The 115343-nt window shown below is 46.9% G+C and carries 107 protein-coding genes (1 of these 107 running past the window's edge); 72 read left to right on the forward strand and 35 right to left on the reverse strand.

What is annotated here, in order from left to right; all coding sequences use genetic code 11:
- Positions 1-26: 26 nt before the first annotated feature.
- Positions 27-413, reverse strand: coding sequence for a nuclear transport factor 2 family protein (locus tag QYB97_RS09225; RefSeq protein ID WP_301165708.1), 387 nt, complete (start codon positions 411-413; stop codon positions 27-29).
- A gap of 258 nt (positions 414-671) precedes the next feature.
- On the opposite strand from QYB97_RS09225, the gene rlmN reads away from it, so the two are divergent.
- The gene (rlmN, locus tag QYB97_RS09230) at positions 672-1739 is read left to right on the forward strand and encodes a dual-specificity RNA methyltransferase RlmN (RefSeq protein WP_301165709.1); all 1068 of its coding nucleotides are present in this window, start codon (positions 672-674) and stop codon (positions 1737-1739) included.
- A gap of 143 nt (positions 1740-1882) precedes the next feature.
- Entirely contained in the window at positions 1883-2365 is a 483-nt protein-coding gene (locus QYB97_RS09235) for a hypothetical protein (RefSeq protein ID WP_301165710.1), read from the forward strand.
- Positions 2366-2423: 58 nt separating this feature from the next.
- Here the strand turns inward: QYB97_RS09235 and QYB97_RS09240 are convergent, their stop codons facing one another.
- The 4 genes from QYB97_RS09240 to QYB97_RS09255 all read right to left on the reverse strand — a co-directional run bounded on the left by QYB97_RS09240 (position 2424) and on the right by QYB97_RS09255 (position 7758).
- The gene (locus tag QYB97_RS09240) at positions 2424-4316 is read right to left on the reverse strand and encodes a PhoX family protein (RefSeq protein WP_301165711.1); all 1893 of its coding nucleotides are present in this window, start codon (positions 4314-4316) and stop codon (positions 2424-2426) included.
- Positions 4317-4439: 123 nt separating this feature from the next.
- A complete protein-coding gene (locus QYB97_RS09245) occupies positions 4440-6095 on the reverse strand; it encodes a glycosyl hydrolase family 28-related protein (RefSeq protein ID WP_301165712.1) in 1656 nt (551 codons plus the stop codon).
- A 122-nt stretch (positions 6096-6217) separates the two neighbouring features.
- Positions 6218-6397 (reverse strand): small acid-soluble spore protein H, encoded by a 180-nt coding sequence (locus QYB97_RS09250; protein ID WP_301165713.1) that lies wholly within the window; start codon positions 6395-6397, stop codon positions 6218-6220.
- 62 nt (positions 6398-6459) lie between these two features.
- On the reverse strand, positions 6460-7758 hold the full coding sequence (locus tag QYB97_RS09255; protein WP_301165714.1) for an NCS2 family permease: 1299 nt from the start codon (positions 7756-7758) through the stop codon (positions 6460-6462).
- 388 nt (positions 7759-8146) lie between these two features.
- On the opposite strand from QYB97_RS09255, the gene QYB97_RS09260 reads away from it, so the two are divergent.
- From QYB97_RS09260 to QYB97_RS09290, 7 genes are all read left to right on the forward strand, one after another.
- A complete protein-coding gene (locus QYB97_RS09260; protein WP_301165715.1) occupies positions 8147-9343 on the forward strand; it encodes a ParM/StbA family protein in 1197 nt (398 codons plus the stop codon).
- A 29-nt stretch (positions 9344-9372) separates the two neighbouring features.
- Positions 9373-9681: a hypothetical protein gene (locus QYB97_RS09265; RefSeq protein ID WP_301165716.1), complete on the forward strand. Its 309-nt coding sequence runs from the start codon at positions 9373-9375 to the stop codon at positions 9679-9681.
- Between the two features lie 180 nt (positions 9682-9861).
- Positions 9862-10206: a lmo0954 family membrane protein gene (locus QYB97_RS09270; RefSeq protein ID WP_301165717.1), complete on the forward strand. Its 345-nt coding sequence runs from the start codon at positions 9862-9864 to the stop codon at positions 10204-10206.
- Between the two features lie 19 nt (positions 10207-10225).
- Positions 10226-10870: a PspA/IM30 family protein gene (locus tag QYB97_RS09275; protein WP_301165718.1), complete on the forward strand. Its 645-nt coding sequence runs from the start codon at positions 10226-10228 to the stop codon at positions 10868-10870.
- A gap of 87 nt (positions 10871-10957) precedes the next feature.
- Positions 10958-11689 carry a cell wall-active antibiotics response protein LiaF gene (gene liaF, locus QYB97_RS09280; RefSeq protein WP_301165719.1) on the forward strand — a complete coding sequence of 244 codons (732 nt, stop codon included), beginning with the start codon at positions 10958-10960 and terminating at the stop codon, positions 11687-11689.
- Positions 11686-12729: a sensor histidine kinase gene (locus tag QYB97_RS09285; protein WP_301165720.1), complete on the forward strand. Its 1044-nt coding sequence runs from the start codon at positions 11686-11688 to the stop codon at positions 12727-12729. Before liaF ends, QYB97_RS09285 begins: the two co-directional genes overlap by 4 nt.
- A complete protein-coding gene (locus QYB97_RS09290; RefSeq protein ID WP_301165721.1) occupies positions 12722-13354 on the forward strand; it encodes a response regulator transcription factor in 633 nt (210 codons plus the stop codon). The genes QYB97_RS09285 and QYB97_RS09290 overlap by 8 nt, the downstream gene beginning before the upstream one ends.
- Before the next feature lie 10 nt (positions 13355-13364).
- On the opposite strand, the gene QYB97_RS09295 is transcribed toward QYB97_RS09290, so the two are convergent.
- The gene (locus QYB97_RS09295) at positions 13365-13601 is read right to left on the reverse strand and encodes a hypothetical protein (RefSeq protein WP_301165722.1); all 237 of its coding nucleotides are present in this window, start codon (positions 13599-13601) and stop codon (positions 13365-13367) included.
- A 281-nt stretch (positions 13602-13882) separates the two neighbouring features.
- Here QYB97_RS09295 and QYB97_RS09300 point away from each other — a divergent pair, with 281 nt between their 5' ends.
- From QYB97_RS09300 to qoxD, 10 genes are all read left to right on the forward strand, one after another.
- Complete coding sequence (locus QYB97_RS09300) at positions 13883-15076, forward strand: glycine C-acetyltransferase (RefSeq protein ID WP_301165723.1); 1194 nt, start codon at positions 13883-13885, stop codon at positions 15074-15076.
- A gap of 33 nt (positions 15077-15109) precedes the next feature.
- Positions 15110-16072 (forward strand): L-threonine 3-dehydrogenase, encoded by a 963-nt coding sequence (locus QYB97_RS09305; RefSeq protein ID WP_301165972.1) that lies wholly within the window; start codon positions 15110-15112, stop codon positions 16070-16072.
- A 61-nt stretch (positions 16073-16133) separates the two neighbouring features.
- Positions 16134-17339 (forward strand): DEAD/DEAH box helicase, encoded by a 1206-nt coding sequence (locus QYB97_RS09310; RefSeq protein WP_301165724.1) that lies wholly within the window; start codon positions 16134-16136, stop codon positions 17337-17339.
- A 24-nt stretch (positions 17340-17363) separates the two neighbouring features.
- Positions 17364-18038 carry a response regulator transcription factor gene (locus QYB97_RS09315; protein ID WP_301165725.1) on the forward strand — a complete coding sequence of 225 codons (675 nt, stop codon included), beginning with the start codon at positions 17364-17366 and terminating at the stop codon, positions 18036-18038.
- The gene (locus tag QYB97_RS09320) at positions 18038-19279 is read left to right on the forward strand and encodes a sensor histidine kinase (protein WP_301165726.1); all 1242 of its coding nucleotides are present in this window, start codon (positions 18038-18040) and stop codon (positions 19277-19279) included. Before QYB97_RS09315 ends, QYB97_RS09320 begins: the two co-directional genes overlap by 1 nt.
- Before the next feature lie 71 nt (positions 19280-19350).
- Positions 19351-19800 carry a DUF2231 domain-containing protein gene (locus QYB97_RS09325; RefSeq protein ID WP_301165727.1) on the forward strand — a complete coding sequence of 150 codons (450 nt, stop codon included), beginning with the start codon at positions 19351-19353 and terminating at the stop codon, positions 19798-19800.
- Positions 19801-20178: 378 nt separating this feature from the next.
- Entirely contained in the window at positions 20179-21132 is a 954-nt protein-coding gene (gene qoxA / locus QYB97_RS09330) for a cytochrome aa3 quinol oxidase subunit II (RefSeq protein ID WP_301165728.1), read from the forward strand.
- 18 nt (positions 21133-21150) lie between these two features.
- Positions 21151-23094, forward strand: a complete 1944-nt coding sequence (gene qoxB / locus QYB97_RS09335) for a cytochrome aa3 quinol oxidase subunit I (protein WP_301165729.1) — start codon at positions 21151-21153, stop codon at positions 23092-23094.
- Positions 23095-23108: 14 nt separating this feature from the next.
- The gene (gene qoxC / locus QYB97_RS09340) at positions 23109-23729 is read left to right on the forward strand and encodes a cytochrome aa3 quinol oxidase subunit III (RefSeq protein ID WP_301165730.1); all 621 of its coding nucleotides are present in this window, start codon (positions 23109-23111) and stop codon (positions 23727-23729) included.
- On the forward strand, positions 23722-24141 hold the full coding sequence (qoxD, locus tag QYB97_RS09345) for a cytochrome aa3 quinol oxidase subunit IV (protein ID WP_301165731.1): 420 nt from the start codon (positions 23722-23724) through the stop codon (positions 24139-24141). The genes qoxC and qoxD overlap by 8 nt, the downstream gene beginning before the upstream one ends.
- A gap of 107 nt (positions 24142-24248) precedes the next feature.
- Here qoxD and QYB97_RS09350 read toward each other — a convergent pair whose 3' ends face one another.
- The 6 genes from QYB97_RS09350 to QYB97_RS09375 form a co-directional block, all read right to left on the reverse strand.
- Complete coding sequence (locus tag QYB97_RS09350; protein ID WP_301165732.1) at positions 24249-24533, reverse strand: spore morphogenesis/germination protein YwcE; 285 nt, start codon at positions 24531-24533, stop codon at positions 24249-24251.
- Positions 24534-24768: 235 nt separating this feature from the next.
- Entirely contained in the window at positions 24769-26040 is a 1272-nt protein-coding gene (locus tag QYB97_RS09355; RefSeq protein WP_301165733.1) for a glutamate-5-semialdehyde dehydrogenase, read from the reverse strand.
- Positions 26041-26051: 11 nt separating this feature from the next.
- Positions 26052-27197: a glutamate 5-kinase gene (gene proB / locus QYB97_RS09360; RefSeq protein ID WP_301165734.1), complete on the reverse strand. Its 1146-nt coding sequence runs from the start codon at positions 27195-27197 to the stop codon at positions 26052-26054.
- Between the two features lie 368 nt (positions 27198-27565).
- Positions 27566-29359 carry a DHA2 family efflux MFS transporter permease subunit gene (locus QYB97_RS09365; RefSeq protein WP_301165735.1) on the reverse strand — a complete coding sequence of 598 codons (1794 nt, stop codon included), beginning with the start codon at positions 29357-29359 and terminating at the stop codon, positions 27566-27568.
- 11 nt (positions 29360-29370) lie between these two features.
- Positions 29371-30030, reverse strand: coding sequence for an HlyD family secretion protein (locus tag QYB97_RS09370; protein WP_301165736.1), 660 nt, complete (start codon positions 30028-30030; stop codon positions 29371-29373).
- Positions 30027-30476 carry a MarR family winged helix-turn-helix transcriptional regulator gene (locus QYB97_RS09375; RefSeq protein WP_301165737.1) on the reverse strand — a complete coding sequence of 150 codons (450 nt, stop codon included), beginning with the start codon at positions 30474-30476 and terminating at the stop codon, positions 30027-30029. Before QYB97_RS09375 ends, QYB97_RS09370 begins: the two co-directional genes overlap by 4 nt.
- Before the next feature lie 259 nt (positions 30477-30735).
- Here QYB97_RS09375 and QYB97_RS09380 point away from each other — a divergent pair, with 259 nt between their 5' ends.
- The gene (locus tag QYB97_RS09380) at positions 30736-32286 is read left to right on the forward strand and encodes a phosphodiester glycosidase family protein (RefSeq protein ID WP_301165738.1); all 1551 of its coding nucleotides are present in this window, start codon (positions 30736-30738) and stop codon (positions 32284-32286) included.
- A gap of 54 nt (positions 32287-32340) precedes the next feature.
- Here QYB97_RS09380 and QYB97_RS09385 read toward each other — a convergent pair whose 3' ends face one another.
- Positions 32341-32619: an alpha/beta-type small acid-soluble spore protein gene (locus tag QYB97_RS09385; RefSeq protein WP_301165739.1), complete on the reverse strand. Its 279-nt coding sequence runs from the start codon at positions 32617-32619 to the stop codon at positions 32341-32343.
- Positions 32620-32700: 81 nt separating this feature from the next.
- Here QYB97_RS09385 and QYB97_RS09390 point away from each other — a divergent pair, with 81 nt between their 5' ends.
- The 3 genes from QYB97_RS09390 (at position 32701) to fni (ending at position 35082) form a co-directional block, all read left to right on the forward strand.
- On the forward strand, positions 32701-32934 hold the full coding sequence (locus QYB97_RS09390) for a hypothetical protein (RefSeq protein WP_301165740.1): 234 nt from the start codon (positions 32701-32703) through the stop codon (positions 32932-32934).
- A 26-nt stretch (positions 32935-32960) separates the two neighbouring features.
- On the forward strand, positions 32961-33926 hold the full coding sequence (msrA, locus tag QYB97_RS09395) for a peptide-methionine (S)-S-oxide reductase MsrA (RefSeq protein WP_301165741.1): 966 nt from the start codon (positions 32961-32963) through the stop codon (positions 33924-33926).
- A gap of 109 nt (positions 33927-34035) precedes the next feature.
- Positions 34036-35082, forward strand: a complete 1047-nt coding sequence (gene fni / locus QYB97_RS09400) for a type 2 isopentenyl-diphosphate Delta-isomerase (protein WP_301165742.1) — start codon at positions 34036-34038, stop codon at positions 35080-35082.
- On the opposite strand, the gene QYB97_RS09405 is transcribed toward fni, so the two are convergent.
- From QYB97_RS09405 to QYB97_RS09415, 3 genes are all read right to left on the reverse strand, one after another.
- Complete coding sequence (locus tag QYB97_RS09405; RefSeq protein ID WP_301165743.1) at positions 35072-35680, reverse strand: DUF3298 and DUF4163 domain-containing protein; 609 nt, start codon at positions 35678-35680, stop codon at positions 35072-35074. The two genes, fni and QYB97_RS09405, sit on opposite strands and share 11 nt — an antisense overlap.
- Positions 35681-35698: 18 nt before the next feature.
- Positions 35699-36148, reverse strand: a complete 450-nt coding sequence (locus QYB97_RS09410) for a staygreen family protein (RefSeq protein ID WP_301165744.1) — start codon at positions 36146-36148, stop codon at positions 35699-35701.
- A gap of 112 nt (positions 36149-36260) precedes the next feature.
- Entirely contained in the window at positions 36261-37283 is a 1023-nt protein-coding gene (locus QYB97_RS09415; protein WP_301165745.1) for an NADP-dependent oxidoreductase, read from the reverse strand.
- Between the two features lie 177 nt (positions 37284-37460).
- Here QYB97_RS09415 and QYB97_RS25275 point away from each other — a divergent pair, with 177 nt between their 5' ends.
- The 5 genes from QYB97_RS25275 to QYB97_RS09440 all read left to right on the forward strand — a co-directional run bounded on the left by QYB97_RS25275 (position 37461) and on the right by QYB97_RS09440 (position 40960).
- Entirely contained in the window at positions 37461-38306 is an 846-nt protein-coding gene (locus QYB97_RS25275) for a GNAT family N-acetyltransferase (protein WP_301165746.1), read from the forward strand.
- 18 nt (positions 38307-38324) lie between these two features.
- Entirely contained in the window at positions 38325-38768 is a 444-nt protein-coding gene (locus QYB97_RS09425; RefSeq protein ID WP_301165747.1) for a GNAT family N-acetyltransferase, read from the forward strand.
- A gap of 54 nt (positions 38769-38822) precedes the next feature.
- On the forward strand, positions 38823-39791 hold the full coding sequence (locus QYB97_RS09430) for a YbgA family protein (protein ID WP_301165748.1): 969 nt from the start codon (positions 38823-38825) through the stop codon (positions 39789-39791).
- Positions 39792-39854: 63 nt separating this feature from the next.
- The gene (locus QYB97_RS09435) at positions 39855-40349 is read left to right on the forward strand and encodes a Crp/Fnr family transcriptional regulator (protein WP_301165749.1); all 495 of its coding nucleotides are present in this window, start codon (positions 39855-39857) and stop codon (positions 40347-40349) included.
- 98 nt (positions 40350-40447) lie between these two features.
- Entirely contained in the window at positions 40448-40960 is a 513-nt protein-coding gene (locus QYB97_RS09440) for a hypothetical protein (RefSeq protein ID WP_301165750.1), read from the forward strand.
- Between the two features lie 206 nt (positions 40961-41166).
- Here the strand turns inward: QYB97_RS09440 and QYB97_RS09445 are convergent, their stop codons facing one another.
- The 3 genes from QYB97_RS09445 to QYB97_RS09455 all read right to left on the reverse strand — a co-directional run bounded on the left by QYB97_RS09445 (position 41167) and on the right by QYB97_RS09455 (position 44579).
- Positions 41167-41859 (reverse strand): queuosine precursor transporter, encoded by a 693-nt coding sequence (locus QYB97_RS09445; RefSeq protein WP_301165751.1) that lies wholly within the window; start codon positions 41857-41859, stop codon positions 41167-41169.
- 207 nt (positions 41860-42066) lie between these two features.
- The gene (gene ald, locus QYB97_RS09450) at positions 42067-43200 is read right to left on the reverse strand and encodes an alanine dehydrogenase (protein WP_301165752.1); all 1134 of its coding nucleotides are present in this window, start codon (positions 43198-43200) and stop codon (positions 42067-42069) included.
- A gap of 137 nt (positions 43201-43337) precedes the next feature.
- A complete protein-coding gene (locus QYB97_RS09455) occupies positions 43338-44579 on the reverse strand; it encodes a PucR family transcriptional regulator (protein WP_301165753.1) in 1242 nt (413 codons plus the stop codon).
- 169 nt (positions 44580-44748) lie between these two features.
- Between QYB97_RS09455 and QYB97_RS09460 the strand changes: the two genes are divergently transcribed.
- The 3 genes from QYB97_RS09460 to QYB97_RS09470 all read left to right on the forward strand — a co-directional run bounded on the left by QYB97_RS09460 (position 44749) and on the right by QYB97_RS09470 (position 47545).
- The gene (locus QYB97_RS09460; RefSeq protein ID WP_301165754.1) at positions 44749-46455 is read left to right on the forward strand and encodes a M3 family oligoendopeptidase; all 1707 of its coding nucleotides are present in this window, start codon (positions 44749-44751) and stop codon (positions 46453-46455) included.
- A gap of 201 nt (positions 46456-46656) precedes the next feature.
- A complete protein-coding gene (locus QYB97_RS09465; protein ID WP_301165755.1) occupies positions 46657-47202 on the forward strand; it encodes a DUF420 domain-containing protein in 546 nt (181 codons plus the stop codon).
- A 103-nt stretch (positions 47203-47305) separates the two neighbouring features.
- Entirely contained in the window at positions 47306-47545 is a 240-nt protein-coding gene (locus QYB97_RS09470) for a hypothetical protein (RefSeq protein WP_301165756.1), read from the forward strand.
- A gap of 255 nt (positions 47546-47800) precedes the next feature.
- Here QYB97_RS09470 and QYB97_RS09475 read toward each other — a convergent pair whose 3' ends face one another.
- On the reverse strand, positions 47801-48421 hold the full coding sequence (locus QYB97_RS09475; protein ID WP_301165757.1) for an NAD(P)-dependent oxidoreductase: 621 nt from the start codon (positions 48419-48421) through the stop codon (positions 47801-47803).
- Positions 48422-48547: 126 nt separating this feature from the next.
- On the opposite strand from QYB97_RS09475, the gene QYB97_RS09480 reads away from it, so the two are divergent.
- Together QYB97_RS09480 and QYB97_RS09485 are read left to right on the forward strand one after the other, a co-directional pair.
- A complete protein-coding gene (locus QYB97_RS09480) occupies positions 48548-49420 on the forward strand; it encodes an NAD(P)-dependent oxidoreductase (protein ID WP_301165758.1) in 873 nt (290 codons plus the stop codon).
- A gap of 32 nt (positions 49421-49452) precedes the next feature.
- The gene (locus QYB97_RS09485) at positions 49453-49830 is read left to right on the forward strand and encodes an SLAP domain-containing protein (RefSeq protein ID WP_301165759.1); all 378 of its coding nucleotides are present in this window, start codon (positions 49453-49455) and stop codon (positions 49828-49830) included.
- A 51-nt stretch (positions 49831-49881) separates the two neighbouring features.
- On the opposite strand, the gene QYB97_RS09490 is transcribed toward QYB97_RS09485, so the two are convergent.
- Complete coding sequence (locus tag QYB97_RS09490; protein ID WP_301165760.1) at positions 49882-50379, reverse strand: YajQ family cyclic di-GMP-binding protein; 498 nt, start codon at positions 50377-50379, stop codon at positions 49882-49884.
- Between the two features lie 170 nt (positions 50380-50549).
- On the opposite strand from QYB97_RS09490, the gene QYB97_RS09495 reads away from it, so the two are divergent.
- Positions 50550-51347: an alpha/beta fold hydrolase gene (locus QYB97_RS09495; RefSeq protein WP_301165761.1), complete on the forward strand. Its 798-nt coding sequence runs from the start codon at positions 50550-50552 to the stop codon at positions 51345-51347.
- 96 nt (positions 51348-51443) lie between these two features.
- Entirely contained in the window at positions 51444-51737 is a 294-nt protein-coding gene (locus QYB97_RS09500) for a YrhK family protein (protein ID WP_301165762.1), read from the forward strand.
- Between the two features lies 1 nt (position 51738).
- Here the strand turns inward: QYB97_RS09500 and QYB97_RS09505 are convergent, their stop codons facing one another.
- A complete protein-coding gene (locus tag QYB97_RS09505) occupies positions 51739-52491 on the reverse strand; it encodes a MurR/RpiR family transcriptional regulator (RefSeq protein ID WP_301165763.1) in 753 nt (250 codons plus the stop codon).
- A gap of 205 nt (positions 52492-52696) precedes the next feature.
- On the opposite strand from QYB97_RS09505, the gene QYB97_RS09510 reads away from it, so the two are divergent.
- The 3 genes from QYB97_RS09510 to QYB97_RS09520 all read left to right on the forward strand — a co-directional run bounded on the left by QYB97_RS09510 (position 52697) and on the right by QYB97_RS09520 (position 59092).
- Complete coding sequence (locus tag QYB97_RS09510) at positions 52697-54655, forward strand: fructose-specific PTS transporter subunit EIIC (RefSeq protein ID WP_301165764.1); 1959 nt, start codon at positions 52697-52699, stop codon at positions 54653-54655.
- Positions 54656-54728: 73 nt separating this feature from the next.
- Positions 54729-57401, forward strand: a complete 2673-nt coding sequence (locus tag QYB97_RS09515; RefSeq protein ID WP_301165765.1) for a glycoside hydrolase family 38 N-terminal domain-containing protein — start codon at positions 54729-54731, stop codon at positions 57399-57401.
- On the forward strand, positions 57398-59092 hold the full coding sequence (locus QYB97_RS09520; RefSeq protein WP_301165766.1) for a sugar phosphorylase: 1695 nt from the start codon (positions 57398-57400) through the stop codon (positions 59090-59092). The genes QYB97_RS09515 and QYB97_RS09520 overlap by 4 nt, the downstream gene beginning before the upstream one ends.
- A gap of 53 nt (positions 59093-59145) precedes the next feature.
- Here QYB97_RS09520 and QYB97_RS09525 read toward each other — a convergent pair whose 3' ends face one another.
- Entirely contained in the window at positions 59146-59496 is a 351-nt protein-coding gene (locus QYB97_RS09525; protein ID WP_301165767.1) for a YflT domain-containing protein, read from the reverse strand.
- 147 nt (positions 59497-59643) lie between these two features.
- On the opposite strand from QYB97_RS09525, the gene QYB97_RS09530 reads away from it, so the two are divergent.
- The 3 genes from QYB97_RS09530 (at position 59644) to QYB97_RS09540 (ending at position 65517) form a co-directional block, all read left to right on the forward strand.
- On the forward strand, positions 59644-59793 hold the full coding sequence (locus QYB97_RS09530; protein WP_301165768.1) for a lmo0937 family membrane protein: 150 nt from the start codon (positions 59644-59646) through the stop codon (positions 59791-59793).
- A 510-nt stretch (positions 59794-60303) separates the two neighbouring features.
- A complete protein-coding gene (locus QYB97_RS09535; protein WP_301165769.1) occupies positions 60304-63804 on the forward strand; it encodes a bifunctional 2',3'-cyclic-nucleotide 2'-phosphodiesterase/3'-nucleotidase in 3501 nt (1166 codons plus the stop codon).
- Between the two features lie 126 nt (positions 63805-63930).
- Positions 63931-65517: an ATP-binding protein gene (locus QYB97_RS09540; RefSeq protein WP_301165770.1), complete on the forward strand. Its 1587-nt coding sequence runs from the start codon at positions 63931-63933 to the stop codon at positions 65515-65517.
- Between the two features lie 45 nt (positions 65518-65562).
- On the opposite strand, the gene QYB97_RS09545 is transcribed toward QYB97_RS09540, so the two are convergent.
- Positions 65563-66132, reverse strand: coding sequence for a beta-class carbonic anhydrase (locus tag QYB97_RS09545; protein ID WP_301165771.1), 570 nt, complete (start codon positions 66130-66132; stop codon positions 65563-65565).
- Between the two features lie 378 nt (positions 66133-66510).
- Here QYB97_RS09545 and QYB97_RS09550 point away from each other — a divergent pair, with 378 nt between their 5' ends.
- Both QYB97_RS09550 and QYB97_RS09555 read left to right on the forward strand, forming a co-directional pair.
- Positions 66511-66744 (forward strand): hypothetical protein, encoded by a 234-nt coding sequence (locus QYB97_RS09550; protein ID WP_301165772.1) that lies wholly within the window; start codon positions 66511-66513, stop codon positions 66742-66744.
- A 319-nt stretch (positions 66745-67063) separates the two neighbouring features.
- Positions 67064-67342, forward strand: a complete 279-nt coding sequence (locus QYB97_RS09555) for a YwdI family protein (RefSeq protein WP_301165773.1) — start codon at positions 67064-67066, stop codon at positions 67340-67342.
- A 39-nt stretch (positions 67343-67381) separates the two neighbouring features.
- Here QYB97_RS09555 and QYB97_RS09560 read toward each other — a convergent pair whose 3' ends face one another.
- Positions 67382-69001, reverse strand: a complete 1620-nt coding sequence (locus tag QYB97_RS09560; RefSeq protein ID WP_301165774.1) for a glycoside hydrolase family 13 protein — start codon at positions 68999-69001, stop codon at positions 67382-67384.
- A gap of 149 nt (positions 69002-69150) precedes the next feature.
- Between QYB97_RS09560 and QYB97_RS09565 the strand changes: the two genes are divergently transcribed.
- From QYB97_RS09565 to QYB97_RS09575, 3 genes are all read left to right on the forward strand, one after another.
- Positions 69151-70335: an MFS transporter gene (locus tag QYB97_RS09565; protein WP_301165775.1), complete on the forward strand. Its 1185-nt coding sequence runs from the start codon at positions 69151-69153 to the stop codon at positions 70333-70335.
- Positions 70336-70478: 143 nt separating this feature from the next.
- Positions 70479-70715 (forward strand): YvrJ family protein, encoded by a 237-nt coding sequence (locus QYB97_RS09570; RefSeq protein WP_301165776.1) that lies wholly within the window; start codon positions 70479-70481, stop codon positions 70713-70715.
- Positions 70716-70767: 52 nt separating this feature from the next.
- The gene (locus QYB97_RS09575; RefSeq protein ID WP_301165777.1) at positions 70768-71139 is read left to right on the forward strand and encodes a DUF423 domain-containing protein; all 372 of its coding nucleotides are present in this window, start codon (positions 70768-70770) and stop codon (positions 71137-71139) included.
- A gap of 46 nt (positions 71140-71185) precedes the next feature.
- Here QYB97_RS09575 and gerQ read toward each other — a convergent pair whose 3' ends face one another.
- From gerQ to QYB97_RS09590, 3 genes are all read right to left on the reverse strand, one after another.
- Complete coding sequence (gerQ, locus tag QYB97_RS09580; RefSeq protein WP_425589788.1) at positions 71186-71764, reverse strand: spore coat protein GerQ; 579 nt, start codon at positions 71762-71764, stop codon at positions 71186-71188.
- Positions 71765-71992: 228 nt separating this feature from the next.
- Positions 71993-72739 (reverse strand): hydrogen peroxide-dependent heme synthase, encoded by a 747-nt coding sequence (hemQ, locus tag QYB97_RS09585; protein ID WP_301165778.1) that lies wholly within the window; start codon positions 72737-72739, stop codon positions 71993-71995.
- Between the two features lie 135 nt (positions 72740-72874).
- Complete coding sequence (locus QYB97_RS09590; protein WP_301165779.1) at positions 72875-73639, reverse strand: sporulation protein; 765 nt, start codon at positions 73637-73639, stop codon at positions 72875-72877.
- Between the two features lie 224 nt (positions 73640-73863).
- Here QYB97_RS09590 and pta point away from each other — a divergent pair, with 224 nt between their 5' ends.
- Positions 73864-74835 carry a phosphate acetyltransferase gene (pta, locus tag QYB97_RS09595; protein WP_301165780.1) on the forward strand — a complete coding sequence of 324 codons (972 nt, stop codon included), beginning with the start codon at positions 73864-73866 and terminating at the stop codon, positions 74833-74835.
- A gap of 35 nt (positions 74836-74870) precedes the next feature.
- Here the strand turns inward: pta and lipL are convergent, their stop codons facing one another.
- Positions 74871-75707, reverse strand: coding sequence for an octanoyl-[GcvH]:protein N-octanoyltransferase (lipL, locus tag QYB97_RS09600; RefSeq protein WP_301165781.1), 837 nt, complete (start codon positions 75705-75707; stop codon positions 74871-74873).
- Between the two features lie 3 nt (positions 75708-75710).
- Entirely contained in the window at positions 75711-76511 is an 801-nt protein-coding gene (locus QYB97_RS09605) for a class I SAM-dependent methyltransferase (protein WP_301165782.1), read from the reverse strand.
- A 157-nt stretch (positions 76512-76668) separates the two neighbouring features.
- Here QYB97_RS09605 and QYB97_RS09610 point away from each other — a divergent pair, with 157 nt between their 5' ends.
- The 5 genes from QYB97_RS09610 to QYB97_RS09630 all read left to right on the forward strand — a co-directional run bounded on the left by QYB97_RS09610 (position 76669) and on the right by QYB97_RS09630 (position 84116).
- Positions 76669-76992: a hypothetical protein gene (locus tag QYB97_RS09610; protein ID WP_301165783.1), complete on the forward strand. Its 324-nt coding sequence runs from the start codon at positions 76669-76671 to the stop codon at positions 76990-76992.
- 90 nt (positions 76993-77082) lie between these two features.
- A complete protein-coding gene (locus QYB97_RS09615) occupies positions 77083-77310 on the forward strand; it encodes a hypothetical protein (protein ID WP_301165784.1) in 228 nt (75 codons plus the stop codon).
- A 206-nt stretch (positions 77311-77516) separates the two neighbouring features.
- Positions 77517-78818 carry an HD domain-containing protein gene (locus tag QYB97_RS09620; protein ID WP_301165785.1) on the forward strand — a complete coding sequence of 434 codons (1302 nt, stop codon included), beginning with the start codon at positions 77517-77519 and terminating at the stop codon, positions 78816-78818.
- Positions 78819-78829: 11 nt separating this feature from the next.
- Positions 78830-79336: a YwgA family protein gene (locus tag QYB97_RS09625; RefSeq protein WP_301165786.1), complete on the forward strand. Its 507-nt coding sequence runs from the start codon at positions 78830-78832 to the stop codon at positions 79334-79336.
- Between the two features lie 442 nt (positions 79337-79778).
- The gene (locus QYB97_RS09630; RefSeq protein WP_301165787.1) at positions 79779-84116 is read left to right on the forward strand and encodes a S8 family peptidase; all 4338 of its coding nucleotides are present in this window, start codon (positions 79779-79781) and stop codon (positions 84114-84116) included.
- Positions 84117-84174: 58 nt separating this feature from the next.
- Here QYB97_RS09630 and QYB97_RS09635 read toward each other — a convergent pair whose 3' ends face one another.
- Positions 84175-84768, reverse strand: a complete 594-nt coding sequence (locus QYB97_RS09635; RefSeq protein ID WP_301165788.1) for a TetR/AcrR family transcriptional regulator — start codon at positions 84766-84768, stop codon at positions 84175-84177.
- Positions 84769-84854: 86 nt separating this feature from the next.
- On the opposite strand from QYB97_RS09635, the gene QYB97_RS09640 reads away from it, so the two are divergent.
- The gene (locus QYB97_RS09640) at positions 84855-85400 is read left to right on the forward strand and encodes a hypothetical protein (RefSeq protein WP_301165789.1); all 546 of its coding nucleotides are present in this window, start codon (positions 84855-84857) and stop codon (positions 85398-85400) included.
- A 25-nt stretch (positions 85401-85425) separates the two neighbouring features.
- Here the strand turns inward: QYB97_RS09640 and QYB97_RS09645 are convergent, their stop codons facing one another.
- The gene (locus QYB97_RS09645) at positions 85426-86739 is read right to left on the reverse strand and encodes an NCS2 family permease (RefSeq protein ID WP_301165790.1); all 1314 of its coding nucleotides are present in this window, start codon (positions 86737-86739) and stop codon (positions 85426-85428) included.
- Positions 86740-86947: 208 nt separating this feature from the next.
- Between QYB97_RS09645 and QYB97_RS09650 the strand changes: the two genes are divergently transcribed.
- Positions 86948-87475 carry a YwhD family protein gene (locus tag QYB97_RS09650; protein WP_301165974.1) on the forward strand — a complete coding sequence of 176 codons (528 nt, stop codon included), beginning with the start codon at positions 86948-86950 and terminating at the stop codon, positions 87473-87475.
- A 333-nt stretch (positions 87476-87808) separates the two neighbouring features.
- Here the strand turns inward: QYB97_RS09650 and QYB97_RS09655 are convergent, their stop codons facing one another.
- Positions 87809-89875: a transglycosylase domain-containing protein gene (locus QYB97_RS09655; protein WP_301165791.1), complete on the reverse strand. Its 2067-nt coding sequence runs from the start codon at positions 89873-89875 to the stop codon at positions 87809-87811.
- A 125-nt stretch (positions 89876-90000) separates the two neighbouring features.
- Between QYB97_RS09655 and QYB97_RS09660 the strand changes: the two genes are divergently transcribed.
- From QYB97_RS09660 to QYB97_RS09700, 9 genes are all read left to right on the forward strand, one after another.
- Positions 90001-91290 carry an amidohydrolase gene (locus QYB97_RS09660; RefSeq protein ID WP_301165792.1) on the forward strand — a complete coding sequence of 430 codons (1290 nt, stop codon included), beginning with the start codon at positions 90001-90003 and terminating at the stop codon, positions 91288-91290.
- A 501-nt stretch (positions 91291-91791) separates the two neighbouring features.
- Entirely contained in the window at positions 91792-92727 is a 936-nt protein-coding gene (locus QYB97_RS09665; protein WP_301165793.1) for a ketopantoate reductase family protein, read from the forward strand.
- A gap of 132 nt (positions 92728-92859) precedes the next feature.
- The gene (gene speE / locus QYB97_RS09670; RefSeq protein WP_301165794.1) at positions 92860-93687 is read left to right on the forward strand and encodes a polyamine aminopropyltransferase; all 828 of its coding nucleotides are present in this window, start codon (positions 92860-92862) and stop codon (positions 93685-93687) included.
- A gap of 256 nt (positions 93688-93943) precedes the next feature.
- The gene (gene speB, locus QYB97_RS09675) at positions 93944-94822 is read left to right on the forward strand and encodes an agmatinase (protein WP_301165795.1); all 879 of its coding nucleotides are present in this window, start codon (positions 93944-93946) and stop codon (positions 94820-94822) included.
- Between the two features lie 348 nt (positions 94823-95170).
- Entirely contained in the window at positions 95171-96925 is a 1755-nt protein-coding gene (locus QYB97_RS09680; RefSeq protein ID WP_301165796.1) for a PAS domain S-box protein, read from the forward strand.
- A gap of 172 nt (positions 96926-97097) precedes the next feature.
- On the forward strand, positions 97098-97541 hold the full coding sequence (locus tag QYB97_RS09685) for a YwiB family protein (RefSeq protein WP_301165797.1): 444 nt from the start codon (positions 97098-97100) through the stop codon (positions 97539-97541).
- Positions 97538-99208: an arginine--tRNA ligase gene (gene argS, locus QYB97_RS09690; RefSeq protein ID WP_301165798.1), complete on the forward strand. Its 1671-nt coding sequence runs from the start codon at positions 97538-97540 to the stop codon at positions 99206-99208. Before QYB97_RS09685 ends, argS begins: the two co-directional genes overlap by 4 nt.
- A 118-nt stretch (positions 99209-99326) precedes the next feature.
- Positions 99327-99497, forward strand: a complete 171-nt coding sequence (locus tag QYB97_RS09695; RefSeq protein ID WP_301165799.1) for a XapX domain-containing protein — start codon at positions 99327-99329, stop codon at positions 99495-99497.
- A gap of 18 nt (positions 99498-99515) precedes the next feature.
- Positions 99516-100271: an alpha/beta fold hydrolase gene (locus tag QYB97_RS09700; RefSeq protein WP_301165800.1), complete on the forward strand. Its 756-nt coding sequence runs from the start codon at positions 99516-99518 to the stop codon at positions 100269-100271.
- On the opposite strand, the gene uvsE is transcribed toward QYB97_RS09700, so the two are convergent.
- Both uvsE and cls read right to left on the reverse strand, forming a co-directional pair.
- Positions 100264-101217 (reverse strand): UV DNA damage repair endonuclease UvsE, encoded by a 954-nt coding sequence (gene uvsE, locus QYB97_RS09705; RefSeq protein WP_301165801.1) that lies wholly within the window; start codon positions 101215-101217, stop codon positions 100264-100266. The genes QYB97_RS09700 and uvsE overlap by 8 nt on opposite strands.
- Positions 101218-101283: 66 nt before the next feature.
- The gene (gene cls / locus QYB97_RS09710; protein ID WP_301165802.1) at positions 101284-102480 is read right to left on the reverse strand and encodes a cardiolipin synthase; all 1197 of its coding nucleotides are present in this window, start codon (positions 102478-102480) and stop codon (positions 101284-101286) included.
- A 208-nt stretch (positions 102481-102688) separates the two neighbouring features.
- Between cls and QYB97_RS09715 the strand changes: the two genes are divergently transcribed.
- From QYB97_RS09715 to rpoE, 9 genes are all read left to right on the forward strand, one after another.
- On the forward strand, positions 102689-104830 hold the full coding sequence (locus tag QYB97_RS09715; protein WP_301165975.1) for a (Fe-S)-binding protein: 2142 nt from the start codon (positions 102689-102691) through the stop codon (positions 104828-104830).
- A 410-nt stretch (positions 104831-105240) separates the two neighbouring features.
- On the forward strand, positions 105241-106422 hold the full coding sequence (locus tag QYB97_RS09720; protein ID WP_301165803.1) for an acetyl-CoA C-acetyltransferase: 1182 nt from the start codon (positions 105241-105243) through the stop codon (positions 106420-106422).
- 20 nt (positions 106423-106442) lie between these two features.
- Positions 106443-107294: a 3-hydroxybutyryl-CoA dehydrogenase gene (locus tag QYB97_RS09725; protein ID WP_301165804.1), complete on the forward strand. Its 852-nt coding sequence runs from the start codon at positions 106443-106445 to the stop codon at positions 107292-107294.
- Between the two features lie 31 nt (positions 107295-107325).
- Positions 107326-108468, forward strand: a complete 1143-nt coding sequence (locus QYB97_RS09730) for an acyl-CoA dehydrogenase (RefSeq protein ID WP_301165805.1) — start codon at positions 107326-107328, stop codon at positions 108466-108468.
- Between the two features lie 19 nt (positions 108469-108487).
- Positions 108488-109630 (forward strand): acyl-CoA dehydrogenase, encoded by a 1143-nt coding sequence (locus QYB97_RS09735; protein ID WP_301165806.1) that lies wholly within the window; start codon positions 108488-108490, stop codon positions 109628-109630.
- A 10-nt stretch (positions 109631-109640) separates the two neighbouring features.
- Positions 109641-110594 carry a methylmalonyl Co-A mutase-associated GTPase MeaB gene (gene meaB, locus QYB97_RS09740; protein ID WP_301165807.1) on the forward strand — a complete coding sequence of 318 codons (954 nt, stop codon included), beginning with the start codon at positions 109641-109643 and terminating at the stop codon, positions 110592-110594.
- Between the two features lie 5 nt (positions 110595-110599).
- Positions 110600-111232: a TetR/AcrR family transcriptional regulator gene (locus QYB97_RS09745; protein WP_301165808.1), complete on the forward strand. Its 633-nt coding sequence runs from the start codon at positions 110600-110602 to the stop codon at positions 111230-111232.
- Positions 111233-111273: 41 nt separating this feature from the next.
- The gene (gene icmF, locus QYB97_RS09750; RefSeq protein WP_301165809.1) at positions 111274-114534 is read left to right on the forward strand and encodes a fused isobutyryl-CoA mutase/GTPase IcmF; all 3261 of its coding nucleotides are present in this window, start codon (positions 111274-111276) and stop codon (positions 114532-114534) included.
- Between the two features lie 279 nt (positions 114535-114813).
- Positions 114814-115343 carry the 5' portion of a DNA-directed RNA polymerase subunit delta gene (rpoE, locus tag QYB97_RS09755; RefSeq protein WP_301165810.1) on the forward strand. It continues 46 nt past the right edge of the window, so the window shows 530 of its 576 coding nt (coding positions 1-530); its start codon is at positions 114814-114816; the stop codon falls past the right edge of the window.

Here is a 115343-nt window from a genome sequence, read left to right on the forward strand (position 1 = left end):
CAAGTTGTACAAGGGGTTTTTGGTTCTTACAATTCTTTATACGTTTGAAACAGTTCTGTGTTATCAGGAACGTTTTCCAAATAGATAATCTTGCCTTCGTTATTCAGTTTGGCGATGTCTTTACCGGTTTGGGTGTAAACCTTACCAGATGCTGTTTTTCCGCAAACTGCCCACCGGGTTTCATACTGATCGGTGTCCGCGGTTTTTTTCCATCCTTCAAACATATGCTTGATGTCACTGTTGGCTGCGAACACTCTTTCCATGAACAGCTTCCAGTTCCCAATCCCGCTTTTTTTATCTCCATTCAGGACAAATTCCATGTCCTCTGTGAATAAATGGTTCAATTCCTCCATTGCCTTCTGGCTTGTTCTGGATTGATCGAAAAGATCAAAATATCTATTTAAGTTTTCCATTTTTCATGCCTCTCTCTGCTTCATTGTTGTTAACTTGGTAAGCAATACTATCAAGGGATATTAAAGGCAATGAACGGAAAAGTAAAGCTGCGGGACTTATTCAAGCCGTTCCAGTTTATGGATAGACAGGGTTTGCCCATACTGGGAGTAGCGAAACTCCTCAATGCCTGTTATTGTATGTTAAGATAACAAGTGTTAATCAAGACTTTGTCTGTCCAGGTGACAGTTCAATATAGAATGTGAAGAGAGGGTAATAACATGATGAAGGAATCCATTTATGGATTAACATTCGAACAGCTTTCCGCCTGGCTGCTTGAGCGCGGCATCAAGCCGTTTCATGCGTCACAGGTGTGGGAGCAGTTATATCGAAAACGCGTGACTTCATTTGCGGAAATGTCCGGTGTAAAAGAAGAATGTGTGAAGCTTTTGGCTGAACGCTTTTCGTTTCAGACGATGCAGCAGCACGTCAAACAGGAATCAGAAGACGGAACGGTCAAATTCCTGTTTAAACTGCAGGACGGCAATTTGATCGAAACCGTGCTGATGAAGCATAAATACGGAATGTCGGTTTGCGTGACCACCCAGGTGGGCTGCAACATCGGCTGCAGCTTCTGTGCAAGCGGCCTGCTGAAGAAAAGCAGAGACCTTTCCAGCGGGGAAGTCGTCGAGCAGATCATGAATGTGCAGCTGCACCTTGATGAGCGCAACAAGGACGAGAGAGTAAGCCATATTGTGGTCATGGGCATTGGTGAGCCTTTTGACAACTTTGAAAATATGATCGACTTTATTAATGTGGTCATCGATCCTAAAGGACTTGCGATCGGTCCGCGCCATATTACGGTATCTACCAGCGGGCTGGCGAAAAAAATCCGCGAGTTTGCCGACACGGGTCTTAGTGTGAACCTTGCCTTGTCGCTGCACGCTCCAAACAACGAGCTGCGCACAAGGATCATGAAGATCAACAAGGCGATTCCGCTCGAGCCGTTAATGGAAGCCGTCGATTATTATATTAAAACCACCAACCGCCGCCTTACGATTGAGTACATTCTCCTGCGGGATGTGAATGACCATCAGAAAGAAGCAGAAGAACTGGCCGATCTGTTCCAGGATAAAAAACGGAAGGTATATGTGAACCTGATTCCATACAACCCGGTGGATGAGCATGGGCAATACCAGCGAAGTGAAACGACTTCTGTTCTCGCTTTTTACGATACGCTGAGAAAGCGCGGCATCAACTGCAAAATCCGCCAGGAGCACGGCACCGATATCGATGCGGCCTGCGGCCAGCTGCGAAGCAAGCAGATTAAGAAGGAAAAAGCACAATAAGAATGGTAAAGGCTGAACTTGGTTTCAGCCTTTTTTATATACCCGGCATCGTTCTGCAGGTTAACGGTTTCGCCGGAAAGGGTATAATAAACATCACATGAATTACATGAATTCGATAGGATTATGAATAAAGGAGTAATCGTATGATTCCCAGAACAATAGAAGAACTTGAAGAAATTCGCAAAGAGTGTAAAGCGCTGGTGAACAAGCGGGCAACCACTTCGGCGGCTGCAGCGATTGTACCCATTCCCGGCATGGACGTCGGGGCCGATATCACAATCATGATGGAGCTTCTTCCGACGATCAATGAAAAGTTCGGGCTGGCGCCCAATCAAATTGAGAAATTGGATGACACGCTGAAAGGCAAAGTGATCGTCATTCTGACTTCAATGGGAAGTGAGTTTGCCGGAAAGGTCATCTCGAAGAAAATGATCGGCCTTCTCCTAAAGAAGGCAGGGAAGAAAATTGCCGTGAAGCAGGTCTCAAAGTTTGTACCTTTAGTAGGACAGGCGGTGGCGGCCGGCATCAGCTTTGGAGCGATGAAGTACCTTGGCAACTCTCATGTGGAGGAATGCTATCAGGCCTGTAAAAAGATGATTGAGGAACAGCAGGTACCTGTCGGATAACAAAAAAACACCCCCTGTACACGGACGCATTAGTCCGGCGTGCAGGGGGTGTTTTTATTTATTTTTTAAGCTGACCGGAAGGAAGACCGGAGATATAGCCTACGCCTCCAGTTTCCTGAATCCCGATTCCCTTTTTCATCGCTTCTTCAAGTTTGGTCTTATCGACTGCCGTAATCTGCTTTCCATCCAGATCCTCTCCCGGATGCTGGAAGTTGCTGAGAACATAGCGTGATTTCTTTACGTTATCGACTGCACGTAAGCCAGTGGCTTCTGCTCCTGCAGGTACGGATAAGATTCTTGAAAGTTTCTTTGTTTTTACATTATACGCCCAAACAAAGTTATTGGTATGGTGCGCGCTGTCTTCACCAATGAACAGGGTATTCATGTCATCGGAAAAGCTCAGGTTATCCGGGTTGGCTACTTTATCCGGATTCGCTGTATTTCCATAAGCATCAGCCTTGGAATAATCTTCACCGGCCAACAGGCTTTTCATTCCAGAAGGCACATAGTTGCTGTCAATGTGTCCTTTTTTATGGTCTTTTTGCTGTGAATTCAAATCGAGTTCAAAGGTAACACCGGAATCAATTACTGGAAGCTGGATGTCATCCTGAACCCCATCGATTCCTTCTTTTTTCATACTGCCGTTTTCATAGGAGATGGCAATATAAGCTTTATTGTCTGCTTTATTCACTGCGATTCCTTCCATCTTGTTGAACTCAGAAGTTGCCCCAAGCAGTGCCCCGTATCTGCGGGATTCCAGGAAAGCTGCTGCCTTTTCCATGCCCGGCTTCACTTTCAGGTACTCCACTTTTTTGCTTGCTGCCGTCTTTACAGCTTTAAAGCCGGAAGCTGCCTTGTCTGACGTTTCAAAGATATCGCTGAATTTCGTGCCTTTATCGATGATTCTCTTCACTTCTTTATCGGTAGAGTGGCCAAGCTTGATCCACTGCAGATCTCCGGCTCCGCCGTTGGCAGCTGAAGTCTGCTTAAACTTTGCCGCATAAAGTGTACCTGCAGAGAAGTCGCGTTTTTTATCGGCAACATACATGAACATCATCGTATTTCCGCCGTCATCGCCGAAAAGTGCTGTCTTTTGGTCTGGAAGCACCTGCATGACTTCATGGGAGAACCGTCCGGTGCTGTAATGCTTTACAACCGATGTCTTGCCGTTTGGATGAACGGATATTTCCGGAATCCATCCATAAAAATAAGGATTGGCCTTGGATGCATCACCAAAATAGTTTTTTGCAAAGTTTGTGACATCACGGTAGGAAGAGGAAGAAGGGTCTTCAAATGCTCTTGCATCCGGTTCGTATTCTTCCGATCCAAGGTGTGTTCCCCATTCAGTAGTGGAGCCGTTGCATGGTGTCCATAGTCCGTTTACATTGGCAAAATCAATCTTCTTTGCATGATTTACGGTAAGCTTTCCGGTTTTCTTATCCCGGTCCACTTGTGTTAATGTCATGGATGCAGGCAGGCCGCTGATTTCTTTTCCGGAATTGTCGATGGAATCATATTCATAGTGAGAAATGATATAGTCTTTTCCTGCGATGGTAATGAAGCTGTTGGAATCGGGTGCATCAGAAATATAATAAGACGGCTTGTCCGGTACGCTACGGTCAATGATTGGGTTTCCTTTTGCGTCAATTGGAGTGCCCGCTGGTATTTTTTCGCCTTTGTTGTCTACAATTTTATCTTTTGATAAAAAGAGCTGGTTGTAGTCTAATGGTTTTTCTTCCACTTTGCCATTTGTATAAGTAATTTTTACTTTTGCGTCTGTATAGGTTTTTACCATGTTTTCGATGGTGCTGGGAGCTTTCATTGAAGTGAATTCAATGTTCTTGATTTGATTGTGATTTTGCTTGTCCTGCTGGTTATGTTCAGCGAAAGCGGGAATGGCGCTTGAAGCCATGATCGCTAATGATAATCCGAGAGTGATGCCTTTTTTCATAGTTATTTCCTCCCTAACGAGTCTGTTTCGTACCCATTAAACCATTCTAGTGTTAAGGGGATATGAAGAAAAAGCAGATTAGTGTTGCCTTATTGTAAATTAATCATGACAAATTACAGTTGGTCAGGTCTGATTGCCTACTGCAATCGGAGTCTTATAGCCCAGCGCGTGAAATTCAGAGATTTTGGGTTCCGACTGCCTGGCCACCAGCCCCTCTCTTCCCTTCTCGCAGACAGCCTGAACGTTACTGATTTTGATCTGCTGGATTCCCGGCCCGATATGCAGAGCGGTAGGCGCTGAATCTTGGATAGTCACGTTGCGGATTTCAACGGCATCCGAGCCATGGCCGCCGCCAAATACTTTTACGTCCTCGCCTGCCGTTTTAAAATCTTTAATGTTCAGTCCGTTCAGCATAATATTCCGCGAACGGTACTGAACGGCGATGACCGGCTCCCCGCGGTAATCGTAGTGAGGGTCGCCGACAACGACAAATTGATTAATCACCACATTCCGGTAGGCGGAAATGACCAGTGCCCTTGGAGTCGAATCCTTGTATAAAGGGGTCCTAATGGGAGCCACCGCTACAATTTTGGTTGCTTTAATGTTATAGGCGGTCATCGATTCGGTATCGGTTTCGATGTGATGGCCGATATGCCTGAAGTTATACGAGCGGTTGTCATGAATCGACAGGTGTCCGATGATTTGTGTGTTGCTGGCTGCCGCCGAATTATGATGGGCTTTAATTTCCACACCGCCGAAGCAGCGTGTCGTTGAATTGTTGACGAGCGTGACATTCCTGGAGCCATCATCAACCTCGATGCCGTTGGAGTTTGAAAACCCTTCCTTGTGCGCACGTCCGCTCGGATCGCACATATGGCAGTTGGAAATTAAAATATTGTCGCTGTGGTGGGTTGTTATTCCATCATCTCCAAAGCCGTATCCGTTCAGCTGATCGAGCCAGATATAGCGGCTGCTTCTTCTCGCCCGCGTGCCGTCACCAAAATAGGTATAGACCGCTGAGGAGACATCAAAGCAGTGCAGGCCGGGATTGATGCCTTCGACGTCCTTCACCCATCCGTAGATGACGTGCGCAAAGGTGAGGCAGCTTGATTGGTTGTTCCCGGCAGCTGTCCGTTTTTTCGGACCTAACCTTTCGATATTCCAATCAAGACTCATGCCCTGGACCAGCACATGGTGGTTTCCTCTCCACCGGCCCGAATTGGTGACGAGCTGCCGGCTTCTGGGAGCGCGGTCATGAAGCTTGATGACGGTTGTTCCCTTGCCCGATCCGACCAGCATCGTCCATGAAGGAAGGCGGATGCCTCTTGTCACGAACACGCCTTCAGGCACAACAACCTTCACCTTTCCGTGGCCGATCGCTTTTTTGAACGCTTCGGTATCATCTGTCACCCCGTCCCCCGCTGCGCCAAATTCTTTAACGTTAACCTGCCGGGTGATCTCGTTTTGAAGTCTGGTGAACTCCTGGTCGAGCTTCTTTTTCCAGAAAGGAAAAATCGTTTCCTGTTCATCGGTCTCTACGATTGGCATGTCTTCAAGATGTTTGTGCCATGACGTTGACAGCAGAACCTTCGGAAAGCTGTGCAGCAGGCTTTTAAACGAAAATAACGATGAATGCAGCAGAGCAGGCAGCGGGTTCAGCTCCTGAAAAAGTGTATCTGTCTCTCCAATTAATTGTTTAAGGTCCTGTTTTTGGCTGAAAAAGGAGGCAATCAGCTCTTTATTTTCCAGTGGGTTATGATTCTTGTCTAATGTCAGCATGCATGCTTCACCTCAGCTTAAACGGTATAATTGATCCTGTACTTTCTATTCCCGTTTTTTTCTCCAAATGAATCTCCATTCCTTCAAAAGGCATAAGAAAACCCCTTCAGGGGAAGGGGTGATCAATGCTCGGTTAAGCTGCCAAGTGAAACCTGCTGTTCGTTTTCAGGCTGGTCAAGCGGATAAATGCGTGCGGTTTCTCCCTGTTCGTCGACATGCTGGATATACACCGGCATGCCATCGAAGGTCACATTTGCCATAACAGGAGAAGACGCAATTTCTTGTGCGCGTTGCTTGTTCATTAGAAAAACCTCCTTTTCCGTCCTTACTATGGACGGAGAGGAGGTTTCTTATACAAGATCACTTATTGCGCCAAAAAGATCAGCTGGTATAAAAAAAGGACGGCGAATACATACACAAGCGGATGTACTTCACGGACTTTACCTTTGGCAAATTTCATGATCGGGTAGGAAATGAACCCAAGGGCAATTCCGTTGGCGATGCTGGATGTCAGCGGCATGCTGACGATAACGAGAAAGGCCGGGAAGGCTTCATCGAAGTCATTCCAGTCAATTTCCGATATACTTTTAATCATAAAGCTGCCGACAATGATTAAGCTTGGTGCGGTAATGGCTGGAACAGCAGAAACGGCGCTGACGAGCGGTCCGAAAAAGGCGGCGACCAAAAACAGGATGACGACGGTTACTCCGGTTAAGCCTGTTTTTCCGCCGGTACCGACTCCGGCCGAAGATTCTACTGTTGCTGCAGTCGGGCTGGTTCCGAACATGGCGCCAACCGCTGTGCCGATTGAATCTGAAAAGAAGGCACTGCCTGCGCGGTCAAGCTTGCCGTTCTTCAGCAAACCTGCCTGGCGTACGATCCCGAGAAGGGCGCCGGTTGTATCAAAAAGCATAACAAGCAGGAATGAAAACACAACGCTGTACAACCCGTAATGGATGACGTCGGCCACTGACTGGATAGGGTTGTAGACGAGCACACCTTCGGGAAGGTGTGGCATGGCAAGTACCCCTTTATCAAAATTTAACCGTCCTGTGAAAAAGGCGATGATGCCTGTAATGATCATTCCAATAAAAAGGGCACCCTGCACGTTGAGTGTCATTAGCGTAATAGTGATAACGATTCCGATTAAGGTAAGCGCCACTTTCGGAGAGCTGAAATCCCCAAGCGTTACGAGATTGGTCGGGTGATCGGCGACAATGCCGGACAGGCGCAGTCCGATAAAGGTGATGAACAGCCCGATGCCGGCTGCAATCGCATGCTTCAAATTGGCAGGTATGGCATTGATCAGCTTGGCCCGGAAGGATGTCAGGGATAAGATCAGAAAAATGATGCCTGTGATAAAAACCGCCGAAAATCCAACAGCGTATGAAATGTTATGGCTGCTGATGACCGAGTAGGCAAAATAAGCGTTCAGCCCCATGGACGGACCAATGATAATCGGGTAGTTTGCGAAAAATGCCATGCACAGCGTTCCCACGACCGTAGCGATAATGGTAGCAGTAAAGCCCTGTTCGAACGGCACGCCCGCATCTTTTAAAATCATTGGATTGACAACGATAATATAGGCCAAGGTTAAAAAGGTGGTAATACCAGCCAGGAATTCCGTTCGTACGGTGGTATTCCGTTCCTTAAGTTTAAACATACTGACACTCCTAACTTCAATTTCATTCTATTTAAAAGGTGCCACTAACTACTAGAGTTCTCCATTACTGGCCCAAGGTAAACCTAAAAAAATACTTTACCATAAATAAGGGGCAAATGGAGGGTGGAAGTTTTTCCAAGAAAACATTCAGAAACTTCTGAGCGAGGTATTTCTTTAAAATAGAAGGTGTTACTCTAAAATTGTCAAATATTATTAGGTAGAGGAGTGTCGGAATCTATTCAAATCGTTCGAAGTTCTATATAGTAGAACTTCAGCCACTATTTTGCAGAAGACTCTTCTTTAACAGCATACATATTTAACCGTATGGCTGAGTAATACCTTGTGCCACCAGGTAGTTTTAGATAAAATATTAGGAGGAATAGATACTATGCAATATCAATTTTTAGTAGGTAACGACAACGGAAACAGCGAGCATGATATTTACATTGACGGACGTTTGTTTCAACAGCCGAACGTTAACTGCGCAGTGGACCAGCTGCCTTGGAGCGAAGAACAGGCTCCTGAAACACTCGTACGCAACCTTCAGGAGAACCTGATTGTAACTATTGATTCCCCTGCTGCACGTGCGGGTATGTACTATGTAGGCAAGTTCGCTCTTGAGAGCGGTGAGTTGATTGAAAACATCCAGGTGGGTGTGGACTACAAATACGAGATTGACCTTCCAATCGTCAACACGCTTGCACAAATTGCAGCTGTAGCGGTTCAAAAAGGATTTGCAGAAGAAAAGAAACTGCCTGCATCGATTGACGTATCGGTCGATATGGCAACTGCGCTTCCAATTACACAGCATTCCGACGAATCTGCAGCTAAGTTTGAAAAGCGCTTCATGAATGGCCCGCACCACGTAACCGTTCATGTCGGCAAACAGCGTGTGGCTGTAAAAGTAGAATTCGAGTTCGTAAAAGTTATTCCTGAAGCAACTCCGGTAACATTCTCTCTTCAAAAGGATGCAGATGGCAACTGGAGAAAAGGCGATATTTTTGACGCGTTTATTGAAGAAAATGATCTTCCGAAAAACTTTAACGGAAGCTTCTTTAAAAACAAACGAATCCTTCACACTGATATTGGCGACGGTTCTACCGAGTACCCAATTACAGAAGGAAACAAATTTTTGCGCCAGTTCGTGCACGGTACCAACCATGGTGCAGGGTATGCGATCGAGGAAGCACTCAGCGAGTTTAACCGCCTGATCCACCTTCCGGACAGCCCGCGTCAGTTCTTCAGTGACGTTATCAAAAACCCGAACCACAAATATCATGCGCGTGCGATGAACACGTTGAAAAGACCGCTTGAAGGACAAGCTCGTCAGATCATCAACAATATCCGCAAGCAGTTGACAAAGGCAAGAAACGAGATCGATTTGATCTGCGTATACGGCGGCGGAAGCATTCTTATGCAGCCAATCCTTGCTCCCATGCTGAAGGAACTTTGCGAAGAGCGTGAAATCCAGCTTCTTTACATCCCTGCAAAATATGCAGTGACAATGAATGCGAACGGACTGGATGCGTTTGTACGCGGCAAGATCTACGGTGCGATCAAAGACCGTGCGAAACAGCCGGTTTAAGTTTTAATTTTAAATGGTGAGGGGGTGTAATGATGAAGAAACAAAAAAAGCCAGGCGATAATATTTCATTAAAAACAAAAAAGAACGAAGCCCCCGCCATTATTGACTGGATCAACTCACAAACGAACCTGATGGATTCCATCCGCTATCTTGTCGAAAACGAAATCAATGCCAATGGTGTGCGAAACCTGCAGCAGCATGTTCCTGCCGACCGGGGCTTTGTCTCCGGGGATGAAGGACATGGTGTGGTGCAGGAGGATCGGAAGCACTCACCGGAATACGACAATGTCAACGATGAAGAAGAAATCGACGAGGACGATATCGAGTCCTGGACCTAATATGAATAATGAATAGTGAAAGCCGGCTTGGGAGATATGCTCCCGGGCCGGCTTTTTTTGTTGTTAATGAATACGGCACTTTAAAAATACGCCTCAGGTCTTAGCGGAAATATAGCTGGAGTACATTATACGAAAATACGGCAGAAGGTAAGCTAGAGTTAAGAAAGGAGGAAACAACAAATGAAAAAATTTGGTTTGTTTTTACTCGGAGGCATTGCAGCGGTTATCCTGCTGGCGAACCTCGGATCGATGATTGGCCTGGCGATTGGGCTGGTGATTCTATACTTTGCCGTCAAAGGATTTATGAAGGCGGAAACGACATCCAAGAAAGTAATCTGGGCCATTATCGGCATTTTCGCGGCATGCGCCGCCATATCCAATGTTCCCGCATTGCTGGGGATCGCAGCAGCATACGTCCTCTATGTAGTGTATAAGAAATGGAACGGCAAGAAACAGGATCCTGGCAAGGACAACGACCCATTTGTAAATTTTGAAAAACAATGGGCAGAAATGAACAGAAACTAACAAAGGGAGAGAAAAACAAATGAGTACATTATTTTCACGAATCAAAAATTCGATTGCAGCGGACTTTCATGAACTGCTGGATCAAAAGGAACAGAACAACCCAATTTCCTTGCTTAACCAATACCTGCGTCAATGCGAGCAGGAAACAGACCGTGTCAGAAAGCTTGTGGAACGCCAATATGTGCTGACTGAGGAATTTACAAAGGAATACAGGGAAGCAAAAGCGCAGGCAGAAAAACGAAAGCGGCAGGCGGATTTGGCTCTTCAAGCCGGTGAAAGTGAGCTGCACGAATTTGCAGCGGCTGAACAGCAGCAATACGAGGAGCGTGCAGTCCGGTTGGACCAGTCAAGAGAAGAAGCGACGCGCGAACTCCAAAATTTGGAGCAAAAGTTCGAGCAAATGAAGCATAAATTAAAGGATATGTATGTGAAACGCATGGAATTAATGGGCCGGGAAAATATTGCCCGGGCAAACCGCGGCATGAACAAGGTGCTCGATGCGAATGAAAGTGCAAAACCGGGACTGCGGTTTGATGAAATGGAGCGTTACCTTGAGCGTCTTGAGCATAAGGTCAATTCAGACTATCACCGCAACACGATGGAAGACCGTTTTGCGCAGCTTGAAAAACAATGGGAAAATAAAGAAAAACCTGCGAATTCCTAACATAAAAATGGTATTCTAAAAGGCGTAGAGCTCTACGCCTTTTAGAAATATTCAGGAGCAGGGGTTAGAGCGAGAAGGGGGTGCACCATGTTTAGCGGGAAAAAAACAGATTTAATCAGCTGGCTGCTGTTAATCGGTCTATTTCTACTTATTCTTGAACTTATTTTTCGCGGCGGCGAACTGATTTTCGTTTTTGCCGTTATGGCAGGCTGCATCTATGTTGGCGGAAAAAGAAGGACTCGGACATTCGGGAAGCTGCTCTACTGGGGCGGCTGGTTTGGAGCAGCAATAACTTTGCTGAATATGATGGCATTCAAGTTTGTGCTTGTTGCCATCCTCATTTATCTGCTCATCCAGGTGTACCAGAACAAAAAACGGCCGACAACCATTAAGCCGGAAATCAAAGAGCCGGAGTCCAGGCTGTCCGAGTCACTTTTTATAAAGAAGAACTTGTTTAAGAACGTTTTATACGGACCACAGCAAACCCCCGATCAGGTGTATGAGTGGGAAGATATCAATATCCAGTGCGGCATCGGTGACACGGTGATTGATCTCAGCAATACGGTCCTTCCAGAGGGCGAATCGGTGATCACAATTCGGAATATCATTGGCAATATCAAAATTCTTATTCCGTACGAAGTGGCGGTGAGCGTGCATCACTCCGTTCTGGCAGGGAACGCGACCATTTTTGATATTCATGAACCTAAAGTGTTTAATCAGCTTTTTTCCTACCATACGGATAATTACTATGAAGCGACTCAGCGGATTAAAATTATTACGACGGTTGCGGTTGGGGATTTAGAGGTGAAGCGGACATGAGTATGTTTATGCGCAGTGTGGTCATGTCCCTTGCCGTTGCTTTTGTCGTCATGCTGGTAATCTTCATTACTGTGTTTATGGCGTTTCCCCTGCCTGATGTGTCTTATTTATGGGAACAGCATCTGTTCAGCCTGCCGTTTATCGTAATTGTACCTGTCATCAGCCTGGTTATTGGCGGCTTTTTTGGTATGTTCCAGGGCATCACCGCACGCAGGCAGCTGAAGCAGGTGGAAGAAGGACTGCGGGAAATCGAGAACGGCAGGCCTGTATATCCTCCGGTGGTATCCGAAGGCACGGAGGTGGATGCGCTCTGGAAGCGGATGAAAAATGTTCAGCGCCATGCTGCCGAGCAGGCAAGGGCATCGCAGAAGCTTGCGAATGAAAAAGCGGAAGACCAGGAGAAAGTCATTCAGGAAATGATTTCACGAGAGCGGCACCGATTAGCGCGTGAGCTTCACGATTCCGTCAGCCAGCAGCTGTTTGCCGCCTCCATGCTGATGTCCGCAATCAATGAATCCACAGAGCCCGACGCTCCCGAAAACCGACAGCTCAATTTGGTGGAGCAGATGATTCATCAATCCCAGCTGGAGATGAGGGCCTTATTGCTTCATTTGCGACCCGCCGCTTTGAAAGGAAAGTCATTGCAGGAAGGCATTAAAGAGCTGCTCGATGAACTGGCTCAAAAGGTGCCGATTCACATACATGAAAAAATCGAAGACATGCGTTTGGATAAAGGGGTGGAAGACCACCTGTTCCGGATTTTGCAGGAGTCGGTTTCCAATACGTTAAGGCACGCCAAGGCCACTTCGCTGGAGATTCTGCTGATCGAGAGGGAAGGTTTGATTATTTTACGGGTGTCCGACAATGGCATAGGTTTTGCATTGGATGAAAATAAAGCAGGCTCGTACGGCTTGCAAAATATGCAGGAGCGCGCGCTGGAAATTGGCGGTACGTTAAAAGTGGTAAGCCTGCCTGACAAAGGGACCCGGCTGGAAGTGAAAGTACCTGTAATCTCGGTGGAGGAGGATCAAAATGATTAAAGTATTGTTTGCAGATGATCATGAAATGGTAAGGATCGGTATTTCATCCTACCTTTCGGCCCAGCAGGACCTGGATGTCGTCGGTGAAGCGGAGAATGGAAAGAAGGCGGTGGAGCTTGCTCTTGATCTGCGGCCGGATGTGATTCTGATGGACCTTGTCATGGATGAAATGGACGGCATCGAAGCAACGAAAAAGATTATCGAGCAATGGCCGGAAGCTAAGATCATCATTGTCACCAGTTTTCTGGATGATGAAAAAGTGTATCCTGCCATTGAGGCCGGTGCGGTAAGCTATATGCTGAAAACATCCAAAGCCAGCGAGATTGCAGATGCGGTTCGAAATACATATTATGGCCAGTCCGTTCTCGAACCCGAGGTGACCGGCAAAATGATGAACCGCATGCGGCAAAGGACTCAGCAGCACCCGCATGAGGAGCTCACCAGCCGCGAACTCGAAGTGCTTCTTCTCATGACGGAGGGCAAAACCAATCAGGAAATCGCCGACACCCTCTTCATCGCCCAAAAAACAGTCAAAGTCCACGTAAGCAACATCCTAAGCAAACTCGATGTCCAAGACCGCACCCAGGCCGTCATCTACGCCTTCAAACACAACCTTGTGAAATAAGGTTGCTAAATTAATGCTTTTGGAAGTAGGCATTTCTTTCAAAAATCTTCTTTGAAGAATTGATTGCAGTGGAAAGTGCGAGACTCCAGCAGGAAAAGCGGGACAGATGAGACAAGGATGGCGTTTCGCCGGTCTTCATGAACAAACACGAGGAATAGGCGATTACGCCAGCCACGCTCAGCGCCCGCCTGCGAAGGTAGGCGCTCGCGCCAGTAAAAGCGAGCGACTTGGAACGAAAATCAATCACTTACAAGAGCAACTTAGAGAAACCCACCGCCGAACATTCCCCACACGCCGGCGGCTTTTTTGCGTCCACCGATAAATCTCCCAGAAACGGGGAATAAAATAGTAGACAGAGAAGTGCAAATATTGTCCACATGATGTAAACAAAACAGAAATATGATAATATAATTTAAGAAGAAGATACTTATCACCACTAACTAAAACCTGAATTAAAGTGTTTTTCTCACACGTACATTTGTTCAGGCTCACATAACAATTTTTTTATCCATGAAAGGAGAGTAATGTATGTCAAGTCATGTACTGGACCAATTTTTACAGGAAAACCTTGGAGATTTAAAAGAAAAAGGGCTTTATAACGTGATTGATCCGCTTCAAAGTGCGAACGGACCGGTCATCAAGGTGGGCGGAAACGAACTGATCAACCTCTCTTCCAACAACTATCTTGGATTAGCGACGGATGAGCGCCTGAAGAAAGCTGCCAAAGAGGCCATTGACGAATTTGGTGTTGGTGCAGGAGCGGTGCGTACCATTAACGGAACCATGGAGCTTCATTTGAAGCTAGAGGAAAAGCTGGCGGAATTCAAGCATACCGAAGCCGCGATCGCTTATCAGTCCGGTTTCAACTGCAACATGGCTGCCATCTCTGCTGTCATGGATAAAAATGACGCCATTCTTTCTGATGAATTAAATCATGCCTCCATTATTGACGGCTGCCGGTTATCAAGAGCAAAAATCATCCGTGTGAACCACTCCGACATGGAAGATCTTCGTGCGAAAGCGAAGGAAGCCAAGGAGTCCGGATTATATAACAAAATCATGGTCATTACCGACGGTGTTTTCTCCATGGACGGAGATATTGCCAAACTTCCTGAAATCGTTGGAATTGCAGAAGAATTTGACCTGATTACGTATGTTGATGACGCCCACGGTTCGGGTGTGCTCGGCAAAGGTGCAGGAACGGTGAAGCACTTTGGGCTGTCCGACCGCGTAGATTTCCAGATCGGCACACTTTCAAAAGCAATTGGTGTTGTTGGTGGATATGTGGCCGGCAAGAAGGATTTGATCGACTGGCTCAAAGTAAGAAGCCGTCCATTCCTGTTCTCCACTTCCCTTACTCCGGGGGATGTGGCTGCTTGTACAAAAGCCATTGAAATCCTCACTGCAAGCACCGAGCTGCAGGAACGTCTCTGGGAAAACAGCAAGTACTTAAAACAGGGCCTTGAAAAGCTTGGCTTTGATATTGGAAACAGCGAAACACCCATTACACCTGTTATCGTTGGGGATGAAGTGAAGACGCAGGAGTTCAGTAAAAAGCTGAATGAAGAAGGCGTCTATGCTAAGTCTATTGTTTTTCCTACCGTACCAAGAGGAACCGGCCGGGTAAGAAATATGCCTACTGCCGCTCATACAAAGGAAATGCTCGACCAGGCTCTTGCGATTTATGAAAAAGTTGGCAAGCAGATGGGGATTATCTCCTGATCGTAAAAACGGCATAGATGTGGAGGATTTATGATGAAGAAGATACTGATTACTGGGGCGCTTGGCCAAATTGGTTCAGAGCTGGTCATGCATGCCCGTAACATATATGGAAATGACAATGTTATTGCTACAGATATTCGTAAAACTGACAGTGCAGTTGTTCATTCCGGACCATTTGAAGTGCTGGACGTAACTGATGCGCAAGCGATGGCAAACATTACGAAAAAACATGGCGCGGATACCGTCATCCACCTTGCAGCCCTGCTCTCAGCGACCGCAGAAGCCAAGCCTCTGCTGGCTTGGAACCTGAACATGGGAGGCCTGGTAAATGCACTTGAAGTGGCCAAAGAAATGAACTGCCAGTTTTTCACGCCTAGCTCCATTGGCGCTTTTGGCCCATCCACTCCGAAGGATCAGACGCCGCAGGATACCATTCAGCGTCCGACCACCATGTACGGTGTGAACAAAGTGGCCGGCGAGCTGCTTTGCGATTATTATTATCACAAATTTGGCCTGGATACGCGCGGCCTCCGTTTCCCGGGATTAATTTCGTATGTAACTCCTCCTGGAGGCGGAACAACGGATTATGCGGTTGAAATTTATTATGAAGCGGTTCGCAAAGGAAGCTATACGTCCTTTATTGATGCGGAAACTTACATGGATATGATGTATATGCCTGATGCCCTGAATGCGATTATCAACCTGATGGAAGCAGACCCTGCGAAGCTCGTTCACCGCAATTCGTTTAACGTGTCTGCCATGAGCGTGGAACCGGAACAAATTGCATCTTCCATTAAAAAACAAATGCCATCCTTTACAATGGATTATGATGTGGATCCGATCAGACAGGCGATCGCCGAAAGCTGGCCGAACCATATCGATTCATCTGCTGCTGCAAATGAATGGGGCTTTAAAACTGACTACAATTTAGATAAAATGACAGCAGACATGCTGACAAAGCTTACTGATAAGCTGAACAACAAAGTGGCAAATTAAATAGTAAAGTAAAAGGAAGCCTGAAGCGGCTTCCTTTTTTAGAACGGAAAGGAGTACATCGATGGCAGATTTTAAATCCATGCAGCTGCATCCGCTGCTTCTCGAGTCTTTAAGGAACCAGGGGATTCACCAGCCAACGCAGGTGCAGGAGCAGGTCATACCCCTACTGTTGGAGGGAGCGGATGTAATTGCCAAATCACAGACCGGTACAGGCAAAACCATGGCATTTGCCCTGCCGATCCTGCAGCGCATTGATCCGGAGCTAGAGAGTGTACAAGCGCTGATTGTGGCACCGACAAGAGAGCTGGCGATTCAGGTGGCTGAGGAAGTAAGGAAACTGAGTGAACCGCTGGGCATTGATGTGTTATCCGTTTATGGAGGCCAGGACGTAGTGGCGCAAATCCATAAGCTTGGCGGAAGCATTCAGATCATCATCGCCACTCCCGGCCGCCTTCTCGACCACGTCAGGAGGGGCACAGTGGATTTATCGGAAACCACCATGCTTGTTCTGGATGAAGCGGACCAGATGCTTCATATCGGATTCCTGGAGGACGTTGAGGAAATTATCAGCCAGACCTCAAACGAGCGGCAAACAATGCTTTTTTCCGCTACGATGCCTCCTGAGATCGTAAAACTGGCAGAAACCTATATGAAAGATCCGAAAGAGATTTCAATACGAAAACAAGAAATCACCGTGAAAGAAATTAGGCAGCGGGTAATCGAAACAACCGACCGCTCGAAGCAGGATGACCTGAAACAATTGCTGCGGATCCACCGGCCATATCTCGCGATCATTTTTTGCCGGACGAAACGAAGAGTAAGCAAATTGTATGAAGCCTTGCTGGATGCCGGGTTTAACGCGGATGAACTGCACGGCGACCTGTCCCAGGCGAAACGGGAAGCGGCCATGCAGCGGTTCCGGCAGGGAGAGACGCGTTTTCTTATTGCGACCGATGTGGCTGCACGGGGGCTGGATGTCGAGGGCGTTACCCACGTAATCAATTATGATATTCCCCAGGATGCGGAAAGCTATATCCACCGGATTGGGCGGACAGGACGTGCCGGAAGCAAGGGGCTGGCGATCACCCTGGTAGCACAGAAGGACAGAAAGTATCTGGAACTGATTGAAAAAGGAATCCATCAATCCATCCAAAAGCAAGTGTTGGAAAAGCCGGAGCGGAAGAAGGAAATCATCTCCTCAGAATCGAAAAAAAATCAGAACCCCCGGAAGTCTTACCGGTCAAGCGGAAAAAGGCCCCGGAGGTAATGATCCATATGGGAGTAATGATGAATGAAGGTTTTGTTGGCTGAAGATGACCGCCGTCTCGCACGTCTGGTCATAAAAATGCTTGAAGATGAGGGATATCGGGTCGAATGGTGTGAAGATGGGGAAACCGCTTTGTACCGCGGTCTTGAAGAACCCTTTGATATTATGATTTTAGATTGGATGCTTCCGGAAAAAGACGGAATTGCTGTCAGCCGTGAACTTCGGAATGAAGGCTATAATGGTGCCATTCTCATGCTTACGGCAAGAAACGAGGTGGATGATCTTGTTCTCGGCTTTGAATCCGGGGCAGACGATTACCTGGCAAAGCCTTTTGAGTTCAAAGAGCTGTTTGCCCGGCTGGCTGCTTTGGGCAGAAGGCGGACGCTTCCATATGAAGAAAGCTGGATGGAGATCGGAGATTTGCGCCTTGATATGCAACGGCGTGTGCTGATGCATAAAGATGAATCCATACAGCTGACGCCAAAAGAATTTCAGCTTCTGGAGCTGTTTGCCCGCCATAAAAACCAGGTGCTGACCAGAGAAGCGATTCTTCAATATGTTTGGGGAGCGGACAGTGACGTAACCATGAATACCCTTGAGGCGTTTATCAAGTTATTGAGAAAAAAGATGGATCCTTCCGGTGAGAAAAAATACATTCAGACCGTCAGGGGAGTCGGTTATCAAATGGTGAGAGACTAATGCTGCATCAATTGAGGCGGAAACTGACATGGAATTACAGCAGCTGGTTCTTTTTTACGCTGTTCATTGTCTTTGTACTGTTATATTTTCTGGTGAAAGGCATGATGTTTGAAACAGCCAGAGAGGACATTCAGGATATCCTGCATTATGAGCTGGGTAAATACAAGGGTTCAGAGACCGGTGAAAGTGCTGAAACATCGGAACCAGGTTCCCTCTATTATTCCGTTGTGGTAAAAAACGGCTCAACTGATTCTAAAGGGAAAGCGGATGAGGATTTTACCCGGCTGGTTCAAAGCCGTCCATGCTGTTCCAGCGAAGGCAAACTCGCAGATTTAAAGGAAAAACACGACCATGAGGAACAGCACATTATTTTTGCCAGTGCACGCCTGAATAAAACATCAGCATTATATGTTGGAAAAAACATCAGTGGAATCCATGAAAAGGTTGAACGCTGGTTCTTTATGCTTGCCCTGCTTGGGCTGGCGGTTTTTATTTTGTCAGTCATTATGGGCGAACGGCTGTCCAGAAAAGCGCTGAAGCCGGTGATTCAAAATATGGAGAGCCAGAAAAAATTTATTGCTGATGCTTCCCACGAACTCCGGACGCCCATCAGTATTTTTTCTGCATCACTTGAAGTGCTGGAAAAAGAGGAGAAAAGCAAGATGTCCTCCTTTTCCCGGGAAACCCTTGAGGAATTAAAGGATGAGGTCCGGCAAATGAAAACCCTGGTATCTCACCTCCTGACCCTGGCCAAAGAGCAGGAGCCGCAGGGAATCCATAGAGAATCCTTTTCGATAAATGAACTTGCAAGAAAGACGGCCCGGCAATTTGAGCAGCTTTCCCATAACCCAAGAACCATCAAAGTGATTGCGCCATCCAACGACCTTATGGTTAAAGCCGACAGAGGAAGAATCAAAGAGCTGCTTCAGCTATTGCTGGATAACGCCATTAAATATTCTGAGGCAAGTTCTCCTGTTGAAATCAGGCTGAAAACGCAGGGGAAAAGTATGCTTGTAATTGAAATAAAGGATGAAGGGGAGGGCATTCCTCCGGCAGATTTGCCTTTCCTGTTTGACCGCTTTTATCGTGTGGAAAAGGGGAGGTCACGCCATCAGGGCGGTGCTGGTCTTGGTTTATCCATTGCTAAGGAAATCACCGATCAGTATGCGGGCAGCATAGATGCTGAAAGCCAACCCGGCAAGGGCACAACCTTCAGAGTCAAGCTGCCCATTCTTGCATAGCTTACGTTTTTCAGTTTAATTTCAGTTTCTTTGTGTATCTTAAGGAAAACACAAGGGAGCTGAAATTTTCTATGCTATCTACCCCACTTCATCCAGTATTGGTTCACTTTCCGATTGCATTGCTTATCATTGGTGTAATTGTGCAGATTATCGCCATTTGGAGAAAACCGTTTTTTGATCAGCTGGCATTATTCCTTTTCTCATCCGGCTTTTTGACAGGGATCCTCGCTTATGTGTCAGGTGACGGAGCGGAACACTTTTTAAGAGACCAAGTTGGCCACAGTATTGAGAGCTCGGTTCATATTCATGAGACCTATGCACTCGTCACACTTTTTATTTTTGGAGCTGTGGTTCTCCTGAAGCTGCTCCACAGGTTTGGATTTACTAAGCCACTTTTGCCGCTGGTGCTTGTTCTTTCATTAGCCGGTGCCGTTACATTGTCCCTTACTGGGCATTATGGCGGAAAAATGGTCTACCATCCCGAGTCGATCAGTCCTGAAACCCCACAAGGGAATAAATAGGCAATATTCGGTAAAAAATAAGTGTAAGAATGGAAATACTTAAGTGTTGAAATTATCTTAAGGAAATGGTTTAATATGAAACGCAGAGGGAAATATCATGGTTAGAACTTAAAAGAGTCGCCGCAGACGGCGACTTTTTCTTTTCTTGCGCATGGAAAAAATTCGGAAATGGAAGCGTAAGAAGGAAATTCCAGAAATATGAACATTCTTTGAAAAATATGTGATGAACTCGTGAAATTTAGTTGAAGAACTTATGACAGTTTATAAAAGGGTATCTATTTTTGGCGGAAATTTGGTATTATGTGAACAAAAGCACAATGTTATTTATTTTACAGTGAGAAATCTCACACGATGTTTAAAGGAAGGAAGGTGGGCCTAGTGTTTAAGCGGTTTAAACCGTTTTTTGCGTTGGGACTTTTGCTGTCCGTTTTCTTCTTGGGCGGATGCAGTAATTATATAGTTCTTGATCCTAAAGGGCCTGTTGCTGCGCAACAGAAGGATCTTATTCTTTACTCTATTGGCTTTATGGCACTTATTTGTGTAGTGGTATACGTCTTATTCACAGTCATCGTTATTAAATACCGCGACCGAAAGAACGACGATAACTATGAGCCGGATCAGCATGGAAGCAAAAAGCTTGAAATCATCTGGACAGTTATCCCTATTTTGATTATCATCGCCCTTGCCATTCCGACGGTAAAGACGATTTATGATGTCGAGAAGGTGCCGGTATCTGCTTCCGGTCAAAAGAAAGAACCTCTTGTCATTAATGCTACGGCAGTAAACTGGAAATGGATCTTCTCCTATCCGGAGCAGGGTATTGAAACGGTCAACTACATCAATATTCCTAAAGACCGTCCAGTACAGTTTAGATTGACCTCTGCAGATTCAATGTCTTCATTCTGGGTACCGGAACTCGGAGGACAGAAATATGCCATGGCCGGCATGGAAACAAAATTATACTTGCAAGCCGACCATACCGGAACATTCTCCGGAAGAAACTCCAACTTTAATGGTGAAGGATTTGCTCACCAGATTTTTGATGTGCATTCCGTTACTCAAAGCGAGTTCGACAAGTGGGCGAAGGATACAAAGAGCAAGGCGCCTAAGTTGTCTAAAAAGCAATATGATCAATTAATGATTCAAGGCGAAGCGAAAAAAATGACATTCTCGTCAACACACTTAAAATGGGTAGATCATGCTAAAGAAGCAGACTATGCAGTGAAGACTCGTGAGCGTCTGGGCGAGGTTCCGCAAAATCCGCATGGATCCAAACAGAAAGATGCGAACAAACCGGAATCCGACACTCATGGAGAATCTCATTCCCATTAATAGAGGAGGCACTAAATTATGAAATGGGATGAATTTTTTGTTACGGGGGACCCGCTGATTTACGGTGCGGACGTCTCTATCGGTTTAACAGTTATCGGAATCCTATTCTATTTAACATATTTTAAAAAATGGCAGTGGCTATGGACTGAATGGCTCACTACCGTTGACCATAAGAAATTGGGTATCATGTACATTGCATCCGCAGTACTCATGCTGTTCCGCGGCGGGGTCGATGCTTTGCTCATGCGTGTGCAGCTTGCCACACCTGATTCCAAGTTTCTCGATTCACAGCACTATAACGAAATATTTACCACACACGGTACCATCATGATCATCTTCATGGCGATGCCATTCTTGATTGGACTTATCAACGTCGTTATTCCGCTTCAAATCGGAGCACGCGACGTAGCATTCCCATATTTGAATGCCGTCAGCTTCTGGACATTCTTTATTGGTGCGATGCTCTTCAACGTTTCCTTCGTAATCGGGGGATCACCATCTGCAGGCTGGACCAGTTATATGCCGCTTGCCGGTAATGAATTGAGTCCTGGTCCTGGGCAGAACTACTATTTGCTCGGATTGCAGATAGCCGGGATTGGTACCCTGCTAACGGGTATTAACTTCCTTGTTACCATTCTTAAAATGCGTGCACCTGGTATGACATTGTTCAGAATGCCGGTATTTACCTGGTCAGCATTGATTACTATGATTATCATCGTGTTTGCGTTCCCGATCCTTACAGTAGCGCTTGCACTTATGACATTTGACCGTTTATTCGGTGCCCATTTCTTCACCCTTCAAGGGGCTGGAATGGATATGCTTTGGGCGAACCTTTTCTGGTTATGGGGCCATCCGGAAGTATACATTGTTGTTCTTCCTGCTTTTGGTATGTTCTCAGAAATTATCAGTACGTTCTCCCGCAAAACGATTTTTGGTTACAAAGCTATGATTTGGGCCATGATTATCATCGCCGGGTACAGCTTCATGGTTTGGGTCCATCACTTCTTCACAATGGGTTCAGGAGAGCTTGTTAACTCAGTATTCTCCATCACAACCATGATCATCGGTATACCAACCGGTATCAAGATATTCAACTGGCTGTTTACGATGTACAAAGGTAAGATTTCCTTTACGACACCGATGCTCTGGTCACTCGGCTTTATCGTGAACTTTGTCATTGGTGGGGTTACAGGTGTCATGCTTGCGATGGCTGCGGCAGACTATCAGTACCATAATACGTACTTCCTGGTTGCCCACTTCCACTATGTATTGATCGCAGGAACCGTGTTCGCATGTTTCGCGGGGCTGATCTTCTGGTTCCCGAAAATGTTTGGCTACAAGCTGAACGAGCGTATCGGAAAATGGGTATTCTGGGTATTCAATATCGGATTCAACGTATGTTTCATCCCTCAGTTTATTCTTGGTCTTGATGGAATGCCGCGTCGTGTTTACACATACAGCGCTGCATCAGGCTGGGGTAACCTGAACATGCTTTCCACTGTTGGTGGATTCTTGATGGGTGTTGCATTCTTGATTCTTGTTTATAACTTTTACTTCAGCTTCCGTTATTCGGAGCGAGAAAATACTGGCGACTCTTGGGGTCTTGGACGTACGCTTGAATGGTCAACCACTTCAGCCGTACCGCCGCATTACAACTTTGCCATTACTCCAACTGTAAAATCCTTTGATCCATTGATCCAGATGAAACGGGACAATGTAGATCTTAAACCGAAGATTAAGGATATCAAAAAGATCCACATGCCTGATAATTCAGGAGTTCCATTCTTCATGTCTGCTTTCTTCTTTATTGCAGGTTTCGGTTTAGTGTTTGAATGGTTCTGGATGGGTATTGTTGGTTTGATCGGTGTGTTTATTACATTGATCATCCGTTCATTCGATCCAAACGAAGGATATTATGTAAGTGAAGAAGAAATAAAAGAAACTGAACGGTTAACCGTTTAAAGGAGGCGTGAACAATGGCACATGCAGAAGTACACGATCATAACACGCCTTTAGAATACCAGTCAGAGACCGGGCGTTTAAACATCCTCGGTTTCTGGATTTTCCTTGGGGCGGAGATCGCGTTGTTTTCAACACTGTTTGCAACATATTTGGTTTTAATGTTCAGAACAGCTGACGGTCCTACCCCACATGAACTTTTTGAATTAAAAGGTGTGTTGATTGAAACTTTCCTTCTACTGACAAGTAGTTTTACATGTGGTATCGCAATTCACGAAATGCGACGCCGCAATAGAAAAGGTCTATTTACTTGGATGATCATCACATTGGCTTTAGGTGCAGGATTCCTTGGCTATGAGATCTACGAGTTTGTAACTTACGTGCATGAGGGCGCTGCTCTCGGGACAAGCGCATTCTGGTCAGGGTTCTTCGTAATCGTAGGGACACACGGACTGCACGTAACAATGGGTATCGCTTGGATTACCTTAATTTTGATACAGGTGGCAAGACGGGGACTAACACCTCAAACGTCTGCTAAAGTCTTTATTTCAAGTCTTTACTGGCACTTCCTTGACGTGGTGTGGATCTTTATCTTTACCGCCGTGTATTTAACAGGGATGGTGTTGCACAATGGCTAATCCACAAGATTCTCTATCCAGAGAGCACGGCGGAATTCCATGGAAGCACGTGATTGGATATCTTTTATCCATTATCCTTACTGCACTGGCTCTATGGGTGACGTTTGAGACCGGATTTTCTACCCGCACCATATTGATTATCATTTTTATCTTTGCTTTCTTGCAAGCAGCTCTTCAGTTACTCATGTTCATGCATATGACCGAGAGCTCCGAGAAGAAAAGCAAGCTTACGGGGCAGACACAGACAGGGAACATCCTGTTTGCGGCTTTCATTGCAATTGTTATCGTAGCAGGTTCTGTATGGGTAATGAGTGCAGGACACGCGGAGCATGACCATCATAAGATGGACAGCAAAACGCATGATATGAAAATGGACGGGGACATGAAAATGGACCACGGTGACCATAAATAAGAACAGAGAAAAGACCCTGCAATTTCTGCGGGGTCTTTTTTTATCCTTTCCAGTTCAAACAGCCACAAAAAAACCACCCGGTCTCCCGGATGGTTTTATAAGTTAATTTATTTGGATTCGCGGTATAGTCTGCGTCGTTCACGCTCGCGTCGGATAAACGGAATCGCATAAATCTTGAATGCCGCTACATGGGCGAATACCACGTTTGCAACAAATACTATGTTAAACAGTAAATGTGCTAAAGGATTTAAATCTCCGAGAATGTACAGTCCCACATACAGCCACATGATCGCAATAAATGGAATCTGCCATAAAGCCAACTTTCTATGATCGTGCCATAGGAATAACGGAGTAGCCGTAGCCACAAAAAGGTAGACAACATAAACATCCATTCTAATCAACTCCTTAAAATTGTGACAGCGTTTCCAATTGTGTCGAAGTTAGGTCTGTTTTGTGAACAATTTGTTACAGTTAGTATACCACATTTGAAAAAATTTACTACTAAAAAACAAAAAATAGGGACAATATTTTTACAATATTCTAAATACATGGTAAACTGCTGTGGCAAGCAACAATGACGCACGAAAAAAGCATGGCTGATGCGCCATGCTTTTTCTATATCCTTATTTATCGAATTTGTCCGTCGCCTGTCATGCAATACTTTGTAGTAGTCAGTGCTGGTAAGCCCATAGGGCCCCGTGCATGGAGCTTTTGGGTGGAAATACCGATCTCAGCCCCAAAACCCAGTGCAGAGCCGTCAGTGAAGCGTGTGGACGCGTTATGGTACACAGCTGCTGCATCAACGCGGTTCATAAAGTTTGCTGCTGAACGGGCATCTTCTGTGATGATGGCTTCAGAGTGCTTCGTTCCGTAGCGGTCAATGTGCTCAATCGCTTCTTCTGCGTTGTTTACTGTTTTAATTGCAATGGAAAGGCTGAGGAACTCCTCTGCCCAGTCCTGTTCAGTGGCAGGCACGGCCTCGGAAAAGGTGGAAACGATGTGGTCATCACCATGGACCGTAATGCCTTGCACCTTCAATGCCTGTTCGAGTTCCTGTTGATGCTCATCCAGCCACTTTCGGTGAACGATCAGTGTCTCTGCCGCATTACAGACTGCAGGACGATCTGTTTTTGCGTTAATCAGGATATTAAATGCTTTTTCAACATTTGCTGTTTCATCAAAATAAATATGGCAGTTCCCTACTCCGGTTTCCAGAACGGGTACGGTGGCTTCGTTCACTACGGTATTGATAAGTGAGCCTCCGCCACGAGGGATAAGAACATCAATATGTTCCTTCATTGTAAACAATTCTGCGGATGCTTTTCTGTCGGTCGTTGCGATCAGCTGGGCAGCGTCCGCGGGGATTTTTGTTTTTGCTAAAGCCTCTTGTATTACGCGGATGATGGCTTTATTGGAATTCAGTGCGCTTGACCCGCCCTTTAATACGATCGAATTTCCTGACTTGAGCGCCAGTCCGGTTGCATCCACCGTGACATTGGGGCGCGCTTCATAAATCATCCCTATGACTCCGAGAGGCACGCGCTTTTGTTCGACCTTCATGCCGTTATCCAGGGTCCACTCGTCCACGATCTCCCCGATTGGATCCTTTTGTCCCGCCACTTCTCTCAAACCTTCAGCAAAGTCGGAGATTCGTTCCTCTGAAAGGGAAAGACGGTCCATGAAAGCCTGGGTAAAGTCTTTTTCTCTTCCGTTTTGCAGATCTTTTTCATTTTCTTCTAATATAAAGGCAGCCTGCTGTTCCAGCTCGTCGGCCAGAATATGCAGTGCCTCGTTCTTTTCTTGTTCAGTAAGGCCGGCCAGTATCTTTGACGCCAGTTGTGCAGCCTTGGCCTGTTCTTTTACACTCATCTGGGTTACTTCTTTTTCTAAAATACTCATCGAACGCCTCCTTATGATAATAGCGGTACAGCTAGTCTGGTATGGCAAACAAGATCGGCATTGTTAATGGCTTCCTGAGGATCCACGTCGATAATATCTGCAATTTCTTCCCGTGTATGGCCCTTAATTTTGATTAAGTCCTTGGAAGAGTAGTTGCTGACACCAAGTCCGACCTGAATGCCGTCCATATCTTTAATGCGCACTACTGCGCCTTTTTTAAAATATCCTTCTACATATTCAATACCTGTAGGGTACAGGCTTTTATGCTCGATAATCTCGGATTTTGCTTTATCTGATACCACGATTTCGCCCTCCGGACCTGAATGAAACGCAATCCATTGTCTTCTGACATCAAGATTCTCACTGTCATCCTTCGGTGTGAAATACGTTCCTCTTGCTGTTTCCTGTACGGCATTATAGATAATGTTTGGTTTTGCAGCATCACCAAGGAATGAAGGAATGCCGGATGCCATGGCGATTTTCACTGCATCAATTTTAGAACGCATGCCGCCGGTCCCCACTTCACTCGCGGAATCTCCCGCAGATGCTTCAATTTCCGGTGTAATCTCATATACTTCTTCCAGCAAACGGGCATCCGGGTTATTTCTTGGGTCTTCCGTATACAGCCCGTCAATGTCTGATAAGATCAGAAGCTGATCGGCGTCGACAAGGCCAGATACTTTTGCTGAAAGGGTGTCATTATCTCCAAATTTCAATCGTTCCACCGTGATCGTGTCATTTTCATTAATGATGGGCACGATGCCGCGGTCCAATAAAACATTTATCGTGTTTCTTGCATTTGTATATCGTTTCTTGTCTGAAAAATCACTTCGCGTAATCAGGATTTGTGAAGCGGTATATCCGTGAGAAATAAATCTCTCTGAATAAGCTTCCATTAATAGTCCCTGTCCGATTGAAGCGGCAGCCTGTTTTTCAGGAAGGGATGTCGGTCTTGAAAGGCATCCGAGCTTCCGGTATCCGGCAGCCACTGCACCTGAAGAAACAAGCACGACCTCGTGTCCGTCATCCTTAAGCATGACGATTTCGTCCACCAGGCGCTCCAGTTTTCTTCTGCTGATTTCGCCATGCCGGCTTGTCAGGGAACTTGATCCGATTTTTATAACAATACGTTTGTTTTTAATAGTAGATAGACTCAAAACATTCACTCCTCATGTTGGTTCTTTTTCCGGTTCAATAAGCAACGGTTACGAGTATAACGAAGCTTGAAAATCGATACAACCGCTTATGCCGAGATAGTGTGGATGAGGTCCATAAAGGGAGGAATATGGAGGATGCCGTATTTAATTTCATCATGGGATGTGATAGAACGTGAAGGGGGATGAGGGGGTGTATTATGGATGGATAAAAATCAGGCAAATTGAAAAAATGTGGATATTTTCGGAAATTTTAAGCAAGCATACCCCTTGATATGAAAGGGTTTTCATGGATTTTCAAAAAATCAAGCAGGCAGCATGCGAAAATAAAAAAAGAAACCGTCCCGAAAGACAGTTTCTTTTCATTGAATTTATTTTCCTGACGGTATCACTCGTTTGATGAAGAATGACAGAACGAGAGCCACAAAGGCGATTCCTGTTGCGACCATAAAGGCATCGTTAATTCCATCGATGGCCGCTTGTTTTGCAGCTGTGCCGTAAATTATCTGGATGCCCAATGAACTTCCGGCGCTTGCAGGCAGTCCGGCCACCTGGGCAAGTCCCTGGCCCAATGCATTGATTTTCTCAAAAACAATGGGATTGGAGGTGGTTACGATATTGGCGTAATCCGCGGTATGGAAATCCTGGCGGTTGGAAAAGATCGTTACCAGGAAGGCGGTGCCGAGTGAGCCGGCGACCTGTCTCATCGTGTTGGATGTTGCCGTACCATGGCTGTTTAAGTGCCGCGGCAGTTGATTCATACCGGCGGTCATGACGGTCATCATCAAGAAGGACATACCGAACATCCGCGACACATACATAAACAAAATATGTCCATAGGTGGTGTCGGTGGAAAGATGGCTGAATTCCCATGTGGTGATGACGGTAATGATAAGCCCGATGATGGCGAGCGGACGTGCGCCGATCCGGTCAAAGAGCGCACCGGAAATCGGAGACATAATCCCCATGATGATGGCACCCGGCAATAGAAGCAAACCGGATTCCAGCGGTGTAAATCCACGGATGTTCTGCAGATAGATGGGCAGAAGAATCATGGCTGCGAACATCGCCATGTTGATAATCATGCTGATGACGGTTGTCAGGGCAAACACATCATATTTAAATACACGCAAATTCAACATTGGTTTATCAGTGGTGAGCTCCCTCCATGTAAAGGCAGCAAGGGAAACCAACCCAATGATAATAGTTGATAGTACAATCCCGCTGGTCCAGCCTTCACTTCCGGCTTCACTGAAGCCGTACAGCAGGGAACCGAAGCCGATTGTAGAAAAGATAAATCCCGCAAAATCGAACTTTGGATTGGATTTTTGGATAACATCTTTCATCCATGCAAAAGCGATGATCAGGTCAATGACACCAAACGGAATGATGATGTCAAAGAGCAGTCTCCAGGAGTAATGTTCGACGATATAACCTGAGAGTGTTGGCCCGAGAGCGGGAGCGAAAAGCATCGCAATCCCCATCGTACCCATCGCCTGACCACGTTTTTCAATAGGAAAGACGGTAAGAAAAACGGTCATCATCAGCGGCATGATGATTCCTGCACCAGCAGCCTGGACCACACGTCCCACCATTAATAAACCAAATGATGTGGAAATGGAGCAGATGACGGCTCCCGCAGTAAACAGGAACATGGCCGCTATAAATAAGGACCTCGTACCAAACCTTTCAATCAAATACGCGGTAATCGGAATACATACCCCGTTCACCAGCATATAGCCGGTGGAAACCCACTGAACAGTGGTAGCAGACACATTCAGGTCATTCATGATGTGGGGAATCGCTACATTAAGCAACGTTTGGTTCAAGATGGCGATAAAGGCGCCCAGCATAAGGACCGTAAGAATCCGCCCGACTGGAATGGGTTCATCCTGCTTGACGGTTTTGACCGGCTGAAGTGCGCGTTCTTCCTGCTGCTGTTCGGCTGCAGACGTTACATACTCCAGAGCGGGCTCAGAAACTGCTGTATCTTCTAAAGTCACATCAATCAATTCGTTGGATTCGTAAGGATGGCCCGTGGCCGTCTCCGAAACTTGATTCTGATCTTCCCATTGTTTTCTCCGGTTGGCACGTACTGCAATAAGGTTCACCGTCAGCAAAAGAACAATGGATATAAGGACATAGCCTATGATATATATTGACATCGTCTCACCACCTACTTGTGGATCCGTACGGTTACATTCATTCCTGGAACAATATCAAGGCCAGAATAGCTGTCTAATGAAATTTTAACAGGAATAACCTGAGTTACTTTTGTATAGTTTCCTGTGTTATTTGAACTTGGCAGCATGGAAAACGTGTTGGCGGTTGCCAGGCCGATCTCTTCCACTTTCCCGGAAAGAGTGTTGTTAGGGAATGAATCTACATATACATCGACGTCCTGATTTTTTTTCACATCATCAATATCTGTTTCCTGCACATTGGCTGTTACCCAAAGGTTGCTCATGTCATAAGCGTGGGCAAGAGGCGTTCCGGCAGCTACAAAAGAATCCTGTACAGCAGCCTGCTGAACGATGGTGCCATGCTTAGGTGCATCAATTTTTACTTTGGACATGGAAGTGGATCCCTGGGAAGGAGCTGCTGTAATTGTTCCAATTTCAGATCCTTTATTGAATTCCTTGCCGACTTCGCCTTTCCAATCTGTCAGCTTTCCGTTGGCCGGAGCCGCAATGGTTACTTGTTGGCCCGAGATTTGGGCATTATCTGTTTTAATATAGTTTGCAGATTGGTTGTAATAGTAGTAGGCAGCAATACCGCCACCGATTAAAATAACTAAAATGATTACATTTAAAACCGCTAAACGGCGCATGTTCATGAATGGTTTTCCTCCTTGGATGTTAAAATCGTCATAATTTGCTGATGGATTCTCAGCAGATGGTCTTTATCTTCAGGATCCATTTTTGTGATCTCCATGATTCTCCTGGTAAAAGAAGAATCATCTCCTGTAGCTTCCCGAAGCTTTTGTTCGCCATCCTCTGTCAGTTTCAAAGTAATGGCTCTTCTGTCTGCGGCCGAAATTTCCCGCTCCAGCAAACCGCTGGATACCAGCCGGTCAACTACGCCGCTCATTGTGCTGTTCGTTAATTTTAGACTGGCTGCAAGCTCCCTCAGGCCAGTGTTTGGCGAACGGTGGATTTTGTACAGCGCTTTTAGCTGCACCACCGTCAACCCTGCCCTGTCCGCGTCTTCCTTCATCAGTGAGTACAAGGCTTTTTGTATTTTTATAAAGGAATCCAGGAGCTCATTATTGAGCAGATTCATTAATCTATCATCCCCGCTTTCTAATGTTGTGAACAGTTTGTTTTATTAATAGTTCGCATACCAACTATTTATGCACAAAATATATAATAAATGCTTGCCGATTAAATTGTCAATAAAAAACAATAAAGAAATTTGCGCGATTTTTTACAAGGATAACCTTTTCACTATTTACAATTTTTTAACAGGCTGTAACCCACTCTACACATCCATAAGTTATACTTAAGGGGAATTTACTAAAAAAAGGAAAAGGGGTATAGCTGTGAAAAGATTAGAGAAGAATCGAATGGGCCGTGCTGCTCTATTTTTTAGCTTGATGGGAATTCTGCTTCCAGCTCCGCTTGCCAACGCTCAGGAAGAATCATTTACTACACCAAAGACCACACACGTGCAAAAACTTGAGAAAGGTCTTACATATACAGACTCTGTATACGGAAAGGCGAGCGGTCCTTCCGGATATATGGTTGATGCTGCATTTACAGAGGGCCGTGCTGAGGCCGAGCGCATTTCTAGTGAACTGAAAAGTAAAGGCTACAAAACGACGGTTAAAACGCTGGCTGACCGGGCCCAGGATGATCCAAAACGCGGAACACCCCTTGGGTATCTCGTTAGAACCGGTCCTTTTCAAAAGGACGCTGAAGCAAAAAGTGAACAAAAGAAACTGGTTTCAGACGGATACAATAAATCCAAAGTTGTTTATATACCTGAAGACGGAGAAGAGTCCACAGGTCCATGGGCGGTCCGCCTGCTTGAAATCGACCGCAAGTGGAACGGCAGCTTGAAGCCGGTTCTCGGCCAGGGTATCGTTCCTGGCAAGGAAAAGCTTAGTGATATGGCGAAATCCACTGGTGCTGTGGCCGGAGTGAACGGCGGTTACTTTGTCATGGGACCGCAGGATGGAACAGAAGGAGACCTTGCGGGGGTTTCTGTCATCAACGGCGATCTTATCAGTGAAGCCGTAAAAGGAAGAACAAGCCTGGTTCTGAACCGCAACAGTAAGGCCAGCATTTCCTCGGTAAAAACCAAACTGATAGTCAAGGATTCGCATGGCGATAAGGTAAATCTTGATGGATTGAACCGGGACCCGGGACTTGTCCGCGGCTGCGGTGGAATCGATGACACAGAAACCGTACTTCCCCGCCACGACTTTACGTGTACCGATCCGGATGAATTGATTCAGTACACCTCTGTGTTTGGAAACAGAGCACCTGAAGGCTCCGGGACAGATGTGGTGCTTGGCCGTGATGGAAAGGTGCTCGAAATCCGCTCTTCACGTGGCGCAAGCATTCCTTTAGGCGGCTCAGTCATCGCGGGAACCGGAGATTCTGCCGACTGGCTAAAAGAGCATGCGGTGCCCGGCAGGAAGCTGACCGTTAAAAAGACAGTCACTGCCGACAACAAGGCCCTGCCATCTTCTGCGAAATATGGAGTGGTAAACGGCGGTCCGCGGCTGTTGAAGCATGGAGAAACCTATATCAATTCCACGAAGGAAGGATTTCATCAGCCTGTTGATCCTGAGTTTTACTATCGGTTTGGCGAGCGCAGGAATCCAAGAACCATTGCCGGCATCAAGCCGAACGGAAACCTGCTGTTGGTGACGGTGGATGGCAAAAAGCCAGGATACAGCATCGGCATGACCTTTGAAGAAGAAGCGCGTTTAATGAAAGCGCTGGGGGCAGCAGAAGCAGTGAACCTGGATGGCGGGGGATCCACCACCATGAATGTGAACGGCGAGTTGGTGAATGACCCATCCGACGCAGCGGGTGAACGGCCAATCGGGGATGGTTTATTGTTACTGCCTTCTAAAAAGTAACGCCAAAAAGGCTGAGCGCCTGGTCTGTAAATGGGGCCATGCGTCAGCCTTTCTTTAATGCTGTTTGTTCAAATGCTGTTTCGCCTGTCTGATGAGCTCACTAACCATCCGGCCGCCAATCTGGCCGCCAACGGTACCTGCCTGCCTGGCCGTCAGCTGTCCGTTGTAATCCTTTTCCAACGGCACATTCATGCTTTTTGCTACTTCATATTTAACCGCCTCAGGCTGAGACGGATCCACTGTATAACCAACATCCCTCATTACCCTTGCCTTCAGCTCGTCCAGTGCAGGGCGGGCTTCAGGAACCAGGGGTCTGCGGCTTTTTCTTGCCATGTTTTTTTCCTCCTAACTTGCCGTTCTTATCCCTAGTTTGCCCATTTAGGGGAAGTTAAACCGAACGAGGGGTTATTTCGGGTGTTTGCGGGCGGGTCAGAAGCCTTGTTGGGAGCGTTACTTGCGGTTCGACAAGGTTTAGTTGCGGTTTTGCCTCATTTACTTGCGGTTCGACAAGAAATACTTGCGGTGCAGGCCAAATTAGTTGCGGTTCGACATGATTTAGTTGCATATCACGTCATTTTCATAAACCGGAGGAGTTATTTTTTTGAAATGAGTGATACTTGTTTTATGATAGGGGAAATGGGATTTTAGATTTCCAAAGAAATGGAGTGAGGTTTTTGGGTACTCAAGAGAATCAGCAGCTTGCTACGTTTGCGGGAGGGTGCTTCTGGTGCATGGTTTCGCCATTTGAGGAGCAGCCAGGCATTATTTCCGTGGTTTCAGGATATACCGGCGGGCACACCGAGAATCCGACGTACGAGGAAGTCTGCTCCGACACGACCGGACATTATGAGGCTGTGCAAATCACGTATGATCCGGATGTTTTTCCATATGAAAAATTGCTGACGCTTTTCTGGCAGCAGATTGATCCGACTGATCCCGGCGGCCAGTTTTATGACCGCGGCGATTCGTACCGCACCGCCATTTTTTATCATACAGAACAACAGAAGGAACTGGCGGAGTCATCGAAACAGGAGCTTGCCGAAAGCGGACGTTTCGAAAAACCGATTGTGACGCCGATTCTTCCGGCATCCACGTTTTATCCTGCCGAGACGTACCATCAGGATTACCATAAAAAGAACCCGGCGCATTACCAGCAGTACCGCAGGGGTTCAGGGAGGGAAGATTTTATCAAAAAAAATTGGAGCAACAAACCAGACAAAAGTGAACTGAAGAATAAGTTAACACCGATTCAATATGAGGTGACCCAGAACGATGCGACGGAACCTCCGTTTCAGAATCCGTATTGGAATCATAAAGAAGAAGGCATTTATGTGGATATTGTCTCAGGAAAACCGCTGTTCACCTCGCTGGACAAGTTTGATTCCGATTGCGGCTGGCCGAGCTTTACAAAGCCTCTCCAGCAGTCGGAAGTCGAAGAGAAAAAGGACTACAGCCATTTTATGGTCCGTACCGAAGTCAGAAGCAAATCCGCCGATTCCCATCTTGGACATGTGTTCAATGACGGACCGCAGGATAAAGGCGGCTTGCGGTATTGCATCAACTCTGCCGCATTGAGGTTTGTCCCAAAAAGCGACCTCGAAAAAGAAGGATATGGTGAGTACCTTTCCTTATTTAAATAAGTGAATAGTGGGGAGAAACAGGCAGAAGGCTTTCAAGCTGCCTGTTTTTCTTATGTTAAACCAGGGAAGTCTAGGAAGACATATAGCGGGCCTGAACGGAGGAATGATGATGGATGAACAACAAAACCCTACAGAAAAAAGAAAAACCGAGCATATTGATATCGCGCTGAACAAGGAAGTGCAGAGCCGAAACGTGACGACAGGGTTTGAGAGGTACACGTTTAAGCACAATGCGCTTCCGGAAATCAACTTCCGCGACATCGATCTTTCCACGGCCTTTATGAAAAAGAGCCGGCGTACACCGTTTTTGATCAGTTCCATGACAGGGGGCACAAAACGGGCGTACGAGATCAACAGGAGACTGGCGCTGGCTGCCGAGAAAAGGGGATGGTCGATGGGGCTCGGCTCGATGAGAGCGGCTGTGGAAAATGAAGATGTGGCGTATACCTTCAACATCCGGAAATATGCGCCCACCGTACCGATTATCGCGAATCTTGGCGCTGTCCAGCTCAATTATGGCTACGGCATCAAGGAGTGCCTGCGGGCGGTGGAGATTGCGGAAGCGGATGCGCTCGTCCTGCATCTCAACAGCATGCAGGAAGCCTTCCAGCCGGAAGGGGACACTAATTTTTCAAATCTCCTTCCCAAAATTGAAGAGGTGGCCGCACACCTGCCCGTCCCTGTAGGAGTGAAAGAAGTGGGAATGGGCATTGATGCCGAGTCCGCACGGAAATTAAAGAATGCAGGCATCCGGTTTATTGATGTTGCGGGAGCAGGGGGAACGTCCTGGATTCAAGTCGAGAAGTACCGTTCAAAAAACAAAATGAGGGAGCAGGCAGCAGAAGCGTTTCAGCAATGGGGACTGTCCACTGCCGATGCTCTTATTGAGGTGCGGAAAGGAACTGAATTTAGTAATATCGTCGCCAGCGGAGGCATGAAAAATGGAGTGGATGCAGCAAAAGCCTTGGTTCTCGGAGCGGATGTGGTTGGATTTGGCCGATCGCTGCTGCCGGCAGCCGCTCTTGAAGACGAAGACGCCATGGTTTCCAGGCTGGAGCAAATTGAATTTGAGCTGAGGGCGGCCATGTTCGGAATCGGCGCCGGAAGCATCCCCGATTTAAAAGCGACGAACCGGCTTTTTAAGATCAAGGAGTAGGCAGCAATTCCGGTTTAAGAATGGAAGAAAGGCTGGTCAAAGGGATCGGAAATTCCGGAAGGCCGACATAATAAGGAGTGTACTCATAGCTTTGATAGTAAATCACCAGATTTTTGGAGGTTAAAAAAAAGCGGTCATCCTCCTTCACGCTCTCGTATGGCTGAATGAGAGGAAACTGGTATTCCTTAAATTTTTTCTTGATGATATTGGTCAGCTTTGTTTTGTAAAAGCTGTTCGCCTTGAATAAATCGCCCAGCAGATAGACTTTGCCGCTGTTCACATCCATGGTGATGGAATCCTGCAATGTTAGGCCGTGAGCGGCACCCTTCCAGTATGCAGAATTGGTAAAAACGATACTGAGCCACTTTCCCTGATTGAGCTTCACTTCAAAACTTCCTGTCATCTCCTCCAAATTCTTTCGTTTGATCCCATTCTCAGCCATCAGCTGAAAAACCTTGTTTTTTATCGCCGTGTTCAGTGTGTTCTGTTTTTCCATATTAGCAAGGCCCACAATCTGCGGGTACTGGACGGTTCCGTGACCTGTTTCGTATTGTTGAATGAGCAGGTTTGTATAGGGACGGCGTTTTGGTTTTTGCACAGTCATCACCTCGATGGGCTATACATATTTTGAAATAGGGCCATAAGGTTTGACCTGGCGGAATTCGGGATAGACCGATTCAAATTGAATATAAACTGGTGCTTCCTTATACTCCGGGTGGGCGTCAAAAAAATAGCGGTCGCCGTATCGGAAGGCTTCAAGAACACGGGGCAGCTCCCGCAAAAAGATTTCATTCCTTTTTCTGGCTGTTGATTCCGATGTATTTTCATCCGCGACCAGTACATAACCATACAGCACTTTTTCGCGGTTAAAGGTTTTCCATTCTGCATAGACTTCATCCCGCATCGAGTTAGCGGTATCATGGGCAAATTCAGGGCCAACCACTAAAAAAAGCTGGGCCGTCGTGTCGGAATGGGTCAGGGTGTAGCGGCGGGGAGATTTGGGGTCCGTTGGTACTGAGTTGGGGCGGTATTGAACAAAAAGCTTTTTGGGATCCAGCATCTTCATCAATGTTCCTCAATTCCATTTTTGTTTCAATGTATACAGAAGAGAGCCAAACGGTGAACTATTCCCTGAAAATAAAAAAAGCCCCGGAAAGGAACCGGGGCGTTACTGATTATTATTTGCTGGGATCAGCCACTTTTACGAGCTGTTTTCCCAGGTTTTCTCCCTTAAATAAGCCCAGGAATGCATCGATGGTATTTTCAAAGCCTTCGACGACATTCTCTTCGTATTTCAGTTTTCCTTCTTGAAGCCATTGTCCGAGCTGCTTCGCGCCTTCCTCAAACTGGGAGGCGTAGTTGCTGACGATGAATCCCTTGATCAGTGCGCTGTTGATCAGCAGCTGACCTTGGATGCGTGGTCCCACATCCTGTTTTTCAAGATTATACAGGGAAATCTGGCCGCATAGCGGAATTCTCGCATTTTTGTTCAGCAGGCTGATAGCGGCATCCGAAATCTCCCCGCCGACATTATCAAAATAAACATCCACGCCATCGGGGCATGCTTCTTTCAGTGCCTGGCGGATGTTCCCGGCTTCGCGGTAGTTAATTACGGCATCAAAGCCCAGCTCATTTTTCAGGTAATTCACTTTTTCCTCGGATCCGGCAATACCGACGACGCGTGCGCCTTTAATTTTGGCGATTTGGCCGACGGTGCTGCCTACTGCACCGGCTGCACCGGATACCACGACGGTTTCCCCTTCCTGCGGGTTACCGATATCCAGCAATCCAAAGTAAGCAGTGAGGCCCGGCATTCCAAGAATACCGAGATTGGTTGTAAGAGGAGCGAGTTCAGGATCAAGCTTGCGGACTTCATGTTCGCCTGCAGTGGAATAGAGTGCCCAAGGCAGATTTCCGATGACCAGGTCCCCTTCTTCCAGTTCGCCTGAGCGGGATTGAATCACTTCGGCAACAATTCCCCCGTTAACCGGCTGATTTAATTCAAACGGTGGTACGTACGATTTTGTGTCATTCATTCTTCCCCGCATATAAGGGTCAACTGAAAGGTACAACGTTTTAAGAAGTACCTGTCCGTTTTGCGGTTCTGGAATCTCGATGTCTTCAAATGTAAAGTTCTCCATGGAAGGCATACCTTTAGGACGGCTTGTTAATAAGATGTGCTGATTTTTTTGTTCTGTCATATCTTCTTCACCAAACCTTTCATCTATTAAAATTATGATGCCTCTTAGCCATCATAAAGGGAATCTTGCAGGAAAGCCAATGAATATGCTTGTTGATAGTAAAAGAAGGTTTGCTCCGTCCTTTTAAAGAAATACTTAAGGATTGGGCAGAAATCAGATGTAAAAGAAGGTGGAAAAATGAAGCTGGAATCCTACAGTACCGTACATGATTTTTACAGAGCTGCACTGCCGTTTCTAATGAAGCGGGAAGCAGCCAGCGGATTGATTCAATCCAGCTGCATGAAGCAACTTGAGAAGAAAACATCCAGACACAATCCGCCTTTTCTGTGCATGGTGAAGGAAGAGAACAAGACTCAGCTTGTGGCGTATATGGCGCCTCCTGATCCTCTGCTGCTTTTTGGAGAGAAAGAAGGAGTGGAATCGGTCGTTCAAAAGCTGATCGATGAGGACTGGGGCATTGCCCGGCTTTCCGCTCCTGCAGCACTGGCTGAGGCCTTTGCGAAGGAATGGGAGCATCAAACCGGTAATACGCATCGGGTAATCTCCCGCATAAAGCTCTATAGAACAAATGACATTTCCTTTCCCTCGATTAGCGATGGGAATCTCCGGCAAGGGAATTTACAGGACGTTGATCAGGCAGGAAGCTGGCTGTATGAGATGGGGATTGAAAACCGCTCTTTGCTTACAGAAAATGAAGCGCTGGTCACAGCCAAAGAAATGATTGAGGAAAATAGCATCTATTTTTGGGAAAACGAACGGCCGGAGCCTGTCAGCATGGCAGCACTGACAAGGCAGACCCCAAATCATGCGACGATCCATATGGTACATACACCAAAGGAATACAGGAGGAAAGGGTACGCCAAAGCTTGCGTGGCGAATCTAAGCAAATGTCTGCTTGAAACAGGCGCTGCCTATTGTACGCTTTACGCTGATGCAGCGAATGCTGCCGCGAACAAGTTATACATAAGTATTGGCTACCAGGAGATCGAAGAGTACACAGAGATGAGTTTCAGTCAAAAGTAACCGAAAGGGGAAATGAAGATGGAAGCAATCATTCGAATGAGTAATAAGGGAGATGAACCTCAGTTGAAGGCACTCATGCTCCAGTATATTGTGGACTTCTACAAAAGCCCGAAGCCAAGCGACCAGAAGCTGGATGACCTGATCGCGGTTCTGATGGAGAGAGAGCAAGGGCTTCAGTTTGTAGCGGAACAGGATGGCACCCTTAAAGGATTTGCCACGCTTTATTTTACATACAGCACCACCAGGGCTGATAAAATCGTGGTTATGAATGATTTGTATGTAGCCGAAGACAGCCGGGGAAGCGGTGCAGCCGCCGGCTTATTTCAAGCCTGCAAGAGGTATGCCGACGAGTATGGCTATGCGGCCATGCTTTGGGAGACGGCTGAGGACAACCAACGGGCCCAGCGGTTTTATGAAAAAATGGGCGGGCATAAAGGCGATTTTCTTACGTATTCCATATAAATCGTTACGAATTGGGACACAATGCTCCTATGCTGATAAAAAAGGAGTATGGTCATGGGAGCATTTGCAAAGCCAAGGCTTGTGGTCAGCCGGTGTCTTGAGTTTGATAGCTGCCGATATAACGGTGACGTCATCCATCATCCGACAATCCGGAAGCTGATGAAGTACGTAGAATTTTTGACAGTCTGTCCGGAAGTGGAAATCGGGCTCGGTACACCGAGAGAAACCATTCGCATCGTACTGCAAAATGGGGAGCAGCGTTTGATGCAGCCCAAAACGGAGCGGGACGTCACAGCGGATATGACTGAGTTTTCGGATGACTATCTGGAGTCTTTGGCACTCATCGATGGTTTTATATTAAAAAGCCGTTCTCCTTCCTGTGGGCTTAAAGAGGTGAAGCTGTACACCTCTACTGAAAAGGGTCCGGCGGTGGGCTCAAGCAGCGGGCTTTTCGGCGGAAAAGTGCTGGAGAAGTACGGCCATCTGGCGGTGGAGGATGAAGGACGGCTGAATAACTTTTTGATCAGAGAACGTTTTTTTACGAAGATTTTTCTCCTTGCCGCCTACAGGGAACTAAAGAAAGAGCAGTCGTTGGAAGGGCTTCATGACTTTCATGAAAACAATCGGTATTTATTTCTGGCTTACAGCCGTCCAACACTCAAGCTGCTGACACGCCTTTTAAAAAATAAGGACCAGCGTGCGACAAATGAACTTTTTTCATTGTACGAAAAAGGACTTCAGCGTCTTTTTATGCGGACCGCGCGCTATGATTCCAGCCTGAATGCCGCGAGGGAAATGGTAAAAACGTTTGAAGCCCGATTGAATGAAAGGGAAAAATCGCATTTTCTCGAGCTGACGGATAAGGTGGCAGAAAAAAAGGAGCCTTTTTCAAGTGTACTTGCTTTATTGAAATCATGGGCGTACCGTTTTGAAAACGATGAGCTGCTCCGTCAAAGCTGGTTTCAGCCGTATCCTGAGGATCTTCAGGAAATATCGGATTCAGGTAAAGGAAGAGACTATTAAAAGGCCAACCGCCATTATTGACATGGTATAGTTATAAAAGACTATACAAAGAGGTGGGCAAGCATGTTTTTACATAAGGGAGAAGTATTGTTTCGGCAAGGGGAAAGCGGTCCGCTTTTTGAACTGAAAAGCGGGCTTCTTAAGGTGGTCCGTGTTCATGAGGACGGAACGGCATCCCTGCTTAATTTAATTTTGCCGGGAGAAGTTATTCCCCATCACTCGTTGATCAGCCAAAAGGATTATCATGGAACCGCCATCGCCCTTCTTCCGGCTGAGGTCGAAGTGATACCGGAAAAGCAGTGGTACAGGGGGCTCTCAGAAAACCCGGAAAAGTACCGGGAAGTGGCACAGTTGCTGCAAACAAGACTTCGCATGATGCAGCAGCGCATCGACCAGCTGACGGCAGTGTCAACAAAGGACCGCGTACTGCTGCTGCAAAACTGGTTTCAGCAATACTTTCCGGATCTGTCAGTGAAGGATGTCCTGACCCAGGAGGAGATCGGACAGTTTGTCGGCCTGCGCAGGGAGACGGTGAACCGGGTGCTCCGGCATCTGTAGGGAGTTATGAAAAAAATCACATAATGTTTTTCCTATATTTTCTTTTTTTTCTGTTCACACTAATGATGTATCACCTAATAAAAGGAGGAATGAACATCATGAAACGTGTGATTATTTGGGCTGCCGCTCTCTGTTTGGGTATCGGCATTTTTGCCGGGGCTCTGGCTGCTCATGCTCAAGGTACAACCAGCGAACAGCCTCACCACATGCACAGGGACCATATGTGGAAGCAGCTTGCACCCTACAAGGACAAGCTGCATGAGAAAAACCGCTTAAAGGCTGAGTATTATGGGCTGAAAAAAGAAGCGGTGATGAAAAAGGATACCCTTTTACAGCTTCATACGAAAAGCAACAAGCCAGGAAGCTGGCATAAAAATCCGAAAATGAAGCAGCATCACCAAAGCATGAAAAAGCTTCATATGGAGATGAAATCGCTCAAGAATCAGGAAAAGGCAGAGAAGAAAAGTCTGAGAGCTGCTCTTAAAGCGAAGGATAAAGCAAAGATCAGTTCCCATTTGGATCAGATGCTGCTCATCCAAAAACAGATCAACCAGAAACTGGCCGAGCGAAATAAGATGCTGGACACCATGATTCAGGAAATGAAAAAATAGGAAGAGATGATAAGGCAGGGCAATGTCCCTGTCTTTTGTTGTGGCGGCGGTTACTTGCGGAAGTGAGCTCAATTCTTGCGGTTCAACACGATTTAGTTGCGATTATCGGCCATTTACTTGCGGTTCGACACAAATTATTTGCGCTTCGACAAAGAATACTTGCATATCACGTCATTTTCATAAATTCAAAAAAAGCGAAGCCACAATCAGGCTTCGCTTTTTTCTGTCTTAAATTTAAAGCTCCTTGCAATATAAATAACGGGAGTCGAGGCTGCCGATACGATAAATTTAAGCAAATAGGTGGTAATGAAGATCTCAAACCATACGTTCCACTCGTACACACCGGCAAAGGCGATCGTACAAAATACGAGGGAATCGATAAGCTGGCTTAGCAGCGTACTTCCGTTATTGCGGATCCATAGCTGTCCGTATCCCGGAAATGCCTTTTTCAGCATGGAGAACAGCCGTACATCAATAAACTGGCTGATCAGGTATGCAGAAAGGCTGGCAACCGCAAGACGGGGCATTAAACCGAACAGCGTTTCCATCGACTTTTGCGCGATGTCGCTCTGTGCGGGTTCAAAAAATAATGCCATCTGCATGATGACCGTCGTCATGATCAGGGTGAAAAATCCAAACCATACCGCTTTTTTGGCTTCTTTCTGACCGTACTTTTCATTCAGCAAGTCGGTAGAAAGGTATATTGTGGAATACATAGTATTACCAAGTGTCATTACTAAACCGAACATTTCTATCGTTTTCACGACCTGAATATTGGCCAATATGGTGGCTGCACCCACCCAGACATATAATCCCTGCTTTCCGAATAGCCGGTAACAGATTAAAAATAAGATAAAGTTCACGAGGGCAAACATAACGCCATAGTAAACGTTAAACACGATAATAACCTCCTAGTTTTGATACAGCGGGAGTTCTCGAACCGCGTAGTATTTAGTTTTGCACAAGGCTTAATTATAGGAGAAACCGAACAAGAAAGCAATGGTGACGCTGATTTCGACAAATTATTTACCGGGAAATATTAGTCAAAACAAAAAACCACCCTCCCCTCTAGTCAAAAGAGAGGAAGGTGTTTTGTTTATTCATTATTAGATGGCTTGAAAGGCTTTTTCAAGCGCTGCTTCTGCAGAAAGATATTCGTATCCAAGATCTTTAGCGACTGCTTCGTACGTAATATGGCCGCCGGCAACGTTAAGACCCAATTTTAATGCCGGATTTGAAAGAACCGCTTCGTTCACACCTTTGTTTGCGATCTGAAGAGCGTAAGGAACGGTAACGTTCGTTAGCGCAATTGTAGAAGTACGAGGCACTGCACCAGGCATGTTCGCTACTGCATAGTGAACTACTCCGTGTTTTACATATGTTGGGTTATCATGAGTCGTGATGTGGTCGACTGTTTCAAAGATTCCGCCCTGGTCGATGGCCACGTCTACGATAACAGATCCAGGCTTCATAGACTTGATCATTTCTTCGGTTACAAGCTTAGGTGCTTTTGCTCCCGGGATAAGTACAGCACCAATCACGAGGTCAGATTCAGCAACAGCATCTGCAATGTTCAGCGGGCTGGACATCAATGTCTGTACGCTCTTTCCAAAAATATCCTCAAGCTGACGGAGACGGTCAGGATTCAAGTCGATGATGGTTACGTCTGCACCAAGTCCAGCGGCTACTTTTGCTGCGTTTGTTCCAACGACACCGCCGCCGATGACGGTAACTTTTCCGCGTTTTACTCCTGGTACGCCGCCAAGCAGAATTCCTTTTCCGCCTTTTGGTTTTTCAAGGAACTGTGCGCCGATTTGAGCGGACATACGTCCGGCAACTTCACTCATCGGAGTCAGCAACGGAAGTGTGCGGTTTTGTTCAACAGTTTCATAAGCGATGGCTGTTACGCCGCTTTCGGTTAGCGCAGCAGCAAGTTCAGGCTCGGCTGCAAGGTGAAGATAAGTGAAAAGAATCAATCCGGAGCGGAAATGCTTGTACTCGGATGCTAGTGGTTCTTTTACTTTCATGATCATATCGGATTTCGCCCAGACATCTGCAGCACTGTCGATCATTGTAGCGCCGGCTGAAGCATAATCTTCGTTCGGAAAGCCGCTTCCTTCACCTGCGTTGGTTTCCACCAATACTTCATGACCTGCTTTTATTAATGCTACAACACCCGCAGGCGTCAGAGCTACGCGATTCTCGTTGTTTTTAATCTCTGTAGGTACACCAATAATCATTGTAAATCCTCCTTGCGCCGTCTGAAATGATGGCGTTTTCATTTCTGTGTTTTCAGTATAATCCTTTCTTTTTTAAATTTCTTTGTGAGGAAAATAAAAAAGAAAGAGAACCATTTGTGAAATTTCACAAATGCTCCTCAATAAAAAAGACGCTGTATTTGTAAATCAAGATAAAGCATCGTTTTCTGGTTCGTATTTTTAAAATCAATCTGGCCGACCTCGGCGATCCGTTTCAGCCGGTAGGTCAGGGTGTTCAAGTGGATGTGCAGGATGGCTGCCGTCTGATGCGTGTTGGAGCCTGCTGACAGATAGGTGTCGAGCGTTTCGTACAAATCGGTTTTGTGGAGCCGGTCATATTCCTGCAATTTGGCAAGTGAGGGATTGCGGTAACGGCTTGCCTGCTGCTGTTCATGGATCACATCGAGAAATTGATAGATGCCAAGACTTTCATAGCCAAAAAGGTCTTCCACCCCTTCTGAAAACCGGTCTTTGATTTTGATCACCTGCTGAGCTTCCTTAAAGCTTTTTTCAGTAAGCTGATAGGTCGAATACACTCCCCCAAAGCCGGCGGTAATTCCTTTTACACCGAACCGTTCAGCCATCTGCTGCGTAAAGGAGCGGATGAATTCCTGAAGGATGTCACGAAGTTCCTCTTTTCGTGAGGAGGTGACAAGCATGATCATCTGGTTTTCATCTGTGGCTGTCAGCTGGGCTTTTACACTTTGGTTAACGGAAGTAATATAGCTTACGTTTTTCTCGAAAGCCGCATCGATTTCCTGAGGGAATTGAAAAATGAGTACAGAGACCGGTGAACCTGGCATGATTCCAAGCTCTCTTAAACTGCCGAGAATCGCTTCCTCAGTATTCATATGTCCGGTTAACAGTTTCCAAAAGAACTCCTGAAGGCTCTCCTGTTTACGCCGTGAACCGGTGTAGTGCTGCAGCAGCTGGTTTTTGGCCGATTGGGCCGCCATCTTCAGAAGTCCCAGCTCTTCTTCTGCAATATGCCGGTCAACCTCAAGCGCCCAGATGTAGCCAAGAACTTCTTCGTTTTTGCGTATGGAGACGGCTACCCGGTCGCCGAGTCCCACCTTTGAAATGGATGAGATACGAAGCGGTTCGTCACTCGACTGCAGGCGGGGAATCACTCCGTCCCTCCAAAGGCTGTTAATGACCTTTTCCGGTACACGGCGTCCAATGATGGTGGCGATCCGTGCAGGGTCTGTGCTGTCTTCATGTGTGCTGTATGCCAGCAGCCGGTGATTGGCATCTTCAATCGTCACCGGGCAGTGAAGGACTTCACTGATGGTATCTGCCAGGCTTTCGAGACTTCCGAATGTCCCCTTGAATGGATCTTTTGAATGAGAAAAAGAATTCATGCGCTACGCTCCTGTAAAAATGCTATTATCTCTATGATAAAACACCTGCAGCTGTAGAAACTAGTTTTTTTATTATTTACCAAAGGATTCACTTCCAACAGCTTCTCCAAAAAAGGAAAAAGCAGACGTTTTGTAGAAGTTAGGGAAGGTAGAGAAAGGGGAAGATCAGATGAAATTTAGTCAGTTTGAGTATAAACGCCCTGATATGAACCAGCTTCAGCAGGATTTTCATGAAAAGTTGAAAAGGTTTGAGCTGGCGCCGTCTTTTGAGGTCCAGGATCAGCTGTTGACGGAGATCGTATCGCTCCGCAACCATTTTGAAAGCATGCAAAATATCGTACATATTCGTTATACAAGCAATACAGAGGATGCCTTTTATAAGGAAGAACATGATTTTATGGATGAAAATGGCCCGCTTTATCAGGGGCTGGTCAGCGACTTCTTCCGTGCGCTCGTGAAGTCCAACTATCGAAAAGAACTGGAAAGCCGTTGGGGGAAGCATTTATTCAACCTGGCGGATACAGAATTAAAGACGTACTCCCCTGAAGTGCTGGAGGCTTTGAAACAGGAGAACCGGCTAAAAAGCCAGTATGTGAAACTGGCCTCTTCCGTTCAAATCGAGTTTCAGGGAAAGAAGAGAACACTTGCCCAGTTGACGCCGTTCACTCAGTCCCCGGACAGAAATACAAGAAAGCAGGCGGTGAAGGCGCAATTTGGCTTTTTTAATGATCATAAAGAAGAGCTCGACAGAATCTATGATGAACTTGTAAAGGTGCGTACCACCATCGCCAAAAAGCTCGGGTTTTCAAACTTTGTGGAGCTTGCGTATAACCGGCTGAACCGGACCGATTATGACAAAAACATGGTAAAGGTTTTCCGTGACCAGGTTAAAGAACATATTGTTCCGTTCTGCAATACGCTGCGTGAAAAACAGCGGGTGCGCATTGGCGTGGATTCTCTGAAAATATATGATGAATCCTTCAGCTTCCCGGAAGGCAACCCGAAGCCAAAGGGAGATGCCGAGTGGATCGTGGAACAGGGAGCAGAGGTATTCAAGGAGCTGTCGCCTGAAACGGATGAGTTTTATACCTTTATGGTGGAAAATGAACTGCTCGATCTTATGGCGAAGGAAGGAAAGGCGCCAGGAGGGTATTGCACGTATATCAGCGAATACCAGTCACCGTTCATCTTTACCAATTTCAATGGCTCACAGGGTGATGTGCGGGTGTTGATGCACGAAGCGGGCCACGCCTTCCAGGTCTACACGAGCAGGGGCTACGAGGTGCCGGAATACCAGTTTCCTACGCTTGAAGCCTGCGAGATTCATTCCATGAGCATGGAGCTCATCACCTATCCGTGGATGGACCGCTTCTTCGGAGGTGATACCGACCGTTTTCTGTACGATCATCTGACCGCAGCCGTGAAGTTCATTCCTTACGGAGTGGCCGTGGATGAGTTCCAGCATTTTGTGTATGAGAATCCGGATGTTTCGCCACAGGAACGAAAACAGGAATGGCGCCGGCTGGAGAATAAATATTTGCCGCACCGGGATCATGACGGTATCCCGTTCCTGGAAGAAGGCGGGTATTGGCAAATGCAGACGCACATCTACCGGACTCCGTTCTATTATATCGATTACACGCTGGCCCAGGTTTGTGCCCTTCAGTTCTGGAAACGCTCGAGGGAAAATTATAAAGCCGCATGGCAGGATTACCTGGAGCTTTGTGAGCAGGGCGGCAGCCTGCCGTTTACCGAGCTCGTGAATATCGCCGGGCTGGTATCTCCGTTTGAACCCGGCTGTGTCGAATCAGTCATGAGTGAAGTGAGAAGATGGGAGGCGCAGATTGACGACAAAACATTTTTGCAAAAAGCATAGTGTTTGAGAACATCCCCTGGTTTTTGGAGCCGGGGGATTTTTTCATGAATAAGACTGAAAAGGACTTCTATCACACGGAAATTTGTAGTTTTTTTGACAGATGGTTCAAAACCCCTGTTTCAAGGGGGAGTTAGCTTGGGGTTTGTTGTCTACAATGGTAGAATAGGAAGCGATATTAGATGATATTAGGAGGGCCAAGCCATGAGCGACCATTCGAATTCTGAAGTGAAACAGAGAAACTATACGCCTCTTGTAATCGGGCTTTCGATAGCGATTAACGTTCTTGTAGTTATACTATTTTTCCTGCCGGCCTACAACGGACATGTGGCATTTGATGTTCACTTACTGCCGAGGCTGAATGCGATTTTTAACAGCTTTACCTTTGTCTTTTTGCTTGCGGCATTGTTTTTCATCCTGAGAAAGAATATTAAAATGCACAAGCGTTTTATTTACGCGTCCTTTACGACTACCTTTTTATTTTTACTTTCGTATGTGACGTATCATTATCTGTCAGAATCCACCAGCTACGGCGGAGAAGGGCCATTGAAGTACATTTACTTCTTTATTCTGATCACTCACATTATCCTAGCTGCATTGATCGTCCCGCTTGCTTTGTTTACACTAGCCCGCGGATTGAACATGCAGGTGGCCAAGCACAAGAAAATCGCCAGATGGACCATGCCGCTTTGGCTGTATGTCAGCTTAACCGGTGTTATTGTTTATTTGATGATCTCCCCGTATTATTAAGAAGCAGGAACGCTCCTGCTTCTTTTTTTACATAAAAGAACCGAATAGCTTTGATGGAAACGGGTAGTAATAAGAATGAATCCGAAACAAGGAGGAATAGAACATGAGCGATCAGCAAAAAACGGAAGATGCCATACTGTATATCAAGGACAGCACGTCTTACAGCGAGGAAAACATCCGCCTCGTATTGAAAGAGGAAGGCCATTATTTTGAATTGCAGAATGCCGATGTCGACATGGATGATCTCGTTGATTACCTGACCAGAAAGACCAATCTTACCGAGCTTGAAGTGAATGATATTTTGGAAAAAGAGCTCCAGTATTTCGAGGAAACAGAAGAGTAAAACCAAAACAGCCCGGGCAGGAGAACCTGTCCGGGTTGTTTTATTTTTTTATTTCTTCCTGTCTGCTTTGAAGAATGTAGTATAAGGCTTCATTGTCGGTTGATTGGAGTGCAAGGTGCGAGACTCCGGCAGGAAAAGCGGGACAGATGAGACCCCGCAGGAGCCTGCGACGAGGAGGCTCAGCGCCCGCCTGCGGAAAGCGAGCATCCTGGAACGGAAATCAACTGCTAGAAGCAACTCAGATTAGCTGCTAATTCAATAAGCTATACCAACTCGGGAATGCAGAAATTCTTCTGATGCCAGCTGAATGTAGGCAAAATGTGCTGTATCTCCCGTGCTGATCTGCTTTCCTTCAAGAGGCAGGTAGTCCTTTTCCGTGCGGTAACTGCCAGTAATCGGGCCGTCCGGCAAATAGGTCGGACAAACAATGGTCCAATCCAATGACGATTCCTTGATGGCAAGATACGCCTCATGATGCTCGCGTGCGGCACGGGTCAGTTTCCGTTTGGATTCACTGGATTGGTAGCGAAGCAGATCAGGCTCAGTCCGGCTGTTCAGGATACCTGCTGTACCAATCGTCAGCAGCCGCTTGCTGCCGCGGTCCTGCATCGCTTTGATGACAAGTGGAACAGTATCCGTAAGGACCGTTCCGCCATCAGTACCGAGCGCGCTGATTACCGCTTCACAGCCTTCGATGGCCTGTTCGATATCTTCTTTTACCGTTGCATCCCCACTATACACCTGCAGCGCAGTTAATTCGGGCGGAAGCTTCTCAGGGGTCCTGACAAGAACATTCACCTGATGTCCGTCTTTGGCCGCGAGCAGGGCGATTTCGCTTCCGACACGGCCTGTTGCTCCCAGTATTAATAATTTCAATGCATACTCCCCCTGTCTGTTCTCTTCCTTTTACCATACTTGAAGAGAGCTTTGTTTAGCAAAAGATTAGTATGTTATCTGTATATTCTCTATAATGAAACCAAGATAAAAGAAGGAGGATGAAGCATGAGCGAGAAACAGACAGTTGGTTTTGTGGGGACAGGCGTGATGGGAAAAAGCATGGCCTCCCACCTGCTGAAGGCAGGACATCCGGTACATATTTATACGAGAACAAAGGAAAAAGCAGAGGAATTGATTGGGCAGGGAGCACAGTGGAAGGAGACGGTTGCGGAAGTCGCACAAACCTCTCAGGTCATCATTACCATGGTGGGCTATCCATCGGACGTGGAAGAGGTGTATTTCGGGGAGAACGGCATCCTTGAAAACGCGGCGCAAGGGTCTTATCTGATTGATATGACGACTTCAAGCCCGCTGCTTGCACAGAAAATCGATGCCCGCGCGAAGGAATTAAGCCTTCATGCGCTGGATGCCCCCGTATCAGGCGGAGATGTGGGAGCCAGGGAAGCAAGGCTTTCCATCATGGTCGGAGGCGAAAAGGAAGATTTTGAAGCGGTTTTGCCTGTTTTTGAACGGATGGGGCAAAATATTGTCCATCAGGGTAAAGCGGGTGCGGGCCAGCATACGAAAATGTGCAACCAAATTGCCATTGCCTCTGGGATGATCGGTGTTTGCGAAGCCGTAATTTATGCCGAAAAAGCGGGTTTGGACCCAAATACGGTATTGAAAAGCATTGAATCCGGAGCGGCGGGAAGCTGGTCGCTTTCGAATCTGGCACCAAGGATCATAAGCGGAAACTTTGAACCTGGATTTTATGTAAAACATTTCATTAAAGACATGAAGATTGCGCTCGAATCAGCGGGTGAGATGGGGATCTTAACACCCGGCTTGCAGCTGGCCAAAGATCTGTACGAAGAACTGGCCGAAATGGGTGAAGAAAACAGCGGCACTCACGCGCTGTATAAACGCTTGAAAGCCTGAAAGGAAGCACAGCAGTCAGAAGGAGGAAACGTATGCAGCGTCTGATCTATGAACGTGCATGGGACAAGACCATTGCAGAGCAGGATCGCACAATGATTGAGGAAATTTTTAATGAGACGTTGGAAGAGAACGAGCAGAGCGTTGCGTTCCCGCTCATACGTTCCGCCTCAAACCATAAAGGAGACCTTCTCGTTACGTGCCTGATCCATAACTTTGGCAGCGGTCCGTTCGCCATAAAGGATACAGTGTTTGCGTATAGCGAGGACGGTGTGCTGATCGCGGAAATGGCATTTACCATTCCGCAGGTTCAGCTGCCTCCTGAAACCAGCATGCCCTGGACCTTTATCTTTCCAAAGGCTTTACTGAAAAAGGAACCGGCTCATGCCGGTGGCAGGCTGGATTTTAAATAAAATGAAGCATAACGTAAAGAACCCGGAGCACAAGGCCTCGGGTTCTTTCTTTTAGCGATAATTAATGAACTGCACGTCAATCGACAAATCAGCCTCGCGGATCGCTGCGATGATCTGTTGAAGATCATCACGGTTCTTGCCGGATACCCGCACCTGGTCATCCTGCACCTGGCTTTTCACTTTAACACCGGAATTTTTGATGATCGTGTTGATTTTTTTGGCGTTGTCTTTGTCGATGCCCTGCACCAGCTTGGCACGCTGGCGAACAGTTCCGCCGGATGCCTGCTCGATTTTGGAGTAATCAAGGTTTTTAAGAGGAACGTCCCGTTTGATCAGCTTGCTGATCAATACGTCCTTCAGCTGCTCCATTTTGTACTCATCATCGGAAACCAGTGTTAGCTCCTCGCTGCCTTTGTCCAGGGAAATGTCACTTTTGCTTCCTTTAAAATCATAGCGGGTTTTGATTTCTTTCATCGCGATGTTTATCGCATTGTCCACCTCGGAAAGGTCGATCTTCGAAACAATGTCAAATGAGCTTTCTTTACTCAATGGATCCGCCTCCTTTATGTAATCTATCAATCTTCTATACTCCTATTATATTAGCTGACAATAGTTTTGACAAAATCCTGTAAAAATATAACGGGGCCCGGGAGGTTTCTTCTGTGCTACAATGAGCCTGTTAAATGAATTTCCTATTCGACAGGCAGCTGGAGGTATGCATGCTTCATTATAAAACCTATCTAAAGAGTCCCAATCACGAGTGGATCGTCTTTGTGCATGGCGCGGGCGGCAGCTCTTCGATTTGGTATAAACAAATACGCGAGTTCAAAAGAGAATTTAATATTCTTCTTTTGGATCTGAGAGGCCACGGGCGTTCCAAATCCAAACGATTGTTGTTTCGCAGCTATTCGTTTCAAAACATCAGCGAAGATGTGCTGGAAGTCATGGATCACCTCGATATTTCACGCGCTCATTTTGTCGGCATTTCGCTCGGTACGATCCTTATCCAAACGATTGCGGAAATGGAGCCGTCCCGTGTCCGGTCGATGACACTGGGCGGAGCGGTCATGAAGCTTAATCTGCGTTCCAGGCTGCTGATCCGGTTGGGAAATGCCGTAAAAGCCTTCGTTCCGTTTATGTGGCTGTACCGGCTGTTCGCCTGGGTCATCATGCCGAATAAGCATCACGAACACTCAAGGTCCCTGTTCATCAGGGAGGCAAAAAAATTGTGTCAGAAGGAATTTAAGCGATGGTTTACCCTCACCATGCGGATTAATCCTTTTTTAAAGGACATGAGAGAAAGGGAAGCTCCCGTACCCACTCTATATATCATGGGAAAAGAAGATTATATGTTCCTTCCCGCCATCCAAATGATGATTGGCCGAAAAAAGTATTCCAGCCTCCTTGTTTTGAAGAATTGCGGCCATGTCTGCAATGTAGACCAGCCAGACCGTTTTAACAGCGAGGTCCTCGATTTTATAAGAAAGCATTGTTCTGTTACGGTTTCTGTATCTTAATCGCATTTATAAAAGTCCGGATATCCCGGGCTTTTTTTATTAGAGGTGAGTTGGGGTAAACAGTAGAGAACAGGAATGAAGAAAGGTGTGAACAGGTTGCCAAAATTAAAAAATAAAGAAGATTATCTTAACCTTGAGATTGGAAACTACGAAGTTTGGGTGCGGAAAAGGTATAAAACCCTCTACACCCTTAATGACTTTATGATTGGACTCTGGTTTTTGTCCGGAAGCATCCTTTTTCTTTTTGAATCGACCCAGACAGTGGCGGCCTGGCTTTTCATTGCCGGCAGCCTTCAGCTTGTTATGCGCCCGGCCATTTCCCTGGCCAATGACTTTCATGTCAAACGGCAGGCTGAAGGTATGGACAAAGCAAGAAGGGACAAACGGTGAGTTATCCCTTCTCCCCTACCTTCTTCAGGTAGGTCTCAAACAGCAGGTCGATCAGCAGCATGAGCGAGGAACGGGCGGTAATATCGTATCCAGCGAACTGAACCCTCTGTACCGTAAAGCTGAGGCTGTTTTTAACCAGGCCGCTTAGTGATGAATCGGGGGAATTCGTAATGGCGGCTGTATCTGCCGGAAGATAGGACAGCTTTTCCGCTGCCTGAAGGAGTGTTTTCGTTTCTCCGCTTGATGAAATGAAAATAATCAGGTCCTGCGGTTCAACCATATTGGGCAGCAGGTCAATCATATGCGATTCATAGGTGTAGTGTGTCGGTTTGTTGGTCTGCATCAGGAGCTTGCTGAAGTATTCAGCCATCATCTTGGAAAGGCCGACCCCGATCACGATTACTCGTTTGGCGTTTCTCATTTTTTCTGCCGCATCCTCCAGCTGTGAACGCCGGATCGTTTCAAACGAAGAAAGAAATTCCTCCTTGTACCTCGAAAGCGGATCCACTTTTTCGGGTGAAACGGTATAATCCTTCGATTTTAATACATACTTTAATTCAGAAAATCCCTCGAGGCCCAGTTTATGTGACAATCTGACTATGGTAGTGGTACTTACGTTGTTTACCTTTGCTATTTCAGTCAGGGACAAGCTTTTCGCTTTGTCGAGGTGCTGGTCCATATAATAAAATGCCTGCTTTTCAGTAGGGGTCAACCCGGAAAGCCTGCTTCCGAAATAATCCGCTAATTTCCCCATCGTTTGTGCCTCATTTCGCGTGTTCTTTTTTTCAGTATAGCATGTCTCTACTCACCTTATTCAGACGCCTGCCCCGGTGGCGGTCTGGCATTCTGTACAAATGTACAGTGACTGTACAAAGAAAACGCTCCCATCTGTGTTACAAATGAGATATAGCATTTATGTAAGTGGTTTCATCATCAGGGAAGACAAGGAGTGAGACATCGTGGATTTAAAGAACATGACACGTTCTGGCTTAGTGATATTTGACAGTAAAGCACAAACAAAGGTTCAAGTGCTCGATGAGCTTGTTTCTGCTTTGGATAAAGAGGGAGTTCTTTCCTCTGCAAAAGATTTTATGGAAGCGGTTATTAAAAGAGAGGAGATTTCCGCAACGGGATTGGAACGAGGGCTTGCCATACCCCATGGCAAATCGGCATCGGTAAAAGAAGCCATGTTTGCTGTAGCCCGTCTCGACCAGCCGATCGGCGACTGGGAAAGCATTGATCCTGACAACAAGGTGCAGCTTGTATTTCTTCTCGCCATTCCAGAAGCTGAAGCAGGAAGCACACATTTAAAAGTGCTGTCTGAACTCAGCACACGCTTAATGGACGAAAAATACATGGACCGGCTCATGGCCGCACGTTCACCAGAAGCCTTTTTGGAGGCCCTCGATCAAACGGACGAGGAGGCGCCAGAGGCTGAGCGGCCATTTACGAAAACGGTTGTTGCCATTACAGCCTGTGCAGCGGGAATCGCGCACACATACATGGCTGCCGAAGCGCTTGAAAAAGCAGGACGGGAGCTGGGTGTGCGGGTTCTGGTTGAAAAACAGGGAGCCAACGGGCTGGAGGATGAGCACAGCAGGCAGACCATTCAAGAGGCAGATGCCGTGATCTTTGCGACGGATATCGCCCCTAAAGGAAAAGAACGATTTGCCGGCAAACCATTTGTTCAGACACGGGTTGCAGAACCACTCAGACGGGGCAAGGAATTGATCCATAAAGCGCTTGAAAACCCGGATGGAGTGATTGATGGCCAGGCGGATTCAGGTGCAGCAGCAGAAACGCAGCAGAGCGGCGGTTTCTTCAAGGATATGGTGCAGGCCGTCATGACGGGAATTTCCTACATGATTCCGGTCATTGTGGCGGCGGGGCTCATGGTCGGTATTGCCAAACTTGGAGCGATGCCTTTTGGGCTCGTTAATGAGATCAGTGATCCGAAGTATGCCAAGCATGCCAACGATTTGTATGTCATTCTTCATTATCTCGACCAATACGGAGCGATGATTTTTAAATTTATGTATCCTATTTTCGCTGCATTTGTTGCCTATTCGCTTGCCGACCGGACCGGGCTTGTAGCCGGATTTATTGGCGGTGCCTTTGCAGCAGGATTGCATTTTACATTTTGGAACAATCCCGACGGTGTGCCTTCAGGATTTTTCGGAGCACTGATTCTTGGGCTTGCGGCGGGGTACATCTGCCGTTTCTTAAACAAAAAAGTAAAGCTGAACAAGAATTTCCAGGCGATGAAGCCGATGTTTATTATTCCGGCTGTCAGCGTACTATCGATTTTCCTATTGAATTATTTTATCGTTGATCCGGTGTTTGGCGGATTGAACGTACTTTTACGCGGATGGATTGAATCCGCACAAGGATCAGGACAGGTCGTATTGGCCTCCATTATTGCAGCAGCTACCGCATTTGACCTTGGAGGTCCGATCAACAAAGCGGCAGGAGCGATTGCCATCGGTCTTGCGGCAGACCATGTCTACCCGCTAACGGCGCGTGTGCTTGCTATTGTTATCCCGCCGATTGGACTGGGATTGGCAACGGTTATTGATAAGTATGTGGTTGGACGACGCGTATTTGACCAGGATTTGCGGGTGGCAGGAAATACGTCACTTATACTCGGCTTTATTGCCATCAGTGAAGGCGCAATTCCATTTATGCTTCGCAATCCGGTCATTACCATTCCTATTAACATTCTGGGAGCAATCATTGGATCAAGCACGGCCGTATTGCTGGGTGCTGTACAATGGTTCCCGCTGCCCGCAGTCTGGGGCTGGCCGCTTGTAGAAAATCTTTGGGCGTACCTCATCGGCCTCGCTGTCGGTGCCGCCTTTATCGCTTTTGCCAATATTTTTATCCGATTTGCTCTTTTGAAACGCAAAGAGAGAGCGTAAATAGATGAGGGGTTCTTCTTAGCTGATAAGATGATCCCCTTATTGCTTTGACTAGCTTCTGGGAGGGACACAAATGAAAAAGAAAAAAGTTTACGTTGTACCGCATTCCCACTGGGATCGGGAATGGTATTTTACAATTGAAGATTCCAATCTGCTTCTTGTGGAGAATATGGACAGGCTGATGGACGTGCTGGAGCAGGATGAAGAGTATTCGGGCTATGTGTTTGACGCGCAGAGCTCCATTCTCGATGAATACCTGAAAATCCGTCCGGAGGAAAAAGAGCGGCTTTCCCGCCTGATTGCTGACAAACGGATTTTTGTCGGGCCATGGTATACACAGGCAGACTCTCTGTTAATCCATAAAGAGTCGCTCATCCGAAACCTGCTGTACGGAACGCGGATCGCGGAGAAAATGGGACACAGTATGAATGTCGGCTATTTGCCTGACATTTTTGGCCAAAATCAATACCTGCCCTCCATTTTTAAACAGTTTGATATCGACTACAGCATTCTCCAGCGGGGAGTATACACGGACGAGCTGAAAGGAAATTTGAATTTCCACTGGACATCTCCTGACGGGGAGAGCATCAAAGCCAACAACATCTATTTCGGCTACGGTCCTGGGAAGTTCCTGTCAGCTGATCAGGACTATCAAAAAGAACGGCTGCTCCCGATCCTCGACAAGCTGGCGGAACTGAATCAGGACACCGATAAGCTCCTATTGCCAGCTGGCGGAGACCAGGTGCTGGTGCGTGAGCATTTCCCACAAACCGTGAAGGCGCTCAATGAACAGGATGGAGAGTATGAATATGTCCTTTCAGACTTCGAAACCTTCATGCAGGACACCTGGGAGGAAGAAGGCCGGTTCACAAACACAATCGACGGAGAGTTAATTGCTTCACAAAAATCAAGGATTCACAATACGATCCGTTCCCAGCGGTATGACATCAAAAAGCTGAACGATGATGCGGAAGACAAATTGATTCATCAGCTTGAACCGCTCGCCTCCATCGCTTCGATTCTCGGATTCCGCTATCCTCAGGCCTGGCTGGATGAGATGTGGAAGATGATGTTTGATGTGCATGCGCATGACAGTATTGGCGGATGCAACTCGGATGACACCAACCAGGAAATTGTCAATCGCTTGAAAAAAGTGATCCGCATGGCGGACGGCTGTTTGAATCTGCTGAAAAAGCAGGTGACCGAAGCCATTTCCCACAGCACAGGCAAAGAATCCATCTATGTTGCTTTTCATCTTCTTCCTGAACCGTATCAGGGGCAGCACTCCGCCGTTCTTTTTACAAAGGAAAAAGAGTTTAAGGTCGCTGATGAATCGGGACGTTCCGTTTTCTTTGACCTTATCAAACAAGAATACATTTCAGGCGGAAAAACCATTGTGGTGACTGCAGATGGAGAAAAAGAAGTAGATGCTCCGGGATATTACCGAAACGAAGTGCTGCTTCATGACGTCTCCCTGCCTGCCATGGGCTACAGCGCCTTTGAAATTCAGTCCGCAGAGGAAAACAGTTCTTTAATCTCCTCTGCAGATGAGCAAATGATCGAAAATGATATGCTGCAGGTTACAGTGGAAAATGGAACGCTCAATGTATTGAACAAGAAGACCGGCTTACGCGTGGCCGACGTGCTTCGCTTTGAGGATACGGCGGATGCGGGAGACTCCTATGATTATTCGCCTCTTGAGGGAGATGTGCCGGTTTACAGCGGCGAACTGGAATTGGTTTCTGTTAAAAAGGGAAACCGCTCAGAGGAAATGGAGATGGCTCATACACTGGTTGTTCCGGCAGGACTTGAGGGACGGAAACAACGGAACGCGACAGAACGGCTTCACATCAGCACCCGTCTTCACCTGCTAGGGGGAGAACCTTTTGTACGCATCACACATCATATCAAAAACTCTGTAGGTGATCATAGGGTGCGTGTACTGCTTAAAACACCTGTGGAGCAGCCGGAATTTTCTTTTGCAGACCAGGGATTCAGCCTGATTGAACGGCCGACGGTCAATCCTTATTTCGAGAATTGGCGTGAAAAGGGGTATGCGGAGGCGCCGGTACCGATTTATCCGCTTGAAAACTTGGCTGGAACAGCAAACGGCGAGCATACCGCTGCAATTTTCTCCAAGGGGATCAAAGAATATCAGCTTCTAAAGGAAACAGGGGAACACGCGCTCACTCTCTTCAGGAGTGTCGGCCTTCTGGGGCGTGACCATCTTGCATGGCGTCCGGGGAGAGCGTCGGGCATCAACAACAAAGTGGTGTTGACACCTGACGCCCAGATGAAACAGGACATGCAATTCGACTATGCGTATTATGTGAGCGGCCCGCTTAAGGAAACAGAACTGTTCCAGGCTGCCGACCAATTCCGCGGCCATCAGGCGGGTTATCAGAAGCAATCGCTAAATACGTTTGAAGAGCGACTCGACCGTTTCGAGATCCCTTATCCGGTGAATGAACTGCCGCAGCGTTTCAGCCTGGTTCAAAACAGCAATCCGCACGTGCGCTTTTCTGCTTTGAAAAAAGCGCATGACGGGCAAGCGCTGATTCTTCGCCTGTTTAACCCGACCCAACAGCCTCAGGCATTCATGCTTACTGGTGAAGAACTTAAAAATTGCTCAATCGTTCAGCTGAATGAAAAACATTCAGTGGAGCTTCAGGACGGGGAAGTGGTCATTCAGCCATTAAGCTATGTGTCGTTGAAGCTGGAAATGGAAGGAGGGCACAGCAAATGAACAAACAGCAATTTATGCAGGAAGCAGAAGGTCTTTTAATGGCCGTATATGGCAAGGATGGCGCAGAGGAAAGAACGGAACAGCTGGTGTCCCTTGTCCAAAAATGGAAAGAGAAGGACACGCCTTCTTCATCCCCTTTATCACAAAAAAATGTTTATTTGATCACGTACGGAGACAGCATTCAAAAAGAGGGGATCTCCCCTCTCGCCGCGTTGCATCAGTTTTTGAACACACAAGCGGGCGATGAAATTACCGATGTCCATCTGCTGCCTATGTTCCCTTATACCTCGGATGACGGATTTTCGGTAGTGGATTACCGTGAAATCAACCCTGAGCTGGGATCATGGGAAGACATCAGCCGTCTGTCGGATGATTTTCATTTGATGTTTGATTTTGTGGCCAATCACATCTCAAAGTCCAGTTCCTGGTTTAAAGGATTTCTTAAAGACGATCCGTTATACCGGCATTACTTCATTCCGGAAGACAGCGGGTTTAATGCTTCGAGCGTAGTACGTCCAAGAACTACTCCTCTTTTTCACAGCTATAACAGTACTTCCGGAAAGAAAACGGCATGGACGACCTTCAGTGAAGATCAGGTCGACGTGAATTTCAGCCATTTTCCTGTTTTACTGGAAATGACCGACATTCTGCTTATGTATGCTGACCGGGGAGGGACAAGCATACGGCTCGATGCAATCGGCTTCCTATGGAAGAAGTCGGGCACAGCGTGTATCCATTTGCCGGAAACCCATGCAATTATCCAGCTTTGGCGGCTGATTCTTGATTATTTGGAAAGCCGCACACAGCTGATCACCGAAACAAATGTGCCGCACAAGGAAAACATCAGCTATTTGGGCGACGGAGAGAACGAGGCACACATGGTTTACCAATTTCCGCTGCCCCCGCTTGTCCTTCATGCTTTTACTGTTCATGAAACAGCTAAGCTGTCGGATTGGGCCCGCTCCATTGAAAAGGTCTCCGACCATGCCACCTATTTCAACTTTTTGGCCAGTCATGATGGCATCGGCATGAGGCCGACTGAAGGCATTCTTGGTGATAAAGACCGGCAGCTGCTGGTTGATAAAGTAAAGGAAAACGGAGGAAGGGTATCCTACAAAAGCAATCCGGATGGAACCGAATCTCCTTATGAACTGAACATCAACTATATGGAAGCCCTGCTCAACAAAGGAGAGGATGAGGAAGAGGATGTTCAAATCCAAAAGATGCTTGCAGCCCATTCCGTCCTTTTCTCGTTTATAGGCGTTCCTGCCGTTTACTATCACTCTCTTTTAGGTTCAGGAAACGATTTGCAGGGAGTAGAGCAATCCTGCATTAACCGGCGGATCAACCGGGAAAAGCTGGACTATGATGCACTCATTAACGAGCTGGAGACGTCAGATAGAAGAAGAGGCGTTTTCGGCGGATTGAAAAAAATGATGAGAATCAGACAGGCTGAGTCCGCATTTTCACCATTTGCGGACCAGAAGGTTAAGGATTTGGGACCGGAGATTTTTGCTTTGGAGCGATGGAATAAAGAAACCGATGAGCAAATTTTCTTCGCCGTTAACACGGCATCCCAAAAAGTATCCATTCAGCTGCCAACAGGGGGAACGGACCTTTGGACAGGCAAGACAGTCGAACGGCAGACCGAACTTGAACCCTATCAATTTATCTGGGTAAAACCACAATAATATAAAAAAAAGAGGCGGATTTCTTTTAAGAAATCCGCCTCTTTAACGTATGATTAAACCCAGCTATCCAGATTATTTTCACCTTTTACGAATACAAGCACTTTTCCTTGATCCAGTTTCTTTTCATATTCATCAGCTTCCAAAGCGCTTAAGCCGATCTCTTCCATTTTACTGCGAAGCTCGTCACCGCGTTTTCGGAAGACATTTTTAATGGCAGTTCCAAGGCCCTGCTCAGGTGTACCAATTGTGTTGGCATCTGCTGCATCGGCAATTGCCCTCGTATCATCCTTTTCATGAGCAAGTACATACACGTTTTCCTGATCGATTCCTCGTGTTTCAAGTTCCTGAACAGCAGTAATAACTTCCTGGTCTGTTGAAAATTCGCGCACTAATGGTTTAGCCATGGGTAAATTCCTCCTTAAAATTGGTTACAGTTGTTCCATTCACTTTATCCAGCTGCGATAAACATGGAAAAAACATCCTTGGTGTTTGACTTGCTTCCGTTTGGGGGAAAATAAAGCCTATAAACCAGTAAGAAAGGATGAGCGACAATGTTATGGACCATAATTGGAATTCTGATCATACTTTGGATATTGGGCCTTGTGTTCAAAATCGCCGGCGGCCTCATAAATATTCTCCTGATCGCAGCCGTCATTGTTCTGATCTATAAATTCATCAAAGGAAGAGCAACCAGGCATTAGATCCTTTATAGTTTTTTAAAAACTACTGAGTTTGGGGGCTCGGAATCTTCCTTGATAAGTTGTTGTAGTGCAAGGTGCGAGACTCCTCGAAAATGAAATTCGCATTTTCTTCGTGCGATGTATCGCTGCCGAAGTGTTCCTTGTCCTACGGGATGTGCGTGACAGGTGAGACCATTTAGGCGTTTACGCCGGATGGGCTCACCGCACGCCCCGTGGAAAGTGAGCATCCTGAAACGAAAATCAACTCCCCAAAGGACTACAAAGAATAAACCAAAAGAACTGCCCGCTTACAAAGCAGGCAGTTTTTTTAGTGCCATTTTCTGTGTTTAAAAGTGAACAATCCTACAAAACCTAGGTGGAACGTACCGAATTTTATAGGTATTTCTTCTTATTTTTTACAAAAATTTAAAACATTTACCTTTATTTTACGAATAAAGTCTTTAATTTTTATTTTCAAAATATATAATGAGATTGGCAGCAAAATAACTAAAAGACTTTAGGGGGATTCACATGGGGAAAAAGTCCTTATCAGCAATGGGGCGCAAGTTACTTGCATCAACGATGGCACTGTCTGTGCTGGCCGCGCCATTAACGTTTGAGTCAGTTCAGGCCGCATCTAAAAGCCAGCAGCAGCAAAGCAAAACGGAAGCCGTTCAGCTCAGAATTCTGGGTACAACGGATATTCATACCCACATCGCCAACTACGACTACTATAAAGACGCTGAAACAGAAGAGTTTGGTTTGGCTAAAACAGCCACACTCATCAAGAAGGCAAGAAGTGAATCCAAAAACACCATGCTTTTTGACAATGGGGACCTGATTCAGGGCAATCCTCTTGGGGACTACAAAGCAAAGGTGGACAAGCTTAAAGACGGTGAGATGCATCCAGTATTTAAAGCAATGAAGCTTCTGGACTATGATGCCGGGACTGTCGGAAACCACGAATTTAACTACGGACTGGACTATCTTCAGGAAGTACTCGATGATGCTCCGTTTCCTTATGTGAATGCCAATGTCTATAAAGACGATCATGACAAAAATCCCAACAACGATAAAAACTATTTCAAGCCTTATAAAATCATAAAGAAAAAAGTCACTGACCAGCATGGCAGAAAACAAGTCATTAAGGTGGGCGTAATCGGTGCGGTTGCTCCACAGATCACCCTATGGGACAAGGCCAACCTTGATGGAAAAGTGATTACAAAGGATATTGTCGACAGTGTTACAGCCAATATTCCTAAAATGAAAAAAGACGGGGCAGATCTTATTGTCGTGCTTGCCCACTCCGGAATCGGCGACGCGGACCGCAAGCAAATGGAAGAGGACGCGGCGTATGATCTGACAAAGGTCAACGGCATCGATGCGATTATCTCAGGCCATAACCATAAAACATTCCCGGGCGATTTTGCGGATTTGCCAGGGGTTGATGAGAAAAACGGAACCATTAACGGCAAGCCTGTCATCATGCCTGGAAACTGGGGCAACCAGCTGGGGGTAATGGACCTTAGCCTTGTGAAGGCTAAAGGAAAATGGATGGTTGCCAGAGCGAAGACACAGCTTAGAGCCGTTTATGATAAGAATACGAAGAAAAGTCTGGCGAAAACCGATGAAAGCATTGTTAAAGCAATCAAAAAGGATCATCAGGGAACGATTGATTATGTCCGCCAGCCGGTTGGGCAAACATCTGCAGACATCAACAGCTACTTTGCACTTGTACAAGATGACCCTTCGATCCAAATCGTAACAAACGCGCAAAAATGGTACATTGAAAAGCAGCTAAAAGGAACGAAGGATGAAAACCTTCCTGTCCTATCTGCCGGAGCGCCATTTAAAGCAGGCGGCCGAAACGGTGCGAGCTATTACACCAATATTCCAAAGGGAACCATAGCGATTAAAAACGTTTCTGACCTTTATTTGTATCCGAATACAGTAGCGACCGTTAAGGTGAAAGGATCAGACGTAAAAGAATGGCTTGAAATGTCTGCGGGACAGTTCAATACCATCGATCCATCCAAGAAAGAAGAGCAGCAGCTTGTTAACAATAACTTCCCGACCTACAATTTTGATGTGATTGACGGTGTTACGTACGATATCGATGTGACACAGCCTGCGAAGTATGATAGTGATGGAAACGTCATTCATGCAGACAGCAGCCGTATCAAAAATCTTCAATACAACGGTAAACCAATCGACAGCAATCAGGAATTTATCGTCGCGACTAACAACTATCGCGCGAGCGGTCTGTTCCCTGGTGTGAAAAACAAAACAGAAGCCAATCTTTATCCGGATGAAAACCGACAAGTCATCATCGACTATATCCGTGATCTGGGCACGATCGATCCTTCAGCCGACCAAAACTGGAAGTTCGCTCCTGTGTCAGGTGAACCAAGTGTAACGTTTGAATCAACACCGGATGCGCAGAACGCAGTTCCTGCCGATGGATCCATCAAATATGAGGGAGCCGCTGCAGAAGGGTTCGCGAAATACTCATATAAGCTGAAAAAGCAACAAAACATCAGTGTACAGCTTTTGGGCATTAATGACTTTCATGGACAGCTGGACACCTACAATGCGAAATTGAACGCTGGAGGAGCGGAGTATTTGGCTGCTTACTTAAAACAGCGTGAAGCCACAAATCCGAACACGCTTCTTCTCCATGCGGGTGATGCGGTCGGTGCAAGCTCTCCGGTATCCGCATTGCTTCAGGACGAGCCTACGATCCGCTTTTTAAACAAGCTTGGATTTGATGCAGGGACTCTTGGAAACCATGAGTTTGATGAAGGTGTAAAAGAAATGCTTCGCCTCATCAAAGGCGGAAGCCACCCGAAGACCGAAGCAAAATACGGACGTTTTGAAGGAGCCAACTTCCCGTATGTTGCGGCAAATGTAATGGATTCAAAGACCAGCCAGCCACTCCTTGATCCATATGTGATCAAAGAAGTGGGCAGTGCCAAAATCGGAATTATCGGGGTTGTTTTGTCTGATACACCAAGCATTGTTATTCCAAGCGGGGTAGAGGGTGTATACTTCACGGATGAAACCGAAGCGATTAATAAGTACACGAAGGAACTTAAGAAACAAGGCGTGAAATCCATTGTCGTGCTTGCCCATAACCCGGCAAACTCTACTGCTGATGGGAAAAACGCCACTGGTGAGCTGGTAGACATCGCAAACAACGTGGACGATGAAGTGGATGTGTTGTTCGGCGGCCACAATCATGCGCTGACCAATGCAGTTGTCGACAACAAACTTCTTGTCCAGTCGTATTCATCAGGAACGGCGTTTTCTGATGTGGACCTGGAAATTAATCCTGTAACTCAGGATATTGTGAAGAAAAAAGCGGAAGTCGTTAATGTAGACCGCAGCAAAATTGCTCCGGACCCTGAAATTAAAGCATTTGTGGACAGTTATGTGGCAGACGTTGCGCCTATCTTGAATGAAGTGATTGGAACCACACCGAATTATATCAGCAAAGAAATTAATGCTGACGGGGAATCGCCAATGGGCAACCTGATTGCAGATTCTATGACAGCACAGACAGGAACAGATTTTGCCTTTATGAACCCTGGTGGAGTAAGGGCTGATATTGATGCGGGAGAAATCACATGGAAGGAAGCCTTCACTGTGCAGCCTTTCGGAAATGACCTTGTCACCATGGATTTGACCGGTGCCCAGGTAAAACGCCTGCTGGAAGAGCAATGGGCCGATCCGACACGTGCGAAAATTTTGCAGATTTCCGGATTGAAGTTCACCTATAATGATTCAAAGCCTGCAGGTGAACGTGTTGTAAGCATTACGCTTCCAGATGGAACAGCCGTGGATGCAGCCAAAACGTATTCCGTTACTGTGAATAATTTTATGGCCGGCGGCGGAGACGGATATACAACGTTGCTTGATGGAAAAAATTCAAGCATCAACATTGTGGACCTTGATGCCCTCGTTAAATACATCAAAGCCAAGGGCAGCGTTGATCCAAAAATTGAAGGAAGAATTACGAAGCTTAACAAGTAATCACCTCAAACATTGAAACCAGCTCACCATGAGCTGGTTTTTTTCTTGTGCCGTCAGCAAGTACGCACGGTAACTTGTGATATAATCCAGTTATTGGCGCACTTTTCATACAAAGGAGTCATGATTGTGAATGAATACTGTTCAGAGCAAATAGATGTTATAAGAGGAAGAAATCATCTTTTGTATAAGGTGCTGTGGGGCTTCTTCATTGTTGATCTTCTTATCAATTTCTGGGTTGATCCTGAGATAGCCTTATTTATGCTCCCGCTTGGTGCCGTGGTTTTCGGAATAGTGACCTATTTTTCCGTCAGTAACCGTTATCCTGTGTTTACCATGTATTTTACCGTGTCGAGCTTTTACTTTTTCTTATTTTGCCTTTTATGGGTGCAGCCCATCCTGGTGAATTACATCTACATATGGTTTTGTTTAATATTGAGCACCATTTATCACCAGTGCCGTGTCATTATCTATGCGGGGTTGCTGTCGATTGCCATGTCTGCTTATTTCTTCGTGGCTGACCGGGAGCTTTTTGCCAATGTGGAAGATTTTGATCTCATTTTTATTATCCTGTTTATTGTAGTTGCTACGCTTTTTTTCGCCCAGTCTTCCCAGTTCACGGAAACATTGCGTCTGAATTCCGAGAAACGTGAAAAACAGACGGCAAGCAAGCTGACCGAAACGAGAGAATATTTTCATTCTGTCATTTCGCAAACGGCAGATGCCATTCTTGTGCAAACGCTCAAGGGTGATATCATGACGGTAAACCGGGCATTTCTCGAGCTGTACGGATGGAATGAGGAGGAAATGAAAAAAACTCCTTTTCAGCATATCCCTTCCACGCAAAAGACGGTAATCAATGAGGTGCTAAGAAAAATTGTAAATGGAGAAGCCGTTATGGGGTATGAAATGGTGAATCAAAAGAAATCGGGCGAATTGTTTCCGGTTTCGGTCACCTTTTCCCCCATTCGCAATGGGGACGGCTCCATCCGGGCCATTGCAGGGATATACCGGGACATTACAGAAGCCAAAAGGACGGAAGAACTAATTATACAATCTGAAAAATTATCGGTGATCGGCCAGCTGGCCGCAGGTGTGGCACACGAGATCAGGAATCCGCTGGCGATTCTTTCAGGGTTTGTGCAATTTATGCGGGAGGAAAAAATATCCGAAGAGTACACCGGGATCATGCTGACAGAAATCAACCGGATGAACCAGATTCTCGAGGAATATATGCAGCTGGCCAAGGCTAAGCCCTTTACCGCAATCGACCTGGATCTCACTGCTCTTGTAAAAGAAACCCTTGTATTAATGGAAGCTTTCGCAAGCCTGTCGAATATTTCCATCCATTATACAATGCTGGCTGACAGCTGCCTGATTAAGGGGGATGCCAATTCCCTGAAGCAGGTACTGATCAATCTGATAAAAAATGCGGTTGAAGCCTCCGAGCAGGGAAGCAAGATTGAGGTCTCCGTTAAACGCGCGGATGGCTACGCCACTATTGAAGTAAAGGATGAGGGCCAGGGTCTTGCACATGAAGACCTAAAAAGACTGGGAGAGCCGTTTTTCACGAAAAAGGAAACCGGGACGGGCCTCGGCTTGATGGTGAGCTTTAAGATTATCGAGCTTCACCAGGGAGAAATCACAGTTACGAGTGAACCCAATGCAGGCACTGTCTTCTCCGTTATGCTTCCGGAACTCAAAAAACAACAATAAAAAGGGAACAGCTGGCACATAGATGCAGGCTGTTCCTTTTCTTTGCTATTCGTTGTTTTTATAGCCATCGATGACCACGTCAAGTTTCCCTGTTTCAGGGTCGATGACAAGACCATGGACGGGAACTGATTCGGGAAGCAAAGGATGGTTCTTAACAAGGTTAACACTGCTTTCTACCGCATCCTCGACCTTGTTAAATCCTCTGAGCCAGTGGTTAAGGTCCATGCCTGAGTATTTTATCGTGTTAAGCGTTTCTTCTGTGATGCCCTTGTCTTTCATTTTTACCATGAAATCATCCGGGTCCATTGCGCTCATGCCACAGTCATGATGGCCAATCACACAAACCTCTGTTGCTTTCAAGGCGTAAATGGCAACCAGAATACTTCTCATTACGCTTCCAAACGGATGGGCGATGATAGCTCCGGCCGTCTTAATAATCTTGACATCGCCATTTTTTACATTCATGGCCTGAGGAAGAAGCTCCGTCAGCCTGGTATCCATACATGAAATAACAACCAGCTTTTTCTCTGGATACTTTGTGGTTTCGTATTTTTCATACTCTTTATTCGCCACGAACTTCTCGTTAAACGATAGGATTTCATTTAGAATTGCCATGTCTTTTTCCCTCCAATAGATTATACTGTTATCTATTTTAGCGAATTTTTCGCCGGAATCAAAATTTCTATTGTTTTTATTAGACGAAACAAGCCTGTTCTCGATAAAAAAACAGGGAGTTAGAACGCCTGTTTGCGTGCTATTCATTAAATATCTTCGTTTTTTGTAGGACAACCAAAACATATGTAGGAAGAAAACAAGTAAACTAAGCACATTGTGACAAACATTTCCATTGCCGCTACGTATAATCAAACTATCAAGAACATAAGCATATAAGTTACTCCAACATCACGTCAGGAAGAAAGGGGGACAGGCAGAAGGACGACGCGAGGATCATCCATTAAAATAGATGGACCAATCAAAAGGGGGAAAACGGATATGGAATCCATGTACTTACTTGCTATTATTCTATTTACGGTGAATGTAATGTTTCAAAAAGCGGTTGCTTTGATGGTGACACGGGTAGAACAGGCAGTTCTGGTGAATGAGCAGAAATTCAAGCTGGCGGGCTTACTGGCCAAGATGGTGAAGCAGAAGGAACGTCCCTTTATAAATAAGATCAATGTCTTCAATTCCGAACGCCGTAATGTGCAGTGGGTGGATACCTCTTAACCAACAACAAAGCAAATAAAACATGAGGGGAGAGGGTAGATGGGAAATGATATTACTGAGGATGGCTAGGTACTATTTAGTAATACTTAAAGAGTTTGATCAACAGAAACAAAAAGGGCAATCTGCTGGCAGATCCAAACGATTTATAAAACGAATAATTCATATTGTTTTACGGCCTGGATCACCGTGAGATTCTATGAATTGAATTTAATGCGCGGAGTATGTCGGGCAGTCTCTCTTTAGGACTGTCTTTTTTTCGTGCGCAATAAATATGGTAGAATGGAAATAACATTAAAGGCTTAAAAAAGGAGAACACATTATGAGCATTTCTCTCCGTCACATTATTCATCAGATGGAAAAGCATGTGAACGAGTTAAAACAACTTCCGGAGCAATCATCAAAAGTAAAAGAGCATGCAGCGGCGATACGTGCGCTGAGCGACTTGATGCTGGATGCCGGCGAAACGGCACATGAGCAGCAGTGGACTCCGCCCTCCCAGATTTCCGCACCGCTCGGTTTTACAGGAATGCAGCCGAAAAAACCGCAAAAAACGGATGATGATGAGGAAGGTAATGGTGAATCCATTTTTGATTTTTAAAAGAGCCCATCCCGGAATAACCAGGGATGAGCTCTTTCTTTATAGCTGATAAATCCTTGCTTCGTGCGGCTGCAGGGTATGAAGGTCTTGAATGTCCTGATAGTTTCCAAGAACAAGCTCCTTGCCGCTGATGGACAGTGTATCGGGCAGCGATACGGTGTTCGCCTCATTGCTGTGGTTGAGGAGAATCAGCCAGGTGACTTCACCCAGGCTCCGCGTATAGGCATAGATATGAGGATCTCCCTCAGAATGATCCTGATAGTCGCCGTAGACCATGACGTCATACTCTTTACGCAGGGAAATGAGCTTTTGATAAAAGTAAAAAACAGATTTGGGATCATTTAATGCTTCTTCCACATTGATGTCCGTATAGTTCGGATTCACGGTCATCCATGGCTGGCCATCTGTGAAGCCGGCATTGGCGCTTGCGTCCCACTGCATGGGAGTACGTGAATTATCACGGCTTAACGGCTGCAATTCCGCTAATACTTCTGAAGCTTCCCTCCCCTTTTGTGTCTCTTCCTCATACTTGTTTTTCATGGCAATGTCCTGATAATCGTCGATCGATGGGAATCGGACACCGGTCATCCCGATTTCTTCACCCTGGAAAATGTAAGGCATGCCCGGCAGCGTATGAAGCATAGTGCCGAGAAGCTTGGCTGATTCACAGCGATACTCCCCGTCGTTTCCGTATCGGGTTACCTGGCGTGTATGATCATGGTTGTTCAGAAATTGAGAGTTCCATCCCTTGCCGTGCAAACCCTCATACCACGTTTGCTGTATTTCTTTGTACCGGAGCATATCCCAGTCAGGCATATCATCGGCCACCTGAAAATGAAACAGCGTGTTCAATTCATTGCGGTCCTCGCCTACGTATTTCAAGCCGTCTTCCGGTGTAACAAAAGGAATTTCCCCAACCGTCATGACGTCATAATGGCTCAGAACCTTTTCATTCATTTCTTGGAGATACTCGTGAATCCCCGGATTATTTCCCAGGTAATCGATCTTATCGGGCTGCTCGGCGTCAGGGAACCCCTTTTGTTTAGCCAAAAGGTTGATTACATCCATCCGGAACCCGTCAATTCCTTTATCAAGCCAAAACCTCATCATACTGTATATCGCTTCCCTTACTTCTTCGTTTTCCCAATTTAAATCAGGCTGCTGAACAGCAAAGGAATGCATGTAATATTGGCCGGTAGGCTCGTCCCATTCCCAAACGGAAGGGGTGAAATAGGAGCGCCAGTTGTTCGGCTTCCCGCCATCCACGGCATCCTTCCAGATGTACCAGTCACGTTTTGGGTTATCTTTTGAAGATCGGGACTCTAAAAACCATGAATGCTGGTCCGAAGTGTGGTTGACGACCAGATCCATGATCAGCTTTAAGCCCCGCTCATGGGCTTCCTTTAGCAGCCGCTCCCACGTTTCCATGGCGCCTGCCTTTTTCATTACGGACTGATAGTCTGAAATATCATAGCCGTTGTCCAGATCGGGCGATTCATAGATTGGATTCAGCCAGATGACATCCACTCCCAGATTTTTGATATAGTCGAGCTTGGCGATCACGCCCTCCAAATCTCCAAATCCGTCACCGTCCGTGTCAAAAAAGCTTCGCCAGTATACCTGGTAGACCACGGCTTCCTTCCACCATGTTCGTTTCATGTGCTTCATCCTCTCTTTTTTTCTTCATTATGAAGCAAGTCTTCTGGAGTTGAAAGTGCAAAGGGGGAGCGGGTCTGGATTTAACGGGTTTGTTTTAGGGAAATGGTGCTCTAAGCAAGCATTCTATTAAACAAGGGACGTGATAAATCATGAAAAAAAGCGGCAATATCACGGCGTTAATTATTATGGGATTCACCATGTTTGTTTTGGGAGGGCTTTCAAGCACCAAAGGTATTGTGCTTGATGAGGTTAAAAAGGATATCGGTCTGGATTTAAATCAATTTGGACTGGTTGTGTTTATTTTTCAATGGGGGTTCACCCTTGCCAGTGTCATCATCGGCTATCTTGTTGACAAAAAAGGGCTGAAACTGATGATTATCATTGGTTCTATTATTATGGGGGCGGGTCTGTTTGGAACAGGTTCGGCTCAAACCATTCTGTTTTTTCTCGGCTTTTATATGATTGTTGGTTTTGGGCTTGGGGCAATGACGGTGGCATCCAATGCTATTGTTCCTTCGGTCTACCCGGACAAGCAGGGTCTGATGTTTAACCTGACCATGGGTGTTTACGGACTGGGCATGTTCGCTACCCCTCTGATTCTGCGCTGGATGTTCTCCTCCAACATTTCCTGGCGGGCGTTCTATATTGGAATTGCCGTCCTTCTTGTCGGCTTGATCATCTTTGTGCTTCTGACCAAGGTCCCGGATGGAAAGGCTGACCGTGCCAGCTTGTCTGCGTTTAAAGACATGTTAAAAAACGCGCAGTTTATCTTTGTCATGTTTATTCTTATCTTTTATGTATCTTCTGAGGTCTCATTCTTAAACTTCTTTCCAAGTTATTTGAAGTCGCTCGATTTAAGCGGTATGAGTATGTCGGATAAAGGAAAGCTCGCCACAACCATCCTTTCTATTTTCTCGCTGCTTTTCACCATTGGAAGACTTGGCGGAGGCTGGATTGCGGAAAAGATCGGCGAGAAAAAGACCATTATGATCTTTGCCTTCCTATCTGTGGCAACGGTCCTGGTCAGCAAGTTTTTTGCGGACCAATGGGTATACCTGTTTGCGGCGGCAGGACTTTTCTTCTCTGTTTTGTTTCCTACTGCAACCGCTATTGGTACAAAGCTTTCCGAAACGGGTGGATCTGCACTGGGGCTTGTCTATGTGGCTTCAGGAATCGGTGGCGCGTTTGCCGGCTGGCTTGTTGGGGCGGTTTCTGAAAAGTTCGGTTCAGCCATGGGATTCAACCTTCCTATCATCTTTTTGGCCATCCTTCTGCTCTTCTCCTTCTTTGTGAAGGATATACCCGATGACGAGGCGAAAACGACCAATGCCTGAAGGAAATAACTAACGGGAACTGGGTCTTTTGACTCATTTTAAAAAACGGTATAAGGTATGATGGTAAATTTTTCTGTTCGGGTTTATACTGTTATTACGAACAAGTGTTCGTAATAATACAGGGTAAAGTGAGGGAGATCCAAATGAATACAGCTAATGATTGGCTAGGGCTTGTTAATCTCCTGGGGAACGTCGGCTTTCCGGTCTTGCTTGCTGGTTATTTAATGCTTCAGTTTGAAAAAAGGATTCAAAGCCTTGAAGGGGTTATTAAGGGATTGCGTGATGAATTGGTAGATAAAGACGAATTGGAAAAAAAGATAGAAGAGTACGGGAAAAAGCTGAGGGAAAAAGAAGAACTGAAGAAATCGGATGTTTCATAACTTCCTTTTGTTTCTGGTATGATAAAAGAAAACAAGAGGAGTGGGTTTTGAAATGAAGCTGTTTTTGATTCTTGGGGCAGCCAATGCGGCGGTTGCCGTTATGCTTGGCGCATTCGGCGCGCATGGGCTGGAAGGCAAGCTGTCAGAGCGAATGCTGGAAGTGTATAAAACGGGTGTTCAGTATCATATGTATCATGCAATCGGTTTGCTGGTGGTTGGTCTGCTCACAGGCAGATTAGCAGGTTCAGGCCAGCTGCACTGGGCGGGGTGGCTGATGTTTATCGGAATCATCCTGTTCTCGGGCAGCCTTTACGCCTTGAGTACAACAGGTATTTCCAAGCTTGGCATCATTACGCCGTTTGGCGGGGTTGCGTTTATCGCCGGATGGGTGTTGTTCATAATAGCTGCAGCAAAAGGATTGTAATTGGAAAAGAGCTTTGCTTTATACAAAGCTCTTTTTTGTATGCTCACTATCTTGGGCTGTACGTTGCCATACCTTGTGACTGTCCCTGCCCTTGTCCTTGTCCCTGGCCTTGCCCCTGCTGCTGGCTCGATTGGCCGCCGTATGGATAGGTGTATTCAATCGGCTCGTCGAATGTAATGTAATTGACAAAGACCATCAGGAGAAGATAGCGTTTCCCGCTCTGTGGATCGCTTAGTATAATATGGTCGCGTCCTGCAGCTTCGATGGTTCCCCTGAAGACCTTGGAATTCCACTTGTCACTGCCTTCAAAGGTTTGATAGATGGTTGCCACCCGGCCCTTGTTCAGCCGCAGAATGTTCTCAATGTACGACTGCTCGAGCGGAAGCTGTCCGGGTGCGGCAATATCCGTTGGCGCCGTACCAAAGGCCGCCCCGAGCCCCGGTCCCTGCGGCGGCATGCCCATGGACATGCCTGGACCGCCGTAACCGCCCTGGCCTTGGCCTTGCTGTCCCTGAGGCATTTGCCCCTGCTGCCCCATTTGGCCGGATGGAGGCATACCGTAATAGGGTGGCATGCCTCCGCCCATTTGTCCCTGCTGCCCTTGCGTTTGCCTGTAATTACTCATCGGTGTAAATCCCCCTTGTAAAAAGGTTTTGTATCCGAAATAGATGTTGTTTTCCTTCCGTGCCTGTATAAGTGCCTGACTATCACTGTAAAAATAATAGGGAAGGAGCCCACAAAACTACAATTCATCATATGTGAACATGCCGAAGCTTAGACCAAAAAAAACTGGCTCCCTGCTGCATGGAAAAAACACAGCAAGAGAACCAGCTTCGTATTTAATGGATGCGGTTTACACGTGCAAATAGCCTGGTACAGCCTCGCGGGTCAATTGGTTCCCTACATAGAACGAACCAAATTCACCATAGCGGGCACTCACTTCATCAAATCTCATTTCGTACACGAGCTTCTTAAACTGGAGCGCGTCATTTGCAAACAGGGTAACTCCCCACTCCCAGTCATCGAACCCGACAGAACCGGTAATAATCTGCTTCACTTTCCCTGCATAGCTGCGGCCAATCATGCCGTGGCTGTACATCATTTTCTTGCGTTCTTCCATCGGAAGCATATACCAGTTGTCATTTCCTTCACGGCGCTTGTCCATTGGATAGAAGCATACATACTTCCATTTTGGCAGCTCGGGCTTCAATCTTCCCTGAATCATTGGATCTGTTTCAGGATCGACAGTATTGGACGGATTGTAGTTGCTCAATTCAACGACCGATACGTAGGAATAAGCCGGAATCGTAAATTGGGCAAATGTTGTTTTATTAAAAGCATTTTCAATTTCATTCAGGTCTTCCAGTGTTGGACGCAGAAGCATCAGCATAAAGTCAGCCTTTTGGCCAACGATGGAATAAAAAGCATGGCTGCCTTCCTTCCGGGCTTCTACCCCTTCCCATTTTTCTAAAAATGCCGTAAATTCCTTGATGGCAGCTTCGCGCTCATTACCTGAAATGGCTTTCCAGGCAACCCAGTCAATTTTACGGAAGTCATGCAGGCAATACCAGCCTTCCAGCGTTTGTGCAGCTTCACTCATGTATTGTCACTCCTTGTCAATAATTGTACGTTCACTCCTAACCAATATACCATAATGAAAGAGATAAAAAAAAATCCCCGTCTGTTTTAACCAGAGGGGATGCTGCATCATTTTGATTAAACAAAATCATTTTGATTAAACAAATTGCTGAATCGCGGAAGTAAGTTTGCCGGATAAAAGGGAAGGGTTCTGCAGCTCTTGTTCTGTGAAGGAAAGGCGGATATGTTTTTCATCCATATCCATGGCCTCTTCCAGCATTCCAAAAAGGCCGTTTGCCTTTTTGTCGATCTCAAGCAGGATCTCCAATGTTTTCCCATCGCTGAGGAATATGGCTTCCAGTTCGTCAAGCTTCCCTCTGAACATGCCGGTTGGAACATACTCAAATTCCTGGATGAATGGCAGCCGGCCACGGTTATATCTGGATGCCGCTTCACACTTCGCTTTTCGAAGAAAGAAATCCAGCCCTTCGATTGCTTCCATCGCTTTACTGACCAGCGGTCCGGGATTCACGGTAATGAAATCCTTGTCTGACGGGTCAACTGCGTTTTTAATATCCACCCCTGTTTTCAGCCAGACCGGTGTATGGCCGATGCTGAGCGGCACATCGAAAGGAAGGCGGAAGACAAAAGGAATTCTTTTCGTTTCCCCAGGCTGAATGACCAGGTGATCGGTCACCTTGTGACGCGCCACCACTGCGTGCTCGTGAATTTTTTTGTCATCGGTTTCCCTTATGTACTCTGTCATGAGGAACAATGAAACAGAATCAACAGGCTGCGCCGCCTTTCCTCCAATAATCTGTACGGTTCCGCTTATTTCCTCCCCGGGAATAAAACGGTTTGTGTTTAGAATGGTATCTACTGTGGCCGCACCGATTCCAATACTCGCCAGCATTTTGTTCATGAATGACACATCCAACATCTCCCTTGGTTTGATAGTACGTTATACGCAGTTTAGGATAAAAGGATTCAAATTAATTTACAAAATTAACCTCCTGGGCACTGCATTAATTTTCGAAAAATAACAACTTATTGTCAGAAACGCTTTCAATTGTGGGTATAGGTTTAAAACCCACCCAAAGTAGAGTACCCTAGTAAAAGAATGCACAGGAACAGGAGGCTACTCGCATGAGCGATTTATTTAAAGAACTAAAAGTAAAAGTCAAAGAGGAAAACCCGGCCATTGTATTTCCGGAAGGAACGGACGAGCGTATTTTGAAAGCTGCCGCCAGACTCGCAGAAGAAAATGTACTACGCCCGATCCTCATTGGCAATACCGGGGAGATTGCAGCAAAAGCTGAGGAACTTGGTGTGAAGCTGGGTGACATCCAGCTGGTCGACCCGAAAGATTATGCCGAATTTGAAAACCTTGTATCTTCTTTTGTGGAACGCCGCAAAGGAAAAGCAACAGAAGAGCAGGCACGTGAAATTTTATTGGATGGAAATTACTTTGGAACCATGCTTGTTTACACAGGCAAAGCACATGGACTGGTGAGCGGAGCGGCACACTCGACGGCAGATACTGTACGTCCGGCGCTGCAGATCATCAAAACTAAAGAAGGCATTAAAAAAACATCAGGCGCCTTCATCATGGTTAAAGGTGATGAGAAATATGTGTTTGCCGATTGTGCGATCAATATTGCGCCTACCAGTGAAGATCTTGCGGAATCTGCCATTGTCAGCGCCCATACGGCACGTGTATTTGGCATTGAACCCAAAGTGGGGCTCCTGAGCTTTTCAACCAAGGGATCTGCTAAATCGCCTGAAACAGAAAAAGTGGTGGAAGCGACACAACTGCTTAAAGAGAAGAACCCTGACTTTCCGTTTGACGGCGAGCTGCAGTTCGATGCAGCCTTTGTCCCTTCCGTTGCCCAAAAGAAAGCTCCGGATTCCGCACTGAAGGGAGAAGCGAATGTCTTCATCTTCCCTGGCCTTGAAACAGGAAATATTGGCTACAAAATGGTTCAGCGTCTCGGCGGCTATGAAGCGATCGGCCCGATTCTTCAAGGATTGAACATGCCGGTGAACGACCTTTCACGCGGCTGCAATGAAGAAGATGTGTACAAGCTGGCATTGATTACTGCCATGCAGGCCCTATAAGAAAAGCTGGAATAAAAAAAGCACTGAGAGAGGATTTACATCTTCTCCAGTGCTTTTTCATTTCGTTCCCAGACGCGCTGATAGTTGTAATCGTACAACTGGATTTCATTTACCGACAGCGGTGAGGAAACGAGATGATTGCTTTCGTCCTTCAGTACATAAAGGAGGCGGGTCATCAAATCGCTGACCGTTAATGGCTGGCCGGTGAGCTCGGACAGGGATGCCATCACTTCCGGATGGATGTCAGGGTATGTGAATTTCGTCGTTTCCCCCTGAAGGCCCCGCTCGTAAAATTCACGGATCGCTTCTGCCCGTTCTGATCCGCTGCCATTGACACACAAATAGATTTGAACGGCTGCTCCGTTGCGGATCCGGCGCTGCGAGATGCCTGCAAACTTTTTGCCGCCCACGCTCAGGTCATAGCTTCCCGGGCAATAAGAATGAACTATCTCCTTCGCTTCAAAGGAAACGTTATAAGGAAGCAGCATTTTTTCAATCAGTTCCACCATTGTGTCGTAACCTTTATTGATTTCAATGCTGCTGTCCTTTTCGGGCAAAATAATGGAGATGTTCAGTACACCTTCATCGAGAACGACCGCAAGACCGCCTGAATTGCGTACAATGACGCGGTAGTCTTTGGATGTAAGGGATGCCACTCCTTGTTCCAGGTGAGGTAGACGTGTATCCTGGATGCCAAGAACAATGGTGTTATGGTGAACCCACGTGCGGATGGTGGGAGAGGACTCTCCATTCCCGACTGTGGTACACAGCGTGTCATCCATCCCAAAGGAAGAGAGGGCGTCAAAGGACGGCCCCAGACTAGATTGGTCGATAATACGCCATTTTGGCTGAAATAAAAGGGATGTGGTCATGGTTCATCGTTTCTCCGCTTCAATGATAAATGTTTTGGGAATCCCCTGGTCAAAATCACCGGGATGCGGCTCTTCCTTCAGCTCCGTAATAAACAGGCCGGCAGCACCGAGTGCGGTCACAATTTCCCCGATGGTCCATTTGCGGATCGCCACCTGATACGGCTTTCGTTCCTCTTCAGTCGCATAACGCAGTTCAGGAAGGAACTTGGAATAGGATACATCCACTGTTTCAAGCTCTGTGCTGAAATAATCACCGGTTACCTTATGCTTTCTCACCGCCTGGCTTTTACCCTGCGAGGTGATCAGTTTAGTAGATACGGGATGGAAATCCTGCAGAACAAATTTGCCTCCGGAGGCGAGCAGGCCATGGACCGTCGAAAAAAACGGGACAAGGTCCGTAAAATAGTGAAGAATTCCGTTTTCCGTTAATACGAGATCGTAATCACCGGTCAGTTCTTCTTTTGGAAGCTCCAGGACATCGCTTCGTACATACCTCAGCTGCACACCCGCCTCCTGAGCCAGCTCCTTCGCGTAACGTTCGTTCGGCTCAGACAGATCGATTACCGTTGCTTCAGCGCCCAGCAGGGCCATGGCTACTGCTTTGCTGCCGTGCGAACCGAGCAGGTTGCAGACTTTTTTGCCTTTAACATCTCCAATGTATGATTCCAGCGGGCTCAGCCGCTTAACAGGGTCTTTTTTTATTTTTGCGGCCGCTTTCGCCGGCTCGCCAAATCGATGGGTCCAGGCTTCGTACGACTTTTCATTCCATGCCTGTCCATTTTGGTCATTTTGAAATTGATCCACGAGTTAAACCTCCTGATTCTATCGTTCACTCCTTAGTATAACGCAACAGTGAGCCATGCTTCCATGCCGTACTATTTTCTTGCAACTTTTTGGAATGTATTTACGTATGCATAGGTATAGTGAATGGAACGAACGAAGAGAATGGGAGGAAAATTCCTTGAATAGAAACTTATCGAAAACATTAAAATGGATTTCGGGAGGTTATGAAGCATTGCTTGGCTTTCCGGTTGTCGGCGGAGCCATTGTTCTCTCCTTTGCCTGGACACCCCTCGTCCTTGCCCTCGCGCTCCATATCGCAACCCTCGTCTTCGCTTCAAAAGAAGGCACCGCAAAACACGGAAGCATCATGGGCATTATCACCTCATGCATCGCCTGGATCCCCTTCGTCGGAATGATCATGCACATCATCACCGCCATCCTGCTAATGGTAGATGCCTACAAACAAGAAGACACAGAAGACCAAGTAATCGATACCCAATAAACCCAAAGAAGGCTCCCGCGGCCTTCTTTTTTTGTTTTTTAAGGAAATGTTTTTAAAAATGCTTCATTGAACAGTTGATTGCAGTGAAGGGTGCGAGACTCCAGTGGGAAAAGCGGGACAGATGAGACCAGGAAGGCGTTTCGCCGGTTCCGAGGACCAAGCGACGAGGAAGTAGGCGATTACGCCGGCCAGGCTCAGCGCCCGCCCACGGAAAGCGAGCATCCCGAAACGGAAATCAACTACCCTCAAGCACCATGGCTCTTTCAAAAAGAATCTTCTTTTTTGATAGAAGCAGAAAAAGAAAGCATGCAAGCGTAAAAGAAATAAAGATGTCACAAACCGCTTCTTTTGTTTGTTGTTTCATGGTTCGAAACCACGTAGAATAGGGTATACTTCACATGAAAACATTCAAATAACCTACACAATTATCCTTCTTTCGACAAGCTTGCCTGAGAAGGGATTTTCTATTTTTAGCAGAAATTTAAACATAAACTAATAGCGGCTGAAGGAGCATTTATTAAGATATGGCGAAAGAAATGGGTCAATTAAATGAAGAAAAGGTGTTCAAGGATCCGGTTCACCGTTATATACACGTAAGAGATGAGCTGATCTGGAGATTAATTGGCACGCGCGAGTTTCAGCGGCTTCGCCGGATTCGCCAGCTCGGCACCACCTACCTGACGTTTCACGGGGCTGAGCACAGCCGCTTCAGTCACTCCCTTGGAGTATATGAGATTACAAGACGCATCATCGAGGTGTTTCATAACCGTCCTCATTGGAACGAGGAAGAGCGGATGCTGGTGCTCAGTGCAGCCCTGCTGCATGACATCGGCCATGGTCCCTTTTCACATTCCTTTGAAAAGGTGTTCGGTGTCGACCATGAAGATTACACAAGAGCGATTCTGCTCGGCGACACGGAAGTGAATGAAATTCTTCGGATGCAGGGAAGCGATTTTCCGAAAAAAGTAGCGGAAGTGATAGAAAAGACCTATCATGACAAGCTCGTCGTCAGCATGATTTCCAGCCAGATTGATGCCGACCGGATGGACTATCTTCTCCGCGATGCGTATTTTACCGGAGTGAGTTACGGGAATTTCGACCTCGAGCGGATTCTGCGGGTCATGAGGCCCATGGAGGATGGAGCCGTCATCAAGGCGAGCGGCATGCATGCAGTTGAGGATTACATCATGAGCCGTTACCAGATGTACTGGCAGGTTTATTTTCATCCGGTTACAAGAAGCGCTGAAGTCATTTTAAGCAAAATTCTTCACCGGGCAAAGGATTTATACCGTGAAGGATACGCGTTCAAACAAGATCTTACACATTTCCGCTCTCTGTTTGAAGGGGAAATTACATTAGAAGATTACATAAAGCTGGATGAAGGAGTCATGCAGTATTATTTCCAGGTATGGATGGAGGAGGAAGACGGCATTCTTCGTGATTTGTGCCGCCGTTTCCTTGACCGAAAGCTGTTCAAGTATTCGGAGATGGTTGCTGTCTCTGAAGTACTTAAGCTGTCCGGCTACCTGGAAGAGGCGGGGATTGATCCAAAATACTACCTTGTGGTCGACTCTTCCTCAGATTTGCCGTATGACTTTTACCGTCCGGGAGAAAAAGAAGAACGTTTGCCGATTAACCTTTTAAAAGCCAATGGCGAAATACGCGAGCTTTCGAGGGAATCGGATGTGGTGGAAGCTATTTCGGGAAAAAGAAGAACCGATCACAAGCTGTATTATCCAGCCGATCTCATTGAGAAAATAGATAACAGCGAATTAAAGAAAAAAATAAAACACATATTGAAAAAGGATGAAACGGATTTACGTTAGGGGGAAAAAATGTGTTTGATGATCATTTAAAGGTCATAACCGTCATTAAGGAAGCGGGAGAAGTTGTTGGCCGAAAAAAACTGCAAAAAATGATTTATATTGCCAAGAAGCTTAACTTCCCTTTTCAGGAAAAGTACGAGTTTCATTTTTACGGGCCTTATTCCGAGGAGCTGACACTGCGCGTGGAGGAGCTCTGCAATCTGGGCTACCTTTTAGAGAAAAAGGAAAAGGTGAGCGGCTATTCGCAATACCGTTATTCCCTGAATGAAGAGGGAGAGGGCTTTCTGGCAAGCTATGGAACCAACATTCCAAAGCTCGGAGAGTGCATCAGGACGATGAACGAACAATCTTCGCGGTTTCTGGAACTGGTTTCTACCATTCTGTTCTTTTACCACTTGCCTGTAGAAGAAGTCACCGATAAAATTCATACCTTAAAAGCCAAGCAAAAATATACAAAAGAAGAAATTCAGGAAGGCTACAAGTTTATCAGCCAGCTTGAAGGCTGCATTTTGCAGTAAATTTCATTCCTGAACCAACTGACTCTCTGCAGAAAGTCAGTTTTTTTTGGAATCACATAGTTAAAAAGGCGGAGTTCAAATTGCCTATATAAGTAACAGAGGGTATTTGGACTCAGGTAAAAAGATGTAAAACTCCTTTGCTGAAAAAAATAGTAAATTTTTACCTGTAAAAATAAGCGTTAAGTTTGATGTGGAACTCCACCGTTAAAATCCATTTTTTCTTTTGAAGCAAGAGAATACTCATGATCAAATACCTATATCACACGTCCTACATTTTACTTATTTTTACAATATTGGTAATTTACAAGTAGATTCCATATTTTTCTTCCCTTATGATTAAGTTAACTTCCAGACTCTTGCGCAAAAAACTTTTTAGCAGAGGAGGGTGGTTTTTTTTATTGGTTAGGTTCGGTGGTAACTTTGAAGGGAGGACGTTCAACGAATGAAAGTCAAACATCTTCGCTTATTCAGTATTATCATGTGCCTTAGTCTGCTGATTCCTTTGCTGCTTCCGAAACAGGCGGCTGTGTCAGCGGAGACGAAGCCTTATGTCTCCATGAACAAGAGTAATGCCTCCGGGGGAGTTAAAGTCAGCAGCAAACTGAAAAAACAGTTCGGCGATAAGGAACAAGTGACGTTCCTGATCAAGTTCAAAGAGCAGGCGGATACGCAAAAAGCTGCAAAAGAAGCTTCGCAGCATGCGAAAAAGCAAAAGCTTAGCGCCTTTCAGACAGAACTGAACAAACGATCTGCCGTTGTTTCTTTATTGAGAGCGACAGCGGACCAAACTCAGAGTGGCGTTAAAGAATACTTAACGAAGCAGAAGAAGGAAGGGAACGCGAAAAACATCCGCTCCTACTTCATCGTGAACGGCATGGCAGTTACAGCAACAAAAGAAGTGATGGAGAAAGTATCGTCTTTTCCTGAAGTTGACAAAGTCCTTCCAAATGAAATCAGACAAATTCAGCCGGTAAAGGAAACGGGCGCAAAGCCGATTCCAACGGTAGAAGCTGCAAAAGCAGCAAAAAAGATTGAAAATCAAAAAGAAATAAAAGCTGATACGGCTTCAGTGGAATGGAACATTGACCGGGTTGGAGCACCGCAGGCTTGGGCGCTGGGCATTGATGGTGCCGGCACCGTGGTGGCCAACATTGACACCGGTGTACAGTGGGACCATCCGGCACTAAAAGGTAAATATCGTGGATTTAATGCGGCCGACGGCTCGGCTAACCATGAATATAACTGGTTTGATGCCACTGCCGGACGCAATGCGCCATACGATGATGACAGCCACGGAACACATACCATGGGCACCATGGTCGGCAGTGAAGGCAACAATCAAATTGGTGTGGCACCAGGCGCCAAATGGATTGCGGTCAAAGCGTTTACACCTGCCGGCGGGACGGATGCAGACCTGCTCGAAGCAGGACAATGGATTATTGCTCCGACGGATGCTCAAGGCAACCCTCACCCGGAAAAAGCACCCGATGTGGTTAATAACTCCTGGGGAGGCGGCCCTGGAATTGATGACTGGTATCGGCAAATGGTACAAAACTGGCGCGCGGCCGAAATATTCCCCGAATTTTCTGCAGGTAACACAACTTTAACAAACCCAGGGGGCCCGGGATCTGTGGCCAACCCTGCAAACTATCCTGAATCCTTTGCCACAGGGGCAACGGACATCAACAATGCACTCGCTTCCTTCTCTTTACGCGGACCATCTCCATACGGGGGCATCATGAAGCCAGAAATTTCAGCACCGGGCGTTAATATCCGTTCTTCCGTTCCTGGCGGGAACTATGAAGGAGGATGGAATGGAACCTCCATGGCCGGACCGCATGTGTCAGCAGCTGTAGCACTTCTGCGGCAGGTGAATGCCAGCCTTTCAGTAGCTGACATTGAACAAATACTTAAGGAAACAGCAGTTCCTTTAACAGACAGTGCCTATCCTGAAAGCCCGAATAACGGTTATGGACACGGACTCCTAAACGTGTTTGATGCCGTATCTTCCATCATCAGCGGGCTCGGGAAAGTAAAAGGAACCGTTTTAAAAGAGGGAGAGGATTCGGAAGCGCCGACCTACACGCATGAAGCGCCTCAAGAAACGTATGCGGGTATGGATCTGCCTCTCACCATCACAGCCAAAGACAACATCAGCATTTCCTCTGTCACTCTTCAATATCAGGATCGTGACGGAAATTGGCAGTCTGTCGAAGCCGATCGAACAGGCGGAAATTATGAGGAAGGCACCTATACCGCGATCCTTCCTGGTAATGCCATTGCCGTTTCATCCGTAACATACCGATGGAAGATTGTTGACTATGGCCAGCATGAAGTAACGACTGATTCTTATAACGTAAATGTTCTTCCGGGAATCACTGTCGGTTATTCGACTGATTTTGAATCAGAGCCCACGGGCTGGACGTCTTCCGGCACACTCAACACCTGGGAATGGGGCACACCGACTTCAGGACCGGGTAATGCAGCGTCAGGCACAAAGGTATACGCGACCAACCTTGACGGCAATTACGACAACAGCGCAAACATGGCGCTGAAAATGCCGCCAATCGACCTGGGTGGCGGTCCGGCATACCTTCAGTTCAAGCATTGGTTTGAGATTGAAAACAATTATGACTATGCTCAGGTTTTCGTATCAACCGATCAGCAAAACTGGACTGAAAAAGCACGCTTCACAAACAAGAGCAACGCATGGATCAACGGACAGGTGGATCTTTCGGAGTATGCCAATCAGCGCATCTATGTTGCCTTTAATCTGAAAACGGATGGCAGTGTGGTCAAGCCGGGCTGGTACCTGGATGACGTTAAGCTGGCCAGCGCACCAGCCACATTGAAAGATACGGGCAAACAGACGGCGGATGCAGATGTGAAGGACTCCGCGAAAGAAAAAGTGGATCCAAGCAAGATTCAGCCGGTAAACACGCTGAAAATCAAAAAAGCTGAAGGAAAAGGGCTGATGGCTGCACCGAACGGTCTTCCAATCCCGGCAGTTGTCAGTGTGCTGGAAACCGGACGTTCAACAACAACCAACCCTGCAAACGGCACGTACTCCCTGACTCACGCAGCAGGTGACTACACTCTCATTGCAGAATCCTACGGCTTCCGTTCGGCCAGGCAAAATGTCACCATTCCTGCAGACGGAGAAGTGGTGAAGAATTTCGTACTCGAAGCAATCCCTAAAGGCACCATTTCCGGTACGGTAACCAATGAACAAACCGGAGCGCCAATTAAGGATGCCACTGTTTATGTGGTTGAGGACGCTGCCGTTCAGCCGGTAAAAACCGATGCAAACGGCAATTACAGTTTATCGGTGTATGAAGGAACTTACACCCTTAAAGTCATGGCTGCCGGGTACTACGGAGAAGATACCCAGGTAACCGTTAATGGCAACGAAACGACAGACAAAGATTTTGCGCTTAAGCCTTTTATTACCGCTCCTGGCGGAGAAATTGGCTATGATGACGGCACAGCTGAAAATGCTCATGCTTTCTATGATGCAGGTAACGGCTGGGCAGTTAAAATGTCACTGCCGGCCGGAAAAGACCAGGCGGTAGTTACAGGCGGGAAATTCCGCTTCTGGGATACAGAATGGCCGGTACCGGGCGGAACCCGGGCACAAGTGGCTGTTTATGATGCAAGCGGCCCGGATGGCGCACCTGGCAAGAAAGTAGCAGGACCGATCAATTTCACCGCTCAGCGAAATGGTGACTGGACGACGGTTGATCTCTCCAGCTACGGCATTCAGGTGACAGGGGATTTCTATATGGTCTACTTCCAGGCGGACCCGAATCCGAATGCACCTGGTCTTGGAACCGATGAAAATGGAACAAATGCCGGACGAAGCTGGCAATATGTTGGCGGAGCATGGTCCCCATCTCCTGCAGATGAAGGAAACTACATGATCCGTGCCCTTGTGGATTATGAGGTTACCGCTCCGGTGATTACATCTCCAGCAGACGGCAGCTTTACCAATAAAGAGACTGTAAAAGTAGAAGGGCAAACCGTTGCTGGCGTGAAGGTCCATATTTTGAAGGACGGCAAGAAAGCGGCCGAAGCCACAGCTGATGATAACGGCAAATTTGCAGCGGATGTTACCCTTTCCAATGGAGAAAATGTACTGACCGCCAAAGTGGTAACGGACCGCGGAAGCACGGATGAATCCGCTCCGGTAAAAGTTACACTGGATCAGAAGAAGCCGGTGCTGACCATTGACAGCCCTGCAAATGGACTGAAAACAAACAAAGAAACGGTAACGGTAAAAGGCAAGGTTACAGAAGAGAATCTTGAATCTGTAAAAGTAAACGGAAAGAACGTCACCGTGAAAGATGACGGAACCTATTCTTACCGCATGATGCTTGACCTTGGTGAAAATGTGATCAAGGTAAAAGCAACAGATAAAGCGGGCAATGCAGTAACCAAACAGGTCACGGTCTACGCCCAGTTTGAAGAGCTTGTCCTCGAGAATGTGAAGCCGGATAAGAACAAGAGTCTGAAGGTCGGCCAATCCGTTAAAATCGAGTTCGACAGTTCAGAAGATCTGGATGCGACGTTTGTGATCCACATGCCTTTGACCAACACAAAAGCAGCCACATCCAATGCTACAGAGCTTCCAATGCGCGAAACGTCCCCTGGCCACTATGAGGGGTACTACACAGCGACGTCCAACGTCAGGGCTACGGGAGCAACGGTTGAAGTCAGGGCAGCAGACGATTACGGCAACACAGCAAGCGAGATTGCGAAAGGAAAACTGAATATTAACTAGCATTTTGCACAGAAAGAAAAGCCTGCTGAATGGTAATCAGGAGGCTTTCTTTTTGCGTTTATGGCAGGCAGAGTGACTGCAGATGCTTCGCCACCATGCCTTCACAATATTCGCGGGGGTAAAGAGTTGGATGAAGGATCATATGCAGAGCGAGGCCGTCAATGAAGACCAGCAGCCTGTCCGCTTCCAATTCCGCATCAAGTCCGGGGCGGGCCAGCTCAAGGTCCTTTAACCCCTGCGTGATATGAAGCATAACCTCTCTCATTTCGTTAAAAACGCTTGTACCGAGTTCGTGCAGATCAGGGTCGGAGAGCGACCTTGCCGTGAACGCGAACCATACCTCCATTTCCAGTTTTCTCTCCGGATCCACTGGAAGCAATTCGAGCAGCAAGGCCTTCATTGCTTCAAGCGGCGGCCCGTCATATGTTGTTTTTCCTATTCTTTCTTTTACACGGTCAGAGACCAGCTCCATGGAGAACGCAAGAAGCTCGGATTGGGTGGAAAAATAATGGCGCAGGGATCCGGCAGACACTGCGGCTTCCTCAGCGATTTTGCGGACGGTCGCCTGCTCCATCCCCTCCCGCTGGATTACTCTCCAGGCGGCTTCTGCGACTTTTTTTCTTTGTTTTTCGTGATCGACTAGTTTTGGCATAGTTATAGTATAACAGAAATTGTCTTTTTAATACAGTTGTGTTATATTGTTTTTAATACAATCGTGTTAAAAAAGAGGTGGACTTTTTGATAGGTTGGATGATTGTTGTCTGTGAGATTGCGTTTTGGGTTTTTGTGCTGGCCGGCCTGATTTCAAGGTATGTGCTGAAACGGAAGAAACTCGGTTCTATCTTTTTGCTTGCAACCCCGGTGGTCGACCTGGTGCTCCTGGCCGTTACGATTATTCACTTGAACACAGGGATAGCGGCTGATTTTACCCATTCCCTCGCAGCGGTGTACATTGGTGTTACGATAGGTTTTGGTAAACGAATGATCAAGTGGGCGGATGAGCGTTTTGCGTACCGGTTTGCGAATGGCCAGAAGCCAAAAAAGGTGAAGCACGGCCGTGCCCATGCAAGACATGAACGGGAAGGCTGGCTGCGCCATCTGCTTTCCTGGGGCATCGGCTGTTTGCTGCTAGGCCTGATGATCCTGCTGATTGGGGATCCGGCACGAACGGAAGAACTGACCAGAACCATTTACCTCTGGTCAATCGTATTGGCTGCAGACTTTGTCATCAGCTTCAGCTATACCATTTGGCCGAAAAAAGAAAAAAAGCAGGCTTCCCTTTAGATGGGGCCTGCTTTTAAATATTAGATTAGTGTGGTAAAAATGCGAGCTGATAGAAAAACAATACAGCGAACAGATAAACAAGGAATGGTACTTCACGCCATTTTCCCCGGGCAATTTTCAGCAGTGGGTAGGAAATGAAGCCAAAGGCAATTCCGGTTGCGATGCTTGAAGTCAGCGGCATGGTCAAAATAATGATAAATGCAGGAAATGCTTCGTCCAGCTGCTCCCATTTAATTTTACCAAGCGCTCCGAGCATCAGGCTGCCGACAATAATCAGTGTAGGCGCCGTGATGGCGGAAAGGCCGGAAATGGCATTCACAAGCGGCGAGAAAAAGGCAGCAAGTATAAACAGCACAGCAACGGTCACGGAAGTTAATCCTGTACGGCCGCCGACCGCAACACCTGAAGTTGATTCGATATAAGCGCTTGTCGGGCTTGTCCCGAGCGCCGCACCTACTGTTGTTGCAACTGAATCTGCAAGAAGTGCTTCACGTGCTTTTGGCATTTTATTATTTTTCATCAAACCAGCCTGTTCAGCGACACCGACCATCGTTCCTGTCGTATCAAAAATGGTCACAAGCAGGAAGGAGAAAACCACTGCGAACAATCCATACTGAAACACATCGGCAAAGGCGGTCAGCGGGTTGCCGAAGATAAATAAATCTTTTGGCATTTCAGGAACAGACATAAAGCCATTAAATTTTAACTGATGCGTAAAATATGCAATAATTCCAGTAATGATCATTCCGAAGAAAAGAGCGCCGTTCACATTGAGTGCCATCAGAATGAGCGTAATCGCCAAACCTGCCAATGCGAGCATGACAGATGGGGAGTGAAGATCACCGAGCGCTACCAGGTTTTCTTTATGAGCGGTGATGATCCCGGTCATGCGCATGCCGATAAAAGCAATAAATAGACCGATCCCTGCTGTAATTCCATACTTCAAATTGGCAGGAATGGATTCAATCAATTTTTCGCGAAAAGGGGTCAGTGATAAAATCACAAAAATGATCCCGGCAACAAAAACTGCTCCAAAAGCGGTCTGGTAGGAAATGTTGGTGTGAGTGCCTACCACGGAAAAAGCGAAATAGGCATTCAGTCCCATACCGGGAGCAATGGCGATCGGCAGGTTGGCGAACAGTGCCATCCACAAGGTTCCGACCACAGTGGCGATGATCGTTGCCATGAATACTGTATTAAATGGAACACCGGCTGAATGAAGCACGATCGGATTGACGACAACGATATAGACCATGGTCAAAAAGGTTGTGATTCCGGCAATCACTTCTTGCTTTGCGGTTGTTCCGCGTTCTTTTAGTTTAAAGAAAGATGAAAACATGGAAGTACCTCCAAAAATACGAACAATTTTTAAATACTTAATTATAATATTCGTTTTTAGGTTTCGATGCAACCCATTTATATTCTTTATTATTAGGTATTCTTGCCGCTTTTAAGTTCTAAGATACAAGACGAGCGCTTGCGGACTTAAAAGGAAGAGATTTGTGGTAAAATAAAAACAGAACTGATGTGATTTCGGGAGGTTTATGATGAAAGATATTTTCGGATCGAATCCAGATAAAAATAAAAAAGGTATGGGCTTCACTATTTTAAGCGGCGATTCCACCAGCGGCCATGGCGGCTATGGTGTAGGTGCACTCAGTCTGGACCACATGACACCTGTTATCGTGGATCCTGTCGACGGAGACGCCTATGTTGATATGGGTGCGATGCATGCCAGAAGTGACATCGAAAAACGGATTAAATTTACGCCTGACCGCTCGAATACACCGAACCCACGGCCATACTGGCTCGTATGGGTAACGATCAACCGGAATGAAGAAGGTCCTTACTACTATGGTGTGACCGCCTGTGAAATGCAGATTGATGTGGAGGCGCGCCGGGGTTATAAGAGTTTGCCGGAGCACGTGAACCGCATGGATAAATCGTTAAAGGGCCATATTATCGTGGACGATATGGACGACACGTCCAAAAGGCTGCTCGGAGAGTTTTTAAAGAACCACGATGAAGGAGTATTCAACCGCTCTTCTGCCGAAGTCAGGAAATTATTGCCATAAAATTGGAAGAGTTATGAACTCTTTTTGAACATTTTATAAATAACTTGTGACAATTCTCGTTCATACAGTAAACTGAAGCTAGCATTGCACACACAATGTTGCTAGGACAATAAACAGCCCGGGAGCTCTTCGTGAGCACCCGGGCTGTTTATTTTGTGTTGAGTTTTTATGAAAATGACGTGATATGCAAGTAAATCGTGTCGAACCGCAAGTATTTCGGCCCGTGCCGCAACTAAATCGTGTCGAACCGCAAGTATTTGGTCCGTTGCCGCAACTAAATCATGTCGAACCGCAAGTAATCAGCTCCGCACACGCTATAATCCCCCAAACTCATTAATGCCACCACGGAAATGCCTTCTGGAACCAGCCTTTTCGCTTATGATCGAGGCCGTCGGAGTTCATTGGGAGGTCGCCGGCATGCTCGTTGCAGTATTCGGTCGGTTCGGTTCCCTTAATATAGTAAGTTTTCTTTTTGACGGGGCAATTTTTCGTGGCAAGCTTCCCGTTTTTCGGGTTAATCATCACGCCTACTACCCCTTTTGGCTTCTTGAACGCCATTGCCGGTTCATTTTTTAAGGCATCCTCCATATAATGCACCCAAATTTTCTTGGAATAGCTGCCATCATTGATCCGGTTGATCTCTTTTCCCTGGTCGTATCCAATCCACACACCAGTTGTGAGCTGCGGAGTAAACCCGACCATCCAGCTGTCGGTCGGTGTGGAGCCTGATTTTCCAGCAGCCGGGCGGGTTAAATATTGATCAATGCTCGCGCCGGTAACCTTGGCGTAATCATTCAGCTTTTCATCAAACATTCCCTTCATTAGATTGGTCATGACGAATGCTGCTTTTTTGTCGAGCACTTGTTTTTGTTTGTAATGATGCTCATAAAGAACCCGGCCTTTGCTGTCGGTAATCTCCTTGATAAAAACGGGCTCCACCCTTTTGCCGCCGTTGGCAAACAGATTGTAGGCGTTGGTCATCTCCATCACGCTTACGTTTTTTGTGCCAAGCGCAAGTGATGGCACACTGGCGAGAGGGCTTTTGATGCCGAACTGCCGTGCCGCCTTGACCAGCTTTTTGGGCCCGAGATAAAGATTGGTTTTTACCGCATAAATATTGTCTGATAACGCCAGCGCCTCAGACAAGGTAATAAAGTCATAGGCATACAGATTGTTATAGTTTTTCGGTTCATAATCTTTTTGCCCGTCCCCCATCGCAAAGGATGTGGGCTCGCTCTTAATGGCAGTTGACGCTGTGTAGCCGTTTTTCAGCGCCGTATAGTACAAAAATGGCTTAAACGTGGAACCGGGAGCGCGTTTTGCCTGGATCGCCCGGTTGAACGGGCTTTCGGCATAGTTTCTTCCTCCCACCAGTGCTTTTACATCACCGTTTCTTGGATCCATGGACACGAGCGCCGTTTGGATCGAGGAATCTGAGTCAATCCTCTCTTCAACCTCTTTTTCGGCCGCCTTCTGCATGGAAACATCAAGCGTTGTATAGATATGAAGGCCGCCAAGCTCAATCTGCTTGGGGTCCATTTTCAGTTCTTTTTTCAGGACTTTCATCACTTCCGCCTGGAAGTAAGGTGCAATTTTTGGTTTTTGCACCTCTTTTTCGGCCACTATCGTAAGCGGCGCAGCGGAAGCTTCCTGTACTTCTCTTTTTGACAGGTAACGATTTTTCTCCATGGCCTTTAAAATGATTCCCTGCCGCTCTTTTGCGCGGTCCTCATGATAAAGCGGTGAGTAATAACCGGGCCCCTTTGGCACTCCGGCGAGCATGGAAGACTCAGATATACTGAGGTGGCTTGCATCCTTTCCGAAATAAAAGGCGGAGGCGCTCTGGATGCCATAGGTGCCGTGGCCGTAATAGATGGTATTTAAATAGCCTTCAAGAATTTGATTCTTGGAATAATTCATCTCCAGCCGGATGGTATAAAACGCCTCCATCCCTTTTCTGAGCCAGGTCTTGTCATGAGTTAAAAAGAGATTCCGGGCGAATTGCTGTGTGATGGTGCTTGCTCCCTGTACTTTTGCCCCTGCCCGGAGGTCTGCCAAAAGGGCTGCGCCAATCCTTTTAAAATCAAATCCGTGATGATGGTAGAAGTTCTTGTCCTCAATGGACAATGTGGCTTCGATCAATGCGGGGCTCATCCTGTTCAACGGCACCCATGTCCGCTTTTGCCCCGAGTTGCTGATTTCCCCGATTTCTTCGCCGCTGCTTGAATGAATCACGGTCGTTTGCGGTACAAGCAAAGGAGGCGGTCCCATAAATTTAGCCAAAAGAAGTATACCCGTCAGACAAACAGCCATGGCTGCGCACAAAATGGCAGCCAGTTTGCCCGCCAATTTTACTTTTTCTAATCTGCTGTACTCCTTCCATTGTTTAAGCCAGGACACAGAAAACCCCTCCTTATGATGATCTGTTTCTAGTATGGGATAACAAGGGCTCTTCTAAACGTGGGAGCAGGGGGAAATGTTATACTGTTTCCATAACGAACAAAGGAAAGCAGGAGGGTTATACATTGATTCTGAAGAATGCGCGCTATTTAATAGAAACGAACGGAACGTGGAGTGAACGGCAGGACGATTTGCTCATCGAAGGAAACACGATTCAGGAAATCGGAAATCTTGAACCGTTATATGCCCAGCACGAAGTATCGGATGTGAAGGATTATCTGATCCTTCCCGGTCTTGTCAACGGGCATCAGCATACACCGATGTCTCTGCTTCGCTGCTATAGTGATGATCTTCCGTTAATGGATTGGCTGAATAAAAAAATGCTTCCGGCGGAAATGAAAATGACAAGTGAGGACCGGTACTGGGGCGCGATGCTGTCCATCGCTGAAATGATAAAAAGCGGAACAACGGCGTATGCGGATATGTACATAGATATGGATACCATTGCAGGAGTTGTGCAGGAGACCGGCATCCGTGCTTCCCTTTCCCGGGGTATGATCGCCATGGATTCCAATTACAGTGACCGCATCGAAGAGTCTCGTAATCTTGTGAAAAAATGGCACGGACAGGAGGATGGGCGAATTACCGTGATGATCGCGCCTCATTCCCCTTACATGTGTCCGCTTGACTTTTTGCAGGATGCGGTGAAGCTGGCCAAAGAACTGAACGTACCACTGCACACCCACCTCGCAGAAACGGCGGATGAGCGGAACATGATCCAGGAGCGCCATAATATGAGCCCTGTTGAATACCTGCAGCAGGCTGGCTTCTTTGATCAAACACGTGTCAATCTTGCTCACGGTGTGCACTTCACGGAAGATGATCTGACCATACTGGAAGGACTCAATGGCGGTATTATCCACAATCCGGTGAGCAATGCAAAGCTCGCCTGCGGCACGGCGAATCTTTTGGAGCTTGCCAAAAGAGGAATCAAGGTCGGTCTCGGCACCGATGGACCTGGCAGTGCGAGTACACTGGACATGTTCATGGAGATGAAGGCCGCTGCATGGATGCAGAAGCTGCTGCAAAAGGATGCTTCGGCACTTCCGGCACATGAAATATTGACGATGGCAACGAAGAATGGAGCAGAAATCCTTGGAATCGGCCAAGAAACAGGAAGCATTGAGGTTGGTAAAAAGGCGGATCTGGTGTTGATGAACATGAACCAGCCCCACCTGGTGCCTGCCCACCAGGATCCTTCCCTGTTGGTATACGCGGCCGCAGGACAGGATGTGGATTCGGTCATGGTTGACGGCAAATGGATCATGAAGCATCGTGAACTGCTGACGATGGATGAAGAAAAAGTAATGTTTGAAGCGAAGAGCCGGGCGGAAGACCTGATCAGGCGCGTTTAACCGGAACGGACGCTTATTAATTTTGAAAAAATGCGTATGAATAAGGCAGAAATGCTGCAAAATAAAACCGCTGGCATGCAGGCCAGCGGGGGCAATAGTGGGTCTTCCCCAGGACGGCCGGCTGCCATTTAATCAAAACGAAAAAAGATAGACCGTTTCCGTGAGTTGGGGCTCCGTGGGCGGTCTATTTTTTATGCGACATCACAGAAACGATCAGTGACGCAAAAGAAACGGCAAACATCAGCGCTTCAACTGTAGTCAGAGGCACCACCCCCTTTCGTGCAAAGCCTGTACACGATTGGTTGCAGCTTGCTAAAGAGAGTGCGCCGACCACCCAAGGGACCTTTTACTATTGTCTTCCCAGTATGGCCAACTTGTGTGCCGTTGCATTCAACTTCAAAAAAGAAAGCTGCTGCCGGGCGGTTCTTTTGGGCATCACAGGTTTCCTGCGGTACTATAAGAGAGAGAAATTTCTGACTATAACAAAGGCAGGGTGATAACATGAATATTGTAATGTTTGGAGCAGGGGCGCTTGGAGCCTATTATGGAGGAAGATGGGCCGAGGCGGGGCAGAACGTCTCTTTTTTGGTACGGGAAAAGAGGAAAAAGCAGATTGAGGAGCAGGGCCTTAACATCCACAGTGTGGCCGGTGATTATCAGCTGGAAAATCCGAAGCTGATCGTTGATCCCGACGAGGCAGAAGCATGTGATCTTCTGGTGCTCTCAGTGAAAGGCTATCATTTGAGTGAAACTCTTCCCGCCTTGAAAAAATTTGTTGCCAGGGGAGCCAGAGTGCTGCCTCTGTTGAACGGGATCGAGCATATTTACAAACTCCAGGAGGAGCTGGGCGAAGAGGCGGTGCTTGGGGGATCGGCATTTATTATTGCTACTCTTGATGAAAAAGGACATCCCGTACATACAAGTGAATCGCATGATATTGTTTACGGGCCGCTCCACCCTTCTCAGGAAAAGCTGTGCACAGAGCTGGAACAGGTCATGCAAAACAGCAACATGAACGGAATCTTGAGCGGTACAATCAGTAAAAGTCTTTGGCAAAAATATATGTTCATCACCGCTTTTTCAGGAGTAACAACGGCCGCCAACCTGCCTATAGGAAGAATCAGAGAACAAGAAGATACACTGTTGCTGTTCCGGTCAGTGCTTCAGGAAATGAAGAACCTGGCAAATGCTTTCGACATTGATTTGGGAGACAAGGAAATTGAGGAAACGATGGGCCGGGTCAGCGGCCTCTCCTGCGAAGCTACTTCTTCCATGCACCAGGACAGGCGAAAGGGTTTGAGCCTCGAAGTCGACCATCTTCAGGGAGGGGCGCTCCGCCTGGCAAAACAATGCGGGCTCCGTCTTCCTCATATCGAAACGCTGCACGCATTGATTAAGCCCTTTGAATCAGGCAATCTTACAACAGAAGCAAAGTAGGATTCCCTTTCTGAGGGATAAGCAGGGTTTAGCATAAATTGCGTGTGGAATAACAAAAAAGTAAATGCTATAATCGTAATGTTTGTTAAAAGAACAACGATGCCTGGCATTTCAAATAGAGGAGTGATGACTGTGGAACTATGGTTCACGGAAAAACAAACGAAAAATTTTGGAATTACTGCGAAGATTAAACGTACATATGTGACGGAGCAAACAGAATTCCAAAAACTAGATATGGTAGAAACAGAAGAATTCGGCAACATGCTTATTTTGGACGGAATGGTGATGACCACCCAGAAGGATGAGTTTGTTTATCATGAAATGGTTGCCCACGTGCCTTTGTTCACCCATCCAAACCCTAGACAGGTATTGGTTGTCGGCGGCGGAGACGGCGGCGTTATCCGTGAAGTATTGAAGCACCCATCTGTTCAAAAAGCAACCTTGGTTGAGATCGATGGAAAAGTGATCGAGTACTCCAAGCAATATCTTCCTGAAATCGCCGGTGAGCTCGAAAACTCCCGTGTAGAAGTAAAAGTGGATGACGGATTCATGCATATCGCCATGAGTGAAAATCAGTATGATGTGATCATGGTGGATTCCACTGAGCCGGTTGGCCCGGCAGCAAAGCTGTTTGAAAAAGGATTTTACGAAGGCATCTCCAAAGCGTTGAAAGAGGACGGAATTTTTGTAGCGCAAACGGACAACCCTTGGTTTACGCCTGAACTGATCTCTCAAGTATACAAGGACGTAAGCGAAATTTTCCCGATTACACGTCTTTACACCGCAAACATTCCAACCTACCCAAGCGGACTCTGGACGTTTACGATCGGTTCCAAGCAATACGATCCACTTGAAGTGAACGAAGAGCGTTTCCATGACATTGAAACGAAATACTGGACAAAAGAACTTCACAAAGCGGCGTTCGCCCTTCCGAAGTTCGTTGCAGACCTTATTAAGTAATCATTGTTGCCTTAAAGGATGGTCTTCTTTGATCAGTTGATTGTAGTGGAAGGTGCGAGACTCCAGCGGGAAAAGCGGGGCAGATGAGACCAATGAGGCGCTCGCGCCGTTCCCGCAGGAGCTTGCGACGAGGAGGTAGGCGTTTACGCCGGTAAGGCTCAGCGCCCGCCCGTGGAAAGCGAGCATCCTGGAACGGAGATCAACCCTTCCAAAAGCAACAAAGGTTCTGCAGTAAGAGAAAGGGGCACATGACGCCATGAGATTTGACGAAGCCTATTCCGGCAACGTATTTATTTTAAGCAAACCCGATTTTGAAACAGCGGATGCTGTACTTTATGGAATGCCGATGGACTGGACGGTATCGTTCCGCCCGGGCTCCCGCTTTGGACCGGCAAGAATCCGGGAGGCTTCCCTGGGGCTGGAAGAATATAGCCCTTATGCGGACAAGCACCTGGAAGAAGTGAACTATTTTGATGCAGGAGATATTCCGCTTCCTTTCGGAAATCCGCAGCGAAGCCTGGATCTCATCGAGGAGTACATTACAACTTTGCTTGATGCCGGTAAATTTCCACTTGGCATGGGAGGGGAGCATCTTGTCTCCTGGCCGATATTTAAAGCGTTGAATGAGAAATATGAGGATTTTGCCATCATCCACATTGATGCACATGCTGACCTTCGTGAACAATATGAAGGCGAGCCGCTTTCTCACTCCACTCCGATCCGCAAGGCGTGCGGACTGATTGGAGCCGAGAATGTTTATTCGTTTGGCATCCGCTCGGGAATGAGAGAGGAATTCCAGTTTGCCAAAGAGTCAGGCATGCACATGCACAAATTCGATGTGGCAGAGCCGTTGCGCAAGGTATTGCCGACACTCGCCGGCCGCAATGTTTATGTAACCATCGACATTGACGTACTTGATCCCGCTCACGCACCGGGGACAGGAACAGCAGAAGCAGGCGGAATTACGTCAAAAGAACTTCTTGAAGCCATTCAGCTGATTTCCGAATCCGATGTAAAGGTGATTGGAGCCGACCTCGTTGAAGTCGCTCCCATTTACGACCCTTCCGAACAAACCCCAATCGCAGCCAGCAAATTCCTGCGCGAAATCCTGCTGGGATGGGTGAACAAAAAGTAAACGATTTCTGTTTTTTGAGCCTGGTTGTTCTTCGATGAACAGTTGATTGTAGTGCAAGGTACGAGACTCCTTCGGGAAAGCGGGACAGATGAGACTTGGAAGGCGTTTCGCCGGTCCCCAAGACCAAGCAACGGGCAAATAGGCGATTACGCAGGCCAGGCTCAGCGCCCGCCCGAGGAAAGCGAGCAACCTGGAACGAAGATCGACAACTTACAAAGCCTCCAGCAAAAGACGAAACCGGATCTCCGGCTTTCGTCTTTTTTTGTCGAAATAAAGTTACAGATTTGTGTCAATTTTGGTATAGTTAAACAAAGTAAACAAATTTGTACGTGGAAAGGAGTGGGAGGAATGGAAAATAAGCTTATGCAATCTCCAATGCCATTTATGGACCAATTGTCGGATCCTGTCTTATTATTATCCAAAGACTTTATGATTCAGGAGATGAATGTGGCTGCACAGCAATTGACCGGAAAAACCAAGACAGAGATGGAAGGCCTCCCCATTTCGAAACTCCTTCCAGATTTTAATGAGCAATTACAGGAACAGCGGGCTGTTGTGCCGGAAAATTTGCAGCGGGTGGTTGTCAGGCTTGATGAGCTTGGTACGGACAGCAACTATCTGGTTTGCATTCTCAAGCCTTGCATGCAGGAAGATGAACCTGATACGGTGTGCGATCCTCAAAAAGACCTGCTCGTCAGCCTGACCCATATCGTGCCCGATTTTATCGGGATAAAGGATGGGAACGGCAAGTTTGTCTATGCCAATAAATTTGCGGGAGAACTGTTTGGCTATTCCCATGGCGGCTTTATCGGAAAAACAGATGCAGACCTTGGACGCCTGATTCCCTGCTTCAAGCCTGTATTCGACTATTGTATCCAGACCGATGAAACCGTGTGGCAGGGTGGGAAGCTGGAGCGGTGCCTTGAAAAAATTCCGATGCCATCAGGTGACCGGGTATTTGACGTGTACAAAATACCGATATTTACCGAGGAAGGCAAACGGAAAAATCTGCTTGTTTTCGGCCGGGAAATCACAGATCAGGTCTCTTCCCACGAAAAATTGCTGGAAAGCGAATCGAGATACAGGCTGCTCGCGGAAAATTCAACAGACATGATTTCCACACATACGCTGGATGGGAATATGCAATATGTATCTCCTGCCTGCCAGCAGCTGCTGGGATATACTCCACAGGAGCTGCTGAAAAAGAAAGCATTCGCCCTTTTTCATCCGGATGATATACGCCGTTCGCTGGAAACACATAATCAGCTGCTTGATGGCAGGGAGATTGGCAACTTTCAATTAAGGCTGAAGCATAAAAATGGGGAATACCGATGGGTAGAGGCTGCCTGCCGGGGAATCAAGGATGAGAAAACAGGACAAGTGATTGAAATTATCGCGGTTACCCGTGACATTTCCGAGCGGCTCGAAGCGGAGGAACTGCTGAGAAACTCTGATAAGCTTTCCATTGTGGGCCAGCTGGCGGCTTCCGTTGCCCATGAAATCAGGAATCCGCTCACTGCGTTAAAAGGGTTTATACAGCTTTTCCAATCGAAGGGCATTGTGGATTGTGATAAGTATTACGGAATTATGCTCGATGAGCTGAACCGTATTGAACAAATTATTACGGAGCTTCTGATTTTGGCCAAACCGCAGTCAAAGACGGTGGACAATAAAGATATCAACGAATTGATCGAGTACGTTGTCGCACTGCTCGACCGCCAGGCGCTCATTCATAATGTGCATATCGTGTGCGATTTGGAGGAAAATCTGTCGCTTGTTCAGTGTGTGGAAAATGAACTGAAGCAGGTGTTCATCAATCTGGTGAAAAACGCCATTGAAGCGATGCCGGACGGGGGCATCATCCACATCGACTGCCTGCAAAAAGGAACGGACATTGAAGTGACGATTCAGGATCAGGGATGCGGCATACCGCCGGAAAGCCTCGAAAAGCTCGGTGCACCCTTTTATTCCACTAAAGAAAAAGGGACTGGGCTCGGCTTAATGACAAGCTTTAAGATTATCCAGGAGCATCAGGGAAAAATTGATATTGAAAGCCTTCCGGGCAAGGGGACGACCGTCAGGATTACCCTTCCGGCCTCTTAATGCACTTTTCATACAGAAAAGTGCGTTTTTCTTTTTTAAATGACGGGGTAAGGTTGAAGAATTAGGGAAGAATCCTTTATAATAGTTGAGTTATATATATGAAGCGTGATGCAGGGGCTGTAGAAGGCTTTCTGTTCGAAATAGATTTTAAAATAAAAAGGACGGATCCGATATGGATGGACAAGGTGCAGGTATTGCGGTCAATTTAACACTGGAAACCGTCATACAGCATGCGAATGAAAAAGACGTACATACGGGAGAGGCAGAAGGGACGCTGTATAAAAAGGGAGACAGCACCTACCTGAGGTATTCCGAAGTTATAGAGGGAGCTGGATCGGTCAACAATGTGATTAAGATGAATCACGAAGGCATTGTGATCCTGAGAAGCGGCAGTGTAACCATGCGGCAAAAGTTTCTGATCGGACAGACCACCCAGGGAATGTATGATACGCCATATGGACAGCTGTGGATGGAAACCACTACCCATCAGATGAGTTTCCGCTGGAACCAGCAAGTAAAAAAAGGTGACTTGACCCTGAATTACGGGCTTGTATTGCAGGGCGAGGATACAGGAAGATATACGATAAAGATAAAATTTCAGGAGGCGGAAGCATGAACGTTGTAGATCAGGTAAAACTCCTTTTAAAGCAGGAGATTGAGGAAGCGGTAATAAAAGCCGGATTAGCGGAAAGAGAGCAGCTTCCTGAAGTCGTTCTGGAGACACCCAAAGACAAATCACACGGTGACTATGCGACCAATATGGCTATGCAGCTGGCGCGCATCGCGAAGAAAGCTCCGAAAGTGATCGCGGAAGAAATTCTCAAAAATTTTGACAAGAGCAAGGCGTCCATCAGCAAGCTGGAAATTGCCGGCCCAGGCTTTATCAACTTTTATATGGATAATGCTTATTTAACCGATTTGGTTCCTGCAATCCTTAAAGCCGGAGAAAAGTATGGAAGAACGGATTACGGAAAAGGCGAAAAGGTACAGGTTGAATTTGTGTCTGCAAATCCGACGGGCAACCTTCACCTTGGCCATGCACGCGGAGCGGCTGTAGGTGATTCTCTTTGCAATATTCTTGATACTGCAGGGTTTAACGTTTCCCGCGAATTTTATATCAATGATGCAGGTAACCAGATCAACAACCTGGCCTATTCCATTGAAGCGCGATATTTCGAAGCGCTCGGGCAGGAAAAGGAAATGCCGCAGGATGGCTATTTTGGAAAAGACATCATTGAATTTGGGAAGGACCTTGCTGCCGAATACGGAGATAAGTGGGCAGCAGCTGATGAGAGGGAACGGTTTGAATTTTTCCGCAAGTATGGTCTTGAAAAAGAGCTGGAGAAAATTAAAATCGATCTGGCCGACTTTCGTGTGAACTTTGATGTCTGGTATTCTGAATCCTCTCTATACGAGTCCGGCAAGATTGACAAAGCACTCACAAAGCTGAAAGAAGCGAATGTGGTCTATGAAAAAGATGGTGCCACCTGGTTCAGAACGACCGATTTCGGAGATGACAAAGACCGCGTGCTGATTAAGAATGATGGTTCTTATACCTACTTAACACCTGATATTTCTTACCATCAGGATAAGCTCGACCGCGGATTTGAGAAATTGATCAATATTTGGGGAGCCGATCACCATGGCTATATTCCGCGCATGAAAGCAGCGGTCGAAGCGCTCGGGTACAACCGCGAGCAGCTGGAAGTCCTGATCATTCAGCTTGTGTCCCTCTTCCAGAATGGGGAAAAGGTGAAAATGAGCAAGCGGACCGGTAAAGCCGTTACGCTGAAAGATTTGATGGAAGAAGTGGGCGTGGATGCGACCCGTTACTTCTTTGCGATGAGAAGCTCTGACACACATCTTGACTTTGATATGGATCTCGCCGTTTCGAAATCCAACGAAAACCCTGTATTTTATGTGCAATATGCGCATGCCCGCGTATGCAGCATGCTGCGCCAGGGAGCCGAAATGGGCTTGTCTTATGACGGAGAGCTTGATCTGTCTCAGATTTCTTCTGAAAAAGAGTTTGAACTTCTGAAAAAACTTGGGGAATTCCCGGCAGCGGTTGAAGAAGCCGCTGAAAAAATGCTGACCCACCGAATGACCAATTATGTTTTTGAGCTCGCTTCCGCCCTGCATAGCTTTTATAATGCAGAACGTGTTCTGGATGCCGAAAACAAAGAAAAATCAACGGCACGATACGCGTTGATGAAAGCCACGCAAATTGCGATTCAAAATGCGCTTCGCATTGTTGGGGTTTCCGCACCTGAAAAAATGTAAACTATTAATGTTAACCGGCTGCAGTTATGAACTGCAGCCGGTTTTTTATTGCCCGCATTGGGGAATAGGGATAAACCCTCCGCTGACAGCACACGCTAGAACAGAGGAGGAATGGAACGTGAAACTGGTCATGTTATCACTCATTACGGGTGCGGCTGTTGGCATCATTTTTGCTTTATTTAAACTGCCGATTCCTGCACCGCCTGCATTGTCCGGCATCGCCGGTATTATTGGAATTTATATTGGCTACCAGCTGTATCAGTGGGCGCTGTCCCATTTCATAAGGTAAACCTGAGGAGGACTGAGCTTGGAACAACAAGTACGCACCTTTTACGAAGAATCAGGATCGGGCCAGCCGGTTGTTTTTATTCATCCTCCGGCATTGACATCGCGAATTTTTTCGTATCAGCATAAATATTTAAGCTCATGTTCCCGGGTCATTACGTATGATTTGCGGGGCCACGGGAATACGCCATGTCCCAGCGATAAGGTGTCCATCCCGATGATGGCGGATGATATGCTCGCATTGCTGGATAAACTCGGCGTGCAAAAAGCGGTGATTTGCGGATATTCCGCAGGAGGCTCCATTGCTCAGGAATTTGCCTTGCGGTATCCGGAACGGGTCAAGGGGCTTGTGCTGCCAGGCGGGTTCCCCCAAGTGGCTTCATGGCTGCTGCAAAGAGAATTCCGGCTCGGAATATACCTGGCCAAACACCACCCAAATGTATTGGTGAACGGTCTGGCATGGACCCACCAGGTCACTTCTCAGGACGGCAGGGAAATAAAGGCTGAAAGTAAAAAAGGCAGCCCCAGCCTTTGGCACCGCCTTTATGAAGAAAGCCTGAATTACAGCTGTACAAAGCGATTGCCTCAATTAGAGGTACCGCTTTTGTTATTTTACGGATCACGTTCCTTTTATTTTTTACCGTTTCGAAAGGTTTATCAAAAGCTGGTCTCTCATGTGAAAACCGTGATTGTTCCCGGTGCTTTCCATCAGATTCCGGTAAAGCAGTATCAGTACTTCAACGGAGAGCTGGCACGATGGCTGACAGAAATTAAATGAGAAGTGTGCCGCCTGTCAGCCTCTTGATGCCCCTCACCTTGCTCAAATCCTGAAGCAGCTGAATGAGGGCGAGATCCTTTTGTTTGGCTTCAATCATGACATCCAGCTGATCAGTAAAAGGCTTCACCATTTTAAGAAAGGGCAGTACATAATCCGGGCTTACGAAGTCATGATGGCTTCGGTAGGCCTTTTCTGTTTTTGGAGAAGAAAGATGAACTTTGGGCGGGCGTCCTGTTCCCTTCCATGTGTCAATAAAACGCGGAAGGAGCTCCTCCAAAGGGACAGAATCCGGGTTGGACAGATGATGATGGTAATCAAACATCATGGGGATGCCTTCCTTTTCGCAAATCTCCAGCGTTTCTGACGTGGTATAGGTTTTATCATCATTCTCCAGCGTCATCGCTTTTTTTACAGGAGATGGAAGTTTTTTAATATTTTCATAGAATCGGGCAATCGAGGAGTCCTTGTCTCCATAAGTACCGCCAACATGAATATTGATCCGGGCCTCTTTTTCCAGTCCCATGGCTTCAAACATGGCATAGTGATATTCCATGTCCTTGACGGCATTGTGTGTCACCTGCTCCCTTTCACTGGTAAACAGCGTAAACTGGTTCGGATGCATGCTTACCCGAAGGCCATTGGCTTTGACAAGGTCACCGATGGCCTTGAACTCCTCACGTGTATACTTCAAATAATCCCAATTGACTTCGGGATGGGTGGCAAGCGGAACGATGGAAGACGACATGCGGTACAAAGGAAATTCGGAAGCGATATTATAATGAACAATCCGCAGTGTATTTTTTAAATTGGTTTTAGTCAGTTGGATCAGCCGCTGTTCCCGTTCCTCTTTTTCGAGCTTGGACCAGGTGGCGAAGGTCATCGTTTTGGAAGGCGATGAATCAAAAAGGGTAAGAGCGGTAGATACGTAGCCGAAAGATGCAATCATTAGAGCAGCTCCTTAAACACAAGTATTACTAATTCATTCACCTAATCAGAATACATTAAACAAACCTTATAAAAAGGGTGAAAAAACTTTAGCAACCAGGATTTTTGTTTTTTTCCAATACGACATTCGTTCCCAGACAGTCAGGGTGAGGGTTTCGGAACGGTCGAGATCTTCTTTGATCGCCTTTTGTGCCTCCTGGATCAGGTGTTCATCTTCAAAAATGCAATTGACCTCCGAATTGGTAAAAAAACTTCTTTGATCAAAGTTGGCCGTTCCAATATCGCAGATTTTGTCATCTACCAGAAAGACCTTCGCATGGAAAAACCCTTCGTAATACTCCTCAACCCTGCAGCCCGCCTTCAGCAGGTCTTTAAAATAAAAATACGAGGCTTCCTTGACCAGCAGGTGATCTGATTTCATGGGCACAAGCAGGGTCACTTCCACTCCGCGCTTTATGGCATGAAGAAGCGCGTTCTGAAGTGTTCGGTCAGGAATAAAATAAGGAGAGCCGATGGTGATGCTGGTCTTGGCCTGATTAATTTGCTGCAGACAAAAAGAATAAATATCCCGGGCGGAGAACAGGGTGGTAATTTTGATTGGCCCTTCCTGCTGCTCTGGAAAATACTCGTTCTCGCTGCCGCTGATTTTTTCTCCGCATGCAGCCTCCCAGTCCATCAAAAACTGCTGTTGAAAGGTATGTATGACCGGCCCGCTCAGCTGCATATGGTAATCCCGCCAATAGCCGAGCTTTGGGTCCCTGCCCAAATATTCATCCCCCACATTAAATCCGCCCATAAATCCTGTGTGCCCGTCAATAATGGTAACCTTCCGGTGATTTCTGCGGTTCAGTTTATAAAAAAAATACGGAAATTCAGGCGAAAAGCTGTAGGCGAATTGAACGCCCGCCTTTTTAAGCTCCTTAATCGCCTTTTTTTTCAGGAAAAAGCTGCCCATATAATCCACCAAAAGACGGACCTGGACGCCTTCTTTGGCTTTTTTCTTTAAGAGGGAAGACATCTCCTTTCCGATGCAGTCCTCATGATAAATATAAAATTGAATATGCAAGTGATGGCGGGCCTTTTCAATATCTTCAAACAACGTATCGAAAAACTGTGTGCCCGTCGTCAGCAGTAGGGCATTCCCGCTGCAGGAGGACGGCGTTTTGATCTCATGCCGCTGCACGTTTTTTCTTCCCAGATGAAAATCGAGCCAGATAAAAAAGGACAGCAGCAGCAAAATGAAAAGACCAATGACAACCATCATGGACACCTTCCTCCTTTCCTCAGGTTTAATGGTAATTAGTCTTTCCATAAATCGGAGAAAAAATTTTTAAAATAATATTGACTGAATGCTCATTCATTTATTTTTTATGTTATAATGGGTTCAGAAAATTCAACCCTTTTTGAATAATAAATCAAGATGTTCCATGGAAAAGGGGAAAGCTACAGACAAAGGTGAAGGGAGCATAATGATGAATGGGCTGATGATTTTAAACTGGATTGCCTTTATTCTTGTAACCGCTTACGCCATTTATTTATTTTCCTATGTGGTCAAAACGCGGTATGAATTCATCAAAATGGGGAAAAAAGTCGAATTCGACCATACGGTCCAGGAACGCATAAAAGCGGTGCTGGTCAATGTGTTCGGTCAGAAAAAGCTTTTAAAAGATAAAAAGAGCGGTGCAATCCATGTCATGTTCTTCTATGGATTCCTACTCGTCCAATTCGGTGCCATTGATTTCATTTGGAAAGGGCTTGCCCCAGGGTCGCACCTGCCGTTGGGACCGGTTTACCCTGCTTTTACATTCTTCCAGGAAATCGTCACGTTTGTCATCCTGGTCGCTGTTGTATGGGCCTTTTACCGCCGGTATGTCGAAAAGCTGGTCCGGCTGAAACGCGGATTTAAGGCAGGGCTTGTACTGCTTTTCATCGGCGGACTTATGCTTTCGGTTCTTCTCGGAAATGCCATGGAAATTCTTTGGCATAATCTCGAGCTTCACTGGACGGCACCTATTGCCTCAGGCCTGGCTTATCTATTTGGATGGCTGCCGCAGACTGCCGTTGTAACGGTATTCTTTATCGCCTGGTGGGCCCACTTGCTGTTCCTGCTGACCTTCCTTGTCTATGTGCCGCAATCAAAGCATGCTCACTTAATCGCGGGCCCGCTCAATGTTTGGCTTGGACGAAAGGATAAGGTTGGAAAGCTGGCATCCATCAATTTTGAGGATGAAACGCAGGAAGTGTTCGGTGTTAACCGGGTGGAAGACTTTAACCAGAAACAACTGGTCGACCTGTATGCCTGTGTGGAATGCGGACGCTGTACCAATGTTTGTCCGGCAACCGGAACAGGCAAAATGCTTTCGCCAATGGATATGATTATAAAAATAAGAGATCACCTTACAGAAAAAGGAGCGGCTGTCACCTCGCGCACGCCTTGGATGCCTGCATTTGCCTTCTCAAACACGAGGGGCAATCAAATTGCCTTTGAAGCAGCAGGCAAGGGTGACGCGGCAAAAGAAATGGCTGCAGCCACTGAAGGCAGCTCAGCCTTCAAATTTGATTACAATATTGAACTGATCGGGGAGGTCATGACCGAGGAAGAGATCTGGGCATGTACGACCTGCAGAAACTGTGAAGATCAATGTCCGGTTATGAATGAGCATGTCGATAAAATTATTGATATGAGACGCTATCTTGTACTCACAGAAGGTAAAGTGGATGCCGATGCCAAGCGTGCCATCCAGAATATCGAAAAACAAGGGAATCCGTGGGGAATCTCGAAGAAAGAAAGAGAAAACTGGCGGGAGCTTCGCGAAGACGTTTCCATTCCGACAGTAAAAGAAATGGAGAAGGCCGGAGAAGAGTTTGAATACCTGTTCTGGGTGAGCTCTATGGGAGCTTACGATAACCGCAGCCAGAAGATTGCCCTTGCTTTCGCCAAAATCATGAATGAGGCCGGTGTGAAATTTGCCATTCTTGGCAACAAGGAAAAAAATTCAGGAGATACGCCAAGGCGTATCGGAAATGAGTTCTTGTTCCAGGAAATTTGCACGAGCAACATTGCCTTGTTTGAAAAACACAATGTAAAGAAAATCATTACGATTGATCCGCACGCGTTCAATACATTCAAAAACGAGTATCCGGAGTTTGGGTTTGATGGAGAGGTTTATCATCATACCGAGCTTCTGGCAGAGTGGATCAAAGAAGGGCGCATTACACCGAAGTTTGAAGTGGATGAGGTCATTACGTACCATGATTCCTGCTACCTCGGCCGCTACAACGAGGTTTATGAGCCGCCACGCGAGATTTTAAAAGCCATCCCGGGCGTAAAGCTTGTTGAAATGAACCGCAATCGCCAAAACGGCATGTGCTGCGGCGCCGGCGGAGGCATGATGTGGATGGAAGAAAAAGCCGGCCAGCGGGTAAACGTTGCCCGTACCGAACAGGCGCTTGAAGTGAATCCGACCATGATCGGAAGCGGCTGCCCGTTCTGCCTCACCATGCTTAGTGATGGCACGAAAGCCAAAGAAGTGGAAGACAAGGTGCAAACGCTGGATGTCGTTGAGATTCTCGAGCGTTCCCTTTTCCAGCCTGAGAAAGCAGTCGTTCAGTAATCTAGTAGTCCAGGGTTGGATGGAAGTGGTTAATTTCCGTTTCAGGCTGCTCGCTTTTACCGGCGTAAACGCCTACTTTCGCAGGGCGGGCGGTGAGCCTGTTACCGGCGTAAACGCCTCCTTAGTCTCACCTGTCCCGCTAGTCCTGCAGGACAAGGAACACTTCGGGCAAAACATCGCACGAAGAAAATGTGATCTTCATTTTCGAGGAGTCTCGCACCCTCCACTCCAATTAACTGAACAACGAAGCTTCTTCATAAAGAATGCACCCAAATCAACTTGCTTTAAAAGAGTTATAAAAAGAGAGAAACCTGCTGTCCTTTGGGCTGCAGGTTACTCCATGGTTAAGGATCGACCGAGCGTTCGCTCAGTACAAGTTGAAAGCGTTTACTAATAAGGAGGAAATCAAAATGGCAAAAACGGTAATTGTCAGCGGTGTCCGTACACCCATCGGAAAATTTGGAGGAGGATTAAGCACCCTTTCGGCATCTGATCTCGGAGCCGTGGCTGTTAAGGAAGCGTTGAAGCGAGCTGGAGTAGGAGCCGATCAGGTTGGTGAGCTGATCCTTGGCTGTGTGCTTCAGGGCGGACAGGGACAGATCCCTTCACGCCAGGCTGCCCAAAAAGCAGGATTGCCCTGGGAAGTAAAGACAGAGACCATCAACAAAGTGTGTGCATCAGGCATGCGGAGCGTCACCATGGGTGACCAGATTATCCGTGCGGGAGATGAAGACCTCATCGTAGCGGGCGGAATGGAATCCATGAGCAATGCTCCGTATATTCTTCCGAAGGCGCGCTGGGGCTACCGAATGGGAGATGGCCAGGTGAAAGACTTGATGACACATGACGGTCTTACCTGCTCCTTTACAGGCGTCCACATGGGCACCTATGGCAACGATGTGGCAAAGGAACTGGAGATCTCGCGTGAAAAACAGGATGAGTGGGCGCTGCGCAGTCATCAGCGGGCCGTTGCCGCAACGGATAACGGAACGTTTGCTGAAGAAATCATCTCGGTTGAGGTTCCTCAGCGAAAGGGCGATCCGGTCGTTGTTTCAGCGGATGAAGCACCAAGAAAAGACACTTCTCTTGAACGGTTATCCAAGCTTGCTCCTGTCTTTTCTGCGGATGGAACCATCTCGGCCGGAAATGCACCAGGCGTAAATGACGGAGCGGCGGCGCTTGTTCTTATGTCAGAGGAACGGGCCCAAAAAGAGGAAAAAGAAATCATGGCCACCATTCTTGGCCATACAGCGCTTGCGGTGGAAGCGAAGGATTTTCCGAAAACACCGGGTCTGGTCATTAATGAATTGCTCAAGAAGACAGGAAAAACACTGGATGAAATTGATTTGTTTGAGATTAATGAAGCATTTGCGGCTGTTGCGCTGACAAGCGCGGAGCTTGCCGGCCTGGACCTGGAGAAGGTCAATGTAAACGGCGGTGCGGTGGCACTCGGACACCCGATCGGAGCCAGCGGCGCGAGAATCATTGTTTCATTGATTCATGAGTTAAAACGCCGGGGCGGCGGCCTCGGAATCGCATCGATCTGTTCCGGAGGCGGGCAAGGCGACGCCATCCTGCTTGAAGTGAAGTAAATAAAAAGGGGGATTTATTTATGAACGTTCAAACCATCATGGTCATCGGAGCAGGGCAAATGGGCTCAGGCATTGCGCAGGTTTGCGCCATGGCCAATTATAAAGTGTATCTGCACGACCTGAAGGAGGAATACGTCCAAAAGGGAGTGTCTTCGGTTGCCGCGCAATTGTCGCGCCAGGTGGACAAAGGCCGGATGACGGCTGAAGACCGTGACGGTGTTTTAGGCCGCCTTCATCCATCCACCAGCATTCAAAACGCTGCAGAAGCAGATTTGATCATCGAGGCTGTCGTGGAAAACATGGATGTAAAAACGCAGGTGTTTAAAATGCTTGATGAGATGGCGCCCGAGCATGCGATTCTTGCGAGCAATACCTCTTCCCTGCCGATTACAGAAATTGCGGCGGTAACGAAGCGGCCGGAAAAAGTCATTGGCATGCACTTCATGAATCCGGTCCCGGTAATGAAACTCGTAGAAATTATCCGCGGACTGCAGACAAGCGACGAAGTATACGAAACGATAGAATCCATCACCAAAAATATCGGCAAGGTCCCCGTGGAAGTTCAGGACTTTCCCGGCTTTATCTCCAACCGGATTTTAATGCCGATGATCAATGAGGCCATTTTTGCCCTCTATGAAGGTGTGGCAGAGCCGGAAGCTATTGATGAAATTATGAAACTCGGAATGAACCATCCGATGGGGCCGCTCACATTGGCTGATTTCATCGGCCTCGATACCTGTCTTTATATCATGGAAACTCTTCAAGAAGGGTTTGGAGACGATAAATACCGGCCATGCCCGCTTTTGCGTAAATATGTAAAAGCAGGCTGGCTCGGTAAGAAAACCGGCAAGGGGTTTTACACGTATAGCTGAGGGCAGAAAAGCGTGACAGGGGGAATGAAACGTGAATCTCACGTTTACAGAAGAACAGCTCATGATGCAAAAAATGGTGCGGGATTTTGCACATAAAGAGATTGCACCAATCGTCGATGAGATGGATGAAAAAGATCAGTTTCCAACAGCGATTATAAAAAAAATGGCAGGTCTCGGCCTAATGGGGATTCCCATTCCCGAGGAATACGGCGGTGCAGGTATGGATTACACCTCCTACATCATCGCCATTCATGAGTTGTCAAAGGTGAGTGCCTCGGTGGGGGTGATCCTCTCTGTGCACACGAGTGTCGGAACGAACCCGATTCTCTACTTCGGAAATGAAGAACAAAAACATCGGTTCATTCCAAAGCTTGCGAGCGGTGAATATCTGGGGGCGTTTGCCCTGACCGAGCCGGGTGCAGGGTCAGATGCGGCAGCTCTCAAAACAAAAGCCGTTAAAAAAGGCGATAAGTACATCCTGAACGGCTCCAAGATGTTCATTACGAATGCTGGGGCTGCAGATACGTACATCGTGTTTGCCTCGACTTCACCGGAAGCGGGATCGAGAGGAATCTCAGCCTTTGTGGTTGAAAAAAATACCCCGGGCTTCTCCGTTGGAAAAAAAGAAAAGAAAATGGGGATGAACGGGTCCAATACGTGTGAAATTGTCTTTGAACAGGCAGAAGTACCGGTGGAAAACCGTCTGGGAGAAGAAGGCGAAGGATTTAAAATCGCCCTGAGCAATCTGGAGGCGGGAAGAATCGGCATTGCCGCCCAGTCGCTTGGAATTGCGGATGCGGGGCTTCACTATTCCCTGGAATATGCGAAACAGCGCAAGCAGTTTGGAAAGCCGATCGGTGCCCAGCAAGGCCTCGCCTTTATGCTTGCAGATATGGCAACAAAGGTGGAAGCGGCGAAACTGCTGACCTATCGTGCGGCTAATTTGCGCAATCTTGGCATTCCGTGCAAAAAAGAAGCGTCCATGGCCAAGCTTGTTGCTTCACAAACGGCCATGAAAGTAGCCATTGATGCCATCCAGGTTCATGGAGGCTATGGCTATACCAAGGAATATCCGGTGGAACGGCTGTTCCGGGATGCAAAAGTCTGTGAAATTTACGAAGGAACAAGTGAAATTCAACGAATCGTACTCAGCAAACAACTATTAGAAGATTAAACCGGGAGGCAAGAGAACTATGCAATTTCAACTTTCTGAAGAGCATGAAATGATCCGTAAGATGGTGCGGGACTTTGCGAAAAATGAAGTAGAGCCGACAGCGGCAGAACGGGATGAAGAGGAGCGCTTTGACCGTCACCTTTTTGACCAGATGGCGGAGCTCGGCCTGGCGGGTATTCCCTGGCCGGAAGAATACGGCGGAATCGGGGGCGACTACCTTGGCTATGTGATTGCTGTAGAGGAGCTGTCGCGCGTATGTGCATCAACAGGCGTAACCCTGTCCGCTCATACATCACTTGCCGGCTGGCCAATCTTTAAATTCGGATCAGAAGAGCAAAAGCAGAAGTTTCTCCGTCCCATGGCAGAAGGCACGAAAATGGGTGCCTACGGACTGACTGAGCCAGGATCGGGATCCGATGCTTCGAGCATGAAAACCACCGCCCAAAAAGACGGTGATGACTATATTATCAATGGTTCCAAAATTTTCATTACGAATGCCGGCGAGGCAGAAATTTATGTGGTGTTTGCCATGACGGATCAGTCTGCAGGGCACCGCGGCATCTCCGCGTTTATCATTGAAAAGGGAACTCCTGGCTTTTCGTTTGGCAAAAAGGAAAAGAAGCTCGGCATCCGCTCTTCGCCAACACTGGAACTGATTATGGAGGACTGCAGAGTGCCTGCAGAGAATCTTCTGGGGAAAGAAGGCGAAGGCTTTAAAATCGCCATGATGACACTGGATGGCGGCCGCAACGGCATAGCTGCACAGGCCGTCGGAATCGCCCAGGGCGCGCTCGATGCTGCAGTCACATATGCCAAAGAAAGAAAGCAGTTCGGCAAGTCGATCGGCCAGAACCAGGGCATCGGCTTCAAATTGGCTGATATGGCGACCAAGGTGGAAGCGGCAAGGCTTCTGACCTATCAGGCAGCTTGGCGCGAGAGCCAGGGATTACCTTATGGAAAAGAGTCAGCCATGTCCAAATTGTTTGCAGGGGATATCGCGATGGAAGTGACAACAGACGCTGTTCAAGTATTCGGTGGATACGGGTATACAAAAGAATATCCTGTTGAACGGTATATGCGTGATGCGAAAATCACCCAAATTTATGAAGGAACACAGGAAATCCAGCGGCTGGTCATTTCCAAAATGCTGCTGAAAGATTAAGGAGGAAACCATGCATCCTTTGGCCGAACGCATACAAAACAAAGATGAACGGGCACTTGCGAGAGCCATTTCCTACGTCGAAAACGATCACCCTGAAAAACTGGATTTGTTAAAGGACATTCATGCGATGCAAAAGAAGGCTCATTATGTGGGCCTGACCGGATCGCCAGGTGCTGGCAAGAGCTCTCTTGTTAACCGGCTGATCACCTATCTTCGGAGTCTTAACCTGACCGTTGGGGTGGTTGCGGTTGATCCGACCAGCCCGTTCAGCGGAGGGGCGATTTTGGGAGACCGTGTCCGCATGAGTGAACATTTTACAGATCCAGATGTTTTCATTCGCAGCATGGGAACGCGGGGCAGCCTCGGCGGTCTCGCGCGGACGACAAAGGAAACCGTTCGGCTGATGGATGCCTTCGGGTTTGACGTCATATTGATTGAGACAGTCGGTGTCGGCCAGTCAGAGCTCGATATCATGAAGATTGCTGACAGCATTGCGGTTGTTTTGAACCCGGGAAGCGGTGACGTTGTCCAGGTCTTTAAAGCAGGGATTATGGAAATCGCCGACTTGTTCATCGTGAACAAAGCGGATCTTCCCGGCGTTCCCAAGCTTTTATCCGAAATTGATTCAATGCTGGATCTGGTTAAGCATGATGCACCCTACCGGCCTCCGGTGGTCCAGACGATTTCAGTACAGAACAAGGGCCTTGAAGAAGTATGGGGTGAGCTGATATCGCATCGTGCCTATTTAGAGGAGAGCGGTGAGGGACACGAGCGGCGGGCGCGCAGCCTGAAACAGGAAGTGATTGAAGTCGTTCATTATGAATTGATGCGGACTCTTCTTTTAAAAGAAGAGAAGGGTGGATTCCAGTGGGTGGCCGATGTACAGGATGGAAGTCTCGATCCTTATACTGCCGCAGAGGAAATTCTTGAACGATGGAATAAAAACCAGGACGGAAAGGAGTGACAGTTTTGGCGAGAAAGGAAGTACCTTCGCTTGTTAAGGATGAAAAGCTCATCGAAAAAAGGCGGGGAGAAATGGTCAAGGCAGCGGTCAATCTGTTTAAAGAAAATGGCTTTCACCGGACGACCACAAGGGAAATCGCGAAAGCTTCAGGCTTCAGCATCGGCACGCTTTATGAATATATCCGGTCAAAGGAAGATATCTTGTACCTGGTTTGTGACAGCATTTATGAGGGAGTCCGGGAAAAGCTCAATGAACAGATCGGCACAACGGAAGGCAGCGTTGATCATGTGAAGAAGGCAATTGCCGTTTATTTTAACGTGGTGGATGAAATGCAGGATGAAGTGCTTGTCATGTACCAGGAAGCCAAGTCACTGTCACGGGAAGCGCTGCCTTATGTGCTGAAAAGGGAGCTGGAGATGACGGCGATTTTTGAGGAGCTTATCAGGCAGACGGTGGAGCAGGGAGAACTCGATCTGAACGAAGAGGAAGTAAGGCTGCTGGCCCACAACATATTGGTTCATGGACAGATGTGGACGTTCCGGCGCTGGAGCCTCAGAAAAGAATACAGTTTGGAAGAGTACACCAACATGCAGACACAATTGCTTTTGTACGGGGTCAAAAATAAAAGTCTCATTTGAGAGAATAACAGTAAAACAGGGTCAGAGAGGAGCAGGGATTAATGAGTAGTCCGGAAGTATATCAACCGAAACACCATATCCGATTTGTAACCGCTTCCAGCTTGTTTGACGGCCATGATGCGTCCATTAACATCATGAGGCGCATTTTGCAGTCGAGCGGTGCCGAAGTGATTCATCTGGGGCATAACCGGTCGGTGGACGAAGTCGTAAGCGCAGCCATTCAGGAAGATGCTCAGGGCATTGCGATTTCCTCCTATCAAGGAGGCCATGTAGAGTACTTCAAATACATGATCGACCTTTTGAAGGAGCGGGGAGCCAGCCACATTAAGGTATTTGGCGGAGGCGGAGGCGTTATTATTCCGCCGGAAATAAAAGAGCTGCACAGCTATGGCGTAACCCGCCTCTTCTCTCCGGAAGACGGCAGGATTAATGGCTTGCAGGGCATGATTGATTTCATGATGCAGGAGTGCGACTTTCAGACAGTCACCGAGATTACGAATGAACTGGAGAAGCTGTCTGAAAAAGAGAGCAGAGCCGTTGCCCGTCTGATAACGCTGGCTGAAAACAGCGAAATAGCTCCAAAAGAAACGGCAGCCACGGCGGAGGAAGTTCTTGAACAGGTGAAAACGTCACAGCAAAACGTGCCTGTCCTGGGGATCACCGGAACAGGGGGAGCCGGTAAAAGCTCCTTGACCGATGAACTGGTCCGCCGTTTTGTGAATGAATTTGAAGACAAGACGGTTGCCATTATTTCCATCGATCCGACCAAGCAAAAAACAGGTGGTGCATTGCTTGGTGACCGTATCCGCATGAACTCCATTTACAATCCAAGGGTTTATATGCGGAGTCTGGCTACCCGCGGTTCACGCTCTGAACTTTCGGCAGCCATCAGGGATGCGCTTTCGATTGTCAAGGCTGCAGGCTATGATCTGGTTATCGTTGAAACAAGCGGCATCGGCCAGGGGGATGCAGGGATTGTCGATATTTCGGACGTCTCCATGTATGTAATGACCAGCGAATTTGGTGCGCCTTCCCAGCTGGAAAAAATCGATATGATTGATTATGCTGACCTTATTGCCATTAATAAATATGAACGCAAGGGCTCTGAGGATGCACTTCGCGATGTGAGGAAACAATACCAGCGCTCCCGTCAGTGGTTTGAAAAAGACACAGATGACATGCCGGTTTATGGCACGATCGCCAGCCAGTTCAATGATCAGGGAACGAACACACTTTTCCGTGCGCTGATCGAAACGCTGAATGAGAAATGTTCATTGGGCTGGCAGCTGAAGCCGCTCGCAGAGGAAACCGTAGCCAAACGGAATGTCATCATTCCCGGCGAACGAAGCCAGTATTTAAATGACCTGGTGTATACAATCAGGGATTATTATAAAACGATGAATGAACAGGTGAAGTATGCCCGCAAGAGCTATCAGCTCAAGGGCTCCATTGAAACCATCCAGGAAATCAACAGCGATGGCGAAGTGATTCCGGTTTTGGAGGAAGCAAGAAAGCAAGTGGAAGAAAACCTTCTTCCTTTTTCCAAAAAGACGCTGGAGAACTGGCCGAAGCTGAAGGAACAGTACAGCGGTACAGAATTTGTGGCGAAGATCAGGGACAAAGAAATTGTCACAGAGCTGACGACAAAAAGTCTTTCGGGCCTGAATATTCCAAAGGTCTCCCTTCCAAAGTATAAAGACTGGGGAGAAATTCTGGAATGGACCATGAAGGAAAATGTTCCCGGTGCTTTCCCTTATACAGCAGGTGTATTCCCGTTCAAACGAAAAGGGGAGGATCCGAAGCGGCAGTTTGCCGGGGAAGGCACGCCTGAGCGGACAAACCGCCGATTCCATTATCTGTCCAAGGACGATGACGCGAAGCGGTTGAGCACTGCGTTTGATTCAGTGACCCTGTACGGGGAAGACCCGGATCACCGTCCTGATATTTATGGAAAAGTAGGCGAAAGCGGAGTCAGCATCTGTACACTCGACGATATGAAAAAGCTGTATGCCGGTTTTGATTTAACGGCACCAAGCACGTCCGTTTCCATGACGATCAACGGGCCGGCACCGATTATTTTGGCCATGTTCATGAATACGGCTATTGAACAGCAGCTGCAGAAATTTGAAGAAGAGCATGGGCGCAAGCCTGATGAAAAGGAATTGCAGGATGTTAAAGCGAAAACGCTGGCAAGCGTCCGCGGAACCGTGCAGGCGGATATCCTGAAAGAAGACCAGGGACAGAATACGTGTATTTTTTCAACGGAATTTGCCCTGCGGATGATGGGGGATATCCAGCAGTACTTTATTGATCATAACGTGCGCAACTATTATTCCGTTTCCATTTCGGGTTATCATATTGCCGAAGCCGGAGCGAACCCGATTACCCAGCTGGCCTTTACACTTGCCAACGGTTTTACCTATGTGGAATACTACCTCAGCCGCGGCATGAAGATCGATGATTTTGCGCCAAATCTTTCTTTCTTCTTCTCAAACGGACTGGATCCGGAATATGCGGTAATTGGCCGCGTCGCCCGAAGAATCTGGGCCACTGTGATGAAGAATAAATATGGAGCAAACGAACGAAGCCAAAAGCTGAAGTATCACGTTCAAACCTCGGGAAGATCGCTTCATGCCCAGGAAATTGATTTTAATGATATCCGCACGACGCTGCAGGCATTGATGGCGCTTTACGACAATTGTAACTCGCTGCACACCAATTCCTATGATGAAGCCATTACAACGCCAACAGAAGAGTCCGTGCGAAGAGCCATGGCCATCCAGCTCATCATTACTAAGGAACTTGGCCTTGCCCGCAACGAGAACTCCCTTCAGGGCTCCTTTATCATCGAAGAACTGACAGACCTCGTGGAAGAAGCCGTCCTGCAGGAATTTGAACGGCTGAATACAAGGGGCGGCGTCCTGGGCTCTATGGAAACTCAGTATCAGCGCGGAAAAATTCAGGAAGAATCTATGTACTATGAAATGAAAAAGCATAATGGGGAGCTTCCGATTATCGGGGTGAACACGTACCTGAACCCTAACCCGCCGAAGGATGAAGAGTTTAACATGCAGCTGGCCAGGGCAACAAAAGAAGAAAAAGAGCAGCAAATCGCTCATTTAAATGAGTTTAAACAGAAAAATGCAGACCGTTCCGAAGAAGCACTCCGCAGCCTGCAGGCAACCGCATTGAACGGCGGAAACATCTTTGAAGAACTCATGAAAACCGTCAAAGCAGCCTCCCTTGGCCAAATTACCAGTGCACTCTATGAAGTAGGCGGCAAATACCGCAGAAATATGTAAACGAATTCCGGAAAAAGAGGAGAATAGCATCCTCTTTTTCTATTTTTTTAATTCTTTTAAAAGAAAAGCCCCTGGAACGGAAATCAACCGCTGCCACAGTCATATAAAGCTTAACAAAACCCCATTTCTTAACCAGTTGCACAGTTTTGGAAAAAAAGATATCATTCATCTAGCATATCCTTGGAAGATTTGTTTATAATGAAGAGTATAATTCTTCTAGAACTAAACGTATGCATGCATAACATAAATAGATTTATTGATTTGAAAGGACGTGCCAACTTGAGTTTAATCAAAACGCATTCAAAAGAAGAAATCATGGAGATGGCCATGGTTGAAATTGCTTTTGAAATTTTAAAAGAGGAAAAAGACACCATTTCTTTTTATGACCTCGTAAAGCGCATTAAAGATTTAAAGGGTATTTCTGAGGCTGCAGTGCAGCGTCGCCTTGCTCATTTTTATACGGATATGAACATCGATGGGCGATTTGTTTCACTTGGAGATAACAAGTGGGGTCTTAAAGCATGGTATCCGATTGAGAGCAGTGAGGAGGAGCTTGGGAACACGAACAAGCCGACCAAACGCAAAAAAGTAGTTGCTGAAGATGAGGACTTCGAAGATTACGATGAAGATTTCGAAGAAGAAGACTTTGATGCACTCGATGCGGATGACGAGTTTGCTAAAGCAAGCACCGACGATGATGAAGATGACGACGACGATGAAGATGAAGATTTAGATGAAGACTTCGACATCGCAGACAGCGATGAAGAGCTGGATGATGATATAGAGGACGAGGAAGACAAAGCTGCTGA

Origin of the sequence: Fictibacillus fluitans, assembly GCF_030418125.1 — a bacterium.
GTDB classification, from domain to species: domain Bacteria; phylum Bacillota; class Bacilli; order Bacillales; family Fictibacillaceae; genus Fictibacillus_C; species Fictibacillus_C fluitans.

Bases quoted from the DNA above. Each gene is read 5' to 3' on its own strand.
- QYB97_RS09560 (WP_301165774.1), bottom strand. From the start codon at position 69,001: ATGAAACGAACATGGTGGAAGGAAGCCGTGGTCTACCAGGTATACTGG.
- QYB97_RS09465 (WP_301165755.1), top strand. From the start codon at position 46,657: ATGAGCGACCATTCGAATTCTGAAGTGAAACAGAGAAACTATACGCCT.
- gerQ (WP_425589788.1), bottom strand. From the start codon at position 71,764: ATGAGTAATTACAGGCAAACGCAAGGGCAGCAGGGACAAATGGGCGGA.
- QYB97_RS09535 (WP_301165769.1), top strand. From the start codon at position 60,304: ATGGGGAAAAAGTCCTTATCAGCAATGGGGCGCAAGTTACTTGCATCA.
- QYB97_RS09265 (WP_301165716.1), top strand. From the start codon at position 9,373: ATGATGAAGAAACAAAAAAAGCCAGGCGATAATATTTCATTAAAAACA.
- QYB97_RS09275 (WP_301165718.1), top strand. From the start codon at position 10,226: ATGAGTACATTATTTTCACGAATCAAAAATTCGATTGCAGCGGACTTT.
- QYB97_RS09315 (WP_301165725.1), top strand. From the start codon at position 17,364: ATGAAGGTTTTGTTGGCTGAAGATGACCGCCGTCTCGCACGTCTGGTC.
- QYB97_RS09470 (WP_301165756.1), top strand. From the start codon at position 47,306: ATGAGCGATCAGCAAAAAACGGAAGATGCCATACTGTATATCAAGGAC.
- QYB97_RS09505 (WP_301165763.1), bottom strand. From the start codon at position 52,491: ATGGGGAAATTAGCGGATTATTTCGGAAGCAGGCTTTCCGGGTTGACC.
- pta (WP_301165780.1), top strand. From the start codon at position 73,864: ATGAGCGATTTATTTAAAGAACTAAAAGTAAAAGTCAAAGAGGAAAAC.
- QYB97_RS09250 (WP_301165713.1), bottom strand. From the start codon at position 6,397: ATGAACAAGCAACGCGCACAAGAAATTGCGTCTTCTCCTGTTATGGCA.
- fni (WP_301165742.1), top strand. From the start codon at position 34,036: ATGGATGAACAACAAAACCCTACAGAAAAAAGAAAAACCGAGCATATT.
- qoxD (WP_301165731.1), top strand. From the start codon at position 23,722: ATGGCTAATCCACAAGATTCTCTATCCAGAGAGCACGGCGGAATTCCA.
- QYB97_RS09680 (WP_301165796.1), top strand. From the start codon at position 95,171: ATGGAAAATAAGCTTATGCAATCTCCAATGCCATTTATGGACCAATTG.
- QYB97_RS09325 (WP_301165727.1), top strand. From the start codon at position 19,351: ATGCTATCTACCCCACTTCATCCAGTATTGGTTCACTTTCCGATTGCA.
- rlmN (WP_301165709.1), top strand. From the start codon at position 672: ATGATGAAGGAATCCATTTATGGATTAACATTCGAACAGCTTTCCGCC.
- QYB97_RS09455 (WP_301165753.1), bottom strand. From the start codon at position 44,579: ATGAATTCTTTTTCTCATTCAAAAGATCCATTCAAGGGGACATTCGGA.
- QYB97_RS09425 (WP_301165747.1), top strand. From the start codon at position 38,325: ATGGAAGCAATCATTCGAATGAGTAATAAGGGAGATGAACCTCAGTTG.
- QYB97_RS09240 (WP_301165711.1), bottom strand. From the start codon at position 4,316: ATGAAAAAAGGCATCACTCTCGGATTATCATTAGCGATCATGGCTTCA.
- QYB97_RS09565 (WP_301165775.1), top strand. From the start codon at position 69,151: ATGAAAAAAAGCGGCAATATCACGGCGTTAATTATTATGGGATTCACC.
- qoxC (WP_301165730.1), top strand. From the start codon at position 23,109: ATGGCACATGCAGAAGTACACGATCATAACACGCCTTTAGAATACCAG.
- QYB97_RS09350 (WP_301165732.1), bottom strand. From the start codon at position 24,533: ATGGATGTTTATGTTGTCTACCTTTTTGTGGCTACGGCTACTCCGTTA.
- QYB97_RS09665 (WP_301165793.1), top strand. From the start codon at position 91,792: ATGAATATTGTAATGTTTGGAGCAGGGGCGCTTGGAGCCTATTATGGA.
- QYB97_RS09685 (WP_301165797.1), top strand. From the start codon at position 97,098: ATGGATGGACAAGGTGCAGGTATTGCGGTCAATTTAACACTGGAAACC.
- QYB97_RS09320 (WP_301165726.1), top strand. From the start codon at position 18,038: ATGCTGCATCAATTGAGGCGGAAACTGACATGGAATTACAGCAGCTGG.
- QYB97_RS09235 (WP_301165710.1), top strand. From the start codon at position 1,883: ATGATTCCCAGAACAATAGAAGAACTTGAAGAAATTCGCAAAGAGTGT.
- QYB97_RS09410 (WP_301165744.1), bottom strand. From the start codon at position 36,148: ATGAAGATGCTGGATCCCAAAAAGCTTTTTGTTCAATACCGCCCCAAC.
- QYB97_RS09515 (WP_301165765.1), top strand. From the start codon at position 54,729: ATGAAAAAGAAAAAAGTTTACGTTGTACCGCATTCCCACTGGGATCGG.
- QYB97_RS09725 (WP_301165804.1), top strand. From the start codon at position 106,443: ATGAACGTTCAAACCATCATGGTCATCGGAGCAGGGCAAATGGGCTCA.
- QYB97_RS09440 (WP_301165750.1), top strand. From the start codon at position 40,448: ATGAAACGTGTGATTATTTGGGCTGCCGCTCTCTGTTTGGGTATCGGC.
- QYB97_RS09300 (WP_301165723.1), top strand. From the start codon at position 13,883: ATGTCAAGTCATGTACTGGACCAATTTTTACAGGAAAACCTTGGAGAT.
- QYB97_RS09525 (WP_301165767.1), bottom strand. From the start codon at position 59,496: ATGGCTAAACCATTAGTGCGCGAATTTTCAACAGACCAGGAAGTTATT.
- qoxB (WP_301165729.1), top strand. From the start codon at position 21,151: ATGAAATGGGATGAATTTTTTGTTACGGGGGACCCGCTGATTTACGGT.
- QYB97_RS09355 (WP_301165733.1), bottom strand. From the start codon at position 26,040: ATGAGTATTTTAGAAAAAGAAGTAACCCAGATGAGTGTAAAAGAACAG.
- QYB97_RS09370 (WP_301165736.1), bottom strand. From the start codon at position 30,030: ATGAACATGCGCCGTTTAGCGGTTTTAAATGTAATCATTTTAGTTATT.
- lipL (WP_301165781.1), bottom strand. From the start codon at position 75,707: ATGACCACATCCCTTTTATTTCAGCCAAAATGGCGTATTATCGACCAA.
- QYB97_RS09720 (WP_301165803.1), top strand. From the start codon at position 105,241: ATGGCAAAAACGGTAATTGTCAGCGGTGTCCGTACACCCATCGGAAAA.
- QYB97_RS09260 (WP_301165715.1), top strand. From the start codon at position 8,147: ATGCAATATCAATTTTTAGTAGGTAACGACAACGGAAACAGCGAGCAT.
- QYB97_RS09650 (WP_301165974.1), top strand. From the start codon at position 86,948: ATGAAAGATATTTTCGGATCGAATCCAGATAAAAATAAAAAAGGTATG.
- QYB97_RS09245 (WP_301165712.1), bottom strand. From the start codon at position 6,095: ATGCTGACATTAGACAAGAATCATAACCCACTGGAAAATAAAGAGCTG.
- QYB97_RS09735 (WP_301165806.1), top strand. From the start codon at position 108,488: ATGCAATTTCAACTTTCTGAAGAGCATGAAATGATCCGTAAGATGGTG.
- QYB97_RS09310 (WP_301165724.1), top strand. From the start codon at position 16,134: ATGGCAGATTTTAAATCCATGCAGCTGCATCCGCTGCTTCTCGAGTCT.
- QYB97_RS09225 (WP_301165708.1), bottom strand. From the start codon at position 413: ATGGAAAACTTAAATAGATATTTTGATCTTTTCGATCAATCCAGAACA.
- QYB97_RS09635 (WP_301165788.1), bottom strand. From the start codon at position 84,768: ATGCCAAAACTAGTCGATCACGAAAAACAAAGAAAAAAAGTCGCAGAA.
- QYB97_RS09385 (WP_301165739.1), bottom strand. From the start codon at position 32,619: ATGGCAAGAAAAAGCCGCAGACCCCTGGTTCCTGAAGCCCGCCCTGCA.
- meaB (WP_301165807.1), top strand. From the start codon at position 109,641: ATGCATCCTTTGGCCGAACGCATACAAAACAAAGATGAACGGGCACTT.
- QYB97_RS09285 (WP_301165720.1), top strand. From the start codon at position 11,686: ATGAGTATGTTTATGCGCAGTGTGGTCATGTCCCTTGCCGTTGCTTTT.
- QYB97_RS09715 (WP_301165975.1), top strand. From the start codon at position 102,689: ATGAATGGGCTGATGATTTTAAACTGGATTGCCTTTATTCTTGTAACC.
- QYB97_RS09430 (WP_301165748.1), top strand. From the start codon at position 38,823: ATGGGAGCATTTGCAAAGCCAAGGCTTGTGGTCAGCCGGTGTCTTGAG.
- QYB97_RS09645 (WP_301165790.1), bottom strand. From the start codon at position 86,739: ATGTTTTCATCTTTCTTTAAACTAAAAGAACGCGGAACAACCGCAAAG.
- QYB97_RS09270 (WP_301165717.1), top strand. From the start codon at position 9,862: ATGAAAAAATTTGGTTTGTTTTTACTCGGAGGCATTGCAGCGGTTATC.
- QYB97_RS09570 (WP_301165776.1), top strand. From the start codon at position 70,479: ATGAATACAGCTAATGATTGGCTAGGGCTTGTTAATCTCCTGGGGAAC.
- cls (WP_301165802.1), bottom strand. From the start codon at position 102,480: ATGATGGTTGTCATTGGTCTTTTCATTTTGCTGCTGCTGTCCTTTTTT.
- QYB97_RS09415 (WP_301165745.1), bottom strand. From the start codon at position 37,283: ATGACAGAACAAAAAAATCAGCACATCTTATTAACAAGCCGTCCTAAA.
- QYB97_RS09555 (WP_301165773.1), top strand. From the start codon at position 67,064: ATGAGCATTTCTCTCCGTCACATTATTCATCAGATGGAAAAGCATGTG.
- QYB97_RS09460 (WP_301165754.1), top strand. From the start codon at position 44,749: ATGAAATTTAGTCAGTTTGAGTATAAACGCCCTGATATGAACCAGCTT.
- liaF (WP_301165719.1), top strand. From the start codon at position 10,958: ATGTTTAGCGGGAAAAAAACAGATTTAATCAGCTGGCTGCTGTTAATC.
- QYB97_RS09485 (WP_301165759.1), top strand. From the start codon at position 49,453: ATGCAGCGTCTGATCTATGAACGTGCATGGGACAAGACCATTGCAGAG.
- speB (WP_301165795.1), top strand. From the start codon at position 93,944: ATGAGATTTGACGAAGCCTATTCCGGCAACGTATTTATTTTAAGCAAA.
- QYB97_RS09255 (WP_301165714.1), bottom strand. From the start codon at position 7,758: ATGTTTAAACTTAAGGAACGGAATACCACCGTACGAACGGAATTCCTG.
- QYB97_RS09305 (WP_301165972.1), top strand. From the start codon at position 15,110: ATGAAGAAGATACTGATTACTGGGGCGCTTGGCCAAATTGGTTCAGAG.
- argS (WP_301165798.1), top strand. From the start codon at position 97,538: ATGAACGTTGTAGATCAGGTAAAACTCCTTTTAAAGCAGGAGATTGAG.
- QYB97_RS09290 (WP_301165721.1), top strand. From the start codon at position 12,722: ATGATTAAAGTATTGTTTGCAGATGATCATGAAATGGTAAGGATCGGT.
- QYB97_RS09620 (WP_301165785.1), top strand. From the start codon at position 77,517: ATGGCGAAAGAAATGGGTCAATTAAATGAAGAAAAGGTGTTCAAGGAT.
- QYB97_RS09480 (WP_301165758.1), top strand. From the start codon at position 48,548: ATGAGCGAGAAACAGACAGTTGGTTTTGTGGGGACAGGCGTGATGGGA.
- QYB97_RS09495 (WP_301165761.1), top strand. From the start codon at position 50,550: ATGCTTCATTATAAAACCTATCTAAAGAGTCCCAATCACGAGTGGATC.
- QYB97_RS09520 (WP_301165766.1), top strand. From the start codon at position 57,398: ATGAACAAACAGCAATTTATGCAGGAAGCAGAAGGTCTTTTAATGGCC.
- QYB97_RS09590 (WP_301165779.1), bottom strand. From the start codon at position 73,639: ATGAACAAAATGCTGGCGAGTATTGGAATCGGTGCGGCCACAGTAGAT.
- QYB97_RS09630 (WP_301165787.1), top strand. From the start codon at position 79,779: ATGAAAGTCAAACATCTTCGCTTATTCAGTATTATCATGTGCCTTAGT.
- icmF (WP_301165809.1), top strand. From the start codon at position 111,274: ATGAGTAGTCCGGAAGTATATCAACCGAAACACCATATCCGATTTGTA.
- uvsE (WP_301165801.1), bottom strand. From the start codon at position 101,217: ATGATTGCATCTTTCGGCTACGTATCTACCGCTCTTACCCTTTTTGAT.
- ald (WP_301165752.1), bottom strand. From the start codon at position 43,200: ATGATTATTGGTGTACCTACAGAGATTAAAAACAACGAGAATCGCGTA.
- QYB97_RS25275 (WP_301165746.1), top strand. From the start codon at position 37,461: ATGAAGCTGGAATCCTACAGTACCGTACATGATTTTTACAGAGCTGCA.
- QYB97_RS09550 (WP_301165772.1), top strand. From the start codon at position 66,511: ATGGAATCCATGTACTTACTTGCTATTATTCTATTTACGGTGAATGTA.
- QYB97_RS09365 (WP_301165735.1), bottom strand. From the start codon at position 29,359: ATGTCAATATATATCATAGGCTATGTCCTTATATCCATTGTTCTTTTG.
- QYB97_RS09375 (WP_301165737.1), bottom strand. From the start codon at position 30,476: ATGAATCTGCTCAATAATGAGCTCCTGGATTCCTTTATAAAAATACAA.
- QYB97_RS09545 (WP_301165771.1), bottom strand. From the start codon at position 66,132: ATGGCAATTCTAAATGAAATCCTATCGTTTAACGAGAAGTTCGTGGCG.
- QYB97_RS09575 (WP_301165777.1), top strand. From the start codon at position 70,768: ATGAAGCTGTTTTTGATTCTTGGGGCAGCCAATGCGGCGGTTGCCGTT.
- QYB97_RS09530 (WP_301165768.1), top strand. From the start codon at position 59,644: ATGTTATGGACCATAATTGGAATTCTGATCATACTTTGGATATTGGGC.
- hemQ (WP_301165778.1), bottom strand. From the start codon at position 72,739: ATGAGTGAAGCTGCACAAACGCTGGAAGGCTGGTATTGCCTGCATGAC.
- QYB97_RS09435 (WP_301165749.1), top strand. From the start codon at position 39,855: ATGTTTTTACATAAGGGAGAAGTATTGTTTCGGCAAGGGGAAAGCGGT.